The organism is Sedimentitalea sediminis (genome assembly GCF_042687825.1).
Taxonomy (GTDB): Bacteria; Pseudomonadota; Alphaproteobacteria; order Rhodobacterales; family Rhodobacteraceae; genus Sedimentitalea.
In genome coordinates, this window is the sequence record NZ_JBHUQE010000002.1 from 115,344 (window position 1) to 227,746 (window position 112,403).

General features: G+C 62.7%; 114 protein-coding genes, 1 tRNA gene and 1 pseudogene (2 of these 116 cut by a window edge). 66 read left to right on the forward strand and 50 right to left on the reverse strand.

Annotated elements, in window-relative coordinates; genetic code table 11:
- Window positions 1-9, reverse strand: the start of a protein-coding gene (locus ACFMPD_RS02255) for a helix-turn-helix domain-containing protein (RefSeq protein WP_380991366.1). The gene continues 789 nt to the left of window position 1, outside the view; 9 of the gene's 798 nt are visible here — the first part of the coding sequence; its start codon is at window positions 7-9; the stop codon falls past the left edge of the window.
- Between the two features lie 242 nt (window positions 10-251).
- On the opposite strand from ACFMPD_RS02255, the gene ACFMPD_RS02260 reads away from it, so the two are divergent.
- Window positions 252-602, forward strand: a complete 351-nt coding sequence (locus ACFMPD_RS02260; RefSeq protein WP_380991368.1) for a hypothetical protein — start codon at window positions 252-254, stop codon at window positions 600-602.
- Between the two features lie 3 nt (window positions 603-605).
- Here the strand turns inward: ACFMPD_RS02260 and ilvN are convergent, their stop codons facing one another.
- The 6 genes from ilvN to ssb all read right to left on the reverse strand — a co-directional run bounded on the left by ilvN (window position 606) and on the right by ssb (window position 6,055).
- Window positions 606-1,166, reverse strand: coding sequence for an acetolactate synthase small subunit (gene ilvN, locus ACFMPD_RS02265; RefSeq protein ID WP_380991370.1), 561 nt, complete (start codon window positions 1,164-1,166; stop codon window positions 606-608).
- 87 nt (window positions 1,167-1,253) lie between these two features.
- Entirely contained in the window at window positions 1,254-3,005 is a 1,752-nt protein-coding gene (locus tag ACFMPD_RS02270; protein ID WP_380991372.1) for an acetolactate synthase 3 large subunit, read from the reverse strand.
- Window positions 3,006-3,384: 379 nt separating this feature from the next.
- Window positions 3,385-4,206 (reverse strand): arginyltransferase, encoded by an 822-nt coding sequence (locus ACFMPD_RS02275; protein WP_380991374.1) that lies wholly within the window; start codon window positions 4,204-4,206, stop codon window positions 3,385-3,387.
- 71 nt (window positions 4,207-4,277) lie between these two features.
- Complete coding sequence (locus ACFMPD_RS02280; RefSeq protein WP_380991376.1) at window positions 4,278-4,721, reverse strand: RDD family protein; 444 nt, start codon at window positions 4,719-4,721, stop codon at window positions 4,278-4,280.
- 89 nt (window positions 4,722-4,810) lie between these two features.
- Complete coding sequence (locus ACFMPD_RS02285; RefSeq protein WP_380991378.1) at window positions 4,811-5,239, reverse strand: DUF2852 domain-containing protein; 429 nt, start codon at window positions 5,237-5,239, stop codon at window positions 4,811-4,813.
- A gap of 312 nt (window positions 5,240-5,551) precedes the next feature.
- On the reverse strand, window positions 5,552-6,055 hold the full coding sequence (gene ssb / locus ACFMPD_RS02290; protein WP_380991380.1) for a single-stranded DNA-binding protein: 504 nt from the start codon (window positions 6,053-6,055) through the stop codon (window positions 5,552-5,554).
- Between the two features lie 192 nt (window positions 6,056-6,247).
- Here ssb and ACFMPD_RS02295 point away from each other — a divergent pair, with 192 nt between their 5' ends.
- Entirely contained in the window at window positions 6,248-6,832 is a 585-nt protein-coding gene (locus ACFMPD_RS02295; RefSeq protein WP_380991382.1) for a lytic transglycosylase domain-containing protein, read from the forward strand.
- Window positions 6,833-6,979: 147 nt separating this feature from the next.
- Window positions 6,980-7,381 (forward strand): hypothetical protein, encoded by a 402-nt coding sequence (locus ACFMPD_RS02300; RefSeq protein WP_380991384.1) that lies wholly within the window; start codon window positions 6,980-6,982, stop codon window positions 7,379-7,381.
- An 87-nt stretch (window positions 7,382-7,468) separates the two neighbouring features.
- Here the strand turns inward: ACFMPD_RS02300 and ACFMPD_RS02305 are convergent, their stop codons facing one another.
- The 5 genes from ACFMPD_RS02305 to miaA form a co-directional block, all read right to left on the reverse strand.
- A complete protein-coding gene (locus ACFMPD_RS02305) occupies window positions 7,469-9,553 on the reverse strand; it encodes a dipeptide ABC transporter ATP-binding protein (RefSeq protein ID WP_380991386.1) in 2,085 nt (694 codons plus the stop codon).
- A 142-nt stretch (window positions 9,554-9,695) separates the two neighbouring features.
- The gene (locus ACFMPD_RS02310; RefSeq protein ID WP_380991388.1) at window positions 9,696-10,889 is read right to left on the reverse strand and encodes an ABC transporter permease; all 1,194 of its coding nucleotides are present in this window, start codon (window positions 10,887-10,889) and stop codon (window positions 9,696-9,698) included.
- A 15-nt stretch (window positions 10,890-10,904) separates the two neighbouring features.
- The gene (locus ACFMPD_RS02315; protein WP_380991390.1) at window positions 10,905-11,951 is read right to left on the reverse strand and encodes an ABC transporter permease; all 1,047 of its coding nucleotides are present in this window, start codon (window positions 11,949-11,951) and stop codon (window positions 10,905-10,907) included.
- 142 nt (window positions 11,952-12,093) lie between these two features.
- Entirely contained in the window at window positions 12,094-13,761 is a 1,668-nt protein-coding gene (locus tag ACFMPD_RS02320) for an ABC transporter substrate-binding protein (RefSeq protein WP_380991392.1), read from the reverse strand.
- A 270-nt stretch (window positions 13,762-14,031) separates the two neighbouring features.
- Window positions 14,032-14,898, reverse strand: coding sequence for a tRNA (adenosine(37)-N6)-dimethylallyltransferase MiaA (gene miaA, locus ACFMPD_RS02325; protein WP_380991394.1), 867 nt, complete (start codon window positions 14,896-14,898; stop codon window positions 14,032-14,034).
- A 207-nt stretch (window positions 14,899-15,105) separates the two neighbouring features.
- On the opposite strand from miaA, the gene pyrH reads away from it, so the two are divergent.
- The 14 genes from pyrH to ACFMPD_RS02395 all read left to right on the forward strand — a co-directional run bounded on the left by pyrH (window position 15,106) and on the right by ACFMPD_RS02395 (window position 27,811).
- Window positions 15,106-15,795, forward strand: coding sequence for a UMP kinase (gene pyrH / locus ACFMPD_RS02330; protein ID WP_380991719.1), 690 nt, complete (start codon window positions 15,106-15,108; stop codon window positions 15,793-15,795).
- Window positions 15,796-15,839: 44 nt separating this feature from the next.
- Window positions 15,840-16,403 carry a ribosome recycling factor gene (gene frr, locus ACFMPD_RS02335; protein WP_380991396.1) on the forward strand — a complete coding sequence of 188 codons (564 nt, stop codon included), beginning with the start codon at window positions 15,840-15,842 and terminating at the stop codon, window positions 16,401-16,403.
- 9 nt (window positions 16,404-16,412) lie between these two features.
- On the forward strand, window positions 16,413-17,147 hold the full coding sequence (locus tag ACFMPD_RS02340; RefSeq protein ID WP_380991398.1) for an isoprenyl transferase: 735 nt from the start codon (window positions 16,413-16,415) through the stop codon (window positions 17,145-17,147).
- Entirely contained in the window at window positions 17,144-17,938 is a 795-nt protein-coding gene (locus ACFMPD_RS02345) for a phosphatidate cytidylyltransferase (RefSeq protein WP_380991400.1), read from the forward strand. The genes ACFMPD_RS02340 and ACFMPD_RS02345 overlap by 4 nt, the downstream gene beginning before the upstream one ends.
- On the forward strand, window positions 17,938-19,113 hold the full coding sequence (gene dxr, locus ACFMPD_RS02350; RefSeq protein WP_380991402.1) for a 1-deoxy-D-xylulose-5-phosphate reductoisomerase: 1,176 nt from the start codon (window positions 17,938-17,940) through the stop codon (window positions 19,111-19,113). Before ACFMPD_RS02345 ends, dxr begins: the two co-directional genes overlap by 1 nt.
- A gap of 1 nt (window position 19,114) precedes the next feature.
- Window positions 19,115-20,464: an RIP metalloprotease RseP gene (rseP, locus tag ACFMPD_RS02355; protein ID WP_380991404.1), complete on the forward strand. Its 1,350-nt coding sequence runs from the start codon at window positions 19,115-19,117 to the stop codon at window positions 20,462-20,464.
- Window positions 20,465-20,553: 89 nt separating this feature from the next.
- Entirely contained in the window at window positions 20,554-20,679 is a 126-nt protein-coding gene (locus tag ACFMPD_RS02360) for a hypothetical protein (RefSeq protein ID WP_380991406.1), read from the forward strand.
- A gap of 173 nt (window positions 20,680-20,852) precedes the next feature.
- Entirely contained in the window at window positions 20,853-23,240 is a 2,388-nt protein-coding gene (bamA, locus tag ACFMPD_RS02365; RefSeq protein WP_380991721.1) for an outer membrane protein assembly factor BamA, read from the forward strand.
- A gap of 59 nt (window positions 23,241-23,299) precedes the next feature.
- Complete coding sequence (locus tag ACFMPD_RS02370) at window positions 23,300-23,851, forward strand: OmpH/Skp family outer membrane protein (protein ID WP_380991408.1); 552 nt, start codon at window positions 23,300-23,302, stop codon at window positions 23,849-23,851.
- A 149-nt stretch (window positions 23,852-24,000) separates the two neighbouring features.
- Window positions 24,001-24,465: a 3-hydroxyacyl-ACP dehydratase FabZ gene (gene fabZ / locus ACFMPD_RS02375; protein WP_380991410.1), complete on the forward strand. Its 465-nt coding sequence runs from the start codon at window positions 24,001-24,003 to the stop codon at window positions 24,463-24,465.
- Between the two features lie 4 nt (window positions 24,466-24,469).
- Complete coding sequence (lpxA, locus tag ACFMPD_RS02380) at window positions 24,470-25,255, forward strand: acyl-ACP--UDP-N-acetylglucosamine O-acyltransferase (RefSeq protein WP_380991412.1); 786 nt, start codon at window positions 24,470-24,472, stop codon at window positions 25,253-25,255.
- A 3-nt stretch (window positions 25,256-25,258) separates the two neighbouring features.
- Complete coding sequence (locus ACFMPD_RS02385; RefSeq protein ID WP_380991414.1) at window positions 25,259-26,056, forward strand: LpxI family protein; 798 nt, start codon at window positions 25,259-25,261, stop codon at window positions 26,054-26,056.
- A complete protein-coding gene (gene lpxB, locus ACFMPD_RS02390; RefSeq protein ID WP_380991416.1) occupies window positions 26,056-27,207 on the forward strand; it encodes a lipid-A-disaccharide synthase in 1,152 nt (383 codons plus the stop codon). Before ACFMPD_RS02385 ends, lpxB begins: the two co-directional genes overlap by 1 nt.
- 19 nt (window positions 27,208-27,226) lie before the next feature.
- Entirely contained in the window at window positions 27,227-27,811 is a 585-nt protein-coding gene (locus ACFMPD_RS02395) for a hypothetical protein (protein ID WP_380991418.1), read from the forward strand.
- Window positions 27,812-27,842: 31 nt separating this feature from the next.
- On the opposite strand, the gene mnmA is transcribed toward ACFMPD_RS02395, so the two are convergent.
- Window positions 27,843-28,985 (reverse strand): tRNA 2-thiouridine(34) synthase MnmA, encoded by a 1,143-nt coding sequence (gene mnmA, locus ACFMPD_RS02400; protein ID WP_380991420.1) that lies wholly within the window; start codon window positions 28,983-28,985, stop codon window positions 27,843-27,845.
- 132 nt (window positions 28,986-29,117) lie between these two features.
- On the opposite strand from mnmA, the gene sciP reads away from it, so the two are divergent.
- The 5 genes from sciP to ACFMPD_RS02425 all read left to right on the forward strand — a co-directional run bounded on the left by sciP (window position 29,118) and on the right by ACFMPD_RS02425 (window position 34,892).
- The gene (gene sciP, locus ACFMPD_RS02405; RefSeq protein ID WP_380991422.1) at window positions 29,118-29,396 is read left to right on the forward strand and encodes a CtrA inhibitor SciP; all 279 of its coding nucleotides are present in this window, start codon (window positions 29,118-29,120) and stop codon (window positions 29,394-29,396) included.
- Between the two features lie 98 nt (window positions 29,397-29,494).
- Window positions 29,495-30,211, forward strand: a complete 717-nt coding sequence (ctrA, locus tag ACFMPD_RS02410; protein WP_380991424.1) for a response regulator transcription factor CtrA — start codon at window positions 29,495-29,497, stop codon at window positions 30,209-30,211.
- A gap of 166 nt (window positions 30,212-30,377) precedes the next feature.
- A complete protein-coding gene (gene ligA, locus ACFMPD_RS02415) occupies window positions 30,378-32,471 on the forward strand; it encodes an NAD-dependent DNA ligase LigA (RefSeq protein WP_380991723.1) in 2,094 nt (697 codons plus the stop codon).
- Window positions 32,468-34,558 (forward strand): ATP-dependent DNA helicase RecG, encoded by a 2,091-nt coding sequence (gene recG, locus ACFMPD_RS02420; RefSeq protein ID WP_380991426.1) that lies wholly within the window; start codon window positions 32,468-32,470, stop codon window positions 34,556-34,558. The genes ligA and recG overlap by 4 nt, the downstream gene beginning before the upstream one ends.
- A 211-nt stretch (window positions 34,559-34,769) precedes the next feature.
- Window positions 34,770-34,892, forward strand: a complete 123-nt coding sequence (locus tag ACFMPD_RS02425) for a hypothetical protein (RefSeq protein WP_380991428.1) — start codon at window positions 34,770-34,772, stop codon at window positions 34,890-34,892.
- A 208-nt stretch (window positions 34,893-35,100) separates the two neighbouring features.
- Here ACFMPD_RS02425 and ACFMPD_RS02430 read toward each other — a convergent pair whose 3' ends face one another.
- Window positions 35,101-35,553, reverse strand: coding sequence for an iron-sulfur cluster assembly scaffold protein (locus ACFMPD_RS02430; protein ID WP_380991430.1), 453 nt, complete (start codon window positions 35,551-35,553; stop codon window positions 35,101-35,103).
- A gap of 67 nt (window positions 35,554-35,620) precedes the next feature.
- On the opposite strand from ACFMPD_RS02430, the gene hisI reads away from it, so the two are divergent.
- On the forward strand, window positions 35,621-35,980 hold the full coding sequence (gene hisI / locus ACFMPD_RS02435; RefSeq protein ID WP_380991432.1) for a phosphoribosyl-AMP cyclohydrolase: 360 nt from the start codon (window positions 35,621-35,623) through the stop codon (window positions 35,978-35,980).
- A 58-nt stretch (window positions 35,981-36,038) separates the two neighbouring features.
- Here hisI and gluQRS read toward each other — a convergent pair whose 3' ends face one another.
- The 4 genes from gluQRS to ACFMPD_RS02455 all read right to left on the reverse strand — a co-directional run bounded on the left by gluQRS (window position 36,039) and on the right by ACFMPD_RS02455 (window position 40,028).
- Window positions 36,039-36,884: a tRNA glutamyl-Q(34) synthetase GluQRS gene (gene gluQRS, locus ACFMPD_RS02440; protein WP_380991434.1), complete on the reverse strand. Its 846-nt coding sequence runs from the start codon at window positions 36,882-36,884 to the stop codon at window positions 36,039-36,041.
- The gene (locus ACFMPD_RS02445; protein ID WP_380991435.1) at window positions 36,881-37,495 is read right to left on the reverse strand and encodes a class I SAM-dependent DNA methyltransferase; all 615 of its coding nucleotides are present in this window, start codon (window positions 37,493-37,495) and stop codon (window positions 36,881-36,883) included. Before ACFMPD_RS02445 ends, gluQRS begins: the two co-directional genes overlap by 4 nt.
- A 16-nt stretch (window positions 37,496-37,511) precedes the next feature.
- The gene (trmFO, locus tag ACFMPD_RS02450) at window positions 37,512-38,873 is read right to left on the reverse strand and encodes a methylenetetrahydrofolate--tRNA-(uracil(54)-C(5))-methyltransferase (FADH(2)-oxidizing) TrmFO (protein ID WP_380991437.1); all 1,362 of its coding nucleotides are present in this window, start codon (window positions 38,871-38,873) and stop codon (window positions 37,512-37,514) included.
- A gap of 300 nt (window positions 38,874-39,173) precedes the next feature.
- Entirely contained in the window at window positions 39,174-40,028 is an 855-nt protein-coding gene (locus ACFMPD_RS02455) for an enoyl-CoA hydratase (protein WP_380991725.1), read from the reverse strand.
- On the opposite strand from ACFMPD_RS02455, the gene ACFMPD_RS02460 reads away from it, so the two are divergent.
- The 5 genes from ACFMPD_RS02460 (at window position 40,016) to ACFMPD_RS02480 (ending at window position 43,153) form a co-directional block, all read left to right on the forward strand.
- The gene (locus tag ACFMPD_RS02460) at window positions 40,016-40,447 is read left to right on the forward strand and encodes a PaaI family thioesterase (RefSeq protein WP_380991439.1); all 432 of its coding nucleotides are present in this window, start codon (window positions 40,016-40,018) and stop codon (window positions 40,445-40,447) included. The genes ACFMPD_RS02455 and ACFMPD_RS02460 overlap by 13 nt on opposite strands.
- A gap of 147 nt (window positions 40,448-40,594) precedes the next feature.
- A complete protein-coding gene (gene rplM, locus ACFMPD_RS02465; protein WP_380991441.1) occupies window positions 40,595-41,053 on the forward strand; it encodes a 50S ribosomal protein L13 in 459 nt (152 codons plus the stop codon).
- Window positions 41,054-41,060: 7 nt separating this feature from the next.
- Window positions 41,061-41,546 carry a 30S ribosomal protein S9 gene (gene rpsI / locus ACFMPD_RS02470; protein ID WP_380991443.1) on the forward strand — a complete coding sequence of 162 codons (486 nt, stop codon included), beginning with the start codon at window positions 41,061-41,063 and terminating at the stop codon, window positions 41,544-41,546.
- Between the two features lie 186 nt (window positions 41,547-41,732).
- Window positions 41,733-42,101 (forward strand): group I truncated hemoglobin, encoded by a 369-nt coding sequence (locus ACFMPD_RS02475; RefSeq protein ID WP_380991445.1) that lies wholly within the window; start codon window positions 41,733-41,735, stop codon window positions 42,099-42,101.
- Window positions 42,098-43,153, forward strand: coding sequence for an adenylate/guanylate cyclase domain-containing protein (locus ACFMPD_RS02480; RefSeq protein WP_380991447.1), 1,056 nt, complete (start codon window positions 42,098-42,100; stop codon window positions 43,151-43,153). The genes ACFMPD_RS02475 and ACFMPD_RS02480 overlap by 4 nt, the downstream gene beginning before the upstream one ends.
- Before the next feature lie 3 nt (window positions 43,154-43,156).
- Here the strand turns inward: ACFMPD_RS02480 and ACFMPD_RS02485 are convergent, their stop codons facing one another.
- Genes ACFMPD_RS02485 through metA form a run of 4 tightly spaced genes read right to left on the reverse strand, consistent with a single transcriptional unit; the run spans window position 43,157 to window position 46,543 of the window.
- Entirely contained in the window at window positions 43,157-43,771 is a 615-nt protein-coding gene (locus ACFMPD_RS02485) for a TetR/AcrR family transcriptional regulator (RefSeq protein WP_380991449.1), read from the reverse strand.
- Window positions 43,764-44,633 (reverse strand): polyphosphate kinase 2, encoded by an 870-nt coding sequence (gene ppk2 / locus ACFMPD_RS02490; protein ID WP_380991451.1) that lies wholly within the window; start codon window positions 44,631-44,633, stop codon window positions 43,764-43,766. Before ppk2 ends, ACFMPD_RS02485 begins: the two co-directional genes overlap by 8 nt.
- Window positions 44,634-44,682: 49 nt before the next feature.
- A complete protein-coding gene (locus tag ACFMPD_RS02495) occupies window positions 44,683-45,636 on the reverse strand; it encodes an alpha/beta fold hydrolase (RefSeq protein ID WP_380991453.1) in 954 nt (317 codons plus the stop codon).
- A complete protein-coding gene (gene metA / locus ACFMPD_RS02500; protein ID WP_380991455.1) occupies window positions 45,626-46,543 on the reverse strand; it encodes a homoserine O-acetyltransferase MetA in 918 nt (305 codons plus the stop codon). The genes ACFMPD_RS02495 and metA overlap by 11 nt, the downstream gene beginning before the upstream one ends.
- 151 nt (window positions 46,544-46,694) lie before the next feature.
- On the opposite strand from metA, the gene ACFMPD_RS02505 reads away from it, so the two are divergent.
- Window positions 46,695-47,303 carry a hypothetical protein gene (locus ACFMPD_RS02505; protein ID WP_380991457.1) on the forward strand — a complete coding sequence of 203 codons (609 nt, stop codon included), beginning with the start codon at window positions 46,695-46,697 and terminating at the stop codon, window positions 47,301-47,303.
- A gap of 8 nt (window positions 47,304-47,311) precedes the next feature.
- Here ACFMPD_RS02505 and ACFMPD_RS02510 read toward each other — a convergent pair whose 3' ends face one another.
- From ACFMPD_RS02510 to ACFMPD_RS02520, 3 genes are read right to left on the reverse strand one after another with little or no spacing between them, the layout of a single operon-like run.
- Complete coding sequence (locus ACFMPD_RS02510; protein ID WP_380991459.1) at window positions 47,312-48,175, reverse strand: ATPase; 864 nt, start codon at window positions 48,173-48,175, stop codon at window positions 47,312-47,314.
- 46 nt (window positions 48,176-48,221) lie between these two features.
- A complete protein-coding gene (locus ACFMPD_RS02515; RefSeq protein ID WP_380991461.1) occupies window positions 48,222-49,124 on the reverse strand; it encodes a DMT family transporter in 903 nt (300 codons plus the stop codon).
- Window positions 49,125-49,151: 27 nt separating this feature from the next.
- Window positions 49,152-50,042, reverse strand: coding sequence for a DMT family transporter (locus tag ACFMPD_RS02520; RefSeq protein ID WP_380991463.1), 891 nt, complete (start codon window positions 50,040-50,042; stop codon window positions 49,152-49,154).
- A 74-nt stretch (window positions 50,043-50,116) separates the two neighbouring features.
- On the opposite strand from ACFMPD_RS02520, the gene ACFMPD_RS02525 reads away from it, so the two are divergent.
- Window positions 50,117-50,938 carry an FkbM family methyltransferase gene (locus ACFMPD_RS02525; RefSeq protein WP_380991465.1) on the forward strand — a complete coding sequence of 274 codons (822 nt, stop codon included), beginning with the start codon at window positions 50,117-50,119 and terminating at the stop codon, window positions 50,936-50,938.
- Between the two features lie 7 nt (window positions 50,939-50,945).
- On the opposite strand, the gene ACFMPD_RS02530 is transcribed toward ACFMPD_RS02525, so the two are convergent.
- The 3 genes from ACFMPD_RS02530 to ACFMPD_RS02540 form a co-directional block, all read right to left on the reverse strand.
- Window positions 50,946-51,227, reverse strand: coding sequence for a putative quinol monooxygenase (locus ACFMPD_RS02530; protein ID WP_380991467.1), 282 nt, complete (start codon window positions 51,225-51,227; stop codon window positions 50,946-50,948).
- On the reverse strand, window positions 51,218-52,780 hold the full coding sequence (gene guaA / locus ACFMPD_RS02535) for a glutamine-hydrolyzing GMP synthase (protein ID WP_380991469.1): 1,563 nt from the start codon (window positions 52,778-52,780) through the stop codon (window positions 51,218-51,220). The genes ACFMPD_RS02530 and guaA overlap by 10 nt, the downstream gene beginning before the upstream one ends.
- 82 nt (window positions 52,781-52,862) lie before the next feature.
- Window positions 52,863-53,564 (reverse strand): DUF2270 domain-containing protein, encoded by a 702-nt coding sequence (locus tag ACFMPD_RS02540; protein WP_380991471.1) that lies wholly within the window; start codon window positions 53,562-53,564, stop codon window positions 52,863-52,865.
- Window positions 53,565-53,733: 169 nt separating this feature from the next.
- Here ACFMPD_RS02540 and ACFMPD_RS02545 point away from each other — a divergent pair, with 169 nt between their 5' ends.
- Window positions 53,734-55,278, forward strand: a complete 1,545-nt coding sequence (locus ACFMPD_RS02545) for a trimethylamine methyltransferase family protein (RefSeq protein WP_380991473.1) — start codon at window positions 53,734-53,736, stop codon at window positions 55,276-55,278.
- A 3-nt stretch (window positions 55,279-55,281) separates the two neighbouring features.
- On the opposite strand, the gene ACFMPD_RS02550 is transcribed toward ACFMPD_RS02545, so the two are convergent.
- Window positions 55,282-55,557: a DUF6477 family protein gene (locus tag ACFMPD_RS02550; RefSeq protein WP_380991475.1), complete on the reverse strand. Its 276-nt coding sequence runs from the start codon at window positions 55,555-55,557 to the stop codon at window positions 55,282-55,284.
- A 529-nt stretch (window positions 55,558-56,086) separates the two neighbouring features.
- On the opposite strand from ACFMPD_RS02550, the gene ACFMPD_RS02555 reads away from it, so the two are divergent.
- On the forward strand, window positions 56,087-56,959 hold the full coding sequence (locus ACFMPD_RS02555; RefSeq protein ID WP_380991477.1) for a DUF6456 domain-containing protein: 873 nt from the start codon (window positions 56,087-56,089) through the stop codon (window positions 56,957-56,959).
- A 230-nt stretch (window positions 56,960-57,189) separates the two neighbouring features.
- On the opposite strand, the gene ACFMPD_RS02560 is transcribed toward ACFMPD_RS02555, so the two are convergent.
- Window positions 57,190-58,197, reverse strand: coding sequence for a hypothetical protein (locus ACFMPD_RS02560; protein ID WP_380991479.1), 1,008 nt, complete (start codon window positions 58,195-58,197; stop codon window positions 57,190-57,192).
- Between the two features lie 198 nt (window positions 58,198-58,395).
- Complete coding sequence (locus ACFMPD_RS02565) at window positions 58,396-58,923, reverse strand: hypothetical protein (RefSeq protein WP_380991481.1); 528 nt, start codon at window positions 58,921-58,923, stop codon at window positions 58,396-58,398.
- 152 nt (window positions 58,924-59,075) lie between these two features.
- Between ACFMPD_RS02565 and ACFMPD_RS02570 the strand changes: the two genes are divergently transcribed.
- Window positions 59,076-60,320 (forward strand): NAD(P)/FAD-dependent oxidoreductase, encoded by a 1,245-nt coding sequence (locus ACFMPD_RS02570; RefSeq protein ID WP_380991483.1) that lies wholly within the window; start codon window positions 59,076-59,078, stop codon window positions 60,318-60,320.
- A 22-nt stretch (window positions 60,321-60,342) separates the two neighbouring features.
- Here the strand turns inward: ACFMPD_RS02570 and ACFMPD_RS02575 are convergent, their stop codons facing one another.
- Together ACFMPD_RS02575 and ACFMPD_RS02580 are read right to left on the reverse strand one after the other, a co-directional pair.
- The gene (locus tag ACFMPD_RS02575) at window positions 60,343-61,728 is read right to left on the reverse strand and encodes a T6SS phospholipase effector Tle1-like catalytic domain-containing protein (RefSeq protein WP_380991485.1); all 1,386 of its coding nucleotides are present in this window, start codon (window positions 61,726-61,728) and stop codon (window positions 60,343-60,345) included.
- 171 nt (window positions 61,729-61,899) lie between these two features.
- Window positions 61,900-63,942 (reverse strand): ASKHA domain-containing protein, encoded by a 2,043-nt coding sequence (locus ACFMPD_RS02580; protein ID WP_380991487.1) that lies wholly within the window; start codon window positions 63,940-63,942, stop codon window positions 61,900-61,902.
- A gap of 238 nt (window positions 63,943-64,180) precedes the next feature.
- On the opposite strand from ACFMPD_RS02580, the gene guaB reads away from it, so the two are divergent.
- The 3 genes from guaB (at window position 64,181) to ACFMPD_RS02595 (ending at window position 69,261) form a co-directional block, all read left to right on the forward strand.
- The gene (gene guaB / locus ACFMPD_RS02585) at window positions 64,181-65,632 is read left to right on the forward strand and encodes an IMP dehydrogenase (protein WP_380991489.1); all 1,452 of its coding nucleotides are present in this window, start codon (window positions 64,181-64,183) and stop codon (window positions 65,630-65,632) included.
- A gap of 51 nt (window positions 65,633-65,683) precedes the next feature.
- Window positions 65,684-66,853, forward strand: coding sequence for an RsmB/NOP family class I SAM-dependent RNA methyltransferase (locus tag ACFMPD_RS02590; RefSeq protein ID WP_380991491.1), 1,170 nt, complete (start codon window positions 65,684-65,686; stop codon window positions 66,851-66,853).
- A 101-nt stretch (window positions 66,854-66,954) separates the two neighbouring features.
- Window positions 66,955-69,261, forward strand: coding sequence for an ATP-binding protein (locus ACFMPD_RS02595; protein ID WP_380991493.1), 2,307 nt, complete (start codon window positions 66,955-66,957; stop codon window positions 69,259-69,261).
- A 66-nt stretch (window positions 69,262-69,327) separates the two neighbouring features.
- Here the strand turns inward: ACFMPD_RS02595 and ACFMPD_RS02600 are convergent, their stop codons facing one another.
- Complete coding sequence (locus tag ACFMPD_RS02600) at window positions 69,328-69,921, reverse strand: gamma-glutamyl kinase (protein WP_380991495.1); 594 nt, start codon at window positions 69,919-69,921, stop codon at window positions 69,328-69,330.
- Window positions 69,922-70,114: 193 nt separating this feature from the next.
- On the opposite strand from ACFMPD_RS02600, the gene recA reads away from it, so the two are divergent.
- The 4 genes from recA (at window position 70,115) to ACFMPD_RS02620 (ending at window position 74,593) form a co-directional block, all read left to right on the forward strand.
- Window positions 70,115-71,188, forward strand: coding sequence for a recombinase RecA (gene recA, locus ACFMPD_RS02605; RefSeq protein WP_380991500.1), 1,074 nt, complete (start codon window positions 70,115-70,117; stop codon window positions 71,186-71,188).
- 152 nt (window positions 71,189-71,340) lie between these two features.
- On the forward strand, window positions 71,341-73,998 hold the full coding sequence (gene alaS, locus ACFMPD_RS02610; protein WP_380991502.1) for an alanine--tRNA ligase: 2,658 nt from the start codon (window positions 71,341-71,343) through the stop codon (window positions 73,996-73,998).
- 11 nt (window positions 73,999-74,009) lie between these two features.
- Window positions 74,010-74,294, forward strand: a complete 285-nt coding sequence (locus tag ACFMPD_RS02615) for a DUF1330 domain-containing protein (protein ID WP_380991504.1) — start codon at window positions 74,010-74,012, stop codon at window positions 74,292-74,294.
- A gap of 11 nt (window positions 74,295-74,305) precedes the next feature.
- Complete coding sequence (locus tag ACFMPD_RS02620) at window positions 74,306-74,593, forward strand: DUF1330 domain-containing protein (RefSeq protein WP_380991506.1); 288 nt, start codon at window positions 74,306-74,308, stop codon at window positions 74,591-74,593.
- Window positions 74,594-74,615: 22 nt separating this feature from the next.
- On the opposite strand, the gene ACFMPD_RS02625 is transcribed toward ACFMPD_RS02620, so the two are convergent.
- The 3 genes from ACFMPD_RS02625 to ACFMPD_RS02635 form a co-directional block, all read right to left on the reverse strand.
- On the reverse strand, window positions 74,616-74,969 hold the full coding sequence (locus ACFMPD_RS02625; RefSeq protein WP_380991508.1) for a cupin domain-containing protein: 354 nt from the start codon (window positions 74,967-74,969) through the stop codon (window positions 74,616-74,618).
- Window positions 74,970-74,986: 17 nt separating this feature from the next.
- Window positions 74,987-76,807, reverse strand: a complete 1,821-nt coding sequence (gene typA / locus ACFMPD_RS02630) for a translational GTPase TypA (protein ID WP_380991510.1) — start codon at window positions 76,805-76,807, stop codon at window positions 74,987-74,989.
- 85 nt (window positions 76,808-76,892) lie between these two features.
- Complete coding sequence (locus ACFMPD_RS02635; protein WP_380991512.1) at window positions 76,893-77,228, reverse strand: DMT family transporter; 336 nt, start codon at window positions 77,226-77,228, stop codon at window positions 76,893-76,895.
- A 209-nt stretch (window positions 77,229-77,437) separates the two neighbouring features.
- Here ACFMPD_RS02635 and ACFMPD_RS02640 point away from each other — a divergent pair, with 209 nt between their 5' ends.
- Entirely contained in the window at window positions 77,438-79,237 is a 1,800-nt protein-coding gene (locus ACFMPD_RS02640; protein ID WP_380991514.1) for a calcium-binding protein, read from the forward strand.
- A gap of 159 nt (window positions 79,238-79,396) precedes the next feature.
- On the opposite strand, the gene ACFMPD_RS02645 is transcribed toward ACFMPD_RS02640, so the two are convergent.
- The 10 genes from ACFMPD_RS02645 to ACFMPD_RS02690 form a co-directional block, all read right to left on the reverse strand.
- Window positions 79,397-80,611, reverse strand: a complete 1,215-nt coding sequence (locus tag ACFMPD_RS02645; RefSeq protein WP_380991516.1) for an NADP-dependent isocitrate dehydrogenase — start codon at window positions 80,609-80,611, stop codon at window positions 79,397-79,399.
- Window positions 80,612-80,762: 151 nt separating this feature from the next.
- Window positions 80,763-82,973, reverse strand: coding sequence for an NADP-dependent isocitrate dehydrogenase (locus tag ACFMPD_RS02650; protein WP_380991518.1), 2,211 nt, complete (start codon window positions 82,971-82,973; stop codon window positions 80,763-80,765).
- A gap of 301 nt (window positions 82,974-83,274) precedes the next feature.
- The gene (locus tag ACFMPD_RS02655; protein WP_380991520.1) at window positions 83,275-84,540 is read right to left on the reverse strand and encodes a hypothetical protein; all 1,266 of its coding nucleotides are present in this window, start codon (window positions 84,538-84,540) and stop codon (window positions 83,275-83,277) included.
- Window positions 84,533-85,138 (reverse strand): hypothetical protein, encoded by a 606-nt coding sequence (locus tag ACFMPD_RS02660; RefSeq protein ID WP_380991522.1) that lies wholly within the window; start codon window positions 85,136-85,138, stop codon window positions 84,533-84,535. Before ACFMPD_RS02660 ends, ACFMPD_RS02655 begins: the two co-directional genes overlap by 8 nt.
- Before the next feature lie 247 nt (window positions 85,139-85,385).
- Entirely contained in the window at window positions 85,386-86,114 is a 729-nt protein-coding gene (locus ACFMPD_RS02665) for a hypothetical protein (RefSeq protein ID WP_380991524.1), read from the reverse strand.
- 4 nt (window positions 86,115-86,118) lie between these two features.
- Window positions 86,119-86,244 carry a hypothetical protein gene (locus tag ACFMPD_RS02670; protein WP_380991526.1) on the reverse strand — a complete coding sequence of 42 codons (126 nt, stop codon included), beginning with the start codon at window positions 86,242-86,244 and terminating at the stop codon, window positions 86,119-86,121.
- Window positions 86,235-86,579 (reverse strand): hypothetical protein, encoded by a 345-nt coding sequence (locus ACFMPD_RS02675; protein ID WP_380991528.1) that lies wholly within the window; start codon window positions 86,577-86,579, stop codon window positions 86,235-86,237. Before ACFMPD_RS02675 ends, ACFMPD_RS02670 begins: the two co-directional genes overlap by 10 nt.
- 219 nt (window positions 86,580-86,798) lie before the next feature.
- On the reverse strand, window positions 86,799-87,374 hold the full coding sequence (locus tag ACFMPD_RS02680; RefSeq protein WP_380991530.1) for an HD domain-containing protein: 576 nt from the start codon (window positions 87,372-87,374) through the stop codon (window positions 86,799-86,801).
- Window positions 87,371-87,613: a hypothetical protein gene (locus tag ACFMPD_RS02685; protein WP_380991532.1), complete on the reverse strand. Its 243-nt coding sequence runs from the start codon at window positions 87,611-87,613 to the stop codon at window positions 87,371-87,373. Before ACFMPD_RS02685 ends, ACFMPD_RS02680 begins: the two co-directional genes overlap by 4 nt.
- Window positions 87,614-87,628: 15 nt before the next feature.
- A complete protein-coding gene (locus ACFMPD_RS02690; protein WP_380991534.1) occupies window positions 87,629-88,282 on the reverse strand; it encodes an alpha/beta hydrolase in 654 nt (217 codons plus the stop codon).
- A 184-nt stretch (window positions 88,283-88,466) separates the two neighbouring features.
- Between ACFMPD_RS02690 and iscR the strand changes: the two genes are divergently transcribed.
- From iscR to ACFMPD_RS02750, 12 genes are all read left to right on the forward strand, one after another.
- Window positions 88,467-88,928 (forward strand): Fe-S cluster assembly transcriptional regulator IscR, encoded by a 462-nt coding sequence (gene iscR / locus ACFMPD_RS02695; protein ID WP_380991536.1) that lies wholly within the window; start codon window positions 88,467-88,469, stop codon window positions 88,926-88,928.
- Entirely contained in the window at window positions 88,925-89,968 is a 1,044-nt protein-coding gene (locus tag ACFMPD_RS02700; RefSeq protein WP_380991538.1) for a cysteine desulfurase family protein, read from the forward strand. Before iscR ends, ACFMPD_RS02700 begins: the two co-directional genes overlap by 4 nt.
- A 16-nt stretch (window positions 89,969-89,984) precedes the next feature.
- The gene (gene sufB, locus ACFMPD_RS02705) at window positions 89,985-91,508 is read left to right on the forward strand and encodes a Fe-S cluster assembly protein SufB (RefSeq protein WP_380991540.1); all 1,524 of its coding nucleotides are present in this window, start codon (window positions 89,985-89,987) and stop codon (window positions 91,506-91,508) included.
- Window positions 91,501-91,710, forward strand: a complete 210-nt coding sequence (locus ACFMPD_RS02710) for a hypothetical protein (protein WP_380991542.1) — start codon at window positions 91,501-91,503, stop codon at window positions 91,708-91,710. Before sufB ends, ACFMPD_RS02710 begins: the two co-directional genes overlap by 8 nt.
- A 4-nt stretch (window positions 91,711-91,714) precedes the next feature.
- Window positions 91,715-92,029 carry a heavy metal-binding domain-containing protein gene (locus tag ACFMPD_RS02715; protein ID WP_380991544.1) on the forward strand — a complete coding sequence of 105 codons (315 nt, stop codon included), beginning with the start codon at window positions 91,715-91,717 and terminating at the stop codon, window positions 92,027-92,029.
- Between the two features lie 22 nt (window positions 92,030-92,051).
- Complete coding sequence (locus ACFMPD_RS02720) at window positions 92,052-92,639, forward strand: hypothetical protein (RefSeq protein WP_380991546.1); 588 nt, start codon at window positions 92,052-92,054, stop codon at window positions 92,637-92,639.
- 28 nt (window positions 92,640-92,667) lie between these two features.
- The gene (sufC, locus tag ACFMPD_RS02725) at window positions 92,668-93,423 is read left to right on the forward strand and encodes a Fe-S cluster assembly ATPase SufC (RefSeq protein ID WP_380991548.1); all 756 of its coding nucleotides are present in this window, start codon (window positions 92,668-92,670) and stop codon (window positions 93,421-93,423) included.
- The gene (gene sufD, locus ACFMPD_RS02730) at window positions 93,423-94,703 is read left to right on the forward strand and encodes a Fe-S cluster assembly protein SufD (protein WP_380991550.1); all 1,281 of its coding nucleotides are present in this window, start codon (window positions 93,423-93,425) and stop codon (window positions 94,701-94,703) included. Before sufC ends, sufD begins: the two co-directional genes overlap by 1 nt.
- Window positions 94,703-95,200, forward strand: a complete 498-nt coding sequence (locus tag ACFMPD_RS02735) for a YIP1 family protein (protein WP_380991551.1) — start codon at window positions 94,703-94,705, stop codon at window positions 95,198-95,200. Before sufD ends, ACFMPD_RS02735 begins: the two co-directional genes overlap by 1 nt.
- The gene (locus ACFMPD_RS02740) at window positions 95,197-95,787 is read left to right on the forward strand and encodes a YIP1 family protein (protein ID WP_380991553.1); all 591 of its coding nucleotides are present in this window, start codon (window positions 95,197-95,199) and stop codon (window positions 95,785-95,787) included. Before ACFMPD_RS02735 ends, ACFMPD_RS02740 begins: the two co-directional genes overlap by 4 nt.
- A complete protein-coding gene (locus ACFMPD_RS02745; RefSeq protein WP_380991555.1) occupies window positions 95,780-97,000 on the forward strand; it encodes a cysteine desulfurase in 1,221 nt (406 codons plus the stop codon). Before ACFMPD_RS02740 ends, ACFMPD_RS02745 begins: the two co-directional genes overlap by 8 nt.
- A 70-nt stretch (window positions 97,001-97,070) precedes the next feature.
- A tRNA-Arg gene (locus ACFMPD_RS02750) sits at window positions 97,071-97,147 on the forward strand.
- Between the two features lie 609 nt (window positions 97,148-97,756).
- Here the strand turns inward: ACFMPD_RS02750 and ACFMPD_RS02755 are convergent.
- Window positions 97,757-98,767 carry a GlxA family transcriptional regulator gene (locus ACFMPD_RS02755; protein ID WP_380991557.1) on the reverse strand — a complete coding sequence of 337 codons (1,011 nt, stop codon included), beginning with the start codon at window positions 98,765-98,767 and terminating at the stop codon, window positions 97,757-97,759.
- A gap of 139 nt (window positions 98,768-98,906) precedes the next feature.
- Here ACFMPD_RS02755 and ACFMPD_RS02760 point away from each other — a divergent pair, with 139 nt between their 5' ends.
- The 12 genes and pseudogenes from ACFMPD_RS02760 to ACFMPD_RS02815 form a co-directional block, all read left to right on the forward strand.
- On the forward strand, window positions 98,907-99,884 hold the full coding sequence (locus tag ACFMPD_RS02760; RefSeq protein WP_380991559.1) for a homocysteine S-methyltransferase family protein: 978 nt from the start codon (window positions 98,907-98,909) through the stop codon (window positions 99,882-99,884).
- A gap of 202 nt (window positions 99,885-100,086) precedes the next feature.
- A complete protein-coding gene (locus ACFMPD_RS02765) occupies window positions 100,087-100,335 on the forward strand; it encodes a hypothetical protein (RefSeq protein WP_380991561.1) in 249 nt (82 codons plus the stop codon).
- Window positions 100,332-100,970 carry a hypothetical protein gene (locus tag ACFMPD_RS02770; protein WP_380991563.1) on the forward strand — a complete coding sequence of 213 codons (639 nt, stop codon included), beginning with the start codon at window positions 100,332-100,334 and terminating at the stop codon, window positions 100,968-100,970. The genes ACFMPD_RS02765 and ACFMPD_RS02770 overlap by 4 nt, the downstream gene beginning before the upstream one ends.
- 67 nt (window positions 100,971-101,037) lie before the next feature.
- Window positions 101,038-102,576: a cytochrome-c peroxidase gene (locus ACFMPD_RS02775; protein WP_380991565.1), complete on the forward strand. Its 1,539-nt coding sequence runs from the start codon at window positions 101,038-101,040 to the stop codon at window positions 102,574-102,576.
- A 77-nt stretch (window positions 102,577-102,653) separates the two neighbouring features.
- Window positions 102,654-103,397 (forward strand): methyltransferase family protein, encoded by a 744-nt coding sequence (locus ACFMPD_RS02780; protein WP_380991567.1) that lies wholly within the window; start codon window positions 102,654-102,656, stop codon window positions 103,395-103,397.
- Between the two features lie 79 nt (window positions 103,398-103,476).
- Entirely contained in the window at window positions 103,477-104,679 is a 1,203-nt protein-coding gene (locus tag ACFMPD_RS02785; protein WP_380991568.1) for a flavin-containing monooxygenase, read from the forward strand.
- 62 nt (window positions 104,680-104,741) lie between these two features.
- Window positions 104,742-106,112, forward strand: coding sequence for an MATE family efflux transporter (locus ACFMPD_RS02790; RefSeq protein WP_380991570.1), 1,371 nt, complete (start codon window positions 104,742-104,744; stop codon window positions 106,110-106,112).
- A complete protein-coding gene (gstA, locus tag ACFMPD_RS02795; protein ID WP_380991572.1) occupies window positions 106,109-106,711 on the forward strand; it encodes a glutathione transferase GstA in 603 nt (200 codons plus the stop codon). The genes ACFMPD_RS02790 and gstA overlap by 4 nt, the downstream gene beginning before the upstream one ends.
- A complete protein-coding gene (locus ACFMPD_RS02800; protein WP_380991574.1) occupies window positions 106,711-107,400 on the forward strand; it encodes a class I SAM-dependent methyltransferase in 690 nt (229 codons plus the stop codon). The genes gstA and ACFMPD_RS02800 overlap by 1 nt, the downstream gene beginning before the upstream one ends.
- Before the next feature lie 36 nt (window positions 107,401-107,436).
- Window positions 107,437-108,063: a LysE family translocator gene (locus ACFMPD_RS02805; protein ID WP_380991576.1), complete on the forward strand. Its 627-nt coding sequence runs from the start codon at window positions 107,437-107,439 to the stop codon at window positions 108,061-108,063.
- A gap of 47 nt (window positions 108,064-108,110) precedes the next feature.
- Window positions 108,111-108,647 carry a dihydrofolate reductase family protein gene (locus ACFMPD_RS02810; protein ID WP_380991578.1) on the forward strand — a complete coding sequence of 179 codons (537 nt, stop codon included), beginning with the start codon at window positions 108,111-108,113 and terminating at the stop codon, window positions 108,645-108,647.
- Window positions 108,648-109,171: 524 nt separating this feature from the next.
- Window positions 109,172-109,470, forward strand: a pseudogene (locus ACFMPD_RS02815) (integrase core domain-containing protein); the annotation flags it as partial.
- A gap of 498 nt (window positions 109,471-109,968) precedes the next feature.
- Here ACFMPD_RS02815 and ACFMPD_RS02820 read toward each other — a convergent pair.
- The gene (locus tag ACFMPD_RS02820) at window positions 109,969-110,412 is read right to left on the reverse strand and encodes a cache domain-containing protein (RefSeq protein ID WP_380991580.1); all 444 of its coding nucleotides are present in this window, start codon (window positions 110,410-110,412) and stop codon (window positions 109,969-109,971) included.
- A gap of 450 nt (window positions 110,413-110,862) precedes the next feature.
- A complete protein-coding gene (locus tag ACFMPD_RS02825) occupies window positions 110,863-111,411 on the reverse strand; it encodes a peroxiredoxin (RefSeq protein ID WP_380991582.1) in 549 nt (182 codons plus the stop codon).
- A 270-nt stretch (window positions 111,412-111,681) separates the two neighbouring features.
- On the opposite strand from ACFMPD_RS02825, the gene lipA reads away from it, so the two are divergent.
- Window positions 111,682-112,403, forward strand: the 5' portion of a protein-coding gene (gene lipA / locus ACFMPD_RS02830; protein ID WP_380991584.1) for a lipoyl synthase. Its footprint extends 229 nt past the window's final position; the window shows 722 of its 951 coding nt (coding positions 1-722); the start codon lies at window positions 111,682-111,684; the stop codon falls past the right edge of the window.

Sequence of the window (112,403 nt, forward strand, 5' to 3'; positions counted from 1 at the left end):
TCTGGACATGACCGCTCCAGTCTTCGTGATCGTTTGCATTTCGCCGGTCCCAGGGTCCTGTTTTGTTATTATTGTTCTTCGAGGGAACGTCGCGTGATCTGACGCCGGTTGGCGTCAGCCATGGTTCCATCCGGGGTCAAAAGGCTACTCGCTTGGTCGCAAAAAGCAAGGGTGCGACCCGGGATAATCCATGACTGTGGCTAAAGTTTTGCCCCAATCTTCCCGGTATCAGGTGTGAATGGGAAGGTATAATGCTCGGTTTAGTCATGTGGAGCGACAAGCAGTACGGCAAGGCGGTGATCTGGTGCGAAGATCACGGCGATCTGGCGTTCTATCGGCGGGACAAGGAGGATCCGGTGGTGCTGACCGCCGGCGATTGGGTCGAGTTCGACGAGGCTTGTCGCAGCGAGCTGCGAGTCGCCGAGAATCCGCGGTTGGTGAACAACGAGGGCGGAGCGATGGCGCCTGTGGCCACCAGCCCCTGCGATATGCCGCCAAAGCCCGGGCGCGAGCGCATCGACTTTGCGCCGATGCGCCGCATCTTTGACCTGCGGCGCGCCGAAGAGTTCCGCGAATTGGGCCTGTGCCGCGCCGAAGCCTGAGCCTTATTCGCCGCGCGACAGGGCGGCCACGCCGGTACGGGCGATCTCGGCCAGACCCAGAGGCCGCATCAGATCACCAAAGGCATCGATCTTTTCCGGCGCACCGGTGATTTCAAAGACAAAGCTGTTCAGGGTGCTGTCCACGACGCTGGCGCGGAAGATATCCGCCAGTCGCAGGGCTTCGACCCGCTTGTCGCCTTCGCCGACCACTTTCAGCATCGCCAGTTCGCGCTCGACCGACGGGCCTTCGACCGTCAGGTCGTGAACCTCGTGCACCGAGATGATCCGCCCCAGCTGGGCCTTGATCTGTTCGATCACCTGCGGCGTGCCGGTGGTGACGATGGTGATGCGGCTGAGATGGCCGGTATGATCCACCTCGGCCACCGTCAGGCTTTCGATGTTATAGCCGCGCCCGGAAAACAGCCCGATGACGCGCGCCAGCACGCCGGGTTCGTTCTCGACCAGCACCGCCAGCGTGTGGCTTTCGTTCTGATCCGAAAAGGTGGGGCGCAGGTTATAGGCCGAATGCTTGGTCGCGCCTTTCTTGATGTGTAGTGCAGACATGTTCATGTTCCTCGATCTCGTCTCGTGCGCCGGTCGGATCATTACCCGAGCTTGCGGCGCGTTGTCCTGCGGGGAAGGCGGTCTGGATCAAACCAGAACCGCGCCACCGGCCTGAATGACACCCTGGGTTTCGGCCTCGCCCAGCAGCATGTCGTTATGCGCCTTACCCGAGGGGATCATCGGGAAACAGTTCTCGTGTTTCTCGACCAGACAATCAAAGATCACCGGCCCGTCATAATTGATCATCTCCATGATCGCATCGTCCAGATCGGCCGGGTCCTTGCACAGGATGCCCTTGGCGCCAAAGGCTTCGGCCAGCTTGACGAAATCGGGCAGCGCCTCGGACCAGCTGTGCGAATAGCGTTCGCCATGCAGCAGTTCCTGCCACTGGCGCACCATGCCCAGGCGTTCGTTGTTCAGGATGAACTGCTTGACCGGCAGGCGGTACTGCGCCGCCGTGCCCATCTCCTGCATGTTCATCAGCCAGCTGGCTTCGCCTGCGACATTGATGACCAGACTGTCCGGATGCGCCATCTGCACGCCGATCGAGGCCGGGAAACCATAGCCCATCGTGCCCAGCCCACCCGACGTCATCCAGCGGTTCGGGCTTTCAAAGGTCATGTATTGCGCCGCCCACATCTGGTGCTGGCCGACCTCGGTGGTGATATAGCGGTCGCGGTCCTTGGTCAGCGCCTCCAGCCGGGTCAGGGCATATTGCGGCTTGATCGATTTTGTACTTTCGCTAAAGGCCAGGCAGTCCACCTTGCGCCACGCGTCGATCTTTGCGTGCCACTTGGCCACCGCCTCGGCATTGGTCTTGCGGCCGCGGGATTTCCACACCTTCAGCAGGTCTTCGAGCACATGCGCGACATCGCCGACAATCGGGATGTCGGCCTTGATCACCTTGTTGATCGAGCTGGGGTCGATATCGACATGCGCCTTGATCGATTTCGGGCTGAACGCATCGATGCGCCCGGTGATACGGTCGTCGAACCGCGCGCCGATATTGATCATGAGGTCGCAATCATGCATCGCCAGGTTGGCTTCGTACAGCCCGTGCATGCCCAGCATGCCCAGCCAGTTCTTGCCGCTGGCCGGATAGGCGCCCAGGCCCATCAGGGTCGAGGTGATCGGAAAACCGGTCGCGTCGACAAGCTCGCGCAGCAGCTGGCTGGCCGCCGGGCCCGAGTTGATCACCCCGCCGCCGGTGTAGAACACCGGGCGCTTGGCTTTTTCGATGGCCGCCACCAGTTCGGTGATCTCTTGCAGATCGCCCTTGAGTTGCGGCTGATAGCGCGACGCGGTGGGCGAGGGCCGGGTATAGGTGCCGGTGGCGAATTGCACGTCCTTGGGAATATCGACCAGCACCGGCCCCGGGCGCCCGGAGGTGGCGACATGAAACGCCTCGTGCACGACACCGGACAGCCGGTCTGTGTCCTTGACCAGCCAGTTATGCTTGGTGCAGGGGCGGGTGATCCCGACCGTGTCGGCCTCTTGAAACGCGTCCGAGCCGATCATGAAGGTCGGCACCTGCCCGGAAAAGACGACGATCGGTATACTGTCCATCAGCGCATCGGTCAGGCCGGTCACCGCATTGGTGGCACCCGGCCCCGAGGTCACCAGCGCGACACCGGGCTTGCCGGTCGAGCGGGCATAGCCCTCGGCGGCATGCACCGCGCCCTGTTCGTGGCGCACCAGCACGTGGCGGATGTCATTCTGCTGAAAGATCTCGTCATAGATGGGCAGTACAGCGCCGCCGGGATATCCGAATACCGTGTCCACACCCTGATCCTTGAGGGCCTGAATCAACATCTTTGCTCCGGTCATTTCACGTGTCATCTGTTTAGCTCCATCCGCGACAGCGTTTTGCGCACAAAAAAGCCCCCGGTCTTTGGCGGGGGCGCATGGGGTTAGATATGGTCTACCGTCACCGGCCCATGCGCGTGTTTCCTACGATTACGACTAGGGTCTTCATCCCAGAGGCTCCATTCATGCTGGGCGCAGATTATTTGCGCCGCAAACGGGCGTCAACAGGCAATCGGGCCAGGAATCGGGCCGGGCCTTGCCGGCATGTGCTGATTTTCCCGCTTTTCGTCCCGCCTTTCGTCCCGGTGCGACGAAATTTCTCGCACCGGTGGCCGGTCGATGCGGTCGCGGGCAAACCCGATGGCATCACCGGTTTTGCCGGTGGCAATGCCGGGGCTGCACGGAACGATGTTCAAAGACGGGTCGGGCGGCGATCCGGCAGGTTGATATTGGCGACCTGTTCGGCAATCGGATCGGTGGACAGCGGATGGGTTTCCGTGTCGTAGTGCCGGGGATCGTTCATCTGTTGCCATTCGCCGCCGAAATACACTTCGAGACCGGAAAACTTGGCCTTGTAGCCCATCTTCTGGCTGCCGGGGACCCAATAGCCCAGATAGACATAGGGCAGGTTGGCGTTGCGGGCGATGTCGATGTGATCCAGGATCATATGCGTGCCCAGGCTGAATTGCGGTCGGTCCGGGGCGTAAAAGGAATAGACCATGCTCAACCCGTCCTCGAGAACATCGGTCAGGCTGACCGCGATCAACTCATGGGCGTCGGGGTCGGTATATTCGATCACCCGGCTGCGGATCGGGGTCTCCTCGATCATCGCGGCGAATTCGAACACATCCATGTCGGCCATGCCGCCATCGGCATGGCGCGCGTCAAGATAGCGGCGGAACAGATCGTACTGATCCTCTGTCGCCCAGGGCGACGTGGCCCGCCGGCTCAGCGAGACATTGCGGCGCGCGGTCCGCTTTTGGCTTTTCGAAGGTTTGAACCGCGACACATCAATCCGCGCCGACAGGCAGGCCGAACACTCGGCACAGGACGGGCGGTACAGCACGTTCTGCGAGCGCCGGAACCCCTGTTGGCTGAGACTGTTGTTCAGCCGGTCCGCGTTCTCGCCTTGCAGCGACGTGAACAGCTTGCGCTCCATCCGGCCCTCGAGATAGGGGCAGGGCTGAGGGGCCGTCACATAGAATTGCGGCGCAATGGGTAGGGTGTGGCGCATAGAGGGTCAGAAAGTCCGCGGTTGCTTTCCAAAAAGGATAACAACCGATGCCGGTCCCGCCAAGTGCGGATTCAGGCATTGATTACCGACCTGCGGTTCAGGGCGACCGTGCCCAGGAAGGCGTCGCTCAGGCCCTGGCCGCGGGCGCTGGTCAGCATCATGACGATAGAGATGACCTGCAGGATCGGCACCGCGATGCTGATCGTGTAGCCGGTGGTATGGGCCAGCGCCATCTGAATGTCGAACCGCGTGCCCTGCGCGGTGCGAAATTCGATCCCGGCAAAGCGCATGCCCCAGGTGGCCGACCCGTTGGCCAGGGTCACGACGCGATAGGCAAAACCGATGACCAGCACCAGCAGCGGCCAGACAAAGGCGCCGACAAAGGCGGTCAGCAATACGGCCACCAGGCTGAGCGCAAGGATCAGCACCATGTCGATCACCCAGGCCAGCAGCCGTTTGGCCGGTACTGCGGCATAGAACTGGGGTTGGCGGTCGGGGTCGGGCAGATGAAACATGTCAAGGCTTCCAGGGCTACGGGCTATGGGTATTGGGACAGGTCAGGCCACCCCCGCGGTCAGGCGGGGGCGGCGGGTGAGGGTGCGGATCAGGCGGCTTCGTCTTCGTTGTTGTCGTCGCGGGCCGCCTTGCGGGCGCGTTCTTCCATGAACTGGTCGAACTCGGCCTTGTCCTTGGCTTCGCGCAGCCGTTCGAGAAAGGCTTCGAAATTGTTCTGTTCCTCTTCGAGCCGGCGCAGGGTTTCTTCCTTATAGGCGTCAAAGGCACTGTTGCCGGACGACGTGGTGACGCTCATGCGGTGTTTTTTCCAGCTCGCACGGCTGCAGGATTTGTTGAACATGCGTTTGCTCCAGATCATGTAGAACAGAAGGGCCAGGCCGATCGGCCAGAAAAAGACAAAGCCAAGGACCATTGCGGCGATCCAGGCGCCCTTGCCCTTGCTGTCAAGCCAGGCCTCGCTGCGGGAAAACCAGCCCGGATGGGACGTGGCGGGGACGGTGTCGGTCATCATGGTCATTGTCAGGTCTCTCTCCAGATCAGGTGGTCGGTTTGGTATGTGAATGTCTTTCACATTGAATAGATCGGAACCCGCAGCGGCAATTGCAAGGGGGATGTGAATGTTTTTTACATTCAGGCTGGCGCAACCCGCCGCAGCCGGTATTTTCGCTGCATCAGCAGAAACCGCAAGGGGCAGCGGTCAGGGCCGGCAAGAGCGCCCCCGGTGCGGGCTGCCCCAGCCCGTACCCCCGGACAAAAAAATCCCGGCCAGTTCCTGGGCCGGGACATGTCGATCTATCGGTTTTCCTGCCCGGGCGGGGCAAGGGGGCAATCAGAACGGGATTTCGTCGTCCATGTCGCGCGAGGCCGGGGCGTTCTGCCCGCCGCCACCACCGCCGCCGCCGAAACGGTCGTCCTGCGGGCCGCTGTCATAGCCGCCCTGGCCGCCACCATATCCGCCGCCGCCGCCACCGCCGCCCTCGCCGCGACCGTCCAGCATGGTCAGTTCCGACTTGTAGGGGCGCAGAACGACCTCGGTGCTGTAGCGGTCATTGCCGCTCTGGTCCTGCCATTTGCGGGTTTCCAGTTGGCCTTCGATATAGACCTTGGAGCCTTTGCGCAGATATTGCTCGGCCACGCGCGCCAGCGGTTCGGAAAAGATCGCCACCGAGTGCCATTCGGTGCGTTCGCGGCGCTCGCCGGTGTTGCGGTCCTTCCAGGTTTCCGACGTGGCGATCCGCAGGTTGCAGACCTTGCCGCCGTTCTGAAAGGTGCGCACCTCGGGGTCGCGACCCAGGTTTCCGATGAGAATGACTTTGTTGACTGAGCCGGCCATGAGCTTCCCGATCCTGTGTTTCTTGTTTCGCCTGTTGCAGGTCCGAATCCGAGCGATCCGGTTCGGGCCAGACTATACGCCTGGAACACAGGTTGAAACACGGATAACGGGCTCTCCTCATGCAGAGACTGGCATTTTGCCCGGATCCCGGTATATTGCGGCGTGAGGCAGTTGAGACAGGGCAGAAACCGGATGCGCAGCTTGGCGTTTGGGCTGGTGATTGTGGGGCTTGGGACGGCGATGCCGGCCGGGGCCGACATGTTCGCGACCAAGAACCAGCGCAATCTGTTCAGCGCCCAGACCCGGGTTCTGGATGGCCGGGCCTCAAAGCAATACGCCAATTCCGTGCGCCTGAAACCGCCGACCGTGCATACCCCGTCAAAATGGGGCGCCAAGGGGTATTTCGGCAAATACAAGGGCAAGTATCTGGGTATGGCCAAGGCCGCGGCCCGGCGTCACAACGTGCCCGAAGACCTGTTCGCCCGTCTGGTCCAGCAGGAATCGGGCTGGAACCCGACGGCCCTTTCGCACAAGGGCGCAATCGGTCTGGCGCAGCTGATGCCGGCGACGGCGCGCCTTTTGGGAGTCAATCCGCGCGATCCATATGAAAATCTGGACGGCGGTGCCCGTTATCTGGCGCGGCAATATCGCGCGTTCGGATCATGGCGCCTGGCGCTGGCGGCCTATAACGCGGGCCCCGCAGCGGTCAAAAAGCATGGCGGTGTGCCGCCCTACAAGGAAACCCGAAACTATGTCCGGGTGATCTGGGGCAGCTAGGGTGTCCAGCGACGCGCGGGGCCTTTGCAGTGTCGCGGGGCGGCCCCGGTCTGCGCAAGTGACCCGACGAAGTCAAGACATCGCCATAATCGTGCCTTGATCCTTGGCAAAGCTTGGCTGTGATCCCGATCTTTGAAAGAGGCGGCCATGGCGGCGACAACCTTTGAAGAACGGCTGGCGCGTATCGAAAAGCGTCTGCCCGAGCCACAGGAATTCACTCCGATCCGTTTTGCCGCGACGCAGGGCAGACATCGGCCCAAGGCTGCGGTGCGGCGGCCGCGCGGTGTCGGCCGCAATCTGGCCAGTATGGCCACCGGCACGCTGTCGGGCATTCTGATCGGCGTTCTGATCCAGGGCGCGGTGCTGCCCGGATCGCCCTGGGGGCCGGGAACCGCCTATGGCGAACTTGTCGGGCTGGCCGGGATGGCAGGGTTTCTGCTGTCGCTGCCGATGGTTCTGGTGTCGGTCTATCTGCGCCGCACGCGGCCCGGATTTTTCTTTTTCGCAGTCGCCTATGCGGTCGCGACGATTGCCACCGCCCTGATCTGACGGCCTGGGTCCAGGCGTGTCAGCGCGACCGACCCGGTCCCGGCGCATCCGCTTGACGATCAGGCCAGGGCGCGATCACACGCGCGATCATTCGGCGGCGATCTTGATCACCGGTTCCATCTCGGCCAGTTTTTCGTCCGAAAGATGGCATTTGATCTGGTGATCGCCGTCGCGCATCCGCACCGGTGGCACTTCTTTCTCGCACAGACCGCCAGGGACGTCGGATTTCCAGCGGCAGCGGGTCTGAAAGGGGCAGCCGCTGGGCGGGTTCATCGCCGAGGGGATGTCGCCCTCAAGCACGATATGGGTTTTCTCGACCGAGGTATCGGCAATCGGCACCGCCGACAGCAGCGCCTCGGTATAGGGATGATAGGGGGGGCTGAACACCTGGTCGGTGGTGCCCAGTTCGACCACGTGGCCCAGATACATCACCATCACCCGGTCCGACAGATAGCGCACGATCGACAGGTCGTGGCTGATGAACAGAAGCGTGGTCTTTTCCTCGCGCTGAATCTCCATCAGCAGGTCGGTCACGGCGGCCTGCACCGAAACGTCCAGCGCCGAGACCGGTTCGTCCGCCACTACGATACGGGCACCGCCGGCAAAGGCGCGGGCGATGCCGACGCGCTGTTTCTGGCCGCCGGACAATTGCCGCGGCATCCGCTCGGCAAAGGCGCGGGGCAGTTTCACCAGGTCCAGCAGTTCCAGCATGCGCCGGCGGCGGTCCGCTTCGCTGTCGCCGATGCCAAAGATCTCCAGCGCCCGGATGATCTGGCGGCCCACGGTCATCGACGGGTTCAGCGTGTCGAACGGGTTCTGGAACACCATCTGGATGGCTGAGATGGTCTTGGTGTCGCGCGCCTCGATCGGGATCTGTTCGATATTGCGGTTGTCCAGCAGAATCTGGCCCTCGGTGGCGGTCTCAAGACCCATCAGAACCTTGGCAAAGGTGGATTTGCCGCAACCGGATTCGCCGACGATGGCCAGGGTTTCGGATTCGCGTGCCTCAAAGGACAAGGTTTCGTTGGCCTTGACCACCTTCTTGTTGCCGCCGCCGAATATCGCGTTGGCCGCGACCTCGTAATATTTCTTGAGATTGTCCATCTTCAGGACCACGTCGCCGATCTCGCCCTTTTGCTTGACCTCGGCGGCCTGCAACGGGGCGTTCCAGTCGATTTCGCGGAATTTCAGACAGCGCGTATGATGCTGGTCGTTGCCGGGCACCGGTTCCATGACGATATTGCCCTGATCGCAGCGGCCTTCTTCGAAATAGTCGCAGCGCGGTCCGAAATTGCACCCCGGGGGACGTTCGTGCGGCAGCGGGAAATTGCCGGGAATGGCGACCAGCGGGCGGTTGTTCTTGTCGGCACCGGGCAGGGGGATCGAGCGGAACAGCGCCTGCGTATAGGGGTGCTGCATCTCGTCGAACACCTCTTTGATGCTGCCGCGTTCCACCGCCTCGCCGGAATACATCACGCAGATGCGGTCGCAGGTTTCCAGCACCAGGCCCAGATTGTGGCTGATGAACAGCATCGACGTGCCGTATTTGCGGCCCAGATCCTTGACCAGTTCGACGATGGCCGCTTCGACGGTCACGTCCAGCGCGGTGGTCGGTTCGTCCAGGATCAGCAGCGACGGTTCGCTCATCAGCGCCATCGCGATCACGATGCGCTGCTGCTGGCCGCCGGACAACTGGTGCGGATAGGCATCCAGAATGCGTTTGGGGTCGGGCAGCTTGACGTCGGTGACCACCTGCAGGGCGCGGTCATAGGCCTCTTTCTCGCTGGCGCCCTGATGGATCATCGGCACTTCCATCAATTGCTTGCCGATCTTCATCGCCGGGTTCAGGCTGGCCATCGGTTCCTGATAGATCATCGCGATTTCGCTGCCGCGGATGCCGCGCAGTTCCTCGGCGCTCATCCCGGACAGGTCGCGGCCCTTGAACTTGATGCTGCCGCCGACAATGCGGCCGTTCTTGCCCAGATCCTGCATCACCCCCAGCGCTACGGTGGATTTGCCGCAGCCGGATTCTCCAACCAGTCCGACCGCTTCGCCGGGTTGCACGATCACCGAGAAATCCATCACTGCCGGGATTTCCCGCAGTCGCGTGAAGAAGCTGATCGACAGTTTTTCGATTTCGAGGATCGGGCCGTCATAATCCCATTTCGCCATGTCGTCTCTCCCGTTGCCGGTCGGTATCCAAAGGCGTGCCTTGCGGCACATTCCTCTTGTTTCGTCTGGCGCCCCGCGGAAACGGGGGCCTGGGTGTCGAGGGACGGCGGCGCTGGCAGCCTTGCGCCCCGTTTTCCCGTCGCTAGTCCTTGAGGCTTTCCTCGCGCAGCCCGTCCGCCAGCAGGTTCAATCCCAGCACCAGCGACAGCAGGGCAAAGGCTGGCGGCAGCGCCGGGTGCAGGTAGATCGACAACAGCTTGCGCCCTTCGTTGATGGTGCTGCCCCAGTCCGGGCTTTCCGGTGGAAGGCCCAGGCCGAAGAAGCCCAGCGTGCCCAGAAGGATCGTGGTATAGCCGATGCGCAGGCAGAAATCGACGATCAGCGGGCCGCGCGCATTGGGCAGAATTTCCCACAGCATGATGTACCAGGGGCCTTCGCCACGGGTCTGGGCGGCGGCGACGTAGTCGCGGGTCTTGATGTCCATCGCCAGGCCGCGCACGATGCGGAACACTGTGGGCGAGTTGACGAAGACCACCGAGACAAAGACGACCAGAATGCCGCCGGGAATGTCAAAGATGTCCAGCACGCCGGGCAGGATCGCGACCTTGGTTCCGGCCTCGGAAATCAGCGACAGATAGAGCCATGTCATCACGCCCAGCACTCCGATCAGCAATGGTGTGCGAAAGCGCGGCTGGGTGTAATAGCGCGAGTTCAGCAGGACGCCGACAAAGATGATCGGAAAGATGAACAACACCGTCGCCATGTAGTTCGGCACGCCGGTGACGACGATCTCGGGCGTGACCAGCAGATAGAACAGCAGGATCACCGGAAAGGCCAGGATCAGGTTCGCCAGAAATGACAGCAGCGTGTCCAGCCGGCCGCCGTAATAGCCGGCCGGCAGGCCCAGGGTGATGCCGACCATGAAGGCGAACAGCGTCGCCAGCGGGGCGATCTGCACCACCACCCAGGCGCCGCTGACCATGCGGCTGAAAACATCGCGCGCCAGGTTGTCGCCACCCAGCAGATACCAGGCGTACTGGCCGTCTTCGGGACTGCGCAGTGGTGTGCCCGGGACCTTGTTCTTCATTCCGGACAGCTGGGCCAGCGGATCATGGGTGACGATCAGATCCAGCGCGCCGAAAATGCCGGTAAAGACCCAGAACATCACCAGCGCAAAGCCGATCATGCCGATCGGGCTGTCAAACAGCTTGCCGTAGAGACCCAGCCGCCGCTTGAACGCGGCTGAGACGGCGAACAGGATGATCAGCGCCAGCCAGACCGGGGTGAACTGGTACAGGATTCGGGTGAAAATTTCGAATGTGCCGAGAGGTTCCATGTTCCCGTTCCTCCCTTACGAAATGCGAATACGCGGATTCAGGTAGACATAGCCGATATCCGATATCAGCTGCGTCACCAGCACCACGATCACTGAGACCACCGAAACCGCCAGCAAGAGCTCGATATCATTGTTGCTTGCTGCCTGCACCAGCGTCCAGCCGAACCCCTTGTAGTTGAACAGGGTCTCGACGATCACCACGCCGTTCAGCAGCCAGGGAAATTGCAGCATGATCACGGTAAACGGCGCGATCAGCGCGTTGCGCAGGGCGTGTTTGAGGACGATATTGCTGAACTTGACGCCTTTCAGACGCGCGGTGCGGATGTATTGCGCGGTCATCACCTCGGTCATGCTGGCCCGGGTCATGCGCGCGATATAGCCCATGCCGTACAGCGAGATGGTCAGGACCGGCAGAAAGAAGTTGCCGAAATTGGCGTCGTCCATCGCCGAGGTTGCGGTGCCCTTGAACCATTTCAGCCCCACCGCCGACGAAGCGAAAACGGCGATCAGGATCACCCCCGAGACATATTCGGGCGTCGCCGTGCTGATGATCGAAAAGGTGGTCAGCGTGCGGTCGGTCTTTGATCCTTCGCGCATGCCGGCCAGCACTCCAACGATCAGCGCGGCGGGCACCATCAGGATCATCACCCAGAACATCAGTTTGCCGGTCAGCGCCAGACGTGTCGCGATGATTTCGCGCACGGGCTGCTTGAACACGATGGAATATCCCCAGTCGCCCTGCAGGATGCCGCAGAATTTGGGGGCCGTCTCGGCCGTCAGATCGCCACGGATGCAGCGCCCGCTGACCCGACCGTCAGAGTCGGAATAGGTAAAGCCCGGCAGAACCCCCAGCCATTCGCCGTATTTGACGGCCGTGGGCTGCAGATAGCCGCGCTTGTCCAGCCAGCTTTCCACCTGGGCATCCGTCATCCGGACGTTGCCCTGGGTTTTCCCGAGCTTTTCGAGGTTCGGGTAAAGATTGGTCAGAAAAAAGACGACATAGGTCAGGCAGAGTGCGGTGACCAGCATCATCCCGACGCGGCGTAAGATAAATAGTCCCATCCCTGTCCCTGTTTCTTGTGCGGTGTCCGGCGTGCCGCAAAAGGCGTTCACCGGCGGCCTGTTGTCACGACCCGAAATCCGTCAGCGTGCGGACGCGATCCGCAAGGCGGGGCCGGTCGGACCGGCCCCGCCCGGGATCCGTTCAGGCCGAAAAGCCGATCTCGTGGATCTTGATCTCGTGCGACGGATGCTTTTCGGCGTTCACCACATTGCCGTTGCTATGGGCATAGAGCGACCGCCAGTAGGGTTGGATGATCACCCCATCCTCGCGCATGAGCGTTTCGATCTTGGCCATCACCTCGCGCCGCTTTTCGACATCGGCAATCGCCAGGGCCTGATTGATCAGGGCATCGAATTCAGGATTGGCATAGCCGGATTCATTCCACGCCTCGCCTGACCGATAGGCCAGTGACAACACCTGCACATCCAGCGGCCGGTGGTTCCACGATGTGGCGCTGAACGGATATTTGGTCCAGTCGTTCCAGAACGTCGCGCCCGGCAGGATCGTGCGTTTCACGTTGATCCCTGCGTCGCGCAGCTGGGCCGCGATCGCGTCGCCGGTGTTGCGGATCCAGTCGTCGTCGATGGTGATCAGCTCATGTTCGAAATCGCCCATGCCGGCCTCGTCCATCAACGCCTTTGCCGCCGCCGGATCGTAGGTCGGAGCGCCGATATCGGCATAGGCCGGGTGGATCGGGCAGACGTGATGGTTTTCCGCCGTTGTGCCGCGGCCGTTATAGCCCAGTTCGAGACAAACCTCGTTGTCGACCGCCATGGCCAGCGCCCGGCGGGTGCGCGCATCGGCATAGGGAACGATACCGTCGACTTCGGTCTGCTGGTTGGGTCGGAACACGACGGTCGAGGCGGTCACGGCCTCGCTGCGTTCCCAGCCGATCGAATCCATGATGTCGATGAAATCGCCGATGGTTTCATAGAACAGGTCGACCTCTTCGGATTCCGCAGCCGCGACCCAGGCTGCCGGATCGGTCCCGTAGTCGATATATTCGACCCGGTCGAGATAGGGGCCGCCGAACACTTCGGTTCCCCACCAGGTATGGTCCGGATGGCGTTCGACCACGCATTTCACGCCGACTTCCATCGACACGCCGCGATAGGGACCGGTACCGATCGCAAAGAACGGATCGCCCCCGTCATAGCTGGAATGCACCAGCGCCGCGGGATAGTCCGAAAAATTGGCGATTATGGCGATGTCCGGGTTGGCCAGATTCAACTGAACCGTGTGCTCGTCGACAACCACGATGGCGCCGTCGCGCGCCTTGCCGGTTTCCGGATCGGCCAGAGCGGTCAGCCGCGTGGCCATGGAACTGTCTTCGACCGTTGCATCGGTCCAGCGCGCAATGTTGCGGGCCACGTCGTCGGCGGTGAAATCGTCGCCATTCTGCCATTTCACGCCCTTGCGGAGCTTCAGCGTGTATTGCGTGGCGTCCTGGTTGACTTCCCAGCTGTCCAGCAGCATGCCCGAGAACGACCCGTCCCGATTGTAGGATACCAGGTATTCCAGCATCCCCCGGGTCTGGTTGCCCAGCTCGCTCCAGTCATAGGACCGGGGGTCCTTCAGAGCCTTGACGTAATGTTCGATGCGCAGGGTGCCGCCTTGCTTGATCTCCTGCGCCGACGCTTTTGTCGGGGCGGCAAGGCCGATCATGCCATAGGCGGCCGCGGCGGACACCCCCAACGTGGTTGCGCGCGCCAAAAATTCGCGGCGGCTGAGATGGCCCTCGCGGTATTCCCGGGCGTGCATTTGCGCGGCCCAGTGGGGTGGGCGAGCGTCTTCTGTGTGCTTTGTCATACGATTTTCCCTGTCTTGCAGTCGGTTATCCGGGATGCGCGCCGCAGGCGAAACCACCGCCTGATCGAAGAGCGCGACGTCTGTTTTCAGATTTTACCATCCCCCTGACAGCATTCGGCCCCAGTTTTCTCGGCCCGTCAATGTTCGGTTTGGTCATATGAGGGTAAAAAAGCGACATTCCGATCACAAAAAAACGACATCCTGCCCGCGAAAAGGCCGGGCCGGCCCCCGGATTCGCCCCGGTCCCGGCAACGGACGCGAGGGTTCGCGTCAGATCGAAGGTTGAACCTGGATCCAGTCCTGCATCTTGGAGCGGAACCAGGTGCGCTGTCGCTTGGCGAATTGCCGGGTGGCGATGGTGGCGCGCCGGCGGGCCGTTTCCAGGTCGATTTCGCCGCGCAGATACGCCGCCAGTTCCGGTACGCCGATGGCCTTGAAGGCCGGCAGAGCCGGATTGAAACGGTCCAGCATGGTGCCGACCTCGGTCAGCGCGCCCTGGTCCAGCATCTGGTCGAAACGCCGTTCGATCCGGTCCAGCAACCAGTCCCGCGGGGTTTGCAGAACCAGCGGCACGGTTCGGTCCACCGGCAAGAGCGGCGGCGGCGTGTCGGCCTGCCAGTCTGCCAGCGGCCGGCCGGTGGCGGTCAGTACTTCAAAGGCGCGCTGAACCCGCGCCCGGTTCTGCCGGTCCAGCCCCGACAGAGTGCGCGCATCGACCGCATCCAGCAGATCCGCCAGAGACATCGAATCGGCCCGGGCGCGAAGGGCGGGCGGAACCGGCGGGATGACCGCCATGCCGCGGGTCAGCGCGGAGAAATACAGGCCGGTGCCACCGACGATGATCGGGCGTTGCGGTCCGCCCAGCAGGGGCGTCAGGTCGCGCAGCCAGTCGCCGGCAGAATAGGACACGGTCCAGGGCACGTGACCGTATAGCGCATGCGCGGCCCTTGCTTCGTCAGCGGGCGCGGGGCGGGCGGTAATCACCCGCCAGCAATCATAGACCTGGCTGGCGTCGGCATTGATGATGACGCCGCCGCCGCGTTCGGCGATCTCCAGCGCCAGGGCCGACTTTCCCGAGGCCGTCGGACCGGCGATCAGCACCGGCCGATCGGCGGGGATTTCGGGCAAATTCCTCATGCCGGTCCGATCCGGGCTGCACGTGATCTGGGAATTGTTCGGCTCCTTGTCCTCAAGTACGGGAAGCGCATTGAACCCGGACGCGATTTCCTTCATTTTGCGCGAAATTAAACCCGTGCCGCAGCGGAGCGCAACATGACCTCTTCCTCCCCGACCGAGACCCTGCTTGCCGATCCCGTCCTGCCCGACACCACCTATCGGCGGGTGATGCTGAAAATTTCCGGCGAGGCGCTGATGGGCGACCAGGGCTTCGGCCTGCATCCGCCGACCGTGCAGCGGATCGCCGAAGAAGTGAAATCGGTGCATGATCTGGGGGTCGAGATCTGCATGGTCATCGGCGGCGGCAACATCTTTCGCGGATTGCAGGGATCGGCGCAGGGCATGGAGCGCACGACCGCCGACTATATGGGCATGCTGGCCACGGTGATGAATGCGCTGGCAATGCAGTCGGCGCTGGAAGCCCTGAGCATCCACACCCGCGTGATCAGCGCCATCACCATGAACGAGGTCGCCGAACCCTATATCCGTCGCCGCGCGGTGCGGCATCTCGAGAAAAAGCGCGTCTGCATCTTTGCCGCCGGCACCGGCAACCCCTATTTCACCACCGATACGGCCGCGACCCTGCGCGCCAACGAGATGAAATGCGAGGCGATCTTTAAAGGAACCAAGGTGGACGGGGTTTATGACAAGGATCCCGCCAAACACGCCGATGCCACGCGTTACGAGGTGGTCAGCTATGATGACGTGCTGGCCAAGCGGTTGGGGGTGATGGATGCCAGTGCCATCGCGCTGGCGCGCGACAACAACCTGCCGATCATCGTCTTCTCGCTGGACGAGCCGGGCGGGTTTCGCGGCATTCTGGCGGGTCGCGGCACCTATACAAAGGTCCATGGCTAAGGCTATAGAGCCTGAAAACACGCGCCAAGAACGGGGAGAGCGGTATGTCGGACGATTTCATGCTGGACACGGATGACCTGGAACGCCGGATGCAGGGGGCGATCAGCGCGTTGCGGACCGAGTTCGCGTCGTTGCGCACGGGCCGCGCCAGCGCGTCGATGCTGGAACCGGTGATGGTCGATGCCTATGGCCAGAAGACCCCGATCAACCAGGTCGGCACGGTGAACGTGCCGGAATCGCGGATGGTGACGATCAATGTCTGGGACAAGGGCCTGGTCGGCAAGGTCGAAAAGGCGATCCGCGAAAGCGGTCTGGGCATCAATCCGCAACTGAACGGCACGATCATCATGCTGCCGATCCCCGAACTGAATGAAGAGCGTCGCCGTGAACTGACCAAGGTGGCCGGGCAATATGCCGAGCACGCCCGTGTGGCGATCCGCAACGTGCGGCGCGACGGCATGGATCAGGTAAAAAAGGCCAAGGCCGACGGATTGTCCGAGGATGACCAGAAATTCTGGGAAACCGAGGTGCAGGAGCTGACCGACAAGCTGATCGCCGCCGTGGATGCGGCGCTGGAAACAAAACAAGCCGAAATCATGCAGGTTTAGCCCGGCAGGATGTCCACTGTTCCGAAACCTTCGCCACCGCCCGGTGGCCCGCAGCATGTTGCTATCATCATGGATGGCAATGGACGCTGGGCGACGATGCGCGGCCGGCCCCGGCTGTTTGGGCATCACGCCGGTGCGCGCCGGGTGCGCGAAGTCGTCGAAGCCTGCCCCGATCTGGGTGTCAAATACCTGACGATCTTTGCGTTTTCGACCGAAAACTGGAAACGGACCCAGGCCGAAGTCGCCGGTTTGATGAGCCTGTTTCGCCGCTATATCGCCAAGGAAACCCGCGCTCTGGACGCCCGCGGCGTGCGGGTTCGGTTCATTGGCGACCGGGTGCGGCTGGATGCCAAGCTGATCGCGCTGATGGATCAGCTGGAACAGAAGACCCGGCACAATGACAGCGTGCACCTGACCATTGCTCTGAATTACGGCGGTCGCGACGAAGTGGCCCGCGCCACCAAGCGGCTGGCCCAGGACGTCGCCGAGGGCCGGCTGAAACCGTCGGATGTGGATGAAGAAACGCTGCCGCGCTATCTGGACACCCATGTCCTGCCCGATCCGGACCTGGTGATCCGCACCAGCGGCGAAGCGCGGATCAGCAATTTTCTGCTGTGGCAATCAGCCTATGCGGAATACGAGTTCATCGATACGCTGTGGCCGGATTTCTCGGCCGAGGAACTGCGCCGGCTCTGCACCAGTTTCGGCACCCGCGATCGCCGTTTCGGGGCGGTCGTATCATGAACAACCCCGACCGCTGGTCCGATCTGGCTACCCGCGTCGGCTCGGGCGTGGTGATGGTGATCGTCGGGCTGGGCGCGGTGATCGCCGGGGCCGACGTGTTTCACGGCTTTATCGCCCTGTTGTGCGGCGCGATGGTCTGGGAACTGGCGCGCATGCTGGCGGCGGGGCGCGGTGGGGCATTGGCTCCGGGCCTTGGGGCGCTGACGACCGTGTCGGTCATGGTATCGATCTATCTGTCCGGCCTGCTGGCCGGCCCCGTGCTGTTGGCCCCGGCGATCATCGGCACCGCCGTGATGCCAAGGCATCGGTCGGTTTTTGCGCTGTTCACCGTGCTGGTGGTGCTGGCCGGGTACGAGATGATGCAGGTGCGCGACAGTTTCGGTCTGGTTTGGATTTTCTGGCTGGTGCTGGTTGTCGTGATGTCGGATGTCGCCGGCTATTTCGCCGGGCGAATGCTGGGCGGGCCGAAATTCTGGCCGCGGGTCAGCCCGAAAAAGACCTGGTCGGGCACGGTTGCCGGGTGGATTGGCGCAGCCCTGCTGGGGCTGGTGTTTGCGCTGGCGACCGATGCCGGGCTGTCTCTGGTGCCCTATTCGGTGCTGGTCGCTTTTGCCGCGCAGATGGGCGACATTGCCGAAAGCGCGGTGAAACGCATGGTCGGGGTCAAGGATTCCAGCAACCTGATCCCCGGCCATGGCGGGTTTCTGGACCGGTTCGACGGCATGCTGGGGGCTGCGTTCTTCGTGCTGCTGACCGGAGCGCTGATCGGGCTGCCGCCCGGGGCGGCCTGATGCGCCGGGTTTCGATTCTGGGCGCGACCGGATCCATCGGACAGAATACCATCGACCTGATTTCCCGCGCGCCGGATGAATTCCGGGTGGTGGCGCTGAGCGGCGGCGGTAACATCGCGCAGCTGGCCCGTGACGCCCGCGCCTTGCGCGCCGAGATCGCGGTGACCGCCTATCCCGAACGGCTGCAGGATTTGCGTGACGCGCTGGCCGGCAGTGACGTGCGTGCGGCGGCCGGCCCGGAGGCCCTTGTCGAAGCCGCCTCGCGGCCCGCCGATTGGGTGATGTCGGCCATCGTCGGCGCGGCCGGGCTGGCGCCGGGGCTGGCGGCCTTGCAGCAAGGCGCGACGCTGGCCTTGGCCAACAAGGAATCGCTGGTCTGTGCAGGGGCGCTGGTGCTGGACACAGCACGCCGGGCCGGGACCCGTATACTGCCGGTGGACAGCGAGCATTCGGCGGTGTTCCAGGCGCTGATTGGCGAAGAGATCGACGCCGTGGAACGCATCGTCATCACCGCCAGCGGTGGTGCCTTTCGCGACTGGCCCCTAGAGGCCCTGCGTTCGGCGACCCTGGCCGAAGCCTCCAGCCATCCGAACTGGGACATGGGGCAGCGGATCACGATCGACAGCGCCTCTATGTTCAACAAGGCGCTGGAACTAATAGAAACAAAAGAGTTTTTCGCGGTTCAACCGGACCAGATAGAAGTCATCGTGCACCCGGAATCGCTGATCCACGCACTTGTCGGGTTTCGCGACGGCGCGCTGATGGCGCATGTGGGACCACCTGACATGCGCCACGCCATCGGCTTTGCCCTGAACTGGCCCGACCGGCGCGATCTGCCGGTGGAACGGCTGGATCTGGCGCAGGTTGGACAGCTGAATTTCCGGGCTCCGGACGATCGCCGCTATCCGGCGCTGAACCTGGCGCGGGCGGTGATGCGGCGTGGCGGGCTGTCCGGGGCGGTGTTCAACGGCGCAAAAGAACGCGCGCTGGATGCATTCATCGCAGGAACCATCGGATTCCTGGACATGGCGGCTGTTGTAGAAGAGGTGTTAACCCGATTCGAGGCACAAGCGGATCTGATGGATGCCGAAATGACCCTTGAAACCGTGACCCGGACGGACCATCTGGCCAGAACATGGGCCGACTCGGTCATGGCCGAACGAGCAGGACGATAATTTGGACCCGATTTCTCTGATTCCGCAGTTTGGCGGCGTGATCTATACGCTGCTGGCCTTTGTCGTGGCGCTGTCGGTGATCGTTGCCGTGCACGAATACGGCCATTACATCGTCGGCCGCTGGTCCGGCATTCATGCCGAGGTGTTCTCGCTGGGGTTTGGCCCGGTTCTGTACAGCCGCGTGGACAAGCGCGGCACCCGTTGGCAGGTGGCGCTGCTGCCCTTTGGCGGCTATGTGAAATTTCTGGGCGACTCCGATGCCGCGTCGGGCAAGGACGCGACCGTGATGGCCCAGGCATCCGGCGATGCGGCGCAGTTGCGGCGCACCATGCACGGGGCGCCGCTCTGGGCGCGGGCGGCGACGGTGGCGGCCGGACCGGCTTTTAACTTCGTCATGTCCATTGTTGTTTTTGCTGCCATTTTCATGTCCCGCGGTGTTGCCATGGACCCGCTGACCGTGGGAACCTTGCAGGTTCTGCCGGGCGGTGCGCATCAACTGGCCGCCGGCGACGAAGTGGTCGGCATTGCCGGGATGGACACGCCGAATTTCGACGATCAGGCGGCCTGGGCCGCGTTCACCGCCGCTATCCCGCAACAGCCGGTTCTGGATTACACCGTGCGCCGCGACGGGCAGGAGCAGGTGGTGCAGGGTCCTTATCTGTTTCCGCCCTATATCTCGCTGGTGGCGCCGCGCAGTGCGGCGATGGATATCGAGCTGCAGCAGGGCGACGTGATCACCGCGGTGGACGGAGAACCAATCTTTGCCTTTGACCAGTTGAAACAGGCGGTCGAGGGATCGGACGGGCGGGTTCTGCTGCTGGATGTGTGGCGCGACGGTCAGAGCCTGGAATTCGCGCTGGCACCGCGGCGCACGGATGAACCGCAGCCCGAGGGCGGATTCGTGACGCATTGGCGCATCGGCATCGCCGGCGGCATGGCTTTCGTTCCGGCGACCGAAACCGCGGGCCTGGCTGACTCCGTTTCGGGCGGAGTGGCCCAGACTCTGCGCATCATCACCGGCTCGCTCTCGGGCCTGTGGCACATGGTGACCGGCGCGATCAGCACTTGCAACATGTCCGGCCCGCTGGGCATCGCCGAAACCTCGGGCGCGATGGCGTCGCAGGGCGCGCAGAGCTTCATCTGGTTCATCGCGGTCCTGTCCACTGCGGTCGGCCTGTTGAACCTGTTTCCGATCCCGGCGCTGGATGGCGGGCATCTGGTGTTCTATGCCTATGAGGCGGTGGCAGGAAAGCCGCCCAGCGATCTGGCCCTGCGCATCCTGATGGCGGTCGGCATTGCGGTGATCCTGTCGCTGATGGTGTTTGCCCTGGGCAACGACCTGTTCTGCTGAGCGGCGCCTTTGCGGCGCCCGATGCGGGACAAATTTGCGCCATATTCGTGGGCTAACCTGTCGGCAGGTTGTCACGGGAAAGCAGTGCAATGCACACGTTAGAACGCTCGTATCGCGGTTTCAGTCTGATGGTTCAGATCAATTCGGACCGGATTTTGTACCTGTTGACCATTGCCTTTGCCTTGATGGCCGGCGCCTATCTGGGCAGTCTCTGAACCGATTTTCCGCACGCTCGCCGGGCGCTGCCCGCCCCCGAAGGCCTTAGCCGGCGCCCCATGTCCGAACGCCCGGCCGCTGACCGCGGGGGTCGTGTATTCTGCGCTTTTGACATCACTTGCCAGACCCGATAATCAAATCTCAAATAGTGCAGGCAATCGGGTTGGGACAGATGGTATCGGGCAAGGCCATGGGCAGATTTCGCGGCGCAAACCATCAGGGCGCCTATATGTTGTATCGCGCGCTGGCCGTGATTTTCCTTGTTTTCGCAACGGTTTCCGTGGTCATGCCGCGTCAGGCGGCGGCGCAATCCTATACCTTCAACTCGGTCCAGGTCGAAGGCAATAAACGCATCCAGACGTCGACCATCGTGGCCTACACGGGAATCGAACGCGGCAAGAGCGTTTCCGCCGGTGAGCTGAACGCGGCCTATCAGCGCGTACTTGACAGTGGCGTTTTTGAGACAGTCGAGTTGCAGCCGCGAGGCGGCACGCTGCTGATCACCGTCAAGGAGCGCCCGACGATCAATATCGTCAGCTTCGAGGGCAACCGGCGGATCAAGGACGAAAATCTGGAAAAACTGGTGCAGTCCAAGTCGCGGCAGGTCTTTAACCCTGCAACGGCTGAAGCCGACGCGGCGGTGCTGGCGGAAGCCTACTCCCAGCAGGGCCGCATTGCCGCTACCGTGACCCCGCGGATCATCCGGCGCAGCGAAAACCGGGTGGATCTGGTCTATGAGATCGCCGAGGGCGATACGATCGAGATCGAGCGGATCAGCTTTGTCGGCAACCGGGTTTATTCCGACCGGCGTCTGCGGCGAGTACTGCAGACGAAACAGGCCGGTATCCTGCGCACCTTTATCCGCTCGGACACGTTGATTGAGGACCGCATTGAGTTCGACAAACAGGTGCTGCGCGATTTCTACCTGTCCCGCGGCTATGTCGATTTCCGCGTTCTGGGCACCAATGTCGAACTCACCGAAGAGCGCGACGCCTTTTATCTGGTGTTCAACGTGCAGGAAGGGCAGCAGTTCAAGTTCGGTCAGATCACCACGGTCAGCGAGATGAGCCAGGCCGACCCGGTGGAATTCCAAGAGGCGCTGAAGATCAAGCCCGGCGTGGTTTATTCTCCGACGCTGGTGGAGAATTCGATTGCCCGGCTGGAGCGGCTGGGCATCCGGCAGGGCATCGACTTTCTGCGGGTCGAGCCGCGCGTGACGCGCAATGATCGCGATCTGACGCTGGATATCGAATTCGCGTTGGTCAAGGGGCCGCGCATCTTTGTCGAGCGTATCGACGTCGAGGGCAACACGACGACGCTGGACCGGGTTGTGCGTCAGCAATTCCGCATCGTCGAAGGCGACCCGTTCAATCCGCGCGAAATCCGCGAAAGCGCCGAGCGCATTCGGGCATTGGGATTCTTTGCGACTGCCGACGTCGAAACCCGCGAGGGCAGCAGTCCGGATCGTGTGATCGTCGATGTGGATGTCGAGGAACAGCCGACCGGATCGCTGAACCTGGGCGGGTCCTACTCGGTCACCGACGGGTTTGGGGTCGCCATTGGTCTGACCGAGAACAACTTTCTGGGACGCGGCCAGCGCCTGTCCTTCAGCATCCGCACGGCACAGGAATCCGAGGAGTACCTTCTGGGCTTTACCGAACCCTATCTTTTGGGACGCGATCTGAAATTCGACCTGAATCTCGGCGTGTCGGGGCGGTCGTCCAGTTTTGCCACCTATGACATCGACCGCCGGCTGTTCAGCCCGTCGCTGACCTTTCCGATCAGCGAGAACGGTCGGGTCCAGGTGCGTTATGGCTATGACGCCAGCGAAATGGTCGCCCGCGGTGAACCTGCCTCGGATTTCAGCGGATCGGTGATCACCAACGAGATCGCCCAGGGGCGCCGCTCCAACAGCGTGGTCGGGCTCAGCTATACCTATGACAGCCGCGTCACCGGTCTCAATCCCAATGCTGGCGTGCTGTTTCAGATCGGTGCCGATTTCTCCGGTCTCGGCGGCGACAACGAATATGTCAAATCCACCGCAAAGGTGATCGCGCAACAGCGCATCCTGAACGAAGAGGTGGTGCTGCGGGCCTCGTTCGAGGCCGGGGCGCTGACCTGGCGCAGCGATACGCCCAGCCGTTCGATCGACCGCTATGTGCTGACCCCGGATGTGTTTCGCGGGTTCGAGCCTGCCGGGGTCGGTCCGCGCGACCAGTCCAACGGTTTTGACGATGCGATCGGCGGAAACTATTACGCGGTCGCGCGTCTCGAGGCAGAGTTTCCACTGGGCCTGCCCGAAGAGGTCGGCCTGCGCGGCGGGCTGTTCTATGATGTCGGCAATCTCTGGGGGCTGCAGGACGTGAACACCGCCGGGGCGATGTGTCAGGGCCTGGCCGGTGTCTGCGGCGAGGACGGTGCCTGGCGCCATGTGGTCGGCTTTTCGCTGCTGTGGACCACCGGTTTCGGACCGTTGCGTTTCAATTTCACCAAAGCGCTGAAAAAGGAAACCTATGACAAGGAACAGAATTTCGACCTGACCATCCAGGCGCGGTTCTGACCGGCATGCACGGCCGCCGAGCAAGGCCGGGGTCCGCAATTCTGGCATTGTGTCTGGCGGTGCTGGCGTTTGCCTGGCCCGTATCGCCGGCGGAGGCGCAGCAACTGGGCCTGCCCAACAGCGCGATCCTGACAATCTCGTCGGAGCGGCTATACGCGGAATCCGCCTTTGGCCAGCGCGTCGCCCGCGAGATCGAAGCTGCCAGCGCGGTGCTGGCCGCCGAGAATCGCGGCATCGAGGTGGAACTGACCGCCGAAGAGCAGGACCTGACCGAGCGTCGGCCCCAGATGGACCCGGCGGCTTTTCGCGGTCTTGCGGACGAATTCGACCGCAAGGTGCAGGAGATCCGCCGCACCCAGGACGCCAAGGCGCGCCGATTGGTGCTGAAGAACGAGGAAGAGCGTGTGCGTTTTCTGCAGGCGGCGCGCCCGGTGCTCGCGGATCTGATGCGCGAAAGCGGCGCCGGCGTGCTGCTGGAACGCTCCAGCGTGTTTCTCAGCGCCAATGCCATCGATATGACCGACATTGCCATCAGCCGGCTGGACGCGCTGTTGGGGGACGGATCGCTTTCCGATCAGGATGACGGCGACGACCCGGGCCCCGAGCAGTAGATCACGGGTTTTACATCCGGTGGTGGGGCGGCGAGGGCTGCGCCGAATCGCCGCCCGGCGGCGGGCCGCCGCGCCGTCGGCCGCGCTTGCCCAACCGTGGTGGGGTTGCTAGTCAGAGAGGCCAAGATCCCCAAATCAGGAAGACGCAAATGACAGACGAGCTGAAAAGCGCCGACATCCACATGATCCAGCGCATTTTGCCGCATCGTTATCCCTTCCTGCTGGTGGACAAGGTGGTCGATATCGACGGGACCGCTTCGGCTCGGGGCATCAAGAACGTCACCATGAACGAACCGCATTTCCAGGGCCATTTTCCGGGTGCGCCGGTGATGCCGGGGGTCACCATCGTCGAGGCGATGGCGCAGACCGCCGGGGTGATGATCGGAGTCGGAGCGGACATGGTGGATCGCGATCTGCTGATCTATTTCATGTCGATCGACAAGTGCAAATTCCGCCGCAAGGTGATCCCCGGCGACGTCCTGCAAATGCATCTCAGCACTCTGCGCGGAAAGCCCGGCGGCAAGGTGTGGAAGTTCGGCGGCAATGCGACGGTGGATGGCGAACTGGCCGCCGAGGCCGAGTTCACCGCCATGATCGACATGCCCAAGGATTGATCGCATGAGCACAATTCATCCCTCGGCCATTATCGAAATGGGCGCGCAACTGGGCGAGGATTGCGTCATCGGGCCGTTCTGCGTGGTCGGTGCGCAGGTCGTGCTGGGCGACCGGGTCGAATTAAAAAGCCACGTGGTCGTCACCGGCCGCACCACGATCGGCGAAGACAGCGTGCTGTTCCCGTTTTCGGTGATTGGCGAGATTCCGCAGGACCTGAAATTCAAGGGCGAGAGCAGCCGGCTCGAGATCGGCGCCCGCAATCGTATCCGCGAACATGTCACGATGAATGCCGGCACCGAGGGGGGGGGCGGTCTGACCAAGGTCGGCGATGACGGTCTGTTCATGGCCGGCTGTCACATCGCCCATGACGCGCGGATCGGCAACCGGGTGATTGTCGTCAACTCCGCGGCTGTGGCCGGGCATTGCGTTCTCGAGGACGATGTCATTATCGGCGGTTTGTCGGGCATTCACCAATGGGTGCGCATTGGGCGCGGTGCGATCATCGGCGCGGTCACGATGGTGACCAATGACGTGATCCCTTACGGCCTTGTGCAGGCGCCGCGGGGCGAACTGCACGGTCTGAACCTGGTCGGGCTGAAACGCCGGGGGGTGGCGCGCAGCGACATCACCGCGCTGCGGGCGGCGTTCCAGATGCTGGCGCAGGGCGACGGCACGTTTCAGGACCGCGTCCGGCGTCTGGGCGACGACACTGAAAGCGACTATGTCCGCGAACTGGTACAGTTCGTGCTGGGCGAGACCGATCGCTCTTTCCTGGTACCGGGGCGCTAGGCCATGCTGGCGCTGATTGCCGGTGAGGGCGGATTGCCCCGCGAGGTTGCCCGCCATCTCGGTGCGCCGCCTCTGGTCTGTGCCCTGGACGGGTTCCTGCCTGACGATCTGCCGGTGGACCGGCACTTTCGGCTGGAAACCCTTGGCAGCCTGCTGGCCGATCTGCACGCGCAGGGGGTCACCGAGATCTGTCTGGTCGGTGCGATCCGCCGGCCGGTGGTCGACCCGGCGGCGATCGACGCCGCGACCCTGCCGCTGATCCCCATCTTGCAGCAGGCGATGATGCAGGGCGACGATGGCGCGTTGCGCGGCGTCATCGCGATCTTTGAACAGTCCGGCTTTGCGGTTCGGGCGGCGCACCACATTGCGCCGTCGCTGCTGCCGCCGCCGGGATGTGCCACTGCGCGCCAGCCCGATGCGGCGGCACAGTCGGATCTAATGCGGGCGCAAGAGGTGGTGGCCGCGATGTCCGCCGCCGATGTCGGGCAGTGCTGCGCGGTTCTGGCCGGGCAGGTGCTGGCCACCGAGAGCGTTTTTGGCACCGACTGGATGCTGGCCAGCCTGCGGGCGCGCCCCGATACCGGCAAGGGCGGCGTGCTGTACAAGGCGCCCAAGCCCGATCAGGATCTGCGTGCCGATCTGCCGACCATCGGCCGGGACACGATTCGCGCCGCCGCCGCGGCCGGGCTGGACGGCGTGGCCATCGACACTGGTGGCGTCATCGTTCTGGATCTGCCCGGGGTGCTGGCCGAATGTGATCGGCTGGACCTGTTCCTTTGGGTACGGGATCGGGCCGGCTGATGCGCATCTTTCTGATCGCGGGCGAGCCGTCGGGCGACCGGCTGGGCGGCGCGTTGATGCAAGGGCTGCGCCAATTGCAGCCGCAGGTCCATTTCGATGGCGTTGGCGGGCCGCTGATGCAGGCGCAGGGGCTGACCAGCCGCTTTGCCATGGACGAACTCAGCGTCATGGGCATCGCCGAGGTGCTGCCCAAATACGCCCATCTGAAACGCCGCATCGCCGAGACCGCACGCGCGGTGATCGACAGCGCGCCGGATGTGCTGATCACCATCGACAGCCCGGATTTCTGCCTGCGCGTGGCCAAACAGGTCAAGGCCGGCAGCGATGTGCGCACGGTGCATTACGTGGCACCGACGGTCTGGGCCTGGCGTCCGGGACGCGCCGCCAAGATGGCGCGGATGATCGATCAGGTTCTGGCGTTGTTCCCGTTCGAGCCACCGCTGATGCAGGCCGCCGGCATGGAATGCGATTTCGTCGGCCATCCCGTGGTCGCCGAGCCTCAGGCAACCGGGGCCGAGATTGCGGCGTTTCGTCAGGCGTTTGATTTGCAGGACAGGCGGTTCGCGCTGGTCCTGCCCGGATCGCGGCGGGGCGAGGTCTCGCGTCTGTCGCCGGTGTTCGGACAGGCGCTGGCGCGGCTGGCGCAGTCGCATCCCGACCTGCGCATCGTGGTGCCGGCCGCCAGCGCGGTTGCCGATCTGGTCCGGGACCGGATGTCGGACTGGCCGTCCAGCACCGTGGTGCTGGACCCGCGCGAGTATGACCCGCAACTGGCCCAAGCGCATAAGCGGGCGGCGTTTCGGTCGGCCGACGTGGCGCTGGCCGCCTCGGGCACGGTGTCGCTGGAACTGGCGGCGGCGCAGACGCCGATGGTTGTGGCCTATACCTTCAATTGGCTCAGCTGGCAGATTATCAGCCGCATGGCGCTGGTGGATACCGTGACCTTGGTCAACCTGGTCAGCGATACCCGTGTCGTGCCCGAATGCCTGGGGCCGGAATGCCGCGCCGACCTGATCGCGCAGGCCCTGAACGGTGTGTTGCGCGATCCCGAGGCGCAGACCCAGGCGATGGCGGTGACCATGCAACGGCTGGGGCAGGGTGGCGAAGCGCCGGGGCTGCGCGCCGCCCGGGCGGTTCTGGACCGGATCTAGAAGGGCTGGTCACGCATTCATGGAACCGTTGGCCTTTGCATCCAGCGTCGCTCTGGCGGTTGCCCTGACCAATTTGGACAACCTTGCGCTGGCCCTGGCGCTTGCCGTCCCGATGGGGGGCAAGCGGGTGCTTGCTGGTTTGGCTCTGGCTCAGTTTCTGGTGCTGGGCACTGCGCTGGCGGTGGCGCAGGGTGCCGGCGACCTGCTTGCAGGCCACTCAGGCTATCTGGGTCTCGTGCCGCTGTCTCTGGGCCTGTATGTTCTGTTCCGGCTCTATGTTGCGCCCCGTGCCAGGCCCGAAACTGCGGGCGCGCGGCATGGCAAGTCTCTGTGGGCCATGACGCTGACCTTTCTGGGGATGTCGGCAGACAGTTTCGGGGTCCTGGTCCCGCTGCTGGCCGACAGCCTGCCGATTTATCGGTTATGGGGGAGCGTCGGCGCGGCCCTGATGATCGGCCTGTTCGCCGCACTGACATTGGCGCTGACCGCGATGGCGCGACCGGTGGCAACGAACAGGTTCCGGCGCGCCGAGCGTCTGGTGCCCTATGTCATGATCCTGGCCGGTATCTACGTCTTGAGCGACAGCGCCACTGACCTGCTTTGACCTGGCCTCCGGTTCCCGATGACTTGGGTATTCAACCGCGCCAGATCCAGCCGCCGCCCAGGATGCGGCTGCCTTCGGTCGCGTAGAAAACGCAGGCCTGGCCGGGGGATACGCCCTCTTCTGGGCTCAGCAACTCGATCTCGGCTTCGGTGTCCGACAGCGGCCGCAGGATCGCATCGCGCGGCGGGCGGGTCGAACGGACCTTGACCGACAGATGCCATTCGCGCTGGCTGGTCAGCGGCGCATCGCCCAGCCAGTTGATCTGGCGCACCGGGATGCGGCGCGTCGCCAGCATCTCTTTGGGGCCGACCACGACCTGTTTGCTGTCGACATCCAGCCGGACAACATACAGCGGATCGGACAGGCCGCCGATGCCAAGGCCGCGGCGCTGGCCGATGGTATAGTGAATGATACCCTCGTGCTGCCCCAGGACCCGGCCATCGACATGCACGATCTGGCCCGGATCGGCGGCATCCGGGCGCAGCTTTTCGATCACCGCCGCGTAATTGCCGTTTGGCACGAAACAGATGTCCTGGCTGTCGGGCTTGTCGGCGACAGCCAGACCATAGCGCTTGGCAAGGGCGCGGGTCGCGTCCTTGGATGGCAGGTGGCCCAGGGGAAAGCGCAGAAAGTCCAGCTGATCCGGCGTGGTGGAAAACAGGAAATAGGACTGATCGCGGTTGGCGTCTGCCGCGCAATGCAGTTCCGGCCCGTTGGCGCCGATCTTGCGCTGGATGTAATGGCCGGTGGCCATGCAGTCGGCCTCGAGATCGCGTGCGGTCTCCAGCAGATCCTTGAACTTTACCCGCTCGTTGCAGCGAATGCAGGGCACCGGTGTCGCGCCGGCCAGATAGCTGTCGGCAAATTCGTCGATCACGGCATCCTTGAAAATGTTTTCGTAATCAAGAACATAGTGGGGAAAGCCGCGTTCTTCGGCGACCCGGCGGGCATCGTGGATGTCGATGCCGGCGCAACATGCGCCCTTTTTTGCCAGCGCCGCGCCGTGGTCATAAAGCTGCAGCGTGACCCCGACCACGTCATAGCCCTGATCCGCCAGCATTGCCGCCGTGACCGAACTGTCGACGCCGCCGGACATGGCCACGACCACCCGCGTGTCGGCAGGGGCCTTGGCAAAGCCAAGCGAGTTCAACGGTGCATCTTGATCCAGCGCCATTGCGGCGACTCCTGCAGGTTTGGCGAGACCTCGCGGAATATAGGAAAATCCTACAGACTCGCAAGGGCCGGTTTCACCGGTCGTTAAGTCCGGTGGGGCAAGGTTTTTCAAGTCATGTAAAGGGAAAGGCGAATGTTTCTGAAAAAGGTGGATGGGCCCAGAGCGGTGACTCTGTCTGACGGTTCGGTGATGACGCGGGCCGATCTGCCGCCGGGGGACACCCGGCGCTGGGTCGCCTCGCGCAAGGCGGCGGTGGTGCGCGGCGTGCTTTATGGTCTGATCACGCAATCCGAAGCACTGCGCAAATACGGGTTGAGCGAAGAGGAATTTACCGGCTGGGTCTCGGCGGTCGCCGATCACGGCGAAGAGGCGCTGAAGGCAACGGCCGTGAAAAAATATAGACAACCATAAGTTGCAATGCCATAATCAGTGCCACGGTAACGTGCAGTTAACTTTTATTGTTCTAGGTTAATGCAATACGGGACAACGATTAAGGCGGAGAAGCTATAATGCGCGTTTTGCTGGTCGAGGACGACCCTACAACGTCCAAAAGTATCGAATTGATGCTGACCCATGCCAACCTGAATGTTTATGCCACGGATCTGGGCGAAGAGGGCATAGATCTGGCAAAGCTCTACGATTACGACCTGATTCTGCTGGATCTCAACCTGCCGGACATGAATGGTCACGAGGTTTTGCGGCAATTGCGCATGTCTCGGGTGGAAACGCCGATCCTGATCCTGTCCGGGGCCGATGACACGGAAAACAAGATCAAGGGTTTCGGTTTCGGCGCCGACGATTACCTGACCAAACCGTTTCACCGCGAGGAACTGGTGGCGCGCATTCACGCGATCATCCGGCGATCCAAGGGGCATTCGCAATCGATCATCCATACCGGCAAGATCGCCGTCAATCTGGATGCCAAAACCGTCAGCGTCGATGATCAGCCCGTGCATCTGACCGGCAAGGAATATCAGATGCTGGAACTGCTCAGCCTGCGCAAGGGTACGACCCTGACCAAGGAAATGTTCCTCAATCACCTCTACGGCGGCATGGACGAACCGGAACTCAAGATCATCGACGTCTTTATCTGCAAGCTGCGCAAGAAACTCAGCACCGCGACCGGCGGCGAGAATTATATCGAAACGGTCTGGGGGCGGGGCTATGTGCTGCGCGATCCCCAGGGCGATCAGATCGGCTCGCCTCGTCTGGCCATTGGCGCCTGATCGCACAGGACAAGAAACACCCCGCACTGGAATAAACGGGTCGGTCCGGAAAGAATGCCACCACTCACGACGTCAGACATCTGGACCTGACCCCGGCTGAGCCCTATCACTGGTTTGAAGACCGGTGTGGGGCTCTGCTGTGACCGAGACAATCGAAATTTCCGATATGACACGCGCCCAGGCCACGGCTGAACTGGCCCGTTTGTCCGCCCTTCTGGCCCGGGCCAACACCGCCTATCACACGGATGACGCGCCGGAAATTTCCGATGCCGAATATGATCGGCTCAGGCAGCGTAACGCACTGATCGAGGCGCGCTTTCCCGATCTGAAACGTCCGGACAGCCCCACCGAACAGGTCGGCGCCGAGGTCGCGGAAGGCTTTGCCAAGGTCGCGCATTCCGTGCGTATGCTGTCGCTGGGCAACGCCTTTCAGACCGAGGACGTCACGGCATTCGACACCGGCATCCGCAGATATCTGGGCCTGTCCGCCTCTGATCCCCTGGCCTATACCGCCGAGCCCAAGATCGACGGCGTGTCTTTGTCTCTGCGCTATGAGGCGGGGCACCTGGTGCAGGCCGCTACACGGGGCGACGGCACCGTGGGAGAAAACGTGACAGTCAATGCCAGGACGATCGGCGACATTCCCGCCGTTCTGACCGACGCCCCGGCTGTGCTGGAGGTGCGCGGCGAGGTCTACATGTCGCACGCGGATTTCGCGGCGCTGAACCGGCGGCAAGGCGCGAGTGGCGGCAAACAGTTTGCCAATCCGCGCAACGCCGCCGCCGGATCGTTGCGGCAATTGGACGCCGAGATTACCCGGGCCCGGCCGCTGCGGTTTTTTGCCTATGCCTGGGGCGACGTGTCGGCGCCGCTGGCCGACAGCCAGTTGGCGGCGATCGCGCGGTTGAACACGCTGGGTTTCGCGACCAACCCGCTGACGGTTCTCTGCGAGGGACCCGACGAGATGCTGGAGCAGTACCGCGGGATCGAAGAACAGCGGGCCACGCTGGGCTATGACATCGACGGCGTGGTCTACAAGATAAACGATCTGGCGTTGCAGGCCCGGCTGGGGTTTCGTTCGACCACGCCGCGATGGGCGATCGCGCACAAGTTTCCCGCGGAACTGGCCTGGACCCGGCTGCAGGGAATTGACATTCAGGTCGGTCGCACCGGTGCGCTCAGCCCGGTTGCGCGATTGGCGCCGGTCACCGTGGGCGGCGTGGTGGTGTCCAACGCGACCCTGCACAACGAGGATTATATCGCCGGGCGCGACGCCAAGGGTGGTGAGATTCGCGGTGGCAAGGACATCCGCATCGGCGACTGGGTGCAGGTCTATCGCGCCGGGGACGTGATCCCCAAGATCGCCGATGTGGACCTGGACAAACGGCCCGAGAATACGCATCCCTTTGCGTTTCCGCAGAAATGCCCGGAATGCGGCAGCGACGCCATCCGCGAAGAGGGCGATGCGGTGCGACGCTGTACCGGCGGCGTGATCTGCCCGGCGCAGGCGGTGGAAAAGCTGAAGCATTTCGTCTCGCGGGCCGCCTTTGATATCGACGGGCTGGGCGCCAGGCAGGTCGAGCAGTTTCATCAGGAGGGGTGGATCCAGGAACCGGCGGATATCTTCACGCTGCGCGACAGGTACGGCAGCGGTCTTCAGCAGTTGAAGAACCGCGACGGCTGGGGTGAGAAATCGGCCAGCAAGCTGTTTGCCGCCATCGATGAGAAACGCAACATTCCCTTGGGGCGCCTGATCTTTTCGCTGGGGCTGCGGCATGTCGGCGAGGCGGCGTCGAACCTGTTGGCGAACCACTACGGCACATGGCGCAATTTCGAAACCGCGATGACCGCGGCGACGGTTGGCGAGGGATCGGAATGGGAGGACCTGATCGCCATAGACGGGGTAGGAACGGTGATGGCGACCTCGCTGGTCACCGCTTTTGCACAGGAAACCGAACGCGCCTCGATCGACCGTCTGATAGCGCATCTCAGCATCCAGCCAGCGCGACAGGCGGACACTTCCGGCAGTCCGGTTGCGGGCAAGATCGTCGTCTTCACCGGCACGCTGGAAAAAATGACCCGCGCCGAGGCCAAGGCACGGGCCGAGGCCCTGGGGGCCAAGGTGTCGGGCTCGGTCAGTGCCCGCACCGATCTGGTCGTGGCCGGACCGGGCGCGGGGTCCAAGGCGAAAAAGGCGGCGGATCTGGGGATCAAAATCCTGGATGAAGACGGCTGGCTGGCGTTGATCGGGGCCGCATGAAAGGCCGTCCGGAACTGTTGTTCCCGCTGTTTGCCGGGCTCGAAACACTAGAGGGTGTTGGCCCCAAGACCGCGGGTCTGCTGGGGCAATTGGGCATCGAAACCCCGCGCGACCTGTTGTTTTCGCTGCCCTATGCTGTGGTGGACCGACGGCGCCGGGACACGATCAAGGGGGCCGATCTGCCGACGACCTTGACCGTGCAGGTGACGGTCGGTGCCCACCAGCCGCCGCGCAATCGGGGTGGTGCCTATCGTATTCTCGTGTCGGATGCCGCGGCGGATTTCCAGCTGGTGTTCTTTCACGCCCGGGCGGAATACCTGAACCGGGTGCTGCCGCAGGGCGCGGATCGCGTGGTCTCGGGCAAGCTGGAACTGTTCGACGGCATGGCGCAGATGGTGCATCCGGATCACATGCTGCCGGTGGCCGATGCCGCTGAAATTCCGGAATTTGAACCGGTCTATCGTCTGACCCAGGGCGTGACACAGAAAACCATGTTCAAGGCGGTGCAGAGCGCCCTGGCGCGGCTGCCTGATCTGGCCGAATGGATCGATCCGCAACAGTTGGAACGCGAGGCCTGGCCGGCCTGGTCAAGGGCGATGCGCGCGGCCCATGCGCCCAAGGGGCTGGACGATCTTGGGCAGACCGCTCCGATGCGGGCGCGGCTGGCCTATGACGAGTTGATGGCGCATCAGCTGACGCTGGCCCTGGCGCGGCGGCGCGAGCGCAGGGCGCGCGGTATCATCAGTGTCGGCACCGGCGACTTGCAGCGCAGGGTACTGCAAACTCTGCCCTATCGCCCGACGGGCGCACAGTCGCGCGCAATCGAGGAGATCGCCGCCGACATGGCCGCGCCGGACAGGATGAACCGCTTGCTTCAGGGCGATGTCGGTTCGGGCAAGACGCTGGTGGCCTTTCTGGCATTGCTGGTCGCGGTCGAGGCAGGCGGGCAGGGGGTGATGATGGCCCCGACCGAGATCCTGGCGCGCCAGCATCTGCACGGGCTGCGGCCATTGGCCGAACAGGCCGGGGTGGTGCTGGAGATCCTGACCGGGCGCGACAAGGGGGCCGAGCGCAAGGCTAAGCTGGCGGCGCTGGCACAGGGGCGGATACAGGTTCTGGTGGGAACCCATGCGGTGTTCCAGCCGGATGTCGCGTTTCACGACCTGCGGCTGGCCATCGTCGACGAACAGCACCGGTTTGGCGTGCGCCAGAGGATGGAGCTGGCGGAAAAAGGCGGGGGCGCCGATGTGCTGGTGATGACCGCGACGCCGATCCCGCGCAGCCTGGCGCTGGCGCAATATGGTGACATGGACGTGTCGGTGCTGGACGAGAAACCGCCCGGGCGCCTGCCGGTCAAGACCGCCGTGGTCAGCACCGAACGCATCGAGGAGGTGATCGACCATCTGCGCCGGGCGATCGACGAGGGGCGCCAGTGCTATTGGGTCTGCCCCTTGGTCGAGGAATCCGAATCCGTCGATCTGACCGCGGCGCAGGACCGGTTTCAGCGGCTGCGCGCGGCGCTGGGGGACGGGGTTGTCGGACTGGTGCATGGACAGATGCCGCCGGCCGAAAAGGACGCCGCCATGGCTGCCTTTGAAACCGGCAACACCAAGGTGCTGGTGGCCACCACGGTGATCGAGGTGGGCGTCAACGTGCCCAATGCCAGCATCATGGTGATCGAACGCGCCGAGATTTTCGGTCTGGCGCAGCTGCACCAGTTGCGCGGGCGGGTCGGGCGGGGGTCGGCGGCGTCGACCTGTCTGCTGATGTACCAACCACCGCTGTCCGAGGGCGGGCGCCGGCGGCTGGAGGTGCTGCGCGAGACGGAGGACGGGTTCGTCATTGCCGAGACCGATCTGAGCATGCGTGGCGCCGGAGACGTGATCGGCACGGCGCAATCCGGTCTGCCAAGGTTCCAGATCGCCGATCTGGAACGTCAGGCCGGGCTGATGGCGGTGGCGCAATCGGACGCGCGCGCCCTGCTGGCCGTCGATCCCGACCTGACCAGCGACCGCGGTCGTGCCGCGCGGGTTCTGCTGTGGCTGATGCGCCAGGACCGGGCAATCCGGTTGATTTCTGTGGGCTGACGTACATGCCCTGACCGGCGGCGGGCCGGACAGCTGTGCAGGATGCCGCAGCGCGAGTGGCGTCCAGGTGAAAATCCGGTTTCTGGCCAGAGACTTGACCCGGCAATTGCCGAAAAGTTCACATATGTTCCTAAAAAGTTCTTTACACGGCGCATGGAAAATGAGAACAAAAGGTCAACAAAGGCTTAATGACAGACCGGGAGCAGACGCCATGATACGCCAGATCAAGACCGCTATTAATCGCTCGCAGGACCGTCTCTTGCAGGATGCAGCCGGTGCCGGGGCGCTGGTGGTGATGCTGCTTGTCGGACTGTATCTGCCTGGAGTTCTCTGAACCGAACAGGCCTATCTGCCTGCGATCTCATGCCGGGCGTTCCCGCATCCCGTCCCATTTCGATGCAAGGGGCTTGCCTGTCCCATACCCCCCGGAGTCCCGCCTCGTGACTCCGCAGGACGCACCGGGTGTTTCATGAGAGCGCTTTGACTGCCGCCGCCATCCGCCCGGGATGCGCGGCGGCTTTTTTCTGGAGATCGTTCCGATGTCAGGCGCAATCGACCTGTTCGGCCTGTTCCATGGCTTCAGCCGTGGCTTCGAGCGCCAGCAGAATCGAGGAATGGCGGTTCTTGTAGTCGCGTGCCGGCAGCAGCACCTGCAGGCCGTCAAACGGGGCATCCGGCACCGGACCGTCCTGCTTCAGCATTGCCTTGAGCTGGTCGCGCGCGGTTTCCACCTGGGGGCGCGTGGCACCGATGATGGCGCCGCCCACCACAGCGGCGGACGCCTGACCCAGGGCGCAGGCTTTGACGTCCTGGGCGAAATCGGTGATCCGGCCATCGGTGACCGTGACATCGACCGTCACCGTCGAACCGCAGAGCGGCGAGCGTTTCTTGACGCTGGCATCCGGCGCCTCCAGCCGCCCCAGATGCGGAATGTCGGCAGCCAGGGCCAGAATGCGGGCCGAGTACAGCTTGATCAGGTCGGTTTCGCCGGACATGGCTTTTCCTCTTGCGTGGTTCCCCTTACATAAGCCCGCATGACGTCGATGCAAAAGGTTTTCCGCCATGTCCTTTGATCCTGCGACACTGGTTTTCAACGAGGCCGGTCTGATTCCCGCCATCGCGCAGGATGCGACGAGCGGCGACGTGCTGATGATGGCGTGGATGAATGCCGAGGCGGTGCGGCGCACCCTGGACAGCGGCCGGGTCACCTATTGGTCGCGCTCGCGCCAGGCCTTCTGGGTCAAGGGCGAAAGCTCGGGCCATGTGCAGGGGCTGGTCGATTTTCGTCTGGATTGCGACCGCGACTGCCTGTTGGTGCGCGTGCGCCAGACCGGTCCGGCCTGCCACACCAACCGGCGCAGTTGTTTCTATACCGCGGTGCGGGCGGATCAGGAAGTCGAACTGATGGCGCCGATGATCTGAATGGCCCGTTGGGCCATGCCTTTGGCGAGGATATTTCCGGCAAGAGGAAAAGGCGGGATCACAGGCCGACCATTGCCCGGATATCCGCCGGGGTCGCGCCCTGATCGCGAAAGGTCGAGATGGCGCGGGCGTCGTCGCGTTTGGCCAGCCTTTTGCCGGTCTCGTCGCGGATCAGCCGATGATGGTGATAAACCGGGGTCGGCAGATCCAGCAGGGCCTGGAGCAGGACCTGCAGCGGTGTGGTGTCAAAGAGATCGCCGCCCCGGATCACCGTGGTGACGGACTGGGCAGCGTCGTCGATCACCGCCGCCAGAACGTAGGATACGGTTTCGATTTCCTTGCGCCCCAGGACCGGGTCGCCGGTCTGCTGCAGCAGGTGCGCGGCCGTGATGTCGTGCAGGCCGGGATGCCGTGGCCCGGTTTCACGAAAGCGCAAGGGCAGGTGTTGTGCGACCGCCTGCAGCGCACGCGCCATGTCCAGACGCAGCGCATCGCCGGGGCGGCGGCTGTCCATGCGACGCCCCCGGCAGGTGCCGGGATAGACCGGCGCGGTGGCAACGCCTTCCTGCGGTGCGGACAGCGCGGCGCGGATATCGCTGCGGCGGCATGAGCAGGGATAGATCAGCCCGCGCGCGGCCAGGCCCATGAGATTGGCGTTGTAAGTCTCCAAATGGTCGGACTGGCGCAATACCGGCTGTTCCCAGGCGAGGCCCAGCCAGGCGAGATCGTCATGGATCTGAGCCTCCCAATGGGGGCGGGCGCGGGCGGTATCCGTATCCTCGATGCGCAACAAAAACCGGCCCTTCGCCGCGCGTGCCATGTCAAAGGCCAGAAGGGCCGAATAGGCATGACCCAGATGCAGCGGGCCGGTTGGGGATGGGGCGAACCTAGTTGTGAAAGTCACGTTTTTTCAATAATGTACACAGTGGACTTCAGGTCAATGCCGGGCAGATGATCGCCGTGTTCCTGAAACAGCAGCCGCGCCCGGCCCGCGTCCAGCCATTCGGTCAGCTTGGCCTCGTGCACCGGATCCTGCAGCGCGTGGTCGTTGAAGGAAAACACCAGTAATCCGCCTTTGCCCAGGCCGTCCATCAGCGTGTCGAAGACCGAAATCGGGGCCGCGCCGGCGCCGATCACGCCAATGGCCGCGATAGCGGCATAGTCACCAGGCCGGTGGGCCAGGGCTGCTGCCGCCTCGATCTGTTCCAGATTGCGATATACGCCCTTGGCGCGGGCCTGCGCCAGCATCTCGGCTGACAGATCGACGCCGTCGATGACGCTGAAACCGGCCAGTCTCAGCGCCAGTCCCGACAGGCCGGTGCCGCAGCCGAAATCCAGAACGGGCCGGGTCGCATCGGACAAGTGTGCATGCAGGGCCTGGGCGCAGCGCCCCGGCGTGGCATAGCCGTTTTCGGATACCTCGGTCTCGTAGCTGGCAGCCCAGTCATCGTAGAGCTGCCGTGTACCGGCGGCGTCGCGGGCGCCGTATGCCTTATCCAGAAATCCCTTGCTCATGATCACAGCCTAGGGGTCAGGCCCGGGCCGCGTCCAGTGTTGTCTGGCCCAGCCAGGCCTGCCAGTCGGTCTTGGCGCGGTCGGTATAGGCCTTGTAGCGATCCTTGCGCCCTCGGCGTCCGCCCTTGAGACCTGAAACCGGAGGGAAGAGGCCGAAATTCACGTTCATCGGCTGAAAGGTCCTGGCGTCGGCGCCGCCGCTGATATGGGTGATCAAAGCCCCCATGGCGGTGGTATCGGGCGGGGTGGCGACCGGCCGGCCTAAGATGTCGCCCGCCGCCATGCGCCCGGCCAACAACCCCATTGCGGCGCTTTCCACATAGCCTTCGACACCGGTGATCTGACCGGCAAAGCGGATATTGGGGCGCGTTTTCAACCGCATCTGGCCGTCCAGCAGGGTCGGCGAATTCAGGAACGTATTGCGGTGAATGCCGCCCAGCCGGGCAAAGCTGGCCTGTTCCAGTCCCGGAATCATCCGAAGCACCCGGGTTTGGGCGCCGTATTTCATCTTGGTTTGAAACCCGACGATATTATAGAGCGTGCCCAGCGCGTTGTCGCGACGCAATTGCACCACCGCATGGGCCTTGATGTCGGGCTGGTGCGGATTGGTCAGGCCAACCGGTTTCATCGGTCCGTGCCGCAGGGTTTCGCGGCCGCGTTCGGCCATCACCTCGATCGGCAGGCAGCCGTCGAAATAACCGGCGGTCTCGCCCTCGTGAAACTCGGTCTTCTCGGCGGCCAGCAGGGCGTCGATGAACGCCTCGTACTGGTCCTTGTCCATCGGGCAGTTCAGATAGGCGGTACGCTCGGCCTCGGTCTCGCCCTTGTCATAGCGCGATTGCATCCAGGCGCGCGACATGTCGATGCTGTCAAAATAGACGATCGGCGCGATGGCGTCGAAGAAGGCCAGCGCTTCGGTGCCGGTCTCGGCCCGGATCGCCTGTCCGAGCGCAGGCGAGGTCAGCGGGCCGGTGGCAAAAATCCAGTGGCCCTGATCGGGCAGGGCGGTGATCTCGTCATAGGCGACCGACACGCGCGGATGCGCCTTGAGTTGCGCGGTGACGGTCTCGGCAAAGGGCTCGCGATCTACCGCCAGGGCACCACCGGCGGGCAGGCGGTGGCGGTCGGCCGTGGCCATGATCAGCCCGTTTGCCGCACGCATCTCCCAGTGCAACAGGCCGACGGCATTCTGTTCGGAATCATCCGAGCGGAACGAGTTGGAGCAGACCATCTCGCCCAGGTTGCCGGTCTTGTGGGCAAAGGTTTCGACCTTGGGGCGCATTTCGTGGATCACCACGTTCACGCCCATTTCCGCCGCCTGCCAGGCGGCCTCGGATCCGGCCATGCCGCCGCCGACGATATTCAGTGTCTCGCTCATGACCCGCGATGTAGGGCAGAGCCGCAGATTGCGCAACAGGACGATGCCTGCCGGTCTGCGATGGCCGTAATGGTGCGGGAACGGGGCAGGTGATTTCAGGGTCGCCGCTGCGGGAATGTCGAACCGGTGAGAGAGCCGGTCTGGAGGGACCTTCCGCCCGCGGCGACCCGAAATGTCGAATGGCCTGCGCCATGCCCCAGCATTGCCACAGTCATGCCTTTTTTCAAAGCGGGATCTGGGAAACAATCGAGCCGATTTTGCGAACAATGCAATGCAACATGGCTGAGCCCTGCCTGCGGCCTATTGCGACCAGTCCGGCGGGCGCTTTTCGATAAAGGCGGCGATGCCCTCGGCGGTGTCGCGGAACAACATGTTCTGCACCATCGCTTCGCCAGTATAGGCATAGGCCTGCTCCAGCGGCATTTCCAGTTGCTGATAGAAGGCCTGTTTGCCGATCTTGACGGCCGCGCCCAGTTTCGACGCCAGGGTTTCGGCCAGTGCGGCCGTGGCGCTGTCCAGATCGTCCTGCGGAACCGACCGGTTGATCAACCCGAGCCTTTCGGCTTCATCTGTCTGGATGAAGGCGCCCGTGGTCAGCATCTCAAAGGCCTGCTTGCGGGGAATGTTGCGGGACAGCGCAACCATCGGTGTCGAGCAGAACAGTCCGATATTGACGCCGTTGACGCCGAACCGGGTGCCCTGGGCCGCGACGGCCAGATCGCACGAGGCGACCAGTTGGCAGCCGGCGGCGGTGGCGATCCCGTGCACCTGGGCGATGACGGGCTGCGGCAGCGAGCGGATGCTGAGCATCACCGCCGCACAGCGGTTGAACAGGTCGGCGAAATAGGCCTTTCCGCCATCCTCGGACTGACGTCCGGCGGTCATCTGCTTCAGGTCATGCCCGGCGCAAAAGGCCTTGCCGGCACCGGACAGAATCACCGCCCGGATCTGCGTGTCGTTCTTGAGCTGATCCAGTTGCGCCTGCAGCGCCGCCAGCATCTCGTCGGACAGGGCGTTCAGGCGCTCGGGCGCGTTCATCCTCAGGTGAGCCACCGCGCCGGTGTCGTTACGTTCCAATATTGCCATCTTGTCCTCGCTTCGCTTTGCGGCGACGTTAACGGCGAAGCCGAGCGGAGGAAAGCATGCGCGCCAAATTCACAGTCGCGGAAATGGCAGACTATCTGGACGAGGTGTTCCCGCAGATCAGGGGCGACTTCGCGATCGACCATCTGGATGGCGAAACGGTTGTCATGCGGCTGAAGACGGACGAACGGCATCTGCGTCCGGGCGGAACGGTGTCGGGACCGGCGATGTTCGCGCTGGCCGATGTCACCGCCTATGTCGCGACCATGGCGCCGCTGGGACCACAGGCGCTGGCCGTGACCACCAATTGCTCGCTGGATTTCATGCGCAAACCGGCGGCCGGGGTGGACCTGATCGCCAAGGCGCGGCTGCTGAAACTGGGCCGCGCCCTGTCGGTGACCGATATCCTGATCTATTCCGAGGGGGGCGAGAAACCGGTGGCGCGGGCGACGATGACCTATTCGATCCCACCGAATAATGGGGTAAAATAATACCCAAATACTAAACCATTGATTTTCCTTCGGTAAATGACCCTTTTGCCACTTGACTGGATCGCGCCCGCGCCGTAAACCCCGAGCATCGAATTCGGGCGGGTGCGCATTGCGCCCGCCTTTCACGTCAAACAGGAAACTCCTGCCATGAAAACCTTTTCTGCCACACCAGCAGATATCGACAAGAAATGGATCCTGATCGACGCCGAGGGCGTCGTTCTGGGCCGTCTTGCCTCGATCGTCGCCACGCGTCTGCGCGGCAAGCACAAGCCGTCCTTTACGCCGCATATGGACATGGGTGACAACGTCATCGTCATCAATGCCGACAAGGTGCAGATGACCGGCAAAAAGCGCGACGAGCACTTTTACTGGCATACCGGCCATCCCGGCGGGATCAAGAGCCGCACCAAGCAGCAGATTCTCGAGGGCGCGCATCCCGAGCGCGTCGTCATGCAGGCGGTCAAGCGGATGCTGCCCGGCAACCGTCTGAGCCGTCAGCAAATGACCAACCTGCGCGTCTATGCGGGCACCGATCACCCTCACGAGGCGCAGAGCCCCGAAGTTCTGGATGTCAAATCCATGAACAAGAAAAACACCCGGAGCTGACCTGACCATGGCTGAAGAAATCAACACACTCGAAGACCTGAATCAGGTGGCCGGTCTGGATGCCGCCGTGGTCGAGGCAACGCCGCGCGAACCTGTCCGCGACGAGCTGGGCCGGTCCTATGCCACCGGCAAACGCAAGGACGCGGTCGCTCGTGTCTGGATCAAGCCGGGGTCGGGCAAGGTCACCGTGAACGGCAAGCCGATGGCGACCTATTTCGCGCGTCCCGTGCTGCAGATGATCCTGCGCCAGCCGTTCACCGTGTCCGGCACCGAAGACCAGTTCGATGTGCAGGCCACCGTCAAGGGCGGCGGCCTGTCGGGACAGGCCGGCGCGGTCAAGCACGGCATCTCCAAGGCGCTGCAGCTGTATGATCCGTCCCTGCGCGGCGCGTTGAAAGCGGCCGGGTTCCTGACCCGCGACAGCCGCGTGGTGGAACGCAAGAAATACGGCAAGGCCAAGGCTCGCAAGAGCTTCCAGTTCTCCAAGCGCTAAGCTTGGATCAAAGCAAGTATGGAAAAGGTCGCGCAGTGCGCGACCTTTTTGTTTTAAAAACAGAGCACTGCGTGGAGAAGCTAATCTGGCGCCACGGCGTGGGCAGGTGTCCGCGAGCCGAAAAGATTGATCTGGCGACCAAAACTGACATAGGCTGTACTTAATTCCAGAAAGTGATGACGCCCAATGTCCGTGACGCTTTTCGAGAAATACGGCGGCTTCAAAACCGTCAGCCGCATCATCATGACCTTTTATGAAATGGTGCTGGATTCCGATGAGATCGGCGATTTCTTTGCCGATGTGGACATGCCGAGGTTGATCGACCACCAGACAAAGTTCGTGGCTTCGCTGATGGGCGGGCCGACTTCGATCAGCGACGACCGGCTGCAGGCGGTGCACCGGCACCTGAATATCTCGCATTCCGATTTTGACGAAGTGACAGCGTTGTTGAAAGAGGCCCTGGCGGAACATGGCATGTCAGAGCCGGATATTGCCGCGACTCTGGCCGAGGTCGAAAGCAAGCGTGGCATCATCGTCAGCGGCGAACCCGCATGAGTATTTCCGCGATCAATGAAAACCTGCTGCGCGCCATTGGCGTCGGCGTGGCGATCGTGCGGGCATCGGATCACCGGCTGGTGTTCCAGAACGAGTCCTATTCCGAGTGGTTCGGTGCCCCAGTTGACGGCGCCACCCTCGGCGACATGATGCCTGATCTGCCACCCGAGGCGCTGCAACAGCTGCGCGACAAGGGGAGCTTTGCCGGCGAGGTGCAGATCAAACCCAAGCGCCGAACGCTGATCATTGCGGTCACGATCTCGTTGGCGAAAACGATGGACGAGGACATTCTGGTCATCGAATGCCAGAACATTACCCGTATCCGCGAGTTGGAGAACATGATCGACAGCTACTCGACCATGGTCGAACGCAATACGCGCGAGCTGGAGCGGGAAAAAGAGCGGGTCGAAAGGCTGTTGCTGAACCTGATGCCGCGGTCGGTCTATGAAGAGTTCAAGACCTTTGGGGTGGTCACGCCGCAGCTGTTCGATCAGGTGTCGGTGGTGATGCTGGATTTCGTGGATTTCACCGATTTCGCCGCCAAGACCGATCCGACGGTCACACTGGGCGAGTTGAATGACATTTTCACCGCCTTTGATCGCATCGTCGAGCAATATGGCTGCGAGCGGATCAAGACCATCGGCGACGCCTATCTGGCGGTTGCGGGCATGCCGGATGCGACCCCCGATCATGCCACCGCGGTGGCCCATTGTGCGGTGCGTTTCCTGCGCTATCTGGACCGGCGCAATGAAAGCCATCCGCACAAGTGGCGCGCGCGTATCGGGTTGGGCAGCGGCGCGGCGGTGGGATCGGTCGTCGGCATCCAGAAATACGTCTATGACGTGTTCGGCCCTGCCGTGAACATGGCGTCCCGGCTGCAGGTCTTTGCCAATCCGATGCATATCGTGGCGCCCGAAGAGATGAAATTTGCCCTGATCGACGAATTCCAGCTGTCCGAAATCGGCGAGATCGACATCAAGGGGTTGGGGCAGATGAATCTGATCAATGTCAGTTCGAAATTGCACGTCGCCGGATCGTCCGCGCGGTATTGACGATCAGGTGTCTGGATCGATCAGGCCCAGCCCGCGCAGATAGATGCCGATGCCGGTTTCCAGCAAATCTTCGGGCGGAAACGGCGAGGCGGTGCCGGCATTGCGCGCATAGAGTTCGACAACCCCGTGGCTGAGCGCCCAGATATGGGCGCTGAACATGCTCGCGGGCGGGCGCTTTTCCGGCGGGATATGTTCCGACAGATCGGCGGCGGCGCGTTCCAGCACGCCGCGGGCGCGGGCCGCAGCGGCGGCCAGGTCGGGCGAACGGTTCACTGCGACACCGCTTTCGAACATGGCAATGTAATGGCCCGGATGCTTGCGCGCAAAGGCCAGATAGGCGCGGCCCGTGGCCTCGAAGGCCGCCAGTGCCGAGGGCTGCCCCTTGTCATAGGCAAACTGCATGAGGTCGGCGAACATTTCGAACCCCTGGCGGGCGGCTTCGGCGATCAGGTCCTCGCGGCCCTCGAAATGACGGTAGACCGCGGCCGGGGTTACACCCGCCTGTTTCGCGGCCTGAGACAGGGTGAATCCGGTCGGACCCTTTTGTTCGATCAGTTCCAGCGCGGCGTCGATCAGCGCCTGGCGCAGATTGCCGTGATGATAGCCGCGCTTAGACATCCCAGATTTCCGGTCCACCGCAGATCGTCCCGTCGATCTGGCCCAGAGCCTTGGGAACCTTGCGGTCATAGTCCAGCGTCTGCAGCACCGACCGGATGGTCGCCAGCCGCGCCCGGCGCTTGTCATCGGCGCGCACCACGGTCCAGGGCGCCGCGTCACTGTGGCTTCGCTGCAGGGTGTCGCGGATGGCGTCGGAATAGGCGTCCCATTTTTCCAGCCCGTCGGCGTCGATCCGGCTGAGCTTCCACTGTTTCAGCGGATCGCGTTCCCGGGACAGAAAACGCCGCAGCTGTTCCGCGCGGCCGACATTCAGCCAGACCTTGAACAGATGGATGCCGTCCTCGACCAGTGCCTGTTCGAACGGACCGACCTGCTGAAAGAAATGCGCCCGCTGCCGGTCGGTGCAGAACCCGAACACCGTTTCCACCACAGCGCGATTGTACCAGCTGCGGTCAAAGAACGCGATTTCCCCACCTGCGGGCAGGTGATCGACATAGCGTTGGAAATACCATTGGGTTTGTTCCGCCTCGGAGGGTTTGGGCAGGGCCACGACCGAGGCGCCGCGCGGGTTCAGGTTTTCGCGAAACCGCTTGATCGTGCCGCCCTTGCCAGCGGCATCGCGCCCTTCGAACAGGATGACCACGCGGGCGCCGCTGGCCTTGACCCAGGCCTGCATCTTGACCAGTTCGATCTGCAACGCGGCCATCTCTTTCTCATAGACCTTGCGGGCCAGCTTTTCGCTGTGCGGATAGCTGTGGCTGAGAATCTCTCCCTTTTCGGCGCGGCGGATCGCGTTGCGGATGTCCGCCGGTGCACCGGACTTGAAATAATTGCTGATCGCGCCGTCAAGGGGAAGCTGCATCGACCGGTCCTTTTGCGTCTGTTTTCAGCAATATGGGATGTTAAGACGCTTAACGCAAACCGGCGCGTGCGGCGGCACGGTCGATTGCCGCAATGACCTGGTCCTGGGCGGCGTGATGCGGCATATGACCGATGCCGTCCAGCCGGGTCAGAACCGCGCCGGCGATCTGTCGGGCCAGCGGTTCGGAATGGATGGACAGGCCGACCGTGGTGTCGTCGGTGCCATGCACGATCTCGGTCGGGGCGGTGATGCGATCATACTGGCCGACCTGAGCCTTGATATCCTCCAACAGCCCGGCGCGCTGATCCGCATTGGCGCGCATCGACTCGCGCCGCAGGGTCAGCGCTGCGCCGACGTGACCGGCATAGCCGTCCGGCGGAGATTGCGGCAGAAAGACTTCGGCGATGACATTCTCGATATAGTCTTCGGTGACAAAGGCGGTCAGCATCGGCACCACCAGTGCCTTGCCCCACCAGGACGAGGTGACCCGATAGAACGGGTCCAGCGGCGAGGTCCAGGGGTTGGAGACTGCCGCGACCGGCACCAGCGCGGCGACCCGATCAGGATAGCTGGACGCCCAGGCCAGCGCAACGGCTCCGCCATAGCTCTGTCCCATGACGATGGGCCGTGTGGCACCCAGTTGGCCGGCGGCGCGCATCAGCAGCGTCGCCTGTTCGCGCAGCGAGGCGCCGGCAGAGCCGATGCGGGGCGTGTACCCCAGACCGGGGCGGTCAAAGACGATCACCCGATAGCGTTCGGCCAGGCGCGGGGCGAGGGAAAAGGTCATGTCCCGTGCGTTGCCGCTGGCACCGTGGATCAGCACCAGATCCGGACCCTGTCCCATGACCACCGCGTGAATTTCGGTGCCATCCACGGTGACGAATTCGCCGACGGGGGGAAACCGCGTTTCGGCCCGGGCCTCTTGCCGGGCTGCCAACCACAATACCGCGGCGATCAGGGCTGCGATCGAAACTGTGAGCGTTATAAGTATCTTACTGGCCAATCTTGTCCAATTCGAATGGGGTCGTCTGATAGATCTGGTTGATCCAGTTGCCATATAGAAGATGCGCGTGCGATCTCCAGCGATTTTGCGGTTTTTGCGCCGGATCATCGTCGGGATAATAGTTGACCGGTACCTGGATCGGCGTGCCCTCGGCCACGTCGCGGTCATATTCCTGTTTCAGCGTGTCGCTGTCATATTCGAAATGGTTAAAGATATAGAGCGCGCGATGTGCCTGATCCTCGACCAGGCAGGGGCCGACCTGATCGCTGGCCAGCAGCGTGGTCAACCCGTCAGCGGCGTCGATCTCGTCCTGGCGCATTTCGGTCCAGCGGCTGACCGGGATCACGCAATCGTCGGAAAACCCGCGCAGATAGGGCGAGGCCGGCTGCATGTTGCTGTGGCGGAAACAGCCGAACGCCTTGCTTGCCAACAGGTGTTTCCGGACGCCGTGAAAATGGTTGATCATCGCCATGCCGCCCCAGCAGACGCCAAAGGTGGAATGCACGTGGCTCTGGGTCCAGTCGAAGACCTGCTCGATCTCGCGCCAATAGGTCACCTGATCGAACTCCAGGTGCTCGATCGGTGCGCCAGTGATCACCAGACCGTCGAATTTTTCGGCCCGGACCTCGGAAAACGGCCGGTAGAAGCTTTCCATGTGATCGGCGGCCGTATTCTTGGCCTCGTGTTCGGACATGCGGATCAGGCTCAGTTCGATCTGCAGCGGGGTGGCGCCGATCAGCCGGGCGAACTGATTCTCGGTCTGGATCTTTTTCGGCATCAGGTTCAGCAGGCCGATGCGCAATGGCCGGATGTCCTGACGCGCCGCCTGATCCTCGGACATGACCATGACGCCCTCGCGGGTCAGGACATCATAGGCCGGCAGGTCGGCGGGGATCTTGATCGGCATCAGATTTGCTTTCCATGGAAAATGAGTGCGTTAGATAATACGATGGGCGGGCGGTGCCAAGTGGTCCGGTCAAGTGGCGGGGGAAATCTCGCCCGGCGGGCAACCGGGGCACCGTCAGAATGGTTTCAGGGTGGAAAAGACGGCAGGGCGGATGACAATTCGAAACGGGATGATTGTGGCGAGGGCGGCCCTGTTGGCGGCTGTTTCGGTAGGGCTTTGTGCCGGGCAGGGCCGGGCGCAGGTCGTCGATCCGATGGCCATACAGCGCTGTGTCTGGAGCTGTCTGGCCAGTTCGCCGGGCAACCAGAGCTGGCAGTATCACCAATGTGTCGCGCAACGTTGCCAGCCCATGCAGGCGGCGCCGGTCGCGCCGACACCGGCTCTGGGTCCGCCCTGGACCAGCGGCGTCGCCGCGGACGGGGTCACCCGGTATGCCGGGATACATGCGGGGCAGCCCGGCGGGCCGGGTCTGTATTACATGTGCGACCGGCAGGGCCAGAGCTATCTCATGCTGTATCGCCATGCCGGGCCGCCGGGGATGATGCGGTTTTTCATCGGCTCGCAGCAATTCAGCCTGCCTTTTGACCGCCAGCGTGGCGAATTGACGGTCAATCTGGTGCCCGGTGGCCGGTTTCTGAATGCGCTGGCCTATGGTCAGGCGGTGCAGATCGTCGATGCGCGCGGGGCACAGGTGATGTCGTTGGGTCTGAACGGGGCTGCCGCGGTGCTGCAGAGCACGATCGCCGCCTGTCGTAACTGAGGCCGGGCTCAGGATTCCCTGTTCTCGATGGCGGATTCGATCAGCGCGTCGAAATCGGCGGCATCGCGCAGCGCGCCGATCTGGTCGGCGGTGACGGTCACGCCCCAGCGTGCCATCGCCGCATAGCGGGGCTGGCGATGTGCCAGCGCCTGGGCATAGGTCCAGCGGATAAAGGCGTTGGGATCGACCTCGTGTTCGGCGCAACCGTTCTCGGCCAGATAGCGGTCCCAGACCCGGGTCAGGAATTCCGGCTGATAGGACATCGGCTTGGGCGCCTTGTCGAACCGGCGGACCAGCTCCTGGGTATGTGCCGCGTCGCCCTTGATCCAGACCATCAGCGTATGCTTGCTGAGTTCGGACAACAGCGGATCGTCCGGGTCTTCGGGATTGACCCATTCGCAAATAGACCCGCCGGTATCGCAGATGAAATTCGGATAGCCGTACAGTCGCTGGCCCCGGTCGATGAAATACTCGGTGTCCAGCAGGGCATGGATTTCCGCCTGGCGGAACTGTTCCTGACGGCGGCGGTATTCTTCCATCGCCAGTCCGCCCTTGGCCGGATCGCCGGGCTTTCCCAGATAGGCCGCGACCGGGGTCAGGTTGGCAAAGCTGATATTGGACCCGATATAGATCGAATCCGACAACAGAAGGTCGCGCAGAAACGGCACCTTCATGGCCTCGGCCTTGGCGTTGTCGGCGATGTATTCGCCCATATAGCGGGTGCCGATGCGGTAATCGATGCTGTAGTGAAACCAGCCGCCGGCATCGCGCAGCATCTGGCTGACATGGGTCTTGCCCAACCCGGACATGCCAAAGAACAACACCCGTTTGTTGGGCGCCGTGCGCCAGTCCTGTGCCGAATTGTAGAGCATGACCCGTGTCCTTTCCCGCTCTAGCTACTCAGCCGGGGCGGCAGGGTCAATTGCGCGGATGTCGGGGCGCCCGGTTCAGGATAACCAGCCCGAGGGCCAGCAGGCCGAACCCGGCAAAGGCCTGGGGGCGCAAGGTTTCGCCCAAAACCACCGCCCCCAGCAAAATGGCCACGGGCGGGATCAGCAGGGTGACCAGCATCAGGTTGCCCGACCCGGCCATGGCCAGCACGCGGTAATAAAGCAGATAGGCCACGGCGGTGGCGATCAGGGCATAATAGGCGATGGCCAGCCAGGTCACCGGCTGCAAATCCATGACCATGGGCCCGTCGACGATCAACGCGGCCGGCAGCAGCATCACGGTCGAACCGGTCAGCATGCCGGCCGCGGCCACCTGTGGCGACAGCCCGCCCAGACGCGCCCGGGCCCAGGCGCTGGCCAGCGCATAGCTGAAACCACCGGCCAGCACCGCCAGCTGTGCGGTGCTGCGCAGATCGAACCGGGCCAAGTTGTCCAGACCGATCGCGGTGGCCACGCCGACAAAGCCCAGCCCGACCCCAAAGGCGCGCTGAAGCGTCAGGCGCTCGTCCGCAAAGGCGATGGCCGCGACGACCACGCCAAAGATCGCGGTGGATGCGTTCAGGATCGAGGTTAGCCCGGTTTCGATATGCAACTGGCCCCAGTTCATCAGGCCAAAGGGAATGACGTTGTTCAACAGGCCCATCAGCAGGAACGCCGCCCAGATTCGCGGCGAGCGGGGTACGGGCAGGCGACGGATCAGCACCACCGCCCACAACAGCAGCATCGCCCAGCAGGTGCGGTGCAGCGTCGCGGTCAGCACCGGCACTTCGTTCAGGGCAATGCGCACCGACAGGAACGAGCCGCCCCAGATCAGCCCGAGCAACAGCAATTCGGCCCAGGCTCGCCCGGATATGGATTTCTGTTCGTTCATACCGCCAGATAAGTTGGGTCGGCGCTGTCAGGCGACCCGGATCCTGCGCGTTTCGGCCTGGATGTTGATGTAGTTGGCGACAAAGATCACCGCGGCGCCGACAAAGACCCAGATATCCAGCGCTTCGCCATAGAGCAGCATCCCGACAACGGCGATGGTCGGCAGGCGCGCGAAATCAAAGGGAATCACCACGGTCGCCGGGGCGATGGCCAGGGCATTGGTGATGCAGAAATGCGCCAGCAGCCCGGCCAGGGCGATGATGACCAGCCACGGCGCGGTCTGCGGGTCGGGCAGGGCGATCCGACCGTCAAACCCGGCGGTGACCAGTCCAAAGAGCAGCTGCATGGCCGTCAGCCAGAACATGATGGCGCCGACGCTTTCGGTGCGGGTCAGCCGTTTGGTGCAAATGTTGGTGACGGCAAAGAATACCGCCGCGCTGGCCGCGGCCAGCACGCCGATGCTGATCGTGTCCGGGCTGGGCCGCGCCACAATCAGGATGCCGGCAAACCCCAGCAGGGCGGCCAGCGCCCGGACCGGTGTCAGCCGCTCGCCCAATAACAGCGGCGACAGCACGATGACCCAGAGCGGCGAGGTGAATTCCAGCGCAAAGACCTGCGCCAGGGGCACGCTGGCAATGGCGAAGAACCACAGGTTCTGACCGGTGAAATGCGCCAGATTCCGCATCAGGTGCCCGCCCAGACGCTGCCGTGAAATCTGGTGCAGCTTGCCGGTCAGGCCCAGCACCGCCACCACGATGCCCAGGCCGATGGCGCTGCGATAGAGCATGATCTCGAACGTATCCAGCGCGATGCTGACCTCGCGCCCGGCCACGGCCATGGACGAGAACGACGCGATGGCGCCGGTCATCCACAGGGCGGCCCGCAGCATGGGCAGGGGGGCAGAGGCAGAGGGTTGCATCGGCGCGACTCACTTGACACTGCCCTGCCTCTACCGTTTGTGGGACGTGGTTCCAAGCTAAGTATGGGATGTTGATGAGCCTGTTACGCCGATCCAAGAGTTTCATCAGACGCCGGTTGGACCCACGGGGCCATTCGCAGTTTCGCCGTCTGCGCGGTCAAGAACGCTGTTCGCCGGCGCAGGTTCGGGCGCTGTTTTCCCTGTTCCAGCCCTTTGACACCGGTATCCCGCTGATCCGGATCGGCGGCGACCATGATGGCGGCTATCTGTTGCCGGACGATCTGGATGGAATCGTCGCCAGCTTTTCGCCCGGCGTCGACGTGACGGTCACCTTTGACGCGGAAATCGCCGAGCGCGGCATTCCCTGCTTCATGGCCGACGCCTCGGTCCAGGGGATCGCCGTCGATCATCCGCTGCTGACCTTTGACAGGCTGTTCGTCGGGGCCACCACCGAGGGCGACGTGATCTCGATGCAGGACTGGATCGGGAAATATGCCCCGCCCGAGGGCGATCTGCTGATGCAGATGGATATCGAGGGGGCGGAATACGACACGATCATGGCGATGCGCGATGCCGATCTGGACCGGTTCCGGATCATCGTGCTGGAACTGCACGACCTTCAGGACGCTTTCGTCACCGGTGGCAACGCCCGCCTTGGCGCTTTCATGCGGCGGCTGACCGAGCGGTTCGTGATCTGTCACATTCATCCGAACAATTACGCTCGCGTGGCGACAATCGACGGCATCTCGTTCCCCACATTGCCCGAGGTGACGCTGCTGCGCCGCGACAGGGTCAGGGCTGACCTGCAGCCCACCGATCAGATCCCGCATCCGCTGGACCAGCCGAATGTTCCGGAGAACCCCGACTGGGCCTGCCCGCGGTTCTGGGCTGGCTAGGCCGGGGTCAGTCCGGTGTTTCCACGATCTTGTAGTTGCGGGGCAACCCGCGGGTGACCCGGCCCCAGTCCGAGGCCGCGCTGCGGTCCCGATGGGCCTGAAACCCGGCGCGGGTGGCAAACCGTTCCGAGACGGCAAAGCGTCCGGCGACGGACGCGGATTCGAACACTTCGAAATGGTCACATTCCGGTTCGGCCCGGCTCAGCCGGACATGCAGGGGTAGGGCGGCGCGTACTGCCTCCAGCCGATCGGGCGGCACGTCCAGAAACCCGGTCAGGATCACTCCCACTCGATGGTGCCCGGCGGCTTGCTGGTGATGTCATAGGTCACGCGGTTGATGCCGCCGACCTCGTTGATGATGCGGGTGGCGGTTTCGCCCAGAAAATCGTGGCTGAACGGGTAATAATCCGCCGTCATACCATCCACCGAGGTCACCGCTCGCAACGCGCAGGCATAATCATAGGTACGCCCGTCGCCCATCACCCCCACGGTGCGCACCGGCAGGATCGCGACAAAGGCCTGCCAGATCTCGTCATACAGGCCGTGCCGGCGGATCTGGTCGATATAGACCGCATCGGCCTTGCGCAGAATCTCCAGCTTTTCGCGGGTGATCTCGCCGGGGCAACGGATCGCCAGCCCGGGGCCGGGAAACGGATGCCGGCCGATGAAACTGGGGGGCAGGCCCAGTTCGCGGCCCAGTTCGCGGACCTCGTCCTTGAACAATTCGCGCAGCGGTTCGACCAGTTTCAGCCCCATCTTTTCGGGCAGGCCGCCGACATTGTGGTGGCTCTTGATCGTGACCGAGGGACCACCGGAAAAGCTGACCGATTCGATCACGTCGGGATAGAGCGTGCCCTGGGCCAGGAACTCGGCGCCGCCGACCTCGCCCGCGTGTTTCTGAAACACGTCGATGAACAGCTTGCCGATGATCTTGCGTTTGGTTTCCGGATCGGATTGCCCGTCCAGCGCGCCCAGGAACAATTCCTGTTCGTCGGCATGGATCAGCGGCATGTTGTAGTGGTCGCGGAACATGGTCACGACCTCTTCGGCCTCGCCCTGTCGCAAGAGACCGTGGTCGACAAAGACGCAGGTCAACTGATCGCCGATCGCCTCGTGGATCAGCACCGCCGCCACCGAACTGTCGACACCGCCGGACAGGCCGCAGATCACCTTGGCGTCGCCCACCTGGTCGCGGATCTTGCGGATGGCTTCTTCGCGATAGGCCCCCATGGTCCAGTCGCCCTGGAACCCGGCGAGGCGCACAAAGTTTTCATAGAGGCGCGCGCCATTCGGAGTGTGATGCACCTCGGGGTGGAACTGGACCGCGAAAAAGTTGCGCGCCAGATCGGCGGTGATCGCAAAGGGGGCATTGGGCGAGGTTCCATAGACGGAAAAGCCCGGCGCGATGGCGCTGACATGGTCGCCATGGCTCATCCACACCTGTTCGCGATCGGCCTCGAACCAGCCATAAAGCAGGTCGATGCGCTCCTCGGACGGGGTGACATAGGCGCGACCGAATTCGGCGGTTCCATGGCCGCGTTCGACCGTGCCGCCCAGCATGTGCATCATGACCTGCTGGCCATAGCAGATGCCCAGCACCGGCACGCCCAGCTCAAAGACCGCTTGCGGCGGGCGCGGGCTGCCGGCGTCGCCGACCGAGGCCGGGCCGCCGGACAGGATGACGGCGCGGGGCGCGAATTGCGCCAGAAACTCGGCCGTGACGTTCTGATAGGGGTGGATTTCGCAATAGACATGCAACTCGCGCAAGCGGCGCGCGATCAGCTGAGTCACCTGTGATCCGAAATCGATGATGAGGAGGCGGTCGTGGGAAATCTGCGTCATGATCCCGGCTTTAGGGCGGCGCGTGCGCGCTGGCAAGAGGCTTGCCGCGCGCCCGTGTGCCGAACCGCCCGTCAGCCCCCCGTCAACCCATGGATTCCGAGCTTTCGGTGCCGCGCCTTTCCGCGCGCTGGATGTCCAGGCGATAGCTCCAGATGGCGATCACCGACCAGGTCAGCACATAGATCAGCCCGAAGCCGACGATCACTTCGCCGGGGATCGGCCCGACATCGGCGCGGGACATGGCCTGCGACAGCGACTGGACCGGGGTCGGATGCACCGCCAGCTTGCCGGCAAAGGCCATCGACTGGATCAGCAGTATCCACAGATAGTTGCGTCGGATGCGGCGCCCGATGGCGATCAGGAAGCCGACATGATAGCGCGGTCGCAGATAATCCTGCGCCAGTACCTGTTGCCAGTTCTCGTCCAGATGCAGATCGCCGTCATAGAGCAGGGGCGCGTAGAAATGCGTTTCCAGCCAGCGCGCCCGGGCGCGCCAGACGTTGAAGTAGCGATAGCGCCGCGCTTCGAGCATCAGGAACAGGATGATCAGCACACCCACCAGCACCAGCGGCAGGGGCGACGCGTCGGGCGAGGCGAACGAGATCGACAGCGCCACGCCCAGGGTCACGACCGCCCAGTTCGTCGTGGTGTCCAGCCGGGTGCGCCAGATCGTGCTGCGATAGACCTCGCCACGGTAGAGATGCGCCACGGCGCCGATCTCGGCGGCGTTCAGGGTCTTGCGGTCATTGGCCTGTACGGAGGCCTGTGCAGAAGTCTCGGTCACCGGTGCCTGCCTGTCATATTTTTGTCATGTCCCCACTGTTGCACGGTGTCAAAACTTTCGCACCGGGTCGTCATGTCGCTTTTTTCCCTGATGCGCCGTTAATTTCACCGGAGAGTTGGCGGATTGAGATATCAAAAGATCGGAAACCGAATTCAGCGGGACTGTTGACATGACCGAAACAACTCCGAAACGCCGAGCACGGGGCGGCGGCGGCGCCGCGCGGCGGGCCGAGCGCACCGCGGTAAGCATCGAGACCGCGCGTTTCATCGAACGCAATATCCCGAATTTCGAGATCCTGACCGCCGAGGCGCTGGAAATCATCGAGGCGAATGCCGAAACGGTGCTGGCCGAAATCGGCGTGAATTTTGTCAACAATCCCGCGGCGCTGGATCGTTGGCGCGCGGCGGGCGCCGAGATCGACGGCGAACGGGTCCGTATCCCGCGTGGGCTGGCGCGTCAGCTTTGCGCCACGGCACCGGCGCGATTCACGCAACACGCCCGTAACCCCGCCCGCAATGTCGAAATCGGCGGCAATACCCTGGTCTGCGCGCCGGTCTATGGCCCGCCTTTCGTGCGCGACGTCGATGGCGGCCGCCGCTATGCAACGATGGACGATTTCCACAAATTCGTGAAGCTGGGCTATATGTCCAAATGGCTGCACCATTCCGGCGGTACGGTCTGCGAACCCACGGATCTGCCGGTCAACAAGCGGCATCTGGACATGCTGATGGCGCATATGACCCTCAGCGACAAACCGTTCATGGGGTCGGTCACCGATCCCAGCCGGGCACAGGATTCGGTCGACATGTGCGGCATCCTGTTCGGCAAGGATTTCGTGCAGGAAAACACGGTGATGACCTCGCTGATCAACGTCAACTCGCCGTTGACCTTTGACGACGTGATGATGGGCGCGCTGGAGGTCTATGCCCGCAACAACCAGGCCTGCATCGTCTCGCCCTTCATTGTCGGCGGTGCCATGGCGCCGGTCTCGGTGGCCGGAACGCTGACCCAGGTTCTGGCCGAGGTTCTGGCGGGAATCGCCTATTCCCAGCTGGTTCGTCCGGGGGCGCCGGTGATCTTTGGCGCCTTTGTGACGTCGATCGACATGAACAGCGGCGCGCCGACTTTTGGCACGCCCGAAGCCAGCCAGATCCTGTATGGCGCCGGTCAGCTGGCGCGGCGTCTGGGGCTGCCTTTCCGTTCCGGCGGTGGTTTGTGCGCTTCGAAACTGCCGGATGCGCAGGCGGCCTATGAAACCGCGAACACGCTGAATGCGGCAATGCTGGGCGGGGTGAATTTCATGCTGCATTCCTGCGGCTGGCTCGAAGGCGGTCTGGTCGCCAGTTTCGAGAAATTCGTGATGGATGCCGACCAACTGGGCGTATTGCACAAGCTGGCCCAGGGCGTCACTGCGGACGAAAATGCCCAGGCCATGGACGCCATCGCCGAGGTCGGTCCGGGAGGGCATTATCTGGGATGCGCGCATACCCAGGCCAATTTCAAGACCGCATTCTGGCGCTCGGACGTGTTCGACTACAAACCGTTCGAGACCTGGGACGAAGAAGGCGCACGGGACACTCAGGCCCTGGCATCGCAGCGCGTCCAAACCCAGCTGGCGGCCTATCAGCAACCGGCTCTGGATCCGGCGATCCGGGATGCGCTCGAGGCCTATGTGGCGGAAAAGAAGGCGTCAATGCCCGACGCATTCATGTAAACCTCAGGCCTGCGAGGCGCGCATCAGCTGCGCTTCGCCCATCATCGCGATCAGCACATCCACGTGCCGGGGCAGCGAATAGCCGGCATCGTCTTCGCGACGCTGGTCATCCAGCGTGCGCTCGATTTCCATCAGCCGCATGATCGCCGCGGCGGGGCGCGGCAGCGTGCCATATCCCAGCAGCCGTTGCAGATGCCGGTCGCGGCGATATTCCTGCGCGCCATAGCGTGCGGCGCGGATCAACAGTTGCGGGCGGCGCAGCGAATTCAACATGCTCATCAGGTCTTGCATCGGCTTTCCCTTTCGTGGTCCGTGTCTTTCCGTCACTGACAATGACACAACTTAAACGGGTGTTGCGGGTTGGCCGGATTCACCGTTCGCAGGTTTCACGAGTGTTTATCATTTAGAAACAATGATGAGCGTGCTTGAGAGCCTTTAACGATCAGGTAACTAAATCGCCTCTAAGTTGTATGCCCAATAATAGTTAACAAAAGCCACGCCCGTGCACTTTCAAGGAAGCATCGAGATGAACAAGCACGCTGTTGCCACCTTGCCGAATTGGGTGCCCGAAGGGGTCAAGCGTTACCTGGCCCATACCGAAGACGGACAACCGATCCGGGACCTGGCCCGTGGGGCGCGCTGCCACGCCTCTACGGTGCTGCGTCAGATCCGCCGGGTGGAAACCCGCCGGGATGATCCATTGGTGGACGCGGCTCTTGCAACACTGGCGGCAATCCATTTCCCGAGCTCGCGGCGGGCGCCACGGCGCGCGAGGCCCGCGAGTGCAAGGCCGAAGGACATTACCAACATGACACATCCCGCCCGCTGCCAGACCGACACCCCCGACGCTGCCACGTTGGACCGTGAAGCCTGTCGCATTCTGCGGCGCTTGTGCGAGAATGGCGCCGTTCTCGCGGTGGCCGAAAACATGGAAAAGGCGGTCGTGGTACGCGACGGCGAAGGCACGGCAGCGACCCGAACCGCGGTGGTCGATTGCGCGATCGCGCAGGCGATGGCGCTGAATGACTGGATTGCCTGTTCCAATCCCGGCCGCATCAGCCGCTACCACATCACCGCATCTGGCCGCACCGCGTTGAGCCGCATGCTGGCCGAGCAGGAGAATCGGGCCCGCGCCGAAAAGGAAACCGGGTTTGCCGAAGCGCAAACGCCGTTCTGCGCCGCCGCTACCCGGTCGGAAAAGACCATCGAGGATCCGGCCACGGCCCGGCCGCGCCGGGTGCGCTACAACATGTCCGAAAGCCCGCTGGCCGCATTGGCCCGGCGCAAGGATCGCGACGGTCAGCCATTTCTGGACGACGGTCTGGTGGGCGCCGGCGAGCGCCTGCGCGAGGATTTCGAACTGGCGCAGATGGGACCGAACGTCGCTCAGAACTGGGACCGTTTCCTGACCGGTGGCGGGCGCGGCGGGTTTCAACCCGACAGCGGCGTTGGCAATGGTCCGTCCGGCGCACGCGATCGCGTCGTCAAGGCCCTGTCCGATCTTGGTCCCGGTCTCAGCGATGTGGCGCTGCGCTGTTGCTGCTTTCTGGAGGGGCTGGAAATGGCGGAAAAGCGCATGGGCTGGTCCGCCCGCTCGGGCAAGATCGTGCTGCGCATCGCCCTGCAGAGGCTCAAGGTTCACTATGACGGCCTGTCGGGGCCGGATCGCATGATCGGCTGATCGCCCCGGAGTTTCGACAAACCGAACCGGCGCGCCCCAGACGGGACGCGCCGTTTTTCGTCGTATCGGCGGGTGTCCTGATGCATCCCGGCCACCCAGATCCGGACGGGCCTTGTTGCAAGGCGGATCGCAAGGGCGCTCGCGCATCCGTTTGACGACCCGTGGCGCTGCGCCCGTTTTCCCCGGCGATCGTGCGCATGCCAATGGCAGCCCGGTTCGGCCGGGATGATCTAGAGAGCCGAATCCGCGTCCTCGACCAAATCCTCGGTTGCGTTGTACGCGTCGCTGCTGGACTTGCTCAGAGCGGCGACACTGTCGATCAGATCATTCATCTTTGCCTTGTCGTTATGAGCCGAAATCAGCTTGATCTGTTTCTTTTTCGCGGCCTGCAGTTCCTTGTTCAGTTCCTGCAACTTCTTCAGATTTTCGGACGCGCGTTTCAGCGCGGCTCTGGCGTTCTGAACATCCTTTTCCAGCGCTTTCTTGGCCAGAATGTCCTCGGGGATGTTCTCGAATTTGTTCTTTGCGCACAGTATGTTGCAGATATCAAGCTGCTTGCTGACATTCCGGGCAAGACGCTTTGCGGTGTTGTCGGTCTGCTGGCGTTTGGGGTTTTCCAACAGCATGTCCGGCAACTCGTCTCCCTGGCCTTCCTTTATGGCCTTTGTGACAACCGCGTCCTTGGATTTTTTGATGTTGGCACCAAAAAAGGCTTCCTTGGCGCTGAGCGTTCCAAAGGCGCCCTTGGAACTGTCCAGTTCCTTCAGAATCGCCTGGGATTTGTCCAGAACCTTCTTGATCGTCTTGTTCGTCTTGGCCGTTTCGCCGCTCTTCTTGATGTCTTTTTCAAACTCATCCTGTGCGCGTTTGAGATCCTGATGGTTCTTTTTTGCGTCATCGCTCAGTTTTTCCAGGGACTGGACGAGGGTCTGCTGTTCGGTCAGAGCCGCTTCCCAGGCGGTCATGGCCTTTTTGAAGTCGTCGTCCCTGAGGAAGTCTTTCCACTTTTTTCCGGTGATCCCCTTGCGGATCGCGGCCGGAATGGTCTCGGCCATCTTGTCTTCCTTGTCATAGGCCGTCTTCCGGTTCGCTTTCATCTTGGCCTTGAGCGCGTCGGCGTCCTTGCTGGAACAGTTTTTAGCGGTGTCCTTTTCGATCGCGATGCATTTTTTCTCAAAGATCTTGGTCTGCAATTCCCACGGCTGAACTCTGGGCACGACGCTACCTCTCTTTCTCATTTTCGCGACACCCATGCTGCCACACGAAAGTCTGGACTTTGGGTCGCAATATCGGATCGGGATCCATTCACCATCGGCGTCCTGCGCCTTTCGGCAAACAAGGGATCCGCCGGACCTACTATCAGGGCAGATCGTGATTTCGGGCAAGTGCCTAGTTCACACAAGCCCCGGGAATTGCAGAATTCCGGCGCCCCGGGGTCAGATTTCGGGCTTTACGGCCCTTGCAACATCGTCGGTCGAGTCGAGGATCAGGATCGGGCAACGGGCCATTTCGAACCGCCGCCCCGACCGTTCGGAGTTGGGCAACGGGCCGGCCCTCACGTCGATCACCACGGCCGCGGCGTGGGACCGGTTTAAGGTATCCACCAGATCGGTCTCGCACTGCGTGTCCTGCAGCACCAACAAGTCGGTGCGCAGTGCGTTAGACAGGGTCCCCGACAGTTCCAGATTGTCGCGAGCGCCGGTACCGATTGACCGGCCGACACCACGCGGCTGGTCTGGCGACCGATAGACCTGTGGATTCCCGCGGTGGGCGCATGCCGTGCGGAACGACATGCCCCAGGCCGGCACGTCGCGGGTACCGGCAGCGCCACTGGACCTGTTCCTGGGCGGGCAGGGGCCATTGTGCGCCTGCGACCCAATGCTGTTCGCCCGGCTGCCCGTCCTGGCTGTCGCGGGATCGAACCGGCCGGGCGCCGTTTGCAGATGATCGGCCGTTTCCGCCATAATCGTTTCGCCGCAGCAGCCCTGATCGGCATGTCTATCGCCATTGCGTTGCTCAGGGCGCCCGGTCGCGCGATTCAGGTTCTGGACATTGAGGCCGGATCGCCTGCACCCTTTACGGGCGCAAGGGTGTGGAATGGGTTTCGGGGACGCGGATGCAGGACAGGTCGGTGATCGTGATCGGCGCAGGCATTACCGGGGTCGCGGCAGCCGAGTGGCTGCGCCGCGATGGCTGGACGGTCACCCTGGTCGATCCGGTGCTGCCGGGCGATCCGGCGCAGGCCTCGTTCGGCAATGCCGGGCTATTGGCGCGCTCGGCACTGGTTCCGGTGTCGATGCCGGGCTTGCCGCTGCAGGTGCCGCTGATGCTGCTAGACCCGAACGCACCGCTGTTCCTGCGCTGGGGCTATCTGCCGCGGCTGATGCCGTGGCTGGTGCCGTTCCTGCGCAATGCCACCACACGCCAGGCACGGCACGCGGCCCGAGCGCTGGCGGTGCTGACCTCGGATGCGGTCGATCAGCATCAGGCCTTGGCCGCGGGCACGCCGGCGGCGGCACATATCCGCACCGGAGATTACGTCTATCTCTATCCTGCCCGTGCCGATTACGAAAAGGACGCGCTGGCGAACCGGTTGCGCGCCGATAACGGTTTCGTGCCCGATCTGCTGGACCGCGCCGAGCTGCTGGCGCGGGATTCGCATCTCGGGCCGCATTACCGCTTTGGCGCGCGCTTTGACGGCTATGGCTGGCTCTCTTCGCCGGCGGCGTATCTGACGGCGCTCTACGGTCATTTCCTGGGGGCGGGCGGGGGCTTTCGTCAGGATGAGGCCGTGACGGTCACCCCGGGTCCGCGCCCCCGAGTGACGCTGGCCAGCGGCGACATCCTGACGGGAACAAAGATCGTGCTGGCCGCCGGCGTCTGGTCCGATCGACTGGTGCGCACCATGGCGATGCGGGTCCGCCTGGAGTCCGAGCGCGGCTATCATCTGTCGATGTATGATACCGGGCTGACCGCGCCCAACCCCTATATGCTGACCGACGCCAAGGTCGTGATCACGCCGATGCAGGGGTTTCTGCGCGCCGCCGGGATCGTCGAGTTCGGCGGCGTGACCGCTCCGCCCTCCGCCGCGCCGGCGGCGCTGATCCGGCGGCAGGTCAAACGGCTGTATCCGGGGCTGACCTATGCGCGGGCGGACAGCTGGATGGGGCGTCGGCCGACGACGCCGGACAGCCTGCCTGTGCTGGGGGAATCCGTTCGGGCCCCGAATGTGCTGCACGCCTATGGCGGGCAGCATGTCGGTGTGACCATCGCGGCGAAACTGGGTCGCACGATCGCAGACCTGGCGGCCGGACGGCGCGGCAATCTGGATCTGTCGCCCTATTCCGTCGATCGGTTCTGAGCGGTCCCGGGGGCGGCAGGCATCACGGGCGCGGCACGTTTTCGGGCCGGTAAAACCGCCAGCGGCGCATGCGTTCATGCACCGACTCGTCGATCTCGTCGGTTTCCGGGATGACCCGCGGCTCGGACAGCGGCAGATACCACAGCCAGCCCGGGCGACCCCGCCGCCATTGCCGGCGTTTGGTGGTCTTTGGGAAAAACTCCAGCGGTGCCCAGGCCAGCGACATGGAATTATGCGTCGGCGCCATCGCGTCAGGTTTCGAGAACAATTGTCCGTCCGGCGTACGCCGTTTCTGATCGCGACCTTCCAGAAAACCACGGCGATAGCGCGACTTGATCTGGATGCCGTGGACCGGTTTGATCCGGCGCATGCCGTCCGGCAGCGGAGTGGCCGCATTGTCCTCTTTCAGCGCCTGTGTCTCGCAGCGCCGCAATTCGTCCAGCATCCACAGCAGGGTGATCTTTCCGATACCGCTGAAATTCTCGCGCGGAGTGCCGCCGATGTCGGAATGATACCCGGGAAACCAGCGTTGCCGGACGAACTGGGTGCGTTTCTCATGCGCCTGCCGAAAGCGGTTGCCGAAATAGTCCGTGCGCACCCAGGGCAGGGCGCGGAACATGCTGCGGCGTTCATCCACCGCCATCGCATGCAGCACGATGCGCACCGATGCGTTGCGCATGACATTGGCATGGGTGCTCAACTCCATCGGGCTGCGGTATTTCACAAAGCTGGACAGCGGGTTTCGGAACCGCACCATCGAGGCCACCGTGTCAAACAGCCCGAGACAGCGGATCGGTACCCGGCCATTGGGGCGCAGCGCGCTTTCATATTGCCGCAGCGCCTTGAACACCACGGCATTGGGCGCGCCGCGATCCTGTTCGGTGACAATGCGATAGGCGCGGAACGCTTCGGTGATCATGTGCAGGCGGGACGGCGGCACCAGGCCGAAATTGTGGATGAACCCGGCCAGGATGCGTGCCGCATAGGCGCCGCGCGAAAAGCCGAAGATATAGATCTGGTCGTCCTCGGCCAGGATTCGGGTGCCGGCAGATGCCGGGGCGCGGATGCCCAGATTGCGGGCGGTGTCGCGCATCGCCGCCCGGTTGCGGGCCTCGGCACCGCGTTTGTCCGCCGCGCTCTGATAGGTGCGGCAGAGAAACCGATAGGCGTCGAGAACATCGTCCTCAAGTCCCATGCCAAAGGCCAGCCCGGCCAGCGCCTTGGTCTTGCGCACCAGGGTCGAGCCGAACAGGCGCGGGCCGTCCATCGTGCCCACACCCGGCACGTAGTGGGCAATCTGCGTGTCGGACTGCACCAGACCCTTATAGAGTTTCAGAATGTTGCTTTCATTGTCACCGACCCGGTTGCCGGTGCCGTCGATGCAGATGATGATTTTCCGGGCGCGCATGATCCGCCTTTGCAATGCCTGTCTCGATACAATCAACGCAACGAGCATGGCAGTAATGACGGGTTTGGCAAGCCCGCGATACCCGGCCCGCGGGTCTGCGGCATGTCGCCTGACTCCCGAGCCGGTGTCCCGGGATGGGCGACGAACCGTTCCGGCGGTGCCGCGCCCGGATCATCCGCGCCGGCGTCGGCGTCGTCCTCCGGGCTGCGCCTCGCCGCCATTCTGGTTGAAATTCACGTTCGGCAGGGTGACGATGCTGTTCAGGATCGGAAAGGGCTCGACCGAGTTCGGGATGTTCGAGGCATTGACGAAATGCTCCTGAAAGCGCGGCTCTATGGCGGTTTCGACCTTGTGGATCGCCCGCACCGTCTGTTCGATCTCGGCCCGGGCCTCTTGGTTCAGCAGGGCGATCCGCGCGCCGGTGCCCGCGGCATTGCCCGCCGAGGTGACCTTGTCCAGCGGTGCATCCGGGATCATGCCCAGCACCATCGCATGTTTCGGGCTGATATGGGCGCCAAAGGCGCCGGCCAGCACGATCCGGTCGACCTTGTCCACGCCGAACTTGTCCATCAGCAGCCGGGCGCCGGAGTACAGTGCGGCCTTGGCCATCTGGATCTCGCGGATGTCGCGGTTGGTGACGGTGATGCGCGGCCCGCCGGTGGCGCTGCCGTCCCAGACCAGGTAGGAATAGGTGCGCCCATCGAGGATGCAGCGCTCGCTGCCGGTCTGTTCCGGCGAGCCGATCAGGCCGGGACCGTCCAGCAGCCCGGCCAGGCGCATCTCGGCCACCATCTCGATGATGCCCGAGCCGCAGATTCCGGTGATGCCGGTGGCGGCGATTGCGTCGGCGAACCCGTCTTCGTCCGACCATAGGTCGCTGCCGATCACACGAAAGCGCGGCTCCTTGCTGTGCGGGTCGATCTGGACCCGTTCGATGGCGCCGGGCGCGGCGCGCTGGCCGGAACTGATCTGCGCCCCCTCAAAGGCCGGGCCGGTGGGCGAGGAACAGGCCAGCACCTTTTCGCGATTGCCCAGCAGGATTTCGGCATTGGTGCCGACATCGACGACCAGCACCAGATCGTCGGATTTGTCCGGCGCTTCGGACAGCGCCACCGCAGCGGCATCCGCCCCGACATGGCCGGCGATGCAGGGCAGCAGGTAGATGCGGGCGCTGGGATGCAGCGCCAGATCCATTTCCGCCGCCGTCAGATTCAGCGCATCCGAGGTCGCCAGCGCAAAGGGCGCCTGGCCCAGTTCGAATGGGTCGATGCCCAGGAACAGGTGGTGCATTACAGGGTTGCAGACAAACACCGCGTCCATGATGTCTGTGGTGGCGATCTGCGCCTCTTGCGCGATCTGTTCGAACAGGGCGTTCATCCCGGCGCGCACGGCGGCAGTCATTTCCGCGGCACCGCCTGTGTTCATCATCGCATAGCTGACCCGGCTCATCAGGTCTTCGCCAAAGCGGATCTGCGGGTTCATGATGCCGGACGAGGCGACCACCTCTCCCGATTGCAGATCGCACAGATGCGCGGCGATGGTGGTCGAGCCCAGATCGACCGCCAGACCATAGATCGGGGCTTCGTTGAAGCCGGGCCAGACATGCAGAATGCGCGGCCGGTAGGCGTCACAGCCCAGATGCACGGCACAGGTAACTTTCCATCCGCCCTTGCGCAGCACCGGCTGCAGGCTCTGCAGGATTGGCAGGTCGATCTGCAGATCGCTCAGCTGCCATTGCTCGGCCAGCGCGGCGCGCAGCCGCTCCAGATCGCCCGAGGGGTCATGCATGTCCGGCTCGGCAACTTCGACATAGAACAGCTTGACCGACGGGTTCATGATGATCTCGCGCGCCTCGGCACGTTTGCGCACCACCTGTTTGTGCACCTGGCTTTCCGGTGGCACGTCGATCACCACGTCGCCCAGGACCTGCGCCTGACAGCCCAGCCGCCGCCCATCGATCAGGCCGCGCTTGGCCTTGTAACGCTCTTCGACCGTGTTCCACTCCGAAAGAGCGTCGACGGCCACGGTGACCCCGTGTTTGGGAAATTCGCCGTAGCTGGGCGTGATCTGGCACTTGCTGCAGATGCCGCGCCCGCCACAGACCGAATCCAGATCGACCCCCAGCTGGCGCGCAGCGGTCAGGATCGGGGTGCCGACGGGAAACCGCCCGCGCTTGCCGGACGGGGTAAAAACCACGAGTGGATCGTTTTGCATAACCGAATGACCGCCTTGTCTGTCGCGCTTGCCGCAGGATAGTCCGGGCTGTGTAAAGCGAAAGGCGGACAGCGGCAATTTCTGATCCGCCCGCGTCATTTCCCAGCCAGAGTCGGCTTCAGGCCTTTATGGCCGCAATCCGGCACCAGCACCGCAATATCGTGTGAAGCCCCTTTCCCATGCTTGACAAGCATGCGATAGGGTGGCCGCCAAACGGGCTTTTGCATGGGGAAATACAATGCAGATTCGCGAGGCACTTACCTTTGATGACGTCCTGCTGGTTCCGGGGGCCAGCAATGTGCTGCCCTCGACGGCAAACACGGCCACGCGGGTCACGCGCAGCATTTCGATGAACATTCCGCTGTTGTCCAGCGCCATGGACACGGTGACCGAGGCGCGCATGGCCATCGCCATGGCCCAGGCCGGCGGCATCGGCGTCGTGCACCGCAATCTGACCATCGAGGAACAGGCCGAAGAGGTGCGGCGCGTCAAGCGGTTCGAAAGCGGTATCGTCTACAACCCGATCACCCTGCGCCCGGACCAGACCCTGGCCGATGCCAAGGCCCTGCAGGAACGCTATCGCGTCACCGGTTTTCCGGTGGTGGACGAAACCGACCGGGTGGTCGGCATCGTCACCAACCGCGACATGCGTTTTGCATCGGACGACCGCACGCCGGTGCGGGTGATGATGAGCTCGGACAATCTGGCGATTCTGCAGGAACCCGCCGACCGCGACGAGGCGATCAGCCTGATGAAATCACGGCGCATCGAAAAGCTGCTGGTCATTGACGCCGGCGGCAAGCTGACCGGGCTGCTGACGCTGAAGGACACGGAACAGGCGGTGCTGAACCCGACGGCCTGCAAGGATGCCCTGGGCCGATTGCGGGTGGCGGCGGCCAGCACTGTGGGCGATGCCGGATACGAGCGGGCGCAGGCCCTGGTCGATGCGGGGGCCGACATGATCGTGATCGACACGGCCCACGGCCATTCCGAAGGCGTGGCCATCGCCGTTGAACGGGCCAAGAAACTTTCGAACGAGGTGCAGATCGTCGCCGGCAACGTGGCCACCGCCGAGGCAACGCGCGCCCTGATCGGCGCCGGGGCCGACGCGATCAAGGTCGGCATCGGGCCGGGCAGCATCTGCACGACGCGCATGGTCGCCGGGGTCGGCGTGCCGCAACTGACCGCGATCATGGATTGCGCCGGCGGCGCCGGTGACGTCCCGGTGATTGCCGATGGTGGTATCAAGTTCTCGGGCGATTTCGCCAAGGCGATCGCCGCCGGGGCCTCGTGCGCCATGGTCGGCAGCATGATCGCCGGCACCGATGAATCCCCCGGCGAGGTCATTCTCTATCAGGGCCGCAGCTTCAAGAGCTATCGCGGCATGGGCAGTCTGGGCGCGATGGCCCGCGGCTCGGCGGATCGCTATTTCCAGAAGGATGCCGCCAGCGACAAGCTGGTGCCCGAAGGGATCGAGGGTCAGGTCCCCTACAAGGGCAGTGCGGGCGCGGTCATTCACCAGCTGGTCGGCGGCCTGCGCGCGGCGATGGGCTATACCGGCTGCGCCACGATCGAAGAGATGCGCCGAAACTGCCAGTTTGTCCGGATCACCGGTGCCGGTCTCAAGGAAAGCCATGTGCATGACGTGCAGATCACGCGGGAATCTCCGAACTATCGCGCCCATATGTGACCGCCTGCGGTTCAAGGTGGCCCGGCATCGTTCCAAAGCCGGGGCGGCCCTTTGACCCCGGCGGCGCGGGTGCAGGCCGCCATCGAGGTGTTGGACCGTATCCTGGCCGGCACCGCCGCAGAGCAGGCGCTGACCGGCTGGGCCAGACGCAGCCGGTTCGCCGGATCGCGTGATCGCGCGGCCATCCGGGACCATGTATTTGGTGTCTTGCGCTGCAAACGCACCTGCGCCGCCCTTGGCGGTGCCGAGACCGGGCGCGGGCTGATGCTGGGCTGGCTGCGCCAGTCGGATACCGATCCGGATACGGTCTTTGGCGCCGGTCCTTACGCGCCCGATCCGCTGACCGATCAGGAATGTGCCGCCGGGGCGCCACCATTGCCAGGCGCCGAGGCGATGGACCTGCCGGACTGGCTGTGGCCGCGGTTTCGGGCCGCGCTGGGGGAAAACGCCGCCGCTGCGGCAACGGCGCTGAAATTCCGCGCGGCGGTACATCTGCGGGTCAATCTGGGCAAGGCCACCATCGGCGCCGCGCAAAAGGTGCTGCTGCAAGACGGTATTCAGACCCAGCCGCATCCGGCGGCCGACACCGCCCTGTTGGTGACCGAGGGCGCCCGACGGGTGCGTCAGAGCGCAGCCTATCTGTCGGGGCTGGTCGAGTTGCAGGATGCCGCCAGCCAGGCGGTCGTGCAGACGCTGCCCCTGCGCGACGGCATGCGGGTGCTGGACTATTGCGCAGGGGGTGGCGGCAAGACTCTGGCGCTGGCGGCGCGGGCACGGGTGCGGCTGTTTGCCCATGATGCGGCCCCGCAACGGATGCGTGACCTTGCCGGACGGGCCCGGCGCGCCGGCGTCCAGGTGACGCAGCTGCAGACATCGCAATTGGCAGCGCAGGGACCGTTCGATCTGGTGCTGTGCGATGCGCCCTGTTCCGGCAGCGGGGCCTGGCGCCGGTCTCCGGCGGGGAAATGGGCGCTGACCCAAGCCGGGTTGCGCGACCTCTGTGCCCTGCAGGCGCGGATTCTGTCGCAGGCGGCCCCGCTGGTCGCGCCCGGGGGGGTGCTGGCCTATGCCACCTGTTCTTTTCTGGTCGAGGAAAATGCCGACCAGATCAGCGGCTTTCTGGCGCAATACCCAGGCTGGCGAGTTGACGCCCAACAGTCCTGGTCCGTTCAGGACGGCGCGGACGGCTTTTTCGCGGCACACTTGACGCGAGACGGTTAGTTTTCGTAAACAACTTTAAGGAGAATATTCGGCTGTTAAGCAGGGTTTAACCACTGTGACGCGACATTGGCGACAGCGAATCCACCTTTGGGAGCCGTGAAGTGATCAGCCGCGCAACGTCCTTTTTGCCTCATCTACCGATCTCGCAGCCCGATTGGCTGCGGTACGCGGTGGCTCTGGGGCTGGCGGTGGTGCTGGCGTTGTCCGGCTGGCTGTTCGCGCCGCCCGGCCTTGTCTCCTATGGTTTGATCGCCGCGGGGCTGACACTGGCCCTGGTGGCTGGTGTGCTCGCCATACGGGGTCATATAGGTCAGGGCGCGCAAGGAACGGCAGTCGCCAAGCTGGCGCAATTCATCGAAAAGGACGCCTCGCCCAGTTTCGTGACCGACGAAGAGGGCGAGATTCTGACCAGCAATACCGCTGCCGGACTCCGGTTTTCCGACAGCAAGAGCGACACGCTGGCGGGTACGCTGCGCATGCTCTTTGCCAATCCGTCAGCCGTCCTGTATCGGATGAAATGCCGGGCTCGGCTGGATGGATCCGCCCGCGAGGATCTGGTGACACGGCGTGGCCATGTGCGGCTGGCGGTGCATCTGATCGACGAGGATTCGTTCTTGTGGCGCGTCGAGGACATGCCGGAACGCGCGCATTCCGGGCGCAACGCGGAGTCCTTGCCGGTACCGATGATCACCACAGGGCGTTCGGGGGCGGTGCTGTTCATGAATGACGCCGCCCGTGCCCTGGTGGGCGAACGGGTCAAGGCGCTGGATCGGCTGTTCGTGTCCCTGCCGGTGCAGCCGGGCGTGGTCAACACGCTCAGCACAAAGACCGGTCCGGTGGATGTCATGGTCGCCGAGAACAACAGTTTTTCCGGGCGTCGCGAATTGTTCTTTCTGCCCGCCGAACCCAACGGCAACAGCGCGCAGGGGCCGGGTTTTGAAGCCCTGCCGGTGCCGATGATCAAGGTCGCATCGGACGGGCGCATTCTGACGTCCAACAAGTTGGCGAGCCGATTGCTGGGGGTCGAGGGGACGGACGGGATGTCGCTCGGTCAGGTGATGGAGGGGCTGGGCAGGCCGATTTCCGACTGGCTACAGGAGACCGTCTCCGGAAAATCGCCCAAGAACTCCGAATTTCTGCGTCTCACCCGCAAGGACAAGGAAGTCTTTGTGCAGGTCACCCTCAGTCCGGTGACCGAAAAGGGTGAACAACAGCTTATCGCTGTCTTGAATGACGCGACCGAATTGAAGACGCTGGAGGCGCAGTTCGTCCAAAGCCAGAAAATGCAGGCGATCGGCCAGCTGGCCGGGGGGGTCGCTCATGACTTCAACAATCTGCTGACGGCCATTTCCGGCCATTGCGACTTGCTGCTGTTGCGGCACGACCAGGGCGATCAGGATTATGGCGATCTGGTGCAAATCAACCAGAACGCGAACCGCGCCGCGGCGCTGGTCAGCCAGCTGTTGGCGTTTTCGCGCAAACAGACCCTGCGTCCCGAAGTGCTGGACCTGCGTGACACCCTGTCGGATCTGACGCATCTGCTGAACCGGCTGGTCGGGGAAAAGGTGACTCTGACGCTCAGTCATGATCCGGTGCTGAAATCGATCCGTGCGGACAAGAGACAGCTGGAACAGGTGCTGATGAATCTGGTGGTCAATGCGCGCGATGCCATGCCCTCGGGTGGCGAGATCCGTATCGAGACCGAGGTCAACAGCCTGGCCACCCCGTTGACCCGAGATCGTGCAACCGTTCCGGCCGGCGACTATGTCAGCGTCAAGGTCAGCGACGAAGGCGTCGGCATTCCGCCGGACAAGCTGCAGAAAGTGTTCGAACCCTTCTATACGACCAAGCGCACCGGCGAGGGTACAGGGCTGGGCCTGTCCACAGCCTATGGCATCGTCAAGCAGACCGGCGGCTATATCTTTGTCGACAGCGTGCCCGGCAGCGGGACGGTATTCACCCTGTTCTTTCCGGTGCACGAAGGCACCGCCGAGGTTGCGCCAAAGGCCAGCGCACCGGTTCAGTCTGCCCCCCCCAAACATGGCGAGGGTGTCGTCTTGCTGGTCGAGGACGAGGCACCGGTGCGGGCCTTTGCATCACGGGCGTTGCGGCTGCGGGGATATACGGTTCTCGAGGCCGAGTCGGCCGAGGATGCGCTGCGCACTTTGGAGGATCCCGGCCTGACCGTGGACGTCTTCGTAACCGATGTGATCATGCCTGGTATGGACGGCCCCAGCTGGGTCCGCGAAGCCCTGAAACAGCGGCCGGATGTACGCGTGGTCTTTGTGTCGGGCTATGCCGAGGGTGCCTTTGGCGATTCCCAGCCTGCGGTACCCAATTCGGTGTTTCTGCCCAAACCCTTTTCCCTGAACCAGCTGACCGACACGGTGCATCAGCAACTGCATTGACCTGACAACAGACCGTGTTCCTGATGACATCCGACCGGTGCCCGGTAACGACCCATGCGGAACCGCTTAGGGAATGCTGTCGTACAGCGCGAATTCATGCGCACATTTCCGACGCAACCTGCGTTCGACTCGGGCAGACAGCGACAGATCCATGGTCGGCGAGACATTCTCGCGTTGCAGATCAAGCTCGATGCCCAGCCGGTCTTGCAGAAAACCGTCCAGCCGCTCCGGGGCTTCATAGCGAAAAAGATGGGTGATTGCGGTGCCGTTGGGCCGGGGCTCGAGAAACTTTCCCTGGCTGCCGACATTGGCAAAGCCCGGCGTGTTGCCGCGCAGATAGGCCAGAACGAATTCGTCGAAACTGACGTCATGGGTGGCATTGGGCTTGCCCTGCATGAACGGACGCCGGCGAAAGCGGTACCAGCTGCCCAGCCAGCTGATGGGATCGCGCATCACGGCCAGGGTTTCCATTTCGGTCTCGCAGACCCTGGCGAACATTGGCCGGAAAAAGCGGTTATAGCGATAGAGCGGCGCATGTTTGAGTTCCGGCGGATCGCGCACAACGATGTCGGCCCGCCCGGACAGCGCACTCTGATAGGCCGTGGTGCCGGTCTTTGGTACCGCCAGAAAGACCAGTCGTTCCTTAAAGAAAACAAGCATTTACCGTGATTTGCCCCGGGTTGTCTGCTGCACAATGGCCGTAAACTACTCTTTAACCCCTTTGGGAAACAGTGGGGAAAGGGAAAATTCTAATTGAAATGTTCTCTTTTTGATCCTATCAGGAACAAGAGGTGAACAAAGCAGCGATTGCCGCCCGCATGCGGGTGTGACAATAAGAAAGGCGAACGGGATTATGGCGGATCTTTTGACCATGGGCAGCAAGAAAAACGCAGACAAGCAAAAGGCACTGGACAGCGCGCTGGCCCAGATCGAACGCCAGTTCGGCAAGGGCTCGATCATGAAGCTGGGCGCCGAGGGTGCCATCCAGGAGATCGAAGCCAGTTCTACCGGGTCGCTGGGGCTGGATATCGCGCTGGGGATCGGCGGCTTGCCCATGGGTCGGATCATCGAGATTTACGGCCCGGAAAGCTCGGGCAAGACCACGCTGACGCTGCATTGCGTGGCCGAACAGCAGAAAAAGGGCGGTGTCTGTGCCTTTGTCGATGCCGAACATGCGCTGGATCCGCAATATGCCCGCAAGCTGGGCGTGGATATCGACGAGTTGCTGATCAGCCAGCCTGACACCGGCGAGCAGGCATTGGAAATCACAGACACGCTGGTGCGCTCTGGTGCGGTAAACATGGTCGTGGTGGACTCGGTGGCCGCCCTGACCCCGAAATCCGAGCTTGAAGGCGACATGGGCGACAGCAGCGTTGGCGTCCAGGCGCGGCTGATGAGCCAGGCGATGCGCAAGCTGACCGGCTCGATCTCGCGCAGCAATTGCATGGTGATCTTCATCAACCAGATCCGCATGAAGATCGGCGTCATGTTCGGCAGCCCGGAAACCACCACCGGCGGCAATGCGTTGAAATTCTATTCGTCGGTGCGGCTGGACATCCGCAGAATCGGCGCCATCAAGGATCGCGACGAGGTGGTCGGCAATGCCACGCGCGTCAAGATCGTCAAGAACAAGGTCGCACCGCCCTTCAAGCAGGTCGAGTTCGACATCATGTATGGCGAGGGCATCTCGAAGATGGGCGAATTGCTGGATCTCGGGGTCAAGGCCGGCGTGGTCGAGAAATCCGGCGCCTGGATGAGCTATGGCGACGAGCGCATCGGGCAGGGGCGTGAGAATGCCAAGCAGTTCCTGCGCAACAATCCCCGTATCGCCTATGAGATCGAAGACAAGATTCGTGCCGCCCATGGGCTGGAATTCGACATGCCGGAACCCAAGGGCCCGGCCGAGGACGACATTCTGGAGGCCTGATCCGCCGCCCCGCACAAGCCGGGCAAACCAAAACCGGGCGCAGCCATCGGCCACGCCCTTTTTCGTGCCCTGCGCCGTGGCCGGACCTGTGGACAGTGCGCTGCCTTGCGGCTATTTGAAAGGCCAGATCTCAACCGCCGGAAAGCCCGAAAATGCCCACGCTGAACGACATCCGATCCACCTTTTTGAGCTATTTCGCCAAGCAGGGGCACGAGGTCGTGGACAGCAGCCCGCTGGTGCCGCGCAACGATCCGACCCTGATGTTCGCCAACTCGGGCATGGTGCAGTTCAAGAACCTGTTCACCGGGCTGGAACACCGCGACTACAAACGCGCCACGACAGCGCAGAAATGCGTGCGCGCCGGCGGCAAGCATAACGATCTGGACAATGTCGGCTATACCGCGCGTCACCACACGTTTTTCGAGATGCTGGGGAATTTCAGCTTTGGCGACTATTTCAAATCCGAGGCGATCCCCTTTGCCTGGGAGTTGATCACCAAGGAACTGGATATTCCCAAGGACCGGCTGCTGGTCACGGTCTATCACACCGATGACGAGGCCGCCGATATCTGGAAAAAGACGGCGGGCCTGAGCGATGACCGGATCATCCGCATCCCGACCAACGACAATTTCTGGATGATGGGCCCCACGGGACCTTGTGGTCCCTGTACCGAAATCTTCTTCGATCATGGCGAGCAGCATTGGGGCGGACCGCCGGGCAGCCCCGAAGAGGACGGTGACCGCTTTGTTGAGATCTGGAACCTTGTGTTCATGCAGTATGAGCAATTCGAGGATGGCAGCCGCAAGGAACTGGCGGCGCAGTCGATCGACACCGGCATGGGCATCGAGCGCGTCGCCGCACTGTTGCAGGGCACCAACGACAACTATGCCACCGATCTGATGCGCAGCCTGATCGAGGCAAGCGCCGATGCCAGCAACACCGATCCGGACGGCCCGGGCAAGACGCATCACCGGGTCATCGCCGACCATCTGCGCTCGACCTCGTTCCTGATGGCCGATGGGGTCATGCCGTCCAATGACGGGCGCGGTTATGTGCTGCGCCGGATCATGCGGCGGGCCATGCGGCATGCGCATCTGCTGGGGGTGCAGGACCCATTGATGCACCGTCTGGTGCCGGCGCTGGTGCAAAAGATGGGCGCGGCCTATCCCGAACTGGGCCGGGCACAGGCGCTGATCGAGGAAACCCTGAAGCTGGAGGAAACCCGGTTCAAGCAGACGCTGGATCGCGGGCTCAAGCTGTTGGACGAGGAGGTGGCCGGGCTGCCCGAGGGCAGCGCGCTGCCGGGTCGTGCGGCGTTCAAGCTGTATGACACCTATGGCTTTCCGCTGGATCTGACGCAGGATGCGCTGCGCGAACAGGGCCGCACGGTGGATACGGACGGGTTTGCCGAGGCGATGGCCGAGCAAAAAGCCAAGGCCCGCGCGGCCTGGTCGGGCAGCGGCGAGGCCGCCGATGCCACCGTCTGGTTCGATGTGGCCGATGCCCATGGCACCACGGATTTCCTGGGCTATGACACCGAAACCGCCGAGGGCCAGATCGTGGCGCTGGTGCAGGACGGGGCCGAGGTCAAGGCGGCCGGGCAGGGACAAGAGGTGCAGATTGCCCTGAACCAGAGCCCGTTCTATGCCGAAAGCGGTGGTCAGGTCGGTGACACCGGCGTGATCCGCACCGATTCCGGGATCGCCAAGGTGCGCGACACCCGCAAGACCGCCGGGGTGTTCGTGCATATCGCCACGGTGACCGAGGGCCGGATCGCCACCGGCGAGGCGGCGATGCTCGAGGTCGATCACGACCGCCGCACGTCGATCCGCGCCAACCATTCGGCGACCCACTTGCTGCATGAGGCCCTGCGCCGGGCGCTGGGGGATCACGTGGCACAGCGCGGCTCGCTGAATGCCGAAGACCGGTTGCGGTTCGATTTCAGCCATACCAAGGCGCTGGAACCCGCGGAACTGGCGCGGGTCGAGGACGAGGTCAACGCCTATATCCGTCAGAACGCGCCGGTGGAAACCCGGATCATGACGCCCGACGATGCCCGCGCCATCGGGGCGCAGGCCCTGTTCGGTGAGAAGTACGGCGACGAGGTGCGGGTGGTCTCGATGGGGCTGGATCCGCAATCGGGCAAGGGTGGCAACGGCGCGACCTATTCGCTGGAACTGTGCGGCGGCACCCATGTGCGCCAGACCGGCGATATCGGGGTGTTCGTGACCCTGGCGGAATCCGCCTCCAGTGCCGGGGTGCGCCGGATCGAGGCGCTGACCGGGGCCGAGGCCTTTCGCCACCTGAGCGGTCAGAGCCAGCGATTGTCCGACGTTGCAAGCACGCTCAAGGCCCAGCCGGCCGATGTGCCCGAGCGGGTGCGCGCGCTGCTGGACGAGCGCAAGGCGCTGAGCAACGAGGTTGCGCAATTGCGCCGCGAACTGGCGATGTCCGGCGGCGGACAGGCGACGCCCGAGGCGCGCCAGATCAATGGCGTGGCGCTGGTGGCGCAGGTGCTCAGCGGCGTGACGGGCAAGGATCTGCCCGCGCTGATCGACGAGCACAAGGCGCGGATCGGCAGCGGTGCTGTGCTGCTGATTGCCGATGCCGGTGGCAAGGCCGCCGTGGCGGCCGGGGTTACCGAGGATCTGACGGGGCGGGTGTCGGCGGTCGATCTGGTCAAGGCGGCGGTGGTCGAACTGGGCGGCAAGGGCGGTGGCGGCCGCCCCGACATGGCCCAGGGCGGCGGTCGAGATGCGGCCAATGCCGAGGCGGCGATCAAGGCAGCAGAGGCCGTCCTGAAGTCCTGAGGGGAACGTATATGAGCGCCTATTTTATCGTGGGGATCACGGTCACCGATCCGGAAGACTACAAGAATTACGCCAGCCAGACGATGGCATCGGTGGAAAGCGCCGGTGGCCGCTTTCTGGCCAAGGGCGGTTCGCAGCAGATCCTGGAAGGCAGCGGACCCGAGCGCCATGTGATTATCGAGTTTCCGACGCGTGAAATGGCGATGGACTGGTATAATTCCGCCGAATACAGGGCGCTCATGCCCATCGCCCTGCGGGCCAGCCAGCGCGATTTCGTTTTGGTCGAAGGGATATGAAGGAGAACAGCATGTCCGCACTCTGGATAGCACATGTCACCGTGACGGATGCCGAGGCCTATGGTAAATATGCCGAACTGGCGGGACCGGCCATCGCCAAGCATGGCGGCGAATTCATTGCCCGCGGCGGGCGGTTCGTTCAGCTTGAGGGCAAGGAACGACCGCGCAATGTCGTGGCACGGTTTCCTTCGGTGGACGCGGCGGTGGCCTGTTACAACTCGCCGGAATACCAGGCGGCGCTGGACCATGCGCGCGGCGCATCCGAGCGCGAATTGATGGTGGTCGAAACCAGCGAGTGATCGCGCCGGTACGCAGGCCCAGTCATTCCAGATCGGTCTGGATCACCTCGGGGCTGCAGTGAATATCGATCCCCTCGTACCGTTCCGGTCCGATTACCTCGAATTTGTGCGGCATGCCGGCGGGCGCGCGCAGTACGTCCCCGGCCACGGCGTCTCGGACCTGATCGCCCAGGGTGAACCGGGCCCGGCCCGCGTGGCAGATGAAAATCTCGTCATAGGGGTGGGTGTGCAGAACAGGCCCGGCGCCCGGCGTGGCGCTGGAGAAGAACAGGATCGACACCGGCCCATTCAAATCCTGACCGGTGATGCGCCCGTGCCAGCGCCCGGGCTTTGTCGCCCAGTCGTGCTGGCTCAGATGCGTCACGGTTCCGCTCATCCGTCGGCCCTTGCCGGTCAGCTGGCCGCCCTGGCGGCGCGCTTGCGTTCATGCGGGTCCAGGTGCCGCTTGCGCAGGCGGATCGCGTTGGGCGTCACCTCGACCAGCTCGTCATCGTCGATATAGGCGATGGCCTCTTCCAATGACAGGGTGATGGGCGTGGTCAGGCGCACCGCTTCGTCCGTGCCGCTGGCGCGCACATTGGTCAGCTTCTTGCCTTTCAGCGGGTTCACTTCCAGATCGTTCTCGCGGCTGTGCTCGCCGATGATCATGCCCTGATAGACATCGGCCTGGGCGCCGATGAACATGCGGCCACGCTCTTCGAGGTTCCATAGCGCATAGGCCACCGACTGGCCCTTTTCCATCGAGATCAGCACCCCGGCGCGCCGGCCCGGGATCGGACCCTTGTGCGGTGCCCAGCCGTGAAAGACGCGGTTCAGCACGCCGGTGCCCCTTGTGTCGGTCAGAAACTCGCCGTGATAGCCGATCAGCCCGCGGCTGGGCACATGGGCGATGATCCGGGTCTTGCCGGCACCGGCGGGTTTCATTTCGACCAGTTCGCCCTTGCGCACACCGGTTATCTTTTCGATCACCGCACCGGAATATTCGTCATCCACATCGATGGTGGCTTCTTCGATGGGTTCCATGCGCTGACCATCCACATCGCGAAACAGAACCTGCGGGCGCGAGATCGACAATTCGAACCCCTCGCGGCGCATGTTCTCGATCAGCACCCCCATCTGCAATTCGCCGCGCCCGGCGACCTCGAAGGCTTCACCCCCAGGTGTGTCGCTGATCTTGATGGCAACATTGCTTTCGGCCTCTTTCATCAGCCGGTCGCGGATCACCCGCGACTGCACCTTTTTGCCGTCGCGCCCGGCCAGCGGGCTGTCATTGATGCCAAAGGTGACAGTGATGGTGGGCGGGTCGATCGGCTGGGCCGGCAGGGCGTCGTCGACGGCGGGCGCGACGATGCTGTCGGCCACGGTGGCTTTGGACATGCCGGCCAGGCTGACGATATCGCCGGCCTCGGCAACGTCGATCGCCTGTTGCGACAGACCGCGAAAGGCCAGGATCTTGGTGCAGCGGAAGTTTTCGATCAGCGCGCCGTCGCGGCTGAGCGCCTTGACGGTTTCGCCGGCCTTGAGCGTGCCGCTTTCCACCCGCCCGGTCAGGATGCGGCCGATGAACGGGTCGCTGCCCAGGGTCGTGGCCAGCATGCGAAATGGTTCGTCCATATGCGCAATCTGCGACGGGGCGGGGACGTGATCGACAATCAGGTCGAACAGCGCCGTCAGATCCTTGCGCGGCCCGTCCAGTTCCATGTCGGCCCACCCCGAGCGGCCCGAGGCATACATCGCCGGAAAGTCCAGCTGATCGTCATCGGCGCCCAGATTGGCAAAGAGATCGAAACATTCGTCCAGCGCCCGGTCCGGCTCGGCGTCGGGCTTGTCGACCTTGTTCAGCACCACGATGGGCCGCAGCCCCAGCGCCAGCGCCTTGGAGGTGACGAACTTGGTTTGCGGCATCGGCCCTTCGGCGGCATCCACCAGCAGCACGACGCCATCGACCATGCTGAGGATCCGCTCGACCTCGCCGCCGAAATCGGCGTGGCCGGGGGTATCGACGATGTTGATCCGGGTGCCTTTCCACTCCACCGAGGTCGCCTTGGCCAGGATGGTGATGCCGCGTTCGCGTTCCAGATCGTTGCTGTCCATGGCCCGTTCGGTGGTGGCCTGGTTTTCGCGATAGGTGCCGGACTGTTTCAGCAATTCGTCCACCAGCGTCGTCTTGCCGTGGTCCACGTGTGCGATGATTGCGATATTGCGCAGGTCCATGAGATCAGCCTTTGTACGGGAGTTGCCGCGCGCATACCGTGCCGCGCTGCAGAATGCCAGTGAAAAGACGCGCCAGGCGGGCGCTTCAGTGTCCGGCCGTCTCGGAAAACAGGTGAATGATCAGGATCCCGGAAATGATCAGCGCCAGGCCCAGACCGGCGGCCAGGTCCAGTTTCTGGCCAAACACGGTAAACCCGATGGCGGCGATCAGGACGATGCCCAGACCCGACCAGATGGCATAGGCCACGCCGACAGGCATGAATTTCAGCGCCATACCCAACATGTAAAACGCCACCCCATAGGCCAGAACCACCAGGCAGGTTGGCCAGAGCCGCGTAAACTGGTGACTGGCCTGCAGCGCCGTCGTGCCGACGGTTTCCGCGACGATGGCGACGACGAGATAGACATAGTGTACGGGCATCGGAACTCCTGTCGCTGACGGCGCGGTGTGTCGGTTCAGTAGATCACCAGTTCCAGCAGCAGGGCAAGCGCGGGCGCGCCATGGGCTGCGGGGATTGCAACCAATTTGCGGCATTTCCGGCCTGCCGAGCGATCCCTGCCAGAACCGGGGAAACGGGTCATTAGAACTTTGCGGTTAGGACGTTCCTGAACAGTACAGGGCAGAATGCGATGAGATTGAAGAAAAAGGGCAACCCGATCACACTGGAATCTGCAGGGTACGGCCCGGGGGGCGGGGACCCGGATGTGACGGTTCTGACGAATGGCAACATGGTCGTCGTCTGGTCGGAACGGCTGTCCCAGCCCACGGATATGTTCTCGGATACGGATGGGGCGGTCTTCGCCCGGGTGCTTGGCCGCGACGGCTATCCGGTCAGCGACATCATCCAGGTCAATGAATCCGAGACCTTCCTGCAGGATCGCCCCGAAGTCGTTGCGCTGTCCAACGGCGGGTTTGCCGTCGGCTGGACCAACACCTCGAAATTTGGTGACAGCGCAACGGACACGGACACCTTTCTGCGGTCCTTTGATGCCAGGGGCGTGGCGACCCCTGATTTCATGATCGATGTTGTCCAGGACACGCCAGGCGGATTCAGCGAAACTGCAACCGACCGGCAGGTTCTGCATGAACTGGTTGCGCTGGACGGCAACCGGTTCGCTGCCATACTCGAAAACGACAGTGCTTATGTCTACACGACGACGGGCAAGGTCTCGGCGAACCTGTCGAATCTTTCAGACGACATGGTGCAACTGACCAACGGCAATATCTTGCGGGCGGTTCAGTATGCGGGCGCAAACGGCAAGATCAGGTTGACGCTCACAGATGACCGCTTTGGCGGCCCGGAGGACATTGCCGGCGTTCACGGTCCGCTCCGCTTTTACGTCAACGGCAACATAAATGCGGCGCAGGGCGAGAACAATCTGGAACTGGCCAGCCTGGCGGATGGCGGGTTCGCCCTGGCTTTTACGCAAGGCAGCGTTCAGCCGCGGACAGACAGCTCGATCATCCGGCTGGAGTTCTTCTCGGGCGAGGCTGTGCGCCTGGCCACGGCCGACCCGATCAGCCGCAGTTACAGTTTCGACAGCGCCAAGGGGCAGTTTGACATGATCTCGCTGTCCGGCGGTGGGGTGGCGCTGGCCATGGTCGACAAGAACGCCACGGACAATACCAGCGATATCGAAATCCTGCTGTTTGACAAGGACGGCAAGAAACAGGGCGACTCGATCCAGGTCGGCAACATCGCCACCGGACATCAGACGTCACCCGCGCTGGCCGAACTGCCCGACGGAACCATCGCGCTGACCTATTCGGACAGCAGCGCGGCATACGGAAATCCGTTGCAGATGGCGTTCTTCACGGTCAGCGCGCCCCGGGAAAAGCTGGTGGGGACCGCCGGCAACGACGACCTGGGCGGTCTGTCCGGCAAGGATCGCATTCTGGGACTGGGCGGTGATGACACGATCGTCGGTCGCGGCGGGCATGATGTGCTGCTGGGCGGCGGCGGGGCCGATACGCTGCGCGGCGGGCTGGGCAGCGACACGTTGCGCGGCGATGCGGGCAACGACAAGCTTTATGGCGGGCGCGGCAATGACGGCCTGGGCGGCGGCACCGGCAACGATATCCTGTATGGCGAAAGCGGCCGCGATATCCTGGGCGGTCACCAGGGCAACGACATTCTGAAGGGCGGCTGGGGCAACGATATCCTGCGCGGCGGCCAGAACAGCGATAGGCTGACAGGCGGTCCTGGCGAGGACGTTTTCGTCTTTGTGAACGGCCACACCGGAAAGGATGTGATCACCGATTTCAACGCGGCCGAAGACGCGATCCGGATCGATCTGCGTGGGGCCAAGGCAAGTGACCTGTCTGTCAGCAAAGCGTCAGGGGATACCCGGATCACGCTGGATGATATCGACATCACGTTGAACGACGTCTTGCTGACGGAAAGCGATATAGAGTTTCAGTTCATCTGAAACGGCGCCAAAAGACCCGGTCGGCGGCGCCATTGGCGGACCCGCGCCGGGGGCGGGTTCCGGAGCCCGCGACAGATAACAGGTCGTCTCAAAGAAAGGGCGCGGCAGAACCCTCTGCGGCGCCCCCTGTCAATGTTGAACTGTGTCTGGCCCCGGGCGTCAGCCGGCCAGTGCCTTGTTCAGGTTCTCGTCCACCTTTTCCAGAAAGCCCATGGTGGTCAGCCACTTTTGGTCCGGGCCGACCAGCAGGGCCAGATCCTTGGTCATGAACCCGCTTTCCACGGTGTCCACGACGACCTTTTCCAGCGTGGTGGCGAAGTTCATCAGCGCGTCATTCCCATCCAGCTTGGCGCGATGTTTGAGACCGCCGGTCCAGGCATAGATCGACGCGACCGAGTTGGTACTGGTCGCCTCGCCCTTCTGGTGCTGGCGATAGTGACGGGTGACGGTGCCATGCGCGGCCTCGGCCTCGACGGTCTGCCCGTCCGGGGTCATCAGCACCGAGGTCATCAGCCCGAGACTGCCAAAACCCTGGGCCACGGTGTCGGATTGCACATCGCCATCATAGTTCTTGCAGGCCCAGACATAGCCACCGTTCCATTTCATCGCGCAGGCCACCATGTCGTCGATCAGGCGGTGCTCGTAATGGATGCCGGCCTTCTTAAACCGATCCTCGAACTCTTCCTCGTAAACCTGTTGAAACAGTTCAAGAAAGCGGCCGTCATATTGTTTGAGAATCGTGTTCTTGGTCGACAGGAAGACCGGCCAGCCCAGGTTGAGGCCGTAATTCATCGAGGCGCGGGCAAAGTCGATGATCGACTGATCCAGATTGTACATCGCCATGGTGACGCCAGCGCTGGGGGCGTCAAAAACTTCGTGCTCGATCTCGGTGCCGTCCTCGCCGACAAATTTGATCGTCACCTTGCCTTTGCCGGGAAACTTGAAATCGGTGGCGCGGTACTGGTCGCCAAACGCGTGCCGCCCGACAACGATGGGCCGGGTCCAGCCCGGCACCAGACGCGGCACGTTCTTGCAGATGATCGGCTGACGAAAGATCACCCCGCCCAGGATGTTGCGGATGGTGCCGTTGGGGCTGCGCCACATCTTTTTCAGGCCGAATTCCTCGACCCGCGCTTCGTCGGGCGTGATGGTCGCGCATTTCACGCCGACGCCGTATTTCTGGATCGCATGCGCTGAATCCACGGTGATCTGATCGTCGGTCTCGTCGCGGGCCTGAATACCCAGGTCATAGTATTTCAGATCGATGTCCAGATAGGGCAGGATCAGTTTCTTCTTGATGAAATCCCAGATGATCCGGGTCATTTCATCGCCGTCCAGTTCGACGACGGGGTTGTCCACCTTGATCTTGGTCATGAGGTCTCCTTGGGAACACGCCACCTACCGCAGCACGCGGCGCGGGTCTGCGCAAGGGCAAAGCGGTGCACGAGGCATGGGAAATCGCGTGGCTGCGCCGGGGCGCCCCGGTCCGCAGAGCGATCCGGGGCGGGCTGTATCATTTCCGGTGTCAGCCGATGATGGCGTTCAGCGTGGCGCTGGGACGCATCACCGCCGCCAACTTGGCCGGGTCGGGCTTGTAATAGCCGCCGATATCGGCCGGGCTGCCCTGCGCCGCGGCCAGTTCCGCGATGATCGCGGCTTCGGCCTCGGCCAGGGACTTGGCCACCGGCGCGAACCGGGCGGCCAGATCGGCGTCTTCGGTCTGCGCCGCCAGGGCATCGGCCCAGTAGCGCGCGAACCAGTAGTGGCTGTCGCGGTTGTCCGGCTGACCGACCTTGCGGCCCGGGCTGCGGTCATCGTCCAGGATGCCCTGCGTTGCCGCGTCCACCGCCCGGCCCAGCACGCCGGCCTTTGGGTTGCCTTTGACATCGGCCAGGAATGAGAAACTCTCGCCCAGGGCGCAGAATTCGCCCAGGCTGTCCCAACGCAGGTGGTTCTCTTCCAGCAGCTGCTGCACATGCTTGGGCGCCGAGCCGCCGGCGCCGGTTTCAAACATGCCGCCGCCCTGCATCAGCTTGACGATCGACAACATCTTGGCCGAAGTGCCCAGTTCCAGGATCGGGAACAGATCGGTCAGATAGTCGCGCAGCACGTTGCCGGTGATGGCGATCGAATCCTCGCCCTTGCGGATGGTTTCCAGCGACAGGCGCGTGGCTTCGCGCGGCGCCATGATCTGGAACTTGTCGGCCACGCCGGCGGCCTGCAGGATCGGCTGAACCTTGGAGATCAGCTGAGCGTCATGGGCGCGGTTTTCATCCAGCCAGAAAATCGCCTGGGCGCCGGTGGCTGCCTGGCGGTCGATGGCCAGCTTAACCCAGTCTTCGATCGGGGCCTTTTTGGCCGTGGACGAGCGCCAGATGTCGCCGGTCTCGACGGTGTGCTCGTGCAGCACGTCGCCATTGGCGGCAATCATCCGCACGGTACCGTTGGCGGGGATTTCAAAGGTCGTCGGGTGCGAGCCGTATTCCTCGGCCTTTTGCGCCATCAGGCCAACGTTCTGCACGGTGCCCGCGCTGGTCACGTCCAGCGCGCCGGTTTCCTTGAAATACTTGATCGTCTCGTCATAGACCGATGCATAGCAGTTGTCGGGGATCACGCATTTCGTGTCGGCCTCTTTGCCATCCGGGCCCCATCCCTTGCCGCCGGCCTTGATCACGGCGGGCATCGAAGCGTCGATGATCACGTCCGAGGGCACGTGCAGGTTGCTGATGCCCTTGTCTGAATTCACCATGTACATCGGTGGGCGGGCTGCCAGAGCGGCCTTGAGATCGGCTTCCAGTTCGGCGTTGCCGGCGATGCGGGACTCGATGTCGCCGATGCCCGAATTCGGGTTCACGCCCAGCGTTTCGAGCGCGGCGCCGTGCTTGGCAAAGAAGTCCTCGAGAAAGACCGACACGGCATGGCCAAAGATGATCGGGTCAGACACCTTCATCATCGTTGCCTTCATGTGCAGCGAGAACAGCACGCCCGGTTCCATGCTGGCGATTTCGTCCCGCAGGAAGCTGCGCAGCGCGGCGGCGGACATAAAGGTGGCATCGACCACGGTGCCCTCGTCCAGCGCGACGCCGTCCTTCAGCACGGTTTCGCCGCCATCGGCGGCGGTCAGCACGATCTTGGCCGGCCCAGCCTGGGCCGCCGTCACGGTCGTCGACGTCTCGTTGGCGTAAAAGTCGTTGCCGGGCATCGACGCGACGTGGGTTTTGCTGTCGCTGGTCCAGGCCCCCATGCGATGCGGGTTGGCCATGGCATAGTTCTTGACCGCACGGGCGGCGCGGCGGTCCGAGTTGCCTTCGCGCAGGACCGGGTTCACGGCCGACCCCTTGATGGCGTCATAGCGGGCGCGAATCTCGCGTTCTTCGTCGCTGCCGGGTTCCTCGGGATAGTCGGGCAGGGCGTAGCCCTGGGCCTGCAACTCGGCGACGGCGGCGGTCAGCTGCGGCACCGAGGCCGAGATGTTGGGCAGCTTGATCACGTTGGCCTGGGGTGTCTTGACCCATTCACCCAGCGCGGCCAGATCGTCGGATTGTCGTTGTTCTTCCGTGAGATGCTCGGGAAAGCTGGCGATGATGCGACCGGCCAGCGAAATGTCGCGCGTGTCGACCGAGATGCCTGCGGCGTCTGCGAAAAAGCGGACAATTGGCAGCAGCGAGGCGCTGGCCAGTTCCGGCGCTTCGTCGACGGTGGTATAGACGATATCGGTATTGGAGAGGTTTGCCATAGGTTCTGCCTTTCGCGCCTTGGGTCAAATTTCAGGCGCTGTATAGCCGATCCGCACAGGGTCCGAAAGTCCTGTATGCCGTTGTATACCGATTTGTCGCAGCGGGATCGCCAAACCGCTCGGAGCACCGATAGCCGTAGCGCGACACTTATTCTTTCAAACTTTGACAGAGATATTTGCAGCAAGCCGTTTTTTGGAACTCTGGCATCGCTTGGTCGTTCGTCCCGCGTGTTCCCGGACCTTCAAACAGCGGGTGGTAAAGGTGGCTTGAACGGTCCTCAAAACCAATAGTGACGACGATTTACCCGACATCGGCCCACGCCCCTGCGCTGGGGGGCACAACCCGATCAGCACCGACCAGATCGTACCGCGCGACATTGCCGCTCAGAGCCGACCCCAGCGCGGCGGAACCCGATTGTGGTCGATAGTCTCTAACTGACCCGGCCGGTGTGGCGTGGATCGCCAAAGGGGCGGGGGCGGTGCTGCCCATATCCAACCCAAATGTGACCTCAACGCCAGACGGGATCGGCATATCCCCACGATTGGTGAAGGTTATGTCAGAACCGCCGTAAGAGAAGTCGATGTCGCCACCCCATTCCTCTAACCGGTAGAACAGTTTCGCCGCGCTGACGCTGGTTGACCCGCTGGTCCCCGGTACGGTGACCGATGCCCCATTTGGTACTGTCGCGCTCAGTTCTTTAGATGCGTCACCACCATCGGTTTTAATGGATAGGACAGCACCAACGCCCCAATCCTGACCGGTATTGTTCGTCACATCTACACTGTCGGCATTGTGGCCAAAAGCCGCCTGCGCCAGTAGGTCCCAGTTAAACGACGCATAGCCATTTCCGAGGCTGCCCGCGAAATGAGACGCATCGGTGGTGCTGCCATCGATGGAGTATATCGGATATGCCAAAACGTCAGAACCATCGACTGCCACCGGAGACCCGAATGTCGTCTTTCGCTCGGCCTCGATCACCCGCGATCCGAGATTGTCGGCCTCCCAGAGAATGTTTCCAGAGAGCGGCGCGCAGGTGGTCAACGGCGTGTCGAGATTTGGCATGTGGATCACATGGTTTTCCTCAACCATATTCGTGAATGCCCCGCTCGCCTCCTGACCCGGTGTCGTACCAACCGACAAACCCAGCATGGACGGCGTGTAGCTCGCATTCTGCGCGGAATTTCTGCCCATAAAGAACGTGTTGTTGTAGACCCGGATCGGGGCGTCTCCGACTGTCGGCTGATCGAACGTGTCGTGCGTGATCCCAACCAGAAACGCGAAACAGTTCCAGCGCCAGTGGTGCATGGCCGGGATAATTACAAGTGCGTTGCGGATCGTCAGACCGGATACGAACGCCCGAAACAACTGGCTCGAACTGTGCGCCGCCGTATAGATCAGACCATCAATAATGATGTTATGGACGCTGGTCCGCCGCAGGCCCGCGCCAGCGGTTGGGGTCGTGGTATTTCCTCCGAAGACCATAGCGCCAAAACCGCCTTCCAGTGACATGAAGTGAATGTTCATCACGACCCCATCGAACTGGGGCGTTTCCGGGCTTTTAATCATATGCTGTGCCGCGTCGGTGTGGAATATCCGCCCCCCGCATATGGACATGCTTCAGGGTTTCGATCCGCATTGTCGCGCGGGTCGCCCCGGTGGTACCTTGATCCGTGTCGGTGGCTGCGGGGTTCTGCATCATGCCGGAACCGGTGAAACTGTACGCGGACGACATATCGTCACCGGGGCCCACGAAGATCGGGTATTGACCGCCAAAGTCGGTGAATTCGCAATCGTCGATATGATCCCGGAATGGACGATGTTGCTTTCCGTATTGCAGGGACAAGATCGACCCCTTGAACCCCTTGAACCGGCAATCGTGAATGATACCCTCGTGCCGACCAATCGCGACAAATGCGTTGTGTGTTTTACCAATATCATTCCGGTCACTTCGCTCGACCGTGGGGTCGCAAGTTCCCCGAAAATCAAGTCCCACCAGCCGGATATCAGGCGTACCCACACCGCCGCCGAAACCTCCGTAATGATAAAGAGCCGCACCGTCTATGCCGTCGGTATCTGTGACAGCATTGATGATGGGACGGGCAGGATTGGACCCATACCCGCTTAGCGTGAACCCGGATACCTGAGCATCCAGAAACAGGTTCACCTGTATCGACGTCCCGTTTTGCAACTGAAACCATTTAGGGGTTATCCCATTGTTCGCGATCCATCCCGCGTCGGCGTTGTCCAGACGGTTCGTGTTGATTTTCGGACTGCCTGCGGGGGCACCGGTGAAGTCCGCATCGCCAACTGGATTTACATAGACGATGTCCGCTTCCGCGAAAAATCGAGGATGTCTTCCACGAATACCACGACCGTTGCACGGGCGACTTTACCGCTGCTGGGTTCGATGATCAGGACGCTCGGATTATAACCATTGCCCGCACCGAGTGCAGCCGGTCTGGGTGTCCGGTATACGTGACTAACCCTCGGACCCATTGCCGTGCCGCGCTCTTTCCAGTACGACACCTGCCGGGCTCGTGGTTGTGCTGCCAGAGGCCGACCACCCGCCGCATCGACGCCGTAACCGTCATCGTGCCTGTCGCGTCCGATCCGGTCGGTATGGTGACGATACCGGTGGCGCTGTCGATCGTGACACCGGGGATTGTGGAACCGACCGAGTAGGACAGGTCGTCGCCAGTGAAATAGCCAGCCATGGCGGCCGTCTGATCGCCGCTGACGGTCGCATATGTCTGTGCCGGCGGCGTGCCCGCAGCGGATGGCGCCGGATATTGCATCGGGAATGCGCTGCTGTTTTTCGGTGTATAGCTTTCGCGCGGGGTGGCCTTGGCGCGCAGGTTTAGGCCTTTATCACCCGCGACAGGCGTGTAATTCGCCGCGGTCGCACCCGGGATGTCGATGCCATTGCGTTGCCACTGCCACGCCACCGAGGCAGGCGGCGCACCGGACCACTCCGAGGCGCTGGCCGTCAGCTCGGTCCCGATACGCGCCACCCCGCCGTCATCGCCCGTGACGCCGACGCGGTAGGTCGGGCCGAATTGTGCCAGTCCAGTACTGCCAAATCGGCCGCTTGCGAACCGGCTGATTGCAAATCGACCCAATCCGAACCGCCCGTTGCCCATGGCGCTATTCCACCATCAGCAGGGCGCTGGCCCCTTTGCCGCCCAGCCACAGCCGGTCGCCGGTCTTAAGCTGCATGGCCTGGGCATCCATGGGGCGTATCGGGATATAGGAGACCAGCTTCAGAACCACCTCCCGATCGCGACCGCGTAGATGTCCGCCGTGTCGCCCGCCTGAAAATTCGTGCCGCCGGTGACCCGCTGCATCCTGATTTTTGACGAAGCGGTGCCGCCCGCCGTGAATCCGATCGTGGCGATGTCGCCGACCGGCGGGGTCATGGACGCGGTGCCCGGCTGCAGGGACGCGGATCGGCCCGGCGGCGGGGCCACGAATTGCGCAGGCCAGTTCCAGACGCCGTCGAGAATGTCATTGCTGTTGTAGACCGCGTTCACGGTGCCATTGCATATCTGCGTCCCGCCCGCGAACCAGGTGTACAGATCGGCGCCCGAGCCGCCCTGTTCGATCACGGCGCCGGTCGGGACGCCCCCGCTCTGGCTGACGACGCCGACAGCGCTGTCCGAGGTAAACACCTCTGACCACGCCTGAAACGCCAGCCCGGTCCTGTTTGCGACTGCCGGCCAACGAGGGCGTTTTCAGGCTGGCTTTGACGCGGTCGCAGGCTGCGTCCGCCGGTCCCGCCGGGCCTATGCGAAAGGCCGTTTGTGCCGGTGCCTGTCCGGGATTTGTCAGCGGCCGGAAAAAAACCGTTGCAGCTGAGGTCGCAACCAGGACCAGAGGCCCGGTGCGCCGCGCTTGACAGTTTCGCCGATCCGCTGATCCATCTGCGCCATGGTCACATTGTAATCGCGCCATGTGTCGCCGCCATTGGCCAGGTTGGCAATCGGGGGCTGAAAGCGGTCAAGCGCCTTGGCGAACTGCGCGTCCGAGGTTTCCCCGGTTTCGAATTCGTCCCAGAGGGCGCGGAATTCGGCAGCCTGATCTGCCGGCAACAGGCCGAACAGGCGATCTGCGGCGGCCTGTTCCCGCGCTGCGATCTTGGGGTCCACCCGGCCATGGATCGGTACGTCGCCCGCGTCGACCTCGACCAGATCGTGCAACAGCAGCATTCTGATCACCCGGTCGATGCGGGTCTCGGGCGGGGCCTGTTCGGCCAGCACCAGCGCATAGAGCATGACATGCCAGCTGTGTTCGGCCGAGTTTTCCCGCCGCGAGTCGTCGATCAGCCGCGAGGCGCGGCACACGGATTTCAGCTTGTCGGCCTCGCGCAGAAAAGCGATCTGCGCCTCAAGGCGCGCCGTCACGTCGACGGATCGGGCGCGGCTGCGGCGCGCGCGGCGGCAATCTTGGCGTCCAGGAACCGGCGGGCCGCCTGTTCCGCAAGGCGCACGCGGATTTCGGTCAGAAAGGCTTCTTCCAGCGACTGTGACGAGGCTGCCAGCAAATCGCCCACTTCGACATAGAGCCGGTCATTGCCGGTCGTCTCCATCGCCGCCAGCGTGTCTTCGGCCAGTTTGCCGGCCAGGTCGTCCAAAGTGCTCATGACGCGTGTTCCCCGTCAGCGCGATGTTTCCGTCAGGCGGCGTTTCACATAGTCGCTGACATTGCCGATCAGGGTTTCCATGTGCGGCTCCTGAAAGAAGTGGTCAGCGCCTTCGATTTCCTGATGGGTGATGGTGATGCCCTTTTGTTCGTGCAGCTTGTTGACCAGCGACACGGTATCGGCGGGCGGTGCGACGCGGTCCGAGGACCCGTTGATGATCAGGCCGGACGAGGGGCAGGGGGCCAGGAACGAGAAATCATACATGTTGGCCGGCGGCGACACGCTGATGAAACCGGTGATCTCGGGGCGCCGCATCAGAAGCTGCATGCCGATCCAGGCGCCAAAGGAAAAGCCCGCGACCCAGCAGTGTTTCGAGTTGTTGTTCATCGACTGCAGGTAGTCCAGCGCGCTGGCCGCGTCAGACAGTTCGCCGATGCCCTGATCATATTCCCCCTGACTGCGCCCGACACCGCGGAAATTGAACCGCAGCACCGTGAAGCCCATGTTGTGAAAGGCATAGTGCAGGTTGTAGACGACCTTGTTGTTCATCGTTCCGCCAAATTGCGGATGCGGATGCAGGACGATGGCAATCGGGGCGTCTTTTTCTTTTTGGGGGTGATAGCGGCCTTCGAGGCGGCCTTCGGGTCCGGGAAAGATGACCTCGGGCATTTGGTGCTGCGTCCTGTCTTTTGCCCGTTCCGCCCTGCGGCATTCTTGACGAATTCGCTAAGGCACCTTAGAACGGTTCTAATTGCTGGCGCAGGGATCGCGCCGTGGTGCAGGGCACATACGCATTGAACGCGGAAACGTCAATCTTTTGGCACGCCTGTGGGCGATGTTGCGGAGAGAGAAAATGAAGCTTTCGACCAAAGGTCGGTACGCAATGGTCGCTCTGGCGGACATAGCCCTTCAGACCGACGCCCAATTGGTAACCCTGGGTGACATCTCGCAGCGTCAGAACATCTCGCTGCCCTATCTCGAGCAATTGTTCGTCAAGCTGCGGCGCGCCGATCTGGTGGCCTCGGTCCGGGGGCCGGGGGGCGGCTATCGGCTGGCCCGTCCGGCGTCGCAGATCCGTGTTGTTGATGTGCTGTCCGCCGTCGACGAAAAGGTCGATGCCATGCACACCGGTGCCGGCGTTTCCGGTGGCTCGTCGGGCAGCCGCGCGCAGTCGCTGACCAACCGTCTCTGGGAGGGGCTGAGCGCGCATGTCTACGTTTTCCTGCACCAGACCCGGCTGTCGGACGTGATCGAAAACGACCTGGCGCCCTGTCCCGCGGTGCCGCATCTGTTTGATGTGGTGGATGCCGAATGAGCAGGGTCTATCTGGACTACAATGCGACCACGCCGCTGCGCCCCGAGGTGCGCGCGGCGATGATGGCGGCGATGGATGTCGTGGGCAATCCGTCCAGCGTGCATGCCGAGGGGCGCCGCGCCAAGGCCCTGATCGAGCGCGCCCGCGCCCAGGTGGCCACCGCATTCGGCGCCGAGGGGGCCGATATCGTGTTTACCTCCAGCGCAACCGAGGCGGCGGCGCTGGCCTGTCGCGGGCGCGACCTGAGCGGGGCAGCGATCGAACATGACGCGGTCCGGGCCTGGGTCAAATCCGATCTGGCGGTGGATGCGCAGGGGCAGGTGTCGGTGCCCACACCGGCGCAGGCGGTGTTACAGATGGCCAACTCGGAAACCGGAATTGTCCAGAAACTGCCGGTCGGGCTGGCCCTGACCGATGCCACCCAGGCTTTTGGCAAGCGGCCTTTCGATTTCATGCAAAGCGGTGCGCGCATGGCGCTGATCTCGGCGCACAAGATGGGCGGCCCCAAAGGCATCGGCGCGCTGGTGCTGCGGCGCGGCACGGATCTGGCTGCGCAGATCCGCGGTGGTGGCCAGGAAGCGGGCCGCCGGTCCGGAACCGAGAATGTCATCGGCATTGCCGGGTTCGGCGCGGCGGCCGAGGCGGCGGCCCGGGATCTGGCCGATGATGTCTGGGACAGGGTTGCAAACCTGCGCGATTTACTGGAAACCGGCCTTGCGGCGCAGATAAAGAATACTATTTTTGTCGGGAAAGGGGTGAATCGCCTTCCCAACACCTCGTGTTTTGCCACGCCGGGCTGGAAGGGCGAGACCCAGGTCATGCAGATGGACCTGTGCGGATTCGCCATCAGCGCCGGATCGGCCTGTTCCAGCGGCAAGGTGCGTGCCAGCCCGGTGCTGGGGGCCATGGGATATGACGAGGCTACGGCCGCCAGTGCGATCCGCGTATCGCTGGGGCCCGAGACAACGGAAACGGACGTGCTGCGCTTTGTCGATGCGTGGCTGGCCAAGGAACAGAAACACCGCGCGCGCGCGGCGTAATCGCAGGAGAAACCACATGGCGGCATTGGACCAGTCAAAGGTAAAAGAAGGTGTCGATCAGGACACCGTGGATGCGGTGCGCGAAGTCGGTGGCGCCTATAAATACGGGTGGGAAACCGAGATCGAGATGGAATATGCCCCAAAGGGGCTGACGCCGGATATCGTGCGGTTGATCTCGGCCAAGAATGAAGAACCCGAATGGATGACCGAATGGCGGCTGGCGGCCTATGAACGCTGGCTGCAAAAAGAGGAACCGACCTGGGCGATGGTCGATTACCCCGAGATCGACTTTCAGGATCAGTATTACTATGCCCGCCCGAAATCGATGGAGGTCAAGCCCAAGTCGCTGGACGAGGTCGATCCCAAGCTGTTGGCGACCTATGAAAAGCTGGGCATCCCCTTGAAGGAACAGATGATCCTGGCCGGTGTCGAGGGGGCCGAGGGCGCGCCGGTCGAGGGCCGCAAGGTGGCCGTGGACGCGGTGTTCGACAGCGTCTCGGTGGGCACCACCTTTCAGGCGGAACTGAAAAAGGCCGGGGTGATCTTTTGCTCGATTTCCGAGGCGATCCGCGAACACCCCGAACTGGTGCGGAAATATCTGGGGTCGGTCGTGCCGGTCAGCGACAATTTCTATGCCACGCTGAACAGCGCGGTATTTTCGGACGGCTCGTTCGTCTATGTGCCGCCGGGCGTGCGCTGTCCGATGGAACTGAGCACATATTTCCGCATCAACGCCGAAAATACCGGCCAGTTCGAACGCACGCTGATCATCGCCGACAAGGGCAGCTTTGTGTCCTATCTCGAGGGCTGCACCGCGCCCGCGCGCGACATTGCCCAGTTGCATGCCGCCGTGGTCGAGATCATCGTCGAAGAGGATGCCGAGGTGAAATATTCCACGGTGCAGAACTGGTATCCCGGCGACGAGAACGGCAAGGGCGGCATCTATAATTTCGTGACCAAACGCGCCGATTGCCGTGGCGACCGGGCCAAGGTGATGTGGACTCAGGTCGAGACCGGCAGCGCCGTGACCTGGAAATACCCGTCCTGCATTCTGCGCGGCGATGACAGCCAGGGCGAGTTCTATTCCATCGCCATCGCCAACAACATGCAGCAGGCCGATACCGGCACCAAGATGGTGCATCTGGGCAAGAACACGAAATCGCGCATCGTTTCCAAGGGGATCAGCGCGGGCAGGGCACAGAACACCTATCGCGGGCTGGTCAGCATGCACCCCAAGGCCAGGAACGGGCGCAACTATACCCAATGCGACAGTCTGCTGATCGGCGACAAATGCGGGGCGCATACGGTGCCTTATATCGAGGTGCGCAACAATTCGGCCCGGGTCGAGCACGAGGCGACGACCTCCAAGGTGGATGACGACCAGCTGTTCTATTGCCGTAGCCGGGGCATGGACGAAGAGGAAGCCGTCGCGCTGGTGGTGAACGGGTTCTGCAAGGACGTGCTGCAGGCGCTGCCGATGGAGTTTGCCATGGAAGCGCAACAACTGGTGGCGATCTCGCTGGAGGGGTCCGTTGGCTGATCAATCCGGGGTGCCGCTGATCCGGCGGATCATCGTGGCGCTGCCCTATGTACTGACGGTGTTCGGCGGTCTGGTCGGCATTGCCTGGGTCAATATGACACCGAACGCGTCGCCGATCCTGGGCATTGCCGGCGGCGCCATCGCCGGTCGTCTGATCGCCGTGGTTCTGGTCCGCGGCCTGGAAAGCATGACACGGAGCTGAACGCATGATCCTGACCACCACGCCCACGATCGAGGGCCATTCCATCACTGCCTACAAGGGCATCGTCGTCGGCGAGGCGATCATGGGCGCGAATGTCGTGCGTGACGTCTTTGCCAGCATCACCGATATCGTCGGTGGCCGTTCGGGGGCCTATGAATCCAAACTGCAGGACGCCCGCGACACAGCGCTGCGCGAGCTGGAACAGCGCGCAGGCGAGGCGGGGGCCAATGCGGTGGTCGGCGTCGATCTGGATTACGAGGTGGTCGGTCAGTCAATGCTGATGGTCTCGGCCTCGGGAACCGCGGTGGTCATCGCCTGACATGAACGCGCAGCCCCGACATATGCCGCGCCCGCATCTGACGATGCCGCCCGAGGTCGCCGACCTGGTGACCGCGGCCTGTCGGCGCGCCGATGTCATTCTGGAATACGGCTCGGGCGGCTCGACGGTTCTGGCCGCCGGGATGCCGGGCAAGCATGTCATGTCGGTGGAGAGCGACCGGGCCTGGGTGCGGCGCATGCGCCGCTGGTTCCGCGAGAACCCACCGGCGGACGGCACCAGCGTCGAGGTGATCTGGTCCAATATCGGCGAGACCAGCGATTGGGGGCATCCGGCGGATGACAGCGCCTGGCGCCGGTTTCCGCGCTATCCGCTGGGGGTCTGGCAGCGTGACGATTTCCGCCATCCGGACGTGGTGCTGGTAGATGGCCGGTTTCGCATCGGCTGTGCTCTGGCCACGGCCTTCAACATCACCCGTCCGGTGACCCTGTTGTTTGACGACTACGCCCGGCACAAGGGCATGCGGCAACAGGTCGAGACCTATCTAGGACAACCGCACATGACTGGGCGTATGGCCGAATTCCGTGTGACCCCGACACCCATCCCGGCAAACCACTTGCTGCAAATCATCAAATTCATGTCGCGCGCCTGAGTGCGGACAGAGAGCGAACGAGGAAAAAATGCTGGAAATCAAGAATCTGCACGTAAAACTTGAAGAAGAGGATAAGCAAATCCTCAAAGGCGTCGACCTGACCGTCGAGGCCGGCAAGGTGCATGCGATCATGGGCCCCAACGGCTCGGGTAAATCGACGCTGTCCTATGTGCTGTCGGGCCGGGACGGCTATGAGGTGACGCAGGGCAGCGCCATGATGGGCGATATCGATCTGTTGGAACTGGAACCCGAGGAACGCGCCGCCGCCGGGCTGTTCCTGGCCTTTCAGTACCCGGTGGAAATTCCCGGCGTTGGCAACATGACCTTTCTGCGCACCGCGGTGAATGCGCAGCGCAAGGCGCGCGGCCAGGACGAGATGAGTGCCGCGGATTTTCTCAAGATCATCCGGGAACGGGCCAAGGCGCTGAAGATCGATGCCGACATGCTGAAACGGCCGGTCAATGTCGGTTTTTCCGGCGGCGAGAAAAAGCGCAACGAGATCCTGCAGATGGCGATGCTGGAACCCAAGATGTGCATCCTGGACGAGACCGATTCCGGGCTGGACGTGGATGCGATGAAACTGGTTGCCGAGGGCGTGAACGCGCTGCGCGACGAGGGACGCGGGTTCCTGGTTATCACGCATTATCAACGGCTTCTGGATCACATCAAACCCGATGTGGTGCACATCATGGCGGATGGGCGGATCGTCAAGTCCGGCGGCGCCGATCTGGCGCTGGAGGTCGAGCATAACGGCTATGCCGACATTCTGGCCGAGGTGGCGTGATGACGCTGCCGGAACGCAAGCAAAGCGCCACCGAGGCGCGACTGGCCGGTCTGACCCTGCCCACCGGCGGCTGGAGCGAACAGGCCCGCCGCGAGGCTTTGGCGCGGGTCACCGACATGGGGCTGCCGCAGCGGCGCGACGAATACTGGAAATACACGCGACCGGACATGCTGCTGGACCCGGCAGCGCCGCATGCGGCACTGCTGGCAAACGACGAGGACCCGCTGTTTGACACGATGGACCGCCTCAAAATCGTGTTCGTCGATGGGGTGTTCGACGCTGCGGCATCGGATGATCTGAGCCTAGAAGGCGTGACCATCGAACGGCTGGCCGACATCGGCGCGCCGGCGATCCATTGGGCCAAAAGCCTTTACGGCGCGTTGGAGGCGCGCGGCCATGTCCCGGTCGCCCGTCCCTTTGCCGCGATGAACACGGCCTTTGCCAGCGACGGCGTGGTGATCCATGTCACCGGCAAGCCCAGCAAGCCGATCAATCTGATCTACAACCACCGTTCGGAAAGCTCGGACGCCATTCTGCATCACGTGCTGCGGGTCGATGCAGGGGCCGAGGTGACGTTGCTGGAAAACGGCCCGGCGGCGGCCCGGTTCAACAAATGCATCGAGATCGACATCGCCGATGGCGGCACGCTGCACCATGTGCGGGCACAGGGCCGCGATCACGAGCGCAAGGCGGTGACCCACATGTTTGCCCGGCTGGGCGCGGAATCGGTGTTCAAATCCTTTACGCTGACCGTCAATGGCGTGCTGACGCGCAACGAATGCGTGATCGAGCTGACCGGCGACGACGCGGTGGCCCATGTTGCAGGGGCCTGTGTCGGGGATGGTGAATTCCACCATGACGACACGGTTTTCGTGACCCATGACGCGGTCAATTGCGAAAGCCGCCAGGTGTTCAAGAAGGTGCTGCGCAACGGCGCGACCGGCGTGTTTCAGGGCAAGATCCTGGTCAAGGCGGGGGCGCAGAAGACCGATGGGTATCAAATCAGCCAGTCGCTGCTGCTGGACGAGGACAGCCAGTTCCTGGCCAAGCCCGAACTCGAGATCTATGCCGATGATGTGGCCTGTTCGCACGGCTCGACCAGCGGTGCGATCGACGAAGAGGCGCTGTTCTACCTGCGCTCGCGCGGGGTGCCGGAAAGCACGGCGACCGATCTGCTGACCCTGGCCTTTCTGGCCGAAGCGGTGGACGAAATCGAGGACAAGGCGTTGGCAGACGACATCGTGGCCCGGTTGGAAAACTGGTTGGCGCGCCGCCGCTGATGCCGGTCACGACCGACATCACCGCCACCTATCGCGGACCGGGGCGGGTCATGCAGCGTCTGCTGGCCATGGGCCAGCGCGAGGACCGGGCGCTGGTCATCCTGATGGCCAGCTGCGTCATCATCTTTGTGGCGCAGATGCCGCGCCTGTCGCGTCAGGCGCATCTGACCGGACAGGAACTGGACATGTTGCTGGGTGGCGCCCTGTTCGGCTGGGTGTTTCTGGCGCCGCTGATGCTGTACCTGCTGGCGGCGCTGTCGCATCTGCTGGCGCGCGCCGTCGGCGGGCAGGGCGATTGGTATGGCGCCCGGCTGGCGCTGTTCTGGTCGCTTCTGGCCTCGACGCCGCTGTTGCTGCTGCACGGGCTTGTGGCCGGTTTCATCGGGTCGGGTCCGGGCTTGCAGGCGGTCGGAGTTTTGTGGCTTGCGATCTTTCTCTGGTTCTGGTTTGCCAGCTTGTGGCAGGCCGAACGGCCGATGACGGGATCAAGAACATGACCGCATCCGAATTGCGCAAGCTGACCGTGCTGTCGGTCAAGGACCCGGCCAGCGGCGCGCGCGCCGTGCTGCGCTGGCCGATCCGCCGAGAAGGGTTGTGGGTCGCACTGGCGCTGATCGCGGTGCTGAACGCGCTGCTGTTTTCGCTGTCCAACCTGCTGGTGCCCGGCCCGTCGCCGCTGCCGGGGCTGTTCGGCGTGCCGCTGGTCTATTGCGGGCTGGTGGTGGGCGGGCTGATCCTGACTATCTATACGCTGTTCTGGGTCGGCCGCGCCCTGGGCGGCAGCGGCTCGCTGGAGGACGTAATGCGCGTCATCCTCTGGCTGCAGGCGCTGCGGCTGCTGGTGCAGGCCGCGGCTCTGCTGCTGATTCTGACCGTGCCGGTCCTGTCGGCGCTGTTGGTCTTTGGCGCGTCGCTCTACGGCATCTTCATGCTGCTGCATTTCGTGAACCAGGCGCACGGGCTGAAATCGATCGGCCGCTCGGCGATGGTTCTGATCGGGGCGATGCTGGCGATGGTGTTGGCCCTGACCTTGCTCATATCCCTTTTCGGGGGACCGATTGTTGGATCATCCGCCTATGTATGACGTCGAAAATATCCGCCGTGATTTCCCGATTCTGGCGCGCGAAGTGAACGGCAAGCCGCTGACCTATCTGGACAACGGCGCCTCGGCGCAGAAACCGCAAGTGGTGATCGACGCGGTGACTCAGGCCTATTCCATGGAATATGCCAATGTGCATCGCGGGCTGCATTACCTGTCCAATCTGGCGACCGACAAGTACGAAGCGGTCCGCGGCAAGGTCGCGGCCTTTCTCAATGCCGGCTCCGAGGACAACATCATCATGAACTCGGGCACCACCGAGGGCATCAACATGGTTGCCTATGGCTGGGCGATGCCGCGCATGCAGGTCGGCGACGAGATCGTGCTGTCGGTGATGGAGCATCATGCCAATATCGTGCCCTGGCATTTCCTGCGCGAACGCATGGGCGTGGTTCTGAAATGGGTCGATGTCGATGCCGATGGCCGGCTGGACCCGCAGGCGGTTCTGGACGCCATTACCCAGCGCACGCGGCTTGTCGCGGTCACACAGGTGTCCAACGTGCTGGGGACCAAGGTCGACGTCAAGGCAATCACCGAAGGCGCGCATGAACGCGGAGTTCCGGTACTGGTCGATGGCAGTCAGGCGGCGGTGCACATGCCGGTCGATGTCCGCGATATCGGCTGCGATTTCTATGCCATCACCGGACACAAGCTGTACGGCCCTTCGGGGTCCGGGGCGATCTACGTCAATTCCGAGCGGATGGGCGAGATGCGCCCCTTTATCGGCGGCGGCGACATGATCAAAGAGGTGTACAAGGACGGGGTGATCTACAACGATCCGCCGATGAAATTCGAGGCCGGCACGCCCGGAATCGTGCAGATGATCGGCCTGGGCGTGGCGCTGGATTACATGATGGGACTGGGCATGGACAACATCGCCACCCACGAGGATAGCCTGCGCGACTACGCCATGTCCCGGCTGGGCAATCTGAACTGGCTGCGCCTGCAGGGCACGACCGCGGACAAGGCAGCGATCTTTTCCTTCACCCTGGACGGTGGCGCGCATGCGCATGATATCTCGACCATCCTGGACAAGCGCGGGATCGCTGTCCGGGCCGGCCAGCACTGCACCGGCCCGCTGATGGAACATCTGGGCCTGTCCGCCACCTGCCGGGCTTCGTTCGGGCTCTACAACACCCGCGCCGAGGTGGACACGCTGGTCGAGGCGCTGGAACTGGCGCACGAACTGTTTGCCTGATCCCTTTCCCCGGAAAAGGGTGCAAAATTGCGATTGCGGGCCGCCGGTGGCCCGGCTATAGACGCCGCAGGCACCTGTAGCTCAGCTGGATAGAGCGCTGCCCTCCGAAGGCAGAGGCCAGAGGTTCGAATCCTCTCAGGTGCGCCATTTTCTTATAGTTTTCAGATACTTAAAAATTGGTACTGCCGACGTTCGGTGCTTGCGCGGGAATCGCACGTAAGCAGATGCGGGTGGTCGCAGTGCGCTTTCAAGCTTTCCGAAGGTACGAAGTACCCACATTCAGGGTTGCTCAATGCGATTGGCGAGCGACCGAGCTTACCAACAAACTGCCGCACTATCCGGTTTGAAGGGGCAACTTCATATTATTTGCTGGCTATGGCGGCATTGAGCCCAACCCGGTCATTGTGAAGTTTCGCTACCCGCGCGCGCAGCATGAAAATCGCTGCATTTGCGAAGCTGCGGACGCTGCTGCGCTGCGGACGAACCGGTCATTGATGTTAGATCGGTAAGGATGGACTGGCCAATTATCAGGTCGCGGGACATTTGATCTTTCGCTGAATTTTGTCGTTGCCGGCTTCTGAACACTAGCGGGGCCCAAATGTCAGGAACCGCAGACAACAACAAATGCCCATGGAGGGTTGCCCGATGATCAGGTCCTGTTCCGGCCAACGAAACTGCAGTATGAATACAATGATTGCTCACTGAATTGCGTTCTTGTTGAAATTCCGGGCATCGCAAGTTCACAATACCCAACAATCACTGAGATACTGGCGAGAGAGCCTGCCATTTCTTTCGGTAGGCCGAGGCGGAGATACCGACGCGCTTTCGGAATGCCGAGCGGAAGCTCGATGGTTCGGAATAGCCGACATCCGCGGCGATTTCGTCGATTGGCGCGGCGGTGGTTTCGAGAAGCTGCTTTGCTTCTTCAACCCGCAGAGTCTGGATGTACTCAACAGGTGCCTGACCAGTTGCCTTCCTAAACCGACGGTGAAATCCCCGCTCCGTCATGCCACTTCGTTCCGCCATCGCTGCAACCGGGCCTGGCGTGTCGTAGTGTTGTGCCGCCCAGACCTGTGCCTCGGCAATCAACTGATCCTCGTGCTGGCGCGACGTGGTCAGCGATGCATAGATCAACTGCCCGTCGAGATGCGGATCGATCAGATAAATCTTCGCGATCCTGCGCGCTTCCTCGGTACCCGCGAACCGCCCGATCAGATAGAGCATGAGGTCTTCCCACGCCGACGCTCCGCCGGCGGTGATGACGCGATGCCCCTCACCTGTCGGCACGAGGATGCGTTCACGACAAACGTTTACCGAAGGGAAATCCCGGCCGAGCATGTCGGCATAGCCCCAATGGGTCGTCGCCTCCTGCCCGTCGAGCACGCCAGCCATTCCGAGGAGCACGGCTCCAGAGCAAACCGAGGCGACGATGGCGCCGCGCGCATGAGCATCGCCGATCCAGTTGGCGAGAGAGGCGAATTCGTCTGGCAGTCCGGTCCCCGGGGCGAACAACAGATCGGGCACGATAATCAGGTCGGGGACGGGCGCTTCGTCCAACGTCGCGTCCGGCGTGATCTTGCGCCCGTTGACGTCCCAGTATGGTGCCCCGTCCAGAGTCCGCAGACTGATATCAAAAACCGGTTCCGCCGCCGGGATGCCGTGCAGCATGGCCCAGTCACGCCCGACCGAGGCCAGCACGTCGAGGATCGAGAATACCACCGAGGATCCGGCAAGGCGCGATCCGATAACAGCAGTATTGATGCTCATTTGTGCCTCCTGGTCGCTGAATTGGTCCGATAAGAACCGTTTTGCTCTTTTTCTCTTCTAACTCGAATCGCTGGCTGGGTCCATATGACAGCCCAAGAAACGGCCGTTTGGGCCAACCCAAAGCACAGGAGGGAACAGGATGACTATTCAAAACCAAAGCCCGGCATTTCACACCGACGCGATCTGTGGCTACCTCGCCGACCCGCGCACCTACCTGACCGATGGCGGTTTCGAAACTTCCATGCTGTTCCTCGAAGGGTTCGACTTGCCGGCCTTCGCGGCCTGCGTCCTGCTCGAAGACGACGTCGCCCGTGCGGCGATGGACCGGTACTTCGACCGCTTTCTCACCATGGCCGAGACGGCCGAAACCGGTTTTGTTCTCGACACCAACACCTGGCGCTCCGGAACGCAATGGGCCGACGCGGTCGGGCGTTCGCCCGCGCAGATGCAGGACCTCACCCGCGAGGCCGTCAGGTTTGCCAGGGCGATCCGGGATCGGTGGCAAGATCGCGTTTCTCCGATCCTGCTGAACGGCGTGGTCGGACCCGCCGGCGATGCCTATGACGGAACGCCCGCCCTGGATGCGGCCACCGCCGAGGCAATCCACACGCCGCAAATCGCATTGCTCGCAAACTGCGGGGTTGACCTGGTCAGCGCCCTGACCTTCGGCAGCGTGCAAGAGGCGATCGGGTTCGTCCGAGCAAGTGTGAAAGCGAGGGTACCGGTTGCGATCTCCTTCACGGTGGAGACGGACGGACGCCTGCCGGACGGAACGCCGCTCGCGCGGGCCGTGCGCGAGACGGACGCAGCAACCGAGGATGCACCGCTCTACTACATGATCAACTGCGCACATCCCGAGCACTTTCGCGACGTTCTGACCGACGAAGCCTGGTGCCGACGTATTCGCGGTGTGCGCGCGAACGCATCGCGGCTGAGCCATGCGGAGCTCGACGAGGCAGGATCCCTGGACGACGGGAACCCCGAAGAATTTGGCGTGCTACATGCCGATCTTTCTCGAAAGCTTCCGGCGCTGAAAGTCGTCGGCGGGTGCTGCGGCACGGATCACCGCCACGTAGGCTACATGGCGGACGCCATTCTAGTCCCGACCCGAAGCTGACCTCCTCCCTGAGTCCCGACCCGCCGGGAACCGATCTTGATCAGTCATTTCGGGCTGGGCCGGGCGCTGCACATGAATGCCGCCGAGGAAGTCGCGACGGATACCGGGTTTGCATCGGTCAAGACGCCTCGGCTGCCGCACGAACCCTGAACGCATACTTAATCGCCCGCCTCTGAGCGGGCTGAAAGAAAGGACAAATGACATGACTGCTGTTTTGACAAATGTCGGCGCTGGCCGCCCGTGGCGCTCGAGTTTTGCTGAAGTCGTCACCGGATGGATGGTGAATACCAACGAACGGCAACGCTTTCGCCGTGAGAAGAGAGCGCTGTCGCAACTTCCCTATCGCTTGCTCCGTGATCTTGGGCTTGAGCAATATGCGAAGCCGGCCAATCCCATCATCCGTCACCACTTTTGTAGTCGGGAATACCGATCTCCAACCCCAACAGCTTGAAGCGCGTTCTTCGCGCTTCGTCTGTGCCCCTTGTTGTTCAACTCCACCCAAGAAAAGGAAATACAATGTTTAAATCAACGCTCCCTGCAATTGCCCTGTTGGCGGCGACCTCGGTTCAGGCCATCGCCGGGGACACGCCAATGTCCTTCGACGTGGCCGAAGACATGAGCCGCTTCGTTTTTGCGCCTGCCCCTGTCTTCGATGACGGCATGCCGGCCTATGGCAATGCGTTCATTACGCAGGGCTACATCTACGAGGACGGCACCCTCGACAGCGGGGTCGAAGGCACGTTGCCCGACGGCAGCCCCGCCTTCCCCGACAAGGTGATCGGCCGCTGGACCTGTGACGGGTATTTCGTCAGCGACGGGATGCGCACGCAAACCGGTGCGATTGTCATCACCCGGCAGGTCTTTGAATTCGACAATGGGGACATCCTGATCAACCAGGGGACCGAACTGGTAGACGTCAATGTCAAGGCCCCGCGTGTGATCACCGGCGGCACCGGCGCATTTGCCGGGATGTCGGGCGAGATGACACAGGTTCTCCTGGGCATGTCTGACGGCTATGGCGTGCGACTTCTGATCGACGTCAAGCCGGAAGAGCATGCCGCACTGTCGCCAACCGAAACCGACTGACGACTACGGATTGCAAAGGGCTTCCGCCGCCAAGATGCGGCGGAAGCACCCAACCGAGGATGCGCTCATGAAATCTCCGCTGACCATCGCCTTGCTTCTGACCTCCTGTATCGGTGCACATGCCGCCGATCTGCCAAACCCGCTGAACGACGTGGATTTTCTGTGGAACGGGACGCCGGACCCAAAGCTCTACGAGCTTGGCCGAAGCCTGTTTTTCGATCCTGTTCTGTCCGGCAATCAGAACATCGCCTGCGCCACCTGCCACGATCCGGCGCGCGGAACAGGCGATGGCGTCGCCTTGTCCATCGGCGAAGGCGGCAGCGGCTTTGGCCCCGAACGAGTCACGCAGGATGGTGTGATCGGACGTGTCCCTCGCAATGCACAACCGCTCTATAACATCGGTGCGCGCGCCTATACGTCGATGTTTCATGACGGGCGACTTGAGCTTGACCACATGGGCGGGTTTCCAAGCCGCCTCAGAAGCCCGGCCAAAGAGCAATTGCCCGAGGGTCTGGACAACGCCCTGACCGCGCAAGCGATGTTCCCGGTCCTTTCGGCAGTTGAGATGGCAGGCCAGCCCGGTGAAAACCCGGTCGCCGACGCAGTTTCAAAACGAGATTTCAAACAGGCTTGGCGCCTTCTGGCGGGCCGGCTGGCCGCAAACCCTGACTATGCCCAGCAGTTCGTGACGGCCTTCGGCGATATCGAGGCGGCGGACGATATCCGGTTTGACCACGCCGCCACGGCGATTGCAGCCTTTGAAACAGCAGCCTTCCGGTCCGACTGGAGCCGGTTCGATGCGCGTCTTGCTGGCTGGCCGATGACCGCAGACGAGGAAGCCGGGCTGGACCTGTTCTATGGCAAGGCAGGGTGCAGTTCCTGCCACAGCGGCCCCTTGCTGACGGATCATAGGTTTCACGCAATCGCGGTTCCACAGATCGGCCCCGGCAAAGATCAGGGATCAGACGGCAGCTATGCTGCCCATTCCGGCTATCCGCATCGGGTCGAGGATCAGGGCCGCTTCAACGTGACTGGTGAACAGGCCGACCTCTACGCATTCCGCACTCCGTCGCTGAGGAATGTCGCGCTGACAGGGCCGTGGGGACATAACGGCGCCTTTGCCTCGCTTGAGGATATGGTGCGGCACCATCTCGATGCGGTGGCATCGCTGGCGAGCTACACCCCGGCGGAGCTTCCGCCGCTCGATGCCGTGATCCAGCCGGTACGCAGCAGAACCGGCGTCAGCTACCTGGCCTTGAGTCCGATGCAACGCGGTGCCTATGACTTGCGAGATATTTGGGTGCACAGTTCGGAACGGCTGCGGAACGAGATCGCCCGCGCCAACACGCTCGCCCCGGTGAATCTGTCCGATGAAGAAGTGTCGAGCATCCTTGCGTTTCTGAAAACGCTCACCGACCCGACGGCGGTTGATCGCTCTTATCTTGTGCCGACGGTCCTGCCGTCCGGCCTGCCGCCACAACCCGGTCATGACGACGCTTGCCTGACAGACGTGCCTTCTTTGGCAGGCGAAAGAGTATTGCCTGGAAAAGCTGAAGAACTGCCGGAGCCGCGCTGCGACGGCCGGGGAGATAAAACTCGGCGTTAGCCCATTTCCATAGCGATCCTGATTTGCCGGTGCCGCCCAATGAAAATTCTCAAACACATCAATGCGAAAGTTACACCATGAAATATCTTATCTTTGCCTACGCGCTCGTTAGCTATGCCCTGTTCGGAGTTGTCTTTGTCTGGGTTGCCGCCTTCCTGCACAACTTCAGCGATCTGCGCGGTCCGGCGTCACGTCCCGCAGTGGAGGCCGCCCTCATCAACCTGTCGTTGATCCTGCTATTCGGCATTGTCCACAGCGTGATGGCGCGGCCTGCTTTCAAGAGGGTCTGGACCCGCATCATCCCGCCCGCGTCCGAACGCGCGACATACGTGCTGCAATCTTCATTGCTGCTCGGCTTGATCATTTGGCAGTGGCAGCCGATCCCGGCGATCATCTGGCAGGTCGAAGGATCGGCGGTCTGGATCTTCTACGGCGCGTCGGCACTTGGGGCGTCAATCATTCTGGTCGCGACCTTTCTGCTGGGTCACTTCGAGTTTGTCGGCCTATCACAGGCCTGGCACAACCTAAGGGGCACCCCGACGCCGCCCGCGACGTTCCGAACCCCGATGCTCTACCGCATCGTGCGCCACCCGTTGCAGTTCGGGCTGCTGGTCATGATGGCCGCAACCCCCGTGATGACACTGGGCCACCTGATCTTCGTTGTGGCGATGGCCCTCTATATCGCCATCGGTCTGCGCTTTGAGGAACGTGCGCTGCTGCGGGAATTCGGCGCGGCTTACGCCGCCTACCAACGCGACGTGCCCATGTTGATCCCCAATCCATTCCGTCGCTCGCGCGGATCTGCGCACGGCTCCCTGTAACGGCCCTTCCCGATTCCGAACATTTCAACCTTCAACGGCTCAGTCGCCCTTTGGTGACCGCCGAACAGAAAGAATAGCCATGGAAACCACCATTCCAAACAACGTCCTGATCGTCGGCGCGGGTCTGTCCGGTCTGGCCGCAGCAGAGGCGCTCAGGCGCCGCGGTATCGCGGTCACCATCCTCGAAGAGCAGGGCCGCGTTGCCGAACCCTGGCGCAGGCGCCATCCCGCATTGCGGCTTAACATCCATCGCCATTTCGCCCGGCTGCCGGGGATGCGTCCGCCACGCGCCGATGGCGCCTATCTGCGGCGCGATAGCGTTGTCGGATACCTTGAGCGCTATGCGCGCCAGATCGGGGTTCCGATCCGCTTCGGTGTCACCGTGGAGGCGATTGAACGCGATGCCTGCGCATGGCTGGTTCGCACCTCGGCAGGGGTGTTCGGTGCCGCGCATGTCATTTTCGCCACGGGTCGCGACAGAGTTCCGCATGTCCCCGATTGGCCGGGCTTACGTGATTTCAAAGGACTGGTCTTGCATGCCGCCGATTTTGGCGATGTGAACCGCTTCGACGGCAAGCGGGTCCTCGTGGTGGGGGCGGGCAATTCTGGCAGCGACGTGCTGAACCACCTCGCGCGCCATCAGCCGGCGGACGTTATGATTTCGGTCCGTTACGGCCCCGCGATCGTCCCCAATCGCGTCTTCGGATTTCCACTGCACCGCGCGGCGCGATTGTTCCAGGCTATGCCGGTACCGCTCGTTGACCGCGCCTTCGCCCTGACCCAGCGGCTGTTCTTTGGCGATCTTAGTCGCTATGGCATGACCACCCATCCGCTTGGCGGTGGCAGCCGCTTGGCGAAGGACGGCACGGCGTTCGCCATCGACGATGGGTTTGTCGCAGCGATCAAGAGCGGCCGTTTCAAAGTCGCTCCGGCCGTCAGTGAGTTCCGCGGCTCTCAAGTCATTTTTGAAGACGGAAGAACCTTTGAGCCCGACGTCGTGATCTGCGCCACGGGATACCGCACAAGTCTCGAACCGCTGGTGGGGCAACTCGGTGTTCTCGACGCCCGAGGCTCTCCCGTCCGTCCCGCAGGAGAACCCGACCCCAAGCACCCGGGGCTTTGGTTCACCGGCTACAAGCCCCAGTTCACGGGCTATTTCGAGGCTGCCCGGATCGCAGCAAAACGCATTAGCAACGGCATTGCCTCTGATTTGCAACGTCCGGCCCAAAGTTCTTCTTCTTCAGCCCAACGCAACGTTGTGCCCGAGGCTGCCGAAGGCTGACGGCGCTGCATTTGCCAGGCACTCCCGGCACGGTTGGTCGGGCCATACCAAGGATCAGTTTGATGACTTCGTTTGAAATCACGCGCCCATCGGGCCACCGTCTGAAACGCGCGGGCCGCCACTTGAGCCGCGCGGAAGCCGCAGCGCTCATCCGCCTTGCCGCGCCGCTGACCGGCCTCGCTCTTGTCAACATGGCGATGAGTGTGACCGACACGATGATGACGGCCGCCTTCGGGATGGAGGCCCTTGCGGCGGTTGCCGTTGCGAGCGATTTCTATTCGATCTTCTTCTATCTCGCCATCGGCTGCATCGGCGGGCTTGGACCACTATACGCGGCCGCCCACGCGGCGGGCGATATCGGTCGACTGGCGCGGCTCAGGACGGCGGGCGCTATTGTCTGGATTGTACTGGCCGCTCCGATCAGTGTCGTCTTGTGGCAGACGCCGTTGTTTCTCAGCCTGCTCGGCATCGAAGATGGTCTTGTCGAGGCGGGGACGGGCTACGTCCGTGCAATGGCGCTGACCTTGGTCCCGATGCTGGCCGTTGGCGTCTTGCGCACACGGCTGACTGCGATCGAGCGCCCGGGCGTCATGTTGCGGATTACGCTCTGCGCAGTGCCGCTGAACGGTATCTTCAACTATCTGTTCATGTATGGCGCTCTGGGACTGCCGGAGCTTGGTGTGACGGGTGCGGGTTTGTCCTCGTTGCTGGTTGGCTTACTGACCCTCGCCGCCTTGTCTTGGGAAACCTGCCGCGCAGGTGACAGTGGACCAGGCCCGGTGGACCTGCAGGACGTTGCTGAGATATTCCGCATTGGAGTACCAATCGCGGTCGCCACGCTGGCGGAGGTCGGTATCTATCTGGGCGCCACGATCTATGCCGCATCGCTTTCGGTTACAGACGCCGCCGCCCATTCCGTGGCGATCCGCCTGGCGGGCATCGGCTACACCTTCTACTTCGGCCTGCAACAAGCGGCGATGACCCGGCTCGCGCGGGCCGATGCCATGTCAGATCGTGCCAACGAAGTGAAGAATACGGCGATGCTGCTTGGCGTCGCAATCGGCGTATCGCTTTGCCTGACCCTCCTGGCGGTAGCGTCACCGGTCGCGCGCTATATGCTGCAGAACTCGACACCTGCTGCAGTCAGTGTCGCAATCGCGGTCATCGGAGCGCTCGCCATGGCGGAGCTCTTCGGCCCGGCTGGAGCGGGAGCCGCCGGATTGCTGCGTGCCAGGAAAGTAACGCGTCCCGTCATGATATACTCTCTGATCGGAAACTGGGTTATTGCGGCACCCCTGATCGGTATCTCAACGATTGTGTTCGACATGGGCGCGATCGGTATCTGGGTATCGATGGCGACAGGAACCATCGTGTATTCGGGCCTGTGTGTGCTGGCGCTTCGTAACCTTCCATCCAAGCGGGCGGAGACATGAAGCTCTATTTCATGCCAGGCGCTTGCTCCTTGGCACCGCACATCGCCCTTCGGGAAGCCAGACTGCCATTCAGCCTTGTCGCGGTAGACTACCGGACGCGACAAACGACAGGCGGCGACGACTTCCACAGGATCAATCCCAAGGGGTATGTCCCCACGCTGGTTCTGGACAGTGGTGAGGTATTGACCGAGGTGCCGGTGATCCTTCAATTCGTGGACAGCGAGATGCCGGAGGCCGCCCTGTTGCCGGCCTCCGGCCTGAAACGTCTGCGGTCTCTGGAATGGCTGAATTTCATTGCAACCGAGATCCACAAGAGTTTCAGTCCGCTTTTCCGGCCCGAAACCCCGACGTCTTTCAGCGCGCCAGGCAGGTTGCACCTGTGTCGACGGCTTTCGGTCGTCGAGGACCATCTCTGCCAACAGGAATACCTGATGGGAGGCGACTTCTCCCTGGCAGATGTCTACTTGTTCGTCCTGTGCCGCTGGTTAAAGGACCAGGACACGGCGCTTGCGGATTGGCCGTCTCTGCACAGGCATTCCGAGATAATCGGGAAACGCCCCTCCGTTCAGCAGGCAATGGGCCGGGAAGGATTGTTGTAATGCCCATATCAAAAGACAAATGTGCCGAGCGGCGGGCCATGTACCGCGAATTGCAGCGCACTGTACCGGGGCTCGACGGCATGTACCGACTTGCTCACGCTCTCATTGCGGGCTGCGACGACAAGACGTCCGGGGTTCTGATTGTCGGAGCTGGCGGAGGCCGCGAGCTTGAAGGGCCTGCCAAGGGGCGGTTCAAGGGCCAGATCACGGCGCTTGATCCGTCGGCGCCCAATCTCGGCTTGGCACGGGATGCCGCCAGCGATCGTGGATCATCTCTGGATGTCCGGTTTTTGGTCGGCACGGTGGATGATATCCCCCAAGGGGAGAGGTTCAAGATCGTCACGTCGCTTCTGGTCATGCACCATCTTCGGGACGACGGCGCCAAACTTGCCTATCTGAAAGGCCTCCGGGACAGGCTCGCCCCCGGTGGCCGCCTTATCCACGCTGATGTTTGCTTCGATGAAATCGACGACTTCGACCGACTGGTCCCGATCTATTTGGCGCACGCGGATATCGTCGGCGTGTCAGCCGACGCTGCGCGTTTGGAACTAGATGCAATCCCGAAATTGCCGGTAATATTAGGGAGGCGCACCTGCGCGCTCTTTGCCAAAGCGGGTCTGGCCGAGCCTTTCGAGATTTTTCGAAGTCTCTGGTACAGATGCTGGACCAGCGGCCGAGCCCCTCAATGACTAAGCCTGTGCTCTGCGAGTAAAGGAAACCACATCATGCCTGAATTACCTGTTTTGTTGACCTATGTCGCTGTTCTGACAGGGTTCGTCTTCTTTCCTGGACCGTCGATCCTGCTTACGCTTACCCGGTCATCGACCTCTGGAATGCGCGTCGGCGTCGCAACAAGCCTTGGCATCGGGTTGGGCGATCTCTTTCATACGGTCATGGCAGTTGTCGGAATCTCTGCGATCCTGTTGGCCTCGGCGCAGGCATTTACGCTCATCAAGCTGCTCGGAGCAGGGTACTTGATCTATATCGGCCTGCGTTTGCTGTTCGAGAGCCGCCTTCGCAAGACTTCCGAAGCCGCCCCGCCGATTTCGACAGGTCAGGCATTCCGGCAGGCCTGCCTTGCCGAGATCCTGAATCCAAAATCAGCGATGTTCTTTCTGGCCTTCCTGCCGCAATTCGTCGATCCGCGCATCGGACAGATCGCACTGCAACTGACGGTTTTCGGATTGCTCTTCGTATTTATGGGCACGCTGGCGACGCTGATAACGGCGGTCGCGGCGGGCCATATCGGTCGGTTTCTTCGGCAACATCCGGCTGTCCAGCGCTGGCAATCGAAAGTCGTCGGCGGCATTTATTGTGCGCTTGGGATCAGGCTGGCATTTCAGGAGCGCTGAGCGGCTGGAATTTCCGCTCACTAAAATCGCAAGCAAAGGTGAATGAAATGCAGCAGATCATTTACGACGTCGCCGTTTCGATTGACGGTTATATTTCCGGACCCGGCGGCGACATCTCGCAGTTTGCCCAGGAAGGCGCGGTGGTCGAAGACTATTCAGCCCGACTGGAAACATACGCAACCGCGATCATGGGCCGGGCGACATACGAGTTCGGCTATCGCTTCGGCATGCAGCCGGGCCAGAACCCCTATGCGCACATGAAAACAATCGTCCTTTCACAGTCGCTCGACCTGCCGGATGGCGCCGAGGTCGCAGTGCAGAGTTCCAGCGACGGCGAGGCTATCGACACGATAAGAGCCCAATCCAGCGGGCCAGTATACCTCTGCGGCGGAGGCGCATTCGCCGGATCGCTTCTCGCCATGGGAAAGATTGATGTTCTGCGCCTCAAGCGTGCACCAGTCATTCTCGGTGGCGGTGTTGCGCTATTCGGAGACACCATGGAATCGCTCGGCTTAGAGCATACGGAAACACGAGACTATGGTGGGGGATACTTGTTTCAGGAGTATCGGGTTCTCCATGCGTAGCGATGGGCAACGCTGCGCCCGCCATTTCACCCTAATGGACCTGTCGCGTTTTGATGCCGCTCCTTTGATAGCATTTATTGCAGCAAAGGAGACGAGCTATGGGAACGAGACGGACGGACGAATTCCGTGCTGATGCGGTTCTGGATCGTCTGATAGGTTTCGAAGCTGATCAGCCCTTCATGCTTGGCTGGGCGGAACGAGACGTTCCATTTCGGGAGTTCGAGACACCCCGCATAAAGGGGCTGTGTCCGGAAATCGTTGGCCCGTTGGTTTGTGATTTCACCGTGCGGTGTCTTCGGAAGGATCGGTTGAGCTACTGGGAAGCGCTTTGCTTCCGCCTGCGTTGAGAACCGCTTACGGGCATAGCTTCCAGCGCTTCTTTCAAGATGGAAGCCAACGGTTCCTCAGGGTGCAGAACCTTGCCTTGCCCGCTGACGCGCTCGTATTGGTAGCCGGCAGGCGCTTGGAACACCCAGCAACCATTCATTCGATTTGTCATGATCTGCGAAGCCAATGGGAATGCGCATCGCCGGACCAAACCGAACCACCCGTGGACGAAGGGTCGGGACGAGCGCATGAACCGCGCGATCAAGGACGCACGGTCAAGCGCCACCACTACGACAGCCACGATCAGCCGCGTATCCACCTTTCCGACTTCTCAATTGCTTACAGTTTCGCCCGGCGTTTGATGACGCTCGGTGGTCTCACGCCATACGAGTACTTCTGCAAAATCCGGACTTCGGGACCAGATCGATTCACCGTCAATCCGATCCACGAGATGCCGGGATTGAACATTCCGTCATGCCGGTCCTTTTCGCTATAGCTCCCGTTGCAAAAAGACCGATTAGCATTGAGGATCAGGCTGCCGAATTCCGCCAACTCGCGTGAGACATCGGTTGCGGCTCGGATTGTGCGCTTGCGCCAAAGGAACAAAGCGAAATCATTCCCGCGGCCGCAATTATTTGTCCTGGCACACGCAGTCTCTGACAGGGGAGTTCCCCTGGAAATTCTGCAATTCAGCGGACACTCGGCCAAAGAAAAAGACTGGCGGCGGCGGGGCTTAGGGGCCATAGGAGGCGGGGCTTGCCGTCGCGTCCGACAGGGGCGGCGTGCTTTGCCGGCGCGGACGAAAGGTGCCATTGCCATCCGGAGCGGTGGCGATCCGCCTGCGGTTCATGGCGTTTGTCTGCATGCAGGCGGTACCAGAGCAAGGCGACATCCGCAACTTGCCAATACCTGGACAATGCGGGGATTGCAGGCTGCGCCGACCGGTCCGGGACCGGACTGACGCAATGTTCTCTAGGTGTTGTCTGTGCGGGCGTTACTTGTAGTAGCCGACGCCGCAGATTTGATCGTCGACCTTGGTCAGGATGGATTCCTTTTCGGAAACCTCGGTCTCGCCCGGACGTGGCCACTGATACTCGACCGAGTGGTATTCGCCAGCGACAGCCGTGGTATAGATCGACTCGCCCAGCTTGTTCCCCGCCTTGTCTTCCAGGCCGCGCAGGCTCTTGCCGACCAGATCGGGATTGGCGCCATGTGCCGAGAAGTTGCCGTCTGCATCGCCGCAGAACACATAGAGATCCTTGGCGCGGAAAGGCGCTTCGCCGGAATTGAACGCGGCCAGCGCGGCCTCTTCGTTGGCAGTCAGCGCGTTGGTCGCAGCTTCGACCATCGCCTGGGCTTCTTCCGCGGTTCCAAACTCGTCAGCAACGGCACCCGTTGCCGCAATCGCCAGAGCACCGGCCACTAGTATCTTACGCATTATTTCCTCCTCCAAGGGTATTGCCAGATTGTATCGCACAACGTCGCATCGGCGGATGGATGAACAAGGGTTCATCTGAACGGCGACATCGAGCGTGACACACGCTTATGGTGTTTCATAACCAGCGGTCAACAGCGACAGATCGCCCTAGATCCAGCGCCCATCCGCCGCCGAAAACGCCGAAAACGGTATCTGCAGGCGTTTGACCTGGCGCCGAACCCAAGCGGATGAAATGTCGCGAGCCGTCAAAAACGTAGCATAATCAGTTGTATGGCGCTTGGATTGGAAGGGCGCGCTGCATCGGATCACAACGCCGGGTCGCTGTGAAACGATCCTTGACGAAACCGGCAGCCTGCGGGGGCAGGGCGCGAAGCGGAGGCCAATCGGCAAAGGCCCGCCGAAATGGCGGGCCCAATCGAAGGTTGTGGATCAATGTTCGGGCCGGTCCGCTCAGGCGGCGACGCCAGCCTTCTGTTCGGTCAGATAGGACAGCAGCGTTTCCGGTGAAGACACGCCATAGGGGTCCTCGGGGTGGTTGTCGCTCATGCCTGGCTCTTCGAACCAGGCCTCGACGACCCCGTCATCGATCACGGCGGCATAGCGCCAGCTGCGCATGCCAAAGCCCAGATTGTCCTTGGCGACCAACATGCCCATCTTGCGGGTGAACTCGCCCGAGCCGTCCGGGATGACCGTGACGTTTTTCAGGTCCTGGGCCTCGGCCCATTTGTTCATGACAAAGCTGTCATTCACCGACATGCAATAGATCGCGTCGATGCCCTGGGCGGCGAAATCCGCGAATCCGTTCTCGAAACCGGGCAGCTGATAGGTCGAACAGGTGGGGGTAAAGGCACCGGGCAACGAGAACAGGATCACCCGCTTGCCGGCGAAATAATCCGCCGTGGTCTTGTCCTGCCAGCGAAACGGGTTGGGGCCGCCAATGGCCTCGTCGCGCACGCGGGTGTGAAAGGTCACCTCGGGCAGTTTTACTCCGGCTTTCATCTCGAACTCCTCTTGGTCTTGCGATATTCGAGACCCGCTTAGAACGATTCCAGCTTGCCTTCAACTCTTGAAATGCTGCATATGCATTCATATCGAAAGCCGGCGAAATGCAAAAATTTCAACTGCCTGCGGTTGGCTGAAACGAGTCTCGGCCAGTCGCTTTTGCAGGTGCGGCGAACCGGTGCATAGCGGCCATGCGCCGCTGGCGGTTCTAATGACGCTGCGTTATGATAAAAACAGCGAACCCGTTTCAGCAGCCAAGGCCAGTCCATGCGTGATTTGAAGATCCCCGAGCAACGCCACCCGGAAAAGGCGCATCGTCCCGACAATGCCCAGCCCAAGAAACCGGACTGGATACGCGTCAAGGCACCGGGCGGCAAGGGCTATGCGGACACCCGCAAGATCATGCGCGACAACAGCCTGGTGACGGTCTGCGAAGAGGCCGGTTGTCCCAATGTCGGCGAATGCTGGAGCCAGGGCCACGCCACCATGATGATCATGGGCGAGATCTGCACCCGCGGCTGCACCTTTTGCAACATCGCCACCGGACGTCCAGACACGCTGGACGCCTTCGAGCCGGGCCGGGTCGCGCATGCGGTCGAGAAACTGGGGCTGAACCATGTGGTGATCACCTCGGTGGACCGCGACGATCTGGCCGATGGCGGTGCCGACCATTTCGCCCAGACCATCCGCGCAGTGCGCCACCGCAGCCCCAAGACCACCATCGAAATCCTGACGCCGGACTTTCTGAAATGCGACTCCACGGTGCTCGAAACCGTGGTCGAGGCGCGCCCTGACGTGTTCAACCACAATCTGGAAACCGTGCCCGGGCTCTATCCCACGGTGCGCCCCGGCGCGCGCTATTTCCACAGCCTGCGCCTGCTGCAGCGCGTCAAGGAAATGGATCCGTCGATGTTCACCAAGTCCGGCATCATGGTCGGTCTGGGCGAGGACGAACAGGCGGTGCGACAGGTGATGGACGACATGCGCGC

Coding starts and splice junctions, on each gene's coding strand:
- ACFMPD_RS02260 (WP_380991368.1), top strand. CDS start 252: ATGCTCGGTTTAGTCATGTGGAGCGACAAGCAGTACGGCAAGGCGGTG.
- ilvN (WP_380991370.1), bottom strand. CDS start 1,166: ATGTCTGCACTACACATCAAGAAAGGCGCGACCAAGCATTCGGCCTAT.
- ACFMPD_RS02270 (WP_380991372.1), bottom strand. CDS start 3,005: ATGACACGTGAAATGACCGGAGCAAAGATGTTGATTCAGGCCCTCAAG.
- ACFMPD_RS02275 (WP_380991374.1), bottom strand. CDS start 4,206: ATGCGCCACACCCTACCCATTGCGCCGCAATTCTATGTGACGGCCCCT.
- ACFMPD_RS02280 (WP_380991376.1), bottom strand. CDS start 4,721: ATGTTTCATCTGCCCGACCCCGACCGCCAACCCCAGTTCTATGCCGCA.
- ACFMPD_RS02285 (WP_380991378.1), bottom strand. CDS start 5,239: ATGACCATGATGACCGACACCGTCCCCGCCACGTCCCATCCGGGCTGG.
- ssb (WP_380991380.1), bottom strand. CDS start 6,055: ATGGCCGGCTCAGTCAACAAAGTCATTCTCATCGGAAACCTGGGTCGC.
- ACFMPD_RS02295 (WP_380991382.1), top strand. CDS start 6,248: ATGCGCAGCTTGGCGTTTGGGCTGGTGATTGTGGGGCTTGGGACGGCG.
- ACFMPD_RS02300 (WP_380991384.1), top strand. CDS start 6,980: ATGGCGGCGACAACCTTTGAAGAACGGCTGGCGCGTATCGAAAAGCGT.
- ACFMPD_RS02305 (WP_380991386.1), bottom strand. CDS start 9,553: ATGGCGAAATGGGATTATGACGGCCCGATCCTCGAAATCGAAAAACTG.
- ACFMPD_RS02310 (WP_380991388.1), bottom strand. CDS start 10,889: ATGGAACCTCTCGGCACATTCGAAATTTTCACCCGAATCCTGTACCAG.
- ACFMPD_RS02315 (WP_380991390.1), bottom strand. CDS start 11,951: ATGGGACTATTTATCTTACGCCGCGTCGGGATGATGCTGGTCACCGCA.
- ACFMPD_RS02320 (WP_380991392.1), bottom strand. CDS start 13,761: ATGACAAAGCACACAGAAGACGCTCGCCCACCCCACTGGGCCGCGCAA.
- miaA (WP_380991394.1), bottom strand. CDS start 14,898: ATGAGGAATTTGCCCGAAATCCCCGCCGATCGGCCGGTGCTGATCGCC.
- pyrH (WP_380991719.1), top strand. CDS start 15,106: ATGCTGAAAATTTCCGGCGAGGCGCTGATGGGCGACCAGGGCTTCGGC.
- frr (WP_380991396.1), top strand. CDS start 15,840: ATGTCGGACGATTTCATGCTGGACACGGATGACCTGGAACGCCGGATG.
- ACFMPD_RS02340 (WP_380991398.1), top strand. CDS start 16,413: ATGTCCACTGTTCCGAAACCTTCGCCACCGCCCGGTGGCCCGCAGCAT.
- ACFMPD_RS02345 (WP_380991400.1), top strand. CDS start 17,144: ATGAACAACCCCGACCGCTGGTCCGATCTGGCTACCCGCGTCGGCTCG.
- dxr (WP_380991402.1), top strand. CDS start 17,938: ATGCGCCGGGTTTCGATTCTGGGCGCGACCGGATCCATCGGACAGAAT.
- ACFMPD_RS02360 (WP_380991406.1), top strand. CDS start 20,554: ATGCACACGTTAGAACGCTCGTATCGCGGTTTCAGTCTGATGGTTCAG.
- bamA (WP_380991721.1), top strand. CDS start 20,853: ATGGTATCGGGCAAGGCCATGGGCAGATTTCGCGGCGCAAACCATCAG.
- fabZ (WP_380991410.1), top strand. CDS start 24,001: ATGACAGACGAGCTGAAAAGCGCCGACATCCACATGATCCAGCGCATT.
- lpxA (WP_380991412.1), top strand. CDS start 24,470: ATGAGCACAATTCATCCCTCGGCCATTATCGAAATGGGCGCGCAACTG.
- ACFMPD_RS02385 (WP_380991414.1), top strand. CDS start 25,259: ATGCTGGCGCTGATTGCCGGTGAGGGCGGATTGCCCCGCGAGGTTGCC.
- lpxB (WP_380991416.1), top strand. CDS start 26,056: ATGCGCATCTTTCTGATCGCGGGCGAGCCGTCGGGCGACCGGCTGGGC.
- ACFMPD_RS02395 (WP_380991418.1), top strand. CDS start 27,227: ATGGAACCGTTGGCCTTTGCATCCAGCGTCGCTCTGGCGGTTGCCCTG.
- mnmA (WP_380991420.1), bottom strand. CDS start 28,985: ATGGCGCTGGATCAAGATGCACCGTTGAACTCGCTTGGCTTTGCCAAG.
- sciP (WP_380991422.1), top strand. CDS start 29,118: ATGTTTCTGAAAAAGGTGGATGGGCCCAGAGCGGTGACTCTGTCTGAC.
- ctrA (WP_380991424.1), top strand. CDS start 29,495: ATGCGCGTTTTGCTGGTCGAGGACGACCCTACAACGTCCAAAAGTATC.
- ligA (WP_380991723.1), top strand. CDS start 30,378: ATGACACGCGCCCAGGCCACGGCTGAACTGGCCCGTTTGTCCGCCCTT.
- recG (WP_380991426.1), top strand. CDS start 32,468: ATGAAAGGCCGTCCGGAACTGTTGTTCCCGCTGTTTGCCGGGCTCGAA.
- ACFMPD_RS02425 (WP_380991428.1), top strand. CDS start 34,770: ATGATACGCCAGATCAAGACCGCTATTAATCGCTCGCAGGACCGTCTC.
- ACFMPD_RS02430 (WP_380991430.1), bottom strand. CDS start 35,553: ATGTCCGGCGAAACCGACCTGATCAAGCTGTACTCGGCCCGCATTCTG.
- hisI (WP_380991432.1), top strand. CDS start 35,621: ATGTCCTTTGATCCTGCGACACTGGTTTTCAACGAGGCCGGTCTGATT.
- ACFMPD_RS02445 (WP_380991435.1), bottom strand. CDS start 37,495: ATGAGCAAGGGATTTCTGGATAAGGCATACGGCGCCCGCGACGCCGCC.
- trmFO (WP_380991437.1), bottom strand. CDS start 38,873: ATGAGCGAGACACTGAATATCGTCGGCGGCGGCATGGCCGGATCCGAG.
- ACFMPD_RS02460 (WP_380991439.1), top strand. CDS start 40,016: ATGCGCGCCAAATTCACAGTCGCGGAAATGGCAGACTATCTGGACGAG.
- rplM (WP_380991441.1), top strand. CDS start 40,595: ATGAAAACCTTTTCTGCCACACCAGCAGATATCGACAAGAAATGGATC.
- rpsI (WP_380991443.1), top strand. CDS start 41,061: ATGGCTGAAGAAATCAACACACTCGAAGACCTGAATCAGGTGGCCGGT.
- ACFMPD_RS02475 (WP_380991445.1), top strand. CDS start 41,733: ATGTCCGTGACGCTTTTCGAGAAATACGGCGGCTTCAAAACCGTCAGC.
- ACFMPD_RS02480 (WP_380991447.1), top strand. CDS start 42,098: ATGAGTATTTCCGCGATCAATGAAAACCTGCTGCGCGCCATTGGCGTC.
- ACFMPD_RS02485 (WP_380991449.1), bottom strand. CDS start 43,771: ATGTCTAAGCGCGGCTATCATCACGGCAATCTGCGCCAGGCGCTGATC.
- ppk2 (WP_380991451.1), bottom strand. CDS start 44,633: ATGCAGCTTCCCCTTGACGGCGCGATCAGCAATTATTTCAAGTCCGGT.
- metA (WP_380991455.1), bottom strand. CDS start 46,543: ATGCCGATCAAGATCCCCGCCGACCTGCCGGCCTATGATGTCCTGACC.
- ACFMPD_RS02505 (WP_380991457.1), top strand. CDS start 46,695: ATGACAATTCGAAACGGGATGATTGTGGCGAGGGCGGCCCTGTTGGCG.
- ACFMPD_RS02510 (WP_380991459.1), bottom strand. CDS start 48,175: ATGCTCTACAATTCGGCACAGGACTGGCGCACGGCGCCCAACAAACGG.
- ACFMPD_RS02515 (WP_380991461.1), bottom strand. CDS start 49,124: ATGAACGAACAGAAATCCATATCCGGGCGAGCCTGGGCCGAATTGCTG.
- ACFMPD_RS02520 (WP_380991463.1), bottom strand. CDS start 50,042: ATGCAACCCTCTGCCTCTGCCCCCCTGCCCATGCTGCGGGCCGCCCTG.
- ACFMPD_RS02525 (WP_380991465.1), top strand. CDS start 50,117: ATGAGCCTGTTACGCCGATCCAAGAGTTTCATCAGACGCCGGTTGGAC.
- guaA (WP_380991469.1), bottom strand. CDS start 52,780: ATGACGCAGATTTCCCACGACCGCCTCCTCATCATCGATTTCGGATCA.
- ACFMPD_RS02545 (WP_380991473.1), top strand. CDS start 53,734: ATGACCGAAACAACTCCGAAACGCCGAGCACGGGGCGGCGGCGGCGCC.
- ACFMPD_RS02550 (WP_380991475.1), bottom strand. CDS start 55,557: ATGAGCATGTTGAATTCGCTGCGCCGCCCGCAACTGTTGATCCGCGCC.
- ACFMPD_RS02555 (WP_380991477.1), top strand. CDS start 56,087: ATGACACATCCCGCCCGCTGCCAGACCGACACCCCCGACGCTGCCACG.
- ACFMPD_RS02560 (WP_380991479.1), bottom strand. CDS start 58,197: ATGAGAAAGAGAGGTAGCGTCGTGCCCAGAGTTCAGCCGTGGGAATTG.
- ACFMPD_RS02565 (WP_380991481.1), bottom strand. CDS start 58,923: ATGGCGGAAACGGCCGATCATCTGCAAACGGCGCCCGGCCGGTTCGAT.
- ACFMPD_RS02570 (WP_380991483.1), top strand. CDS start 59,076: ATGCAGGACAGGTCGGTGATCGTGATCGGCGCAGGCATTACCGGGGTC.
- ACFMPD_RS02575 (WP_380991485.1), bottom strand. CDS start 61,728: ATGCGCGCCCGGAAAATCATCATCTGCATCGACGGCACCGGCAACCGG.
- ACFMPD_RS02580 (WP_380991487.1), bottom strand. CDS start 63,942: ATGCAAAACGATCCACTCGTGGTTTTTACCCCGTCCGGCAAGCGCGGG.
- guaB (WP_380991489.1), top strand. CDS start 64,181: ATGCAGATTCGCGAGGCACTTACCTTTGATGACGTCCTGCTGGTTCCG.
- ACFMPD_RS02600 (WP_380991495.1), bottom strand. CDS start 69,921: ATGCTTGTTTTCTTTAAGGAACGACTGGTCTTTCTGGCGGTACCAAAG.
- recA (WP_380991500.1), top strand. CDS start 70,115: ATGGCGGATCTTTTGACCATGGGCAGCAAGAAAAACGCAGACAAGCAA.
- alaS (WP_380991502.1), top strand. CDS start 71,341: ATGCCCACGCTGAACGACATCCGATCCACCTTTTTGAGCTATTTCGCC.
- ACFMPD_RS02615 (WP_380991504.1), top strand. CDS start 74,010: ATGAGCGCCTATTTTATCGTGGGGATCACGGTCACCGATCCGGAAGAC.
- ACFMPD_RS02620 (WP_380991506.1), top strand. CDS start 74,306: ATGTCCGCACTCTGGATAGCACATGTCACCGTGACGGATGCCGAGGCC.
- ACFMPD_RS02625 (WP_380991508.1), bottom strand. CDS start 74,969: ATGAGCGGAACCGTGACGCATCTGAGCCAGCACGACTGGGCGACAAAG.
- typA (WP_380991510.1), bottom strand. CDS start 76,807: ATGGACCTGCGCAATATCGCAATCATCGCACACGTGGACCACGGCAAG.
- ACFMPD_RS02635 (WP_380991512.1), bottom strand. CDS start 77,228: ATGCCCGTACACTATGTCTATCTCGTCGTCGCCATCGTCGCGGAAACC.
- ACFMPD_RS02640 (WP_380991514.1), top strand. CDS start 77,438: ATGAGATTGAAGAAAAAGGGCAACCCGATCACACTGGAATCTGCAGGG.
- ACFMPD_RS02645 (WP_380991516.1), bottom strand. CDS start 80,611: ATGACCAAGATCAAGGTGGACAACCCCGTCGTCGAACTGGACGGCGAT.
- ACFMPD_RS02650 (WP_380991518.1), bottom strand. CDS start 82,973: ATGGCAAACCTCTCCAATACCGATATCGTCTATACCACCGTCGACGAA.
- ACFMPD_RS02655 (WP_380991520.1), bottom strand. CDS start 84,540: ATGATTAAAAGCCCGGAAACGCCCCAGTTCGATGGGGTCGTGATGAAC.
- ACFMPD_RS02665 (WP_380991524.1), bottom strand. CDS start 86,114: ATGGGCAACGGGCGGTTCGGATTGGGTCGATTTGCAATCAGCCGGTTC.
- ACFMPD_RS02685 (WP_380991532.1), bottom strand. CDS start 87,613: ATGAGCACTTTGGACGACCTGGCCGGCAAACTGGCCGAAGACACGCTG.
- ACFMPD_RS02690 (WP_380991534.1), bottom strand. CDS start 88,282: ATGCCCGAGGTCATCTTTCCCGGACCCGAAGGCCGCCTCGAAGGCCGC.
- iscR (WP_380991536.1), top strand. CDS start 88,467: ATGAAGCTTTCGACCAAAGGTCGGTACGCAATGGTCGCTCTGGCGGAC.
- ACFMPD_RS02700 (WP_380991538.1), top strand. CDS start 88,925: ATGAGCAGGGTCTATCTGGACTACAATGCGACCACGCCGCTGCGCCCC.
- sufB (WP_380991540.1), top strand. CDS start 89,985: ATGGCGGCATTGGACCAGTCAAAGGTAAAAGAAGGTGTCGATCAGGAC.
- ACFMPD_RS02715 (WP_380991544.1), top strand. CDS start 91,715: ATGATCCTGACCACCACGCCCACGATCGAGGGCCATTCCATCACTGCC.
- ACFMPD_RS02720 (WP_380991546.1), top strand. CDS start 92,052: ATGCCGCGCCCGCATCTGACGATGCCGCCCGAGGTCGCCGACCTGGTG.
- sufC (WP_380991548.1), top strand. CDS start 92,668: ATGCTGGAAATCAAGAATCTGCACGTAAAACTTGAAGAAGAGGATAAG.
- sufD (WP_380991550.1), top strand. CDS start 93,423: ATGACGCTGCCGGAACGCAAGCAAAGCGCCACCGAGGCGCGACTGGCC.
- ACFMPD_RS02735 (WP_380991551.1), top strand. CDS start 94,703: ATGCCGGTCACGACCGACATCACCGCCACCTATCGCGGACCGGGGCGG.
- ACFMPD_RS02740 (WP_380991553.1), top strand. CDS start 95,197: ATGACCGCATCCGAATTGCGCAAGCTGACCGTGCTGTCGGTCAAGGAC.
- ACFMPD_RS02745 (WP_380991555.1), top strand. CDS start 95,780: ATGTATGACGTCGAAAATATCCGCCGTGATTTCCCGATTCTGGCGCGC.
- ACFMPD_RS02755 (WP_380991557.1), bottom strand. CDS start 98,767: ATGAGCATCAATACTGCTGTTATCGGATCGCGCCTTGCCGGATCCTCG.
- ACFMPD_RS02760 (WP_380991559.1), top strand. CDS start 98,907: ATGACTATTCAAAACCAAAGCCCGGCATTTCACACCGACGCGATCTGT.
- ACFMPD_RS02765 (WP_380991561.1), top strand. CDS start 100,087: ATGACTGCTGTTTTGACAAATGTCGGCGCTGGCCGCCCGTGGCGCTCG.
- ACFMPD_RS02775 (WP_380991565.1), top strand. CDS start 101,038: ATGAAATCTCCGCTGACCATCGCCTTGCTTCTGACCTCCTGTATCGGT.
- ACFMPD_RS02780 (WP_380991567.1), top strand. CDS start 102,654: ATGAAATATCTTATCTTTGCCTACGCGCTCGTTAGCTATGCCCTGTTC.
- ACFMPD_RS02785 (WP_380991568.1), top strand. CDS start 103,477: ATGGAAACCACCATTCCAAACAACGTCCTGATCGTCGGCGCGGGTCTG.
- ACFMPD_RS02790 (WP_380991570.1), top strand. CDS start 104,742: ATGACTTCGTTTGAAATCACGCGCCCATCGGGCCACCGTCTGAAACGC.
- gstA (WP_380991572.1), top strand. CDS start 106,109: ATGAAGCTCTATTTCATGCCAGGCGCTTGCTCCTTGGCACCGCACATC.
- ACFMPD_RS02800 (WP_380991574.1), top strand. CDS start 106,711: ATGCCCATATCAAAAGACAAATGTGCCGAGCGGCGGGCCATGTACCGC.
- ACFMPD_RS02805 (WP_380991576.1), top strand. CDS start 107,437: ATGCCTGAATTACCTGTTTTGTTGACCTATGTCGCTGTTCTGACAGGG.
- ACFMPD_RS02810 (WP_380991578.1), top strand. CDS start 108,111: ATGCAGCAGATCATTTACGACGTCGCCGTTTCGATTGACGGTTATATT.
- ACFMPD_RS02820 (WP_380991580.1), bottom strand. CDS start 110,412: ATGCGTAAGATACTAGTGGCCGGTGCTCTGGCGATTGCGGCAACGGGT.
- ACFMPD_RS02825 (WP_380991582.1), bottom strand. CDS start 111,411: ATGAAAGCCGGAGTAAAACTGCCCGAGGTGACCTTTCACACCCGCGTG.